Below are 115,343 nucleotides of genomic sequence, written 5' to 3' on the forward strand. Positions count from 1 at the left end.
CCGTCTTCCATTCACTTTATTTCAGGGCCCAGCCGTTCTGCCGACATTGAAAATGACCTCAGCATCGGCGTTCACGGACCGGCGGCTTTATATATTTTTATTCTTAATAGCTAGGAAGGCTTTCGTTTTTTATGTTCTTTTAAAAGATATTAATAGAATGGCTGAATGATCAAACATTGTACACAGGAGAGGTGAATATCTGTGCAAAGAGTATCCTTTATACTGAAAATTCGCGAAGAGGACCAACAGGAATATATTAAGCGGCATAAAGCAGTATATCCGGAACTGCTTCAGGCATTTAAAGAAGTGGGTATTAAAACTTACAGCATCTTTATGGACGGCGGCCATTTGTTTGCTTACATGGAAGTGGAGGATTTTGACAGAGCGATGGCCAGTCTGGCCAAACATGATGCCAATCAGCGGTGGCAGGCATTTATGTCAGATCTGCTGATCAAGCACCACGAAGGAAATACGATGAAGGTGATCCCGGAAGTTTTTCATTTTGAGTCCTGACGGTTTGTGTTGAAACCATAACGAAATGTTGATAAAGGAGGGATTTGTTTGCTGTTATATGAACCTATTAAACCTGCAAAAAAAGCGAGGGTCGGATTATATTCCATCGGGCTTGAGGCATATTGGAGCCAGTTTGAAGGGTTAAGGGAGCGGCTGATTGAATACGGGAAGTTTATCGAAAAAAGAATGGGGAAATTCGGGGAAATATACAACTTCGGCCTGGTTGACTCAGAAAGCAAAGCGAGAGAAGCGGGCGAGTGGTTTAACCGGCAAAACGTGGACCTCATCTTTTGCCATTCAGCAACGTATTCTACGAGTGCTTCTGTTCTGCCGGTACATCAGATCTGCAAGAAACCGGTCATCGTGCTGAATCTCCAGCCCACGGAACGGCTCAATTACGCCAAAACAACAACCGGAGAATGGCTGGCTCACTGCGGGGCGTGCCCCGTACCTGAACTGTCCAATGCTTTTAATCGGGCAGGCATTCCATTTCGTGTGATTAACGGTTTGCTCGGTCTTGATTACACGCCTTCCATTTCGCTGACCAACGAAAATACACATGATCGGCCGGAAGCGATTCGCGCCTGGAAGGAGATTGAAGAATGGATTCAAAGTGCTGGTGTTGCCCGTACACTGCAGCACGCCAGATTCGGGTTTTTAGGCAATACGTATAACGGGATGTTGGATATGTACAGCGATTTTACGATGATTCAGGCACAAACCGGACTTCATGTAGAAGTACTGGAAATGTGTGACCTTGACAGATTGATCAAAGAAGTGACCCCGCAGCAGGTAAAAAGGAAAATGGAAGAAACCATGTCCATATTTGAGATCAGCGGTGATTCTCCTTCTGATCCGATTGCCAGGAAACCAACCGATGAACAGATGGAATGGTCATGCACTGTTGCGGCTGCACAGGAGCGACTCGTCCGGGAGTATGATCTGGATTCACTTACTTACTATTACCACGGGTCTCCCGGAAATGATTATGAAAAACTGCAAGCAGGATTTATTCTGGGACATTCACTGCTGACCGCCCGCGGGGTTCCATGCTCGGGGGAAGGAGATCTTAAAACTGCAGTTGCGATGAAAATATGTGACATTTTAGGCAAGGGAGGCAGCTACTCGGAAATCGTAGTTGTCGATTATGTGGATCAAACGATTCTTCTCGGTCATGACGGCCCTTTCCATATCGCCATTTCTCAGGGAAAACCGATTCTTCGCGGGATGGGATTGTATCATGGGAAGCAGGGAACCGGTATTTCAGTCGAAGCCAAAGTCAAAACCGGCCCGGTTACCACCCTGAATGTGACTCAAACCGGTCAGGGCAAACTTAAATTAATCATAAGCCAGGGAGAATCAACGGACGGGGAAATCATGCGGATCGGAAACACCCAGACACCGGTAAAGTTCCCTGTGCATCCGGACGATTATATGAGCAGATGGTTCGCTGAATCCCCAACTCACCATTGTGCCATGTCCATTGGACACAATGCCTCCCTGTTTGAAAAAGTGGCAGGGGTTCTTAATATTGAATCGGTTACACTCTGCAATTGACAGAGAGGGATGACAAAACCAGGATTAAAGAATCGGGTACGTAGCTTGTGTACCCGATTCATAAACAAAAACAAAAGAAAAAGCAACATAAACAAAACAAAAAAATATAAACAAAAACAAACAAATAAATGATATAATACATTCAAAGATAATCATGCTGCTATTATGTGCAAACGATTACGACTATTTGCGAAATTTCTATGGGATTCCCGCTACAAAAAACAGATAGGAGTTTATTTTATGTCTGAGTATGTTCTTGAATTGAGAGGGATCACAAAAGTGTTCCCGGGTGTTAAAGCTCTAGACAATGTTCACTTTCAGTTAAAGCCGGGAGAAATCCATGCTTTAATGGGTGAAAATGGCGCGGGGAAATCCACATTCATTAAAATCATTACCGGAGTTCACCCGCCGGATCAAGGTGAAATCTATTTAAACGGAAAGAGAGTGAATATTAAAAATCCAGGGGATGCCCAAAAACTGGGTATTGCGGCCATTTATCAGCATGTAACCTGCTATCCGGATTTAAGTGTTACAGAAAATATCTTTATGGGTCACGAAAAAATTGAAAAGGGCACAAGAAGAATTCTCTGGAAGCAGATGCACGCCGAGGCAAGAAAGTTGCTGAAGGAATTGGGGGCTGATTTTGACCCGAAAACGGAGATGGGTTCACTGAGTGTTGCCCAGCAACAAATTGTTGAAATTGCGAAAGCGCTTTCTACAAAGGCAAAGATTATTATTATGGACGAACCGACTGCGGCATTGACAGCCAGAGAAAGTGAAGAACTGTATAAAATCACGGAACGGTTGAGAGAAAAAGGTGCTTCTGTCATTTTTATTTCTCACAGATTTGAGGATATGTACCGGCTGGCCGGCAAAGTTACCGTGTTCAGGGACGGCAAATATATCGGAACATGGGGAGTAAATGAGATATCAAATGAGGATCTCATTGTTGCGATGGTTGGCCGCAAAGTTACCCAACTGTTCCCCAAAAAACAAGCAAGAATCGGTGAAGAGATTTTGCGGGTGGAGGGGCTTGGTAAAACAGGATTCTTCGCCGATGTTTCTTTTACTCTGCGCAAAGGTGAAATTCTCGGATTAACGGGTCTTGTTGGCGCCGGCCGAAGTGAAGTGTGCCAGGCTGTTTTTGGAATCACTCCATACGATCAAGGTAAAGTGTATGTGGAAGGAAAAGAAGCAAAAATAAAAAAACCAATGGATGCGATGAAGCTTGGAATCGGGTATCTGCCTGAAGACAGGCAAAAACAGGGGCTGGTACTTCAATGGGGAATTGAACGAAATATTACTTTGCCGGTATTAAAAAGGCTTTCCAGCAAAGGCTGGTTAAATCGCAAAAAAGAGAAAGAAATCGCCAAAGTGCTGGCTGAAAAAGTAAACGTAAAGGCGAACAGCATTTTTGACATCGTGGGTTCGTTATCCGGCGGAAACCAGCAGAAGGTTGTTGTGGCAAAACTACTGACTGCTAATTTAAAAATCATGATCCTTGATGAACCTACCAAAGGTGTTGATGTCGGTGCAAAATCTGCGATTTACGAAATGATTGGCGATCTGGCTGTCCAGGGCTATGGTGTGATTCTGATTTCTTCGGAAATGCCGGAAGTGATTGGTATGAGCGACAGAATTGTTGTCATGCGTGAGGGAAGAGTAACTAAGATTCTTGAGAAGGATGGTGTAACGCAGGAAGCCATTCTTGAGGCGGCTTTGTTACAGGAAGAGCGGGACCGCAGTCTAAAGGTTAAGGGATGAGGCACTTATGGCAGAAAAAGCGTTAAAAAAAACATCTATCAGCGTCAACATTGCTAAGTTTAGGGAATGGGGGCTGCTGGGATTTATTATTTTACTTTCTGTTTTCGTGCAACTTCGCAACACTAAGTTTCTGACATCGGAAAATATTAATGATATGCTTATGAATACGTCAATTCTAAGTATTCTCTCCATCGGTATGATGCTGGTGATCGTTACAAGAGGGATTGATCTTTCCATTGGCGCGACACTGGCTCTATCGGGGATGATAACCGCACTCACAGTCAGCGGAAATCCTCATTTGCATCCGATTCTTGCTCTCCTGCTTGGAACATTGATTGGCCTGATCTGTGGAGCGGTGAACGGCCTCCTTGTTTCCAGGGGAAGGATTCTTCCCATTATCGCTACACTGGGTATGATGAATGTATTTAGAGGGCTCACGTTTACGGTCAGCGAAGGAAAATGGGTAAGCGCAGGGCAAATGCCTGCCCATTTCAAAGCGATTGCGACAGGTTCCGTCCTGGGCATCAATACGTTGATTTTGATTGCGATCATTGTTTATATCATTTTCTACTACTTTATTAATCACACCAGAACCGGAAGGCAGATTTATGCCGTTGGAAGCAACCCGGAATCAGCAAAAATCAGCGGTATCCATAATGATAAGATCTTGTGTCTGGTATACACCATTATGGGAGGATTGGCCGGGCTTGCGGGTGTACTGTGGGTTTCAAAGTTTGCTTCGGCTCAAGGCGATACTGCGACAGGTTATGAACTGTCGGTGATCGCTGCCTGTGTCCTTGGGGGAGTCAGCATTGCAGGAGGCAGCGGAAAGATTTTGGGAATTATCCTGGGTTCCATTCTGCTGGGGATTTTAAATAATGCTCTTCCTCTTTTAAATGTGTCGCCGTTCTGGCAAATGGCCATTCAGGGAACGATTATCCTGATTGCTGTACTCGTCAACGCACTGGTGAAAAGGGGCGTTTACCGGAATCATCTCATGAGGAGGAAAATATAGCCATGCAACCCAGACTCATATTGGACAAAAAGGAATTTAAATGGAAAGATTTTTTCTTCCAATGGGAATGGATGCTTGTACTTATCTTTATACTTGTCAATGTGATCAATGCAAATCTGTCTCCATATTATTTGGACTATTATAATTTGCGTGATGCAACGATGGCTTTCCTCGATAAAGCGTTTATTGTTTTGCCAATGGTTTTCGTTATGATCCTTGCCGATATCGATATTTCAGTCGCATCAACGGTGGCTCTTTCTTCGGTTGTTATGGCTGACTTATATCAAATGGGAGTGCCGATGGGGCTGGCTATGGTCATTTGCCTTGCAACAGGAGCGATTTGCGGGTGGGTAAACGGGCTGTTAATCGTCAAATTCAAGGAGCTGTCGGCCGTTATTGTTACCCTGATTACAATGATCTTATATCGAGGCATTGCCTATATCATCCTTAAAGACCAGGCTGCCGGGGATTTTCCGGAGTGGTTCAATTTTCTGGGATGGGGATATATCGGAGGCATTCCGTTTATCCTGGTTGTATTTACCGTCTTTGCTGTCATTTTCGGCCTGCTGCTTCATAAAACAACTTTCGGCAGAGCTGTTTACGCCATAGGAAGCAACCCTGTGGCAAGCAGATTTTCGGGAGTACAGGTTGATAAAATTAAGATCATTGTGTTTACAATGACAGGGCTTATGGCCGCTGTGGCTGCTTTATTTCTCACTTCAAAAATGGGCAGTACAAGACCAAACATAGCAATGATGTATGAATTGGAAGTCATTGCTATGGCGGCGCTGGGAGGTGTGAGCACGGCCGGCGGAAAGGGAAGAATGATCGGCGCGGTCTTAGCCATTTTCCTGATCGGTTTGTTGCGCTATGGTCTCGGCCTCATTAACGTCCCTGCACAAACACAGTTGATCATTATTGGACTGCTGCTGATCGTTGCAGTCATGATTCCGAATCTGAACATTAGAGGGTTGTTCCGCAAAACCCATTCGTAAGAACGGGAGTGAAAAACAAGGCAGTTACAGACTGTCAGCAGAAAGAAATCATGGAAACACAGGGAGGAAGAGAAATTGAAAAAGTTATTGGCGATAAGCATGGCGATGGTTCTGGCCCTGTCAATGTTAGTTGCATGCAGTACAAGCCCGGGGGGGAATGCATCCGGCGGCGGAAAAAAGAAATATGCAATTGTCTTTAAGAATGCCGGTAATCCTTATGGTGAAAAGCAGATGGAAGGATTTAAGAACGCAATCGAAGAGCTTGGCGGAGAAGCGATCCTGAAAGCGCCGGATCAACCGACAGCCGAAGCCCAGATTCAGATTATTGAAGAGCTTATTGCACAAAGGGTGGATGTGATCGCCGTAGTGGCCAATGATCCGGATGCGCTTCAGCCCTCTCTAAAAAAGGCGATGAACAGAGGGATCAAAGTTCTTTCTCTCGACTCTGCCGTGAATACAAAGAGCCGTATCGTTCATATCAATCAGGCAGACCCTGAGAGGATCGGTCGTGTTCAAATCCAGGCGATGCATGAAATGATTGGCGGAAAAGGCGAAATTGCTGTTCTTAGCGCCACTTCACAGGCAACCAACCAGAATCTTTGGATTGAGTGGATGAAGAAAGAGCTTGAAGATCCGAAATATAAGGATATGAAACTTGTAAAAGTTGCTTACGGCGATGACCTCAGGGACAAGAGTGTTGCTGAGACAGAAGCTTTGCTGAAATCCTATCCAAACCTCAAAGGGATCATTGCTCCTACTACAGTCGGTATTGCAGCAGCAGGTAAAGTTCTTACAGATAAAGGGCTCAAGGGGAAAGTACAGTTAACCGGTCTCGGACTGCCCAGCGAAATGGCTGAATACATTGAAAGCGGTGTTTGCCAGTGGATGTATCTGTGGAACCCCCTTGATGTCGGGTATCTGGCAGGATATGCGGCACACGCTCTGGCAGAAGGGAAAATCACCGGAAAGCCCGGAGAAAAGTTCAAGGCCGGAAGGCTTGGTGAAAAAGAAATTGTTGCAGACAGAGACGGAAGCCAAATTATGCTCGGTGACCCTTTCAAATTTGATTCCGGCAATATCGCCGAATGGAAGAAAGTATACTAAATGTTAGTGGCTCCAGATCAACTAACTGCATTTAAGAATCAGATCAAAGCCCAAAAAGAGCGACAAGTGGATGAAGTGTCGCTAATCTGTTTTTGGTGCGATATCCTGTAGTTCACGCAACCATTATAATCATGATTCAATGCACAAGGCCGAACCTGTCCGGACAGATTCGGCCTTGTGCATTGAATGAAGTGGTTCCAATCTGCTCTGATCCAACCGGTTTCCTTCATAATGAAGGGGCAATTCAACAGGATGCCGGCATTTAACCTTCTCTCCGGGGGCAAGCTGTCTGGCTTTAAATTCTCTGACATTCCAGCCCCAGCCCGGGCCATCGTTATCAAATGTAATCGTTACCAGGTGATAGGGTGGATTGTGGGCGCCTTCAAATGTTTGAACTTGTGTCGTAATCCTGAAGAGAAAGGAGCCAGGGTCTTTTTTGGTGATTTTTAATACATCCTGACAGAAGAATTGTTTAGACTCCCCAAAATGCTTTTCAATTGCCTTTTCAATTTCAGGAAATAAAAGAGCTAATATGGTGTCCTCCAAAAGTTCCTCCTGAGGAGTGGAATCGGCCTTTATTTCCGACGGGGCTGACATGATGGATAAACTGACCAATCCTATGATGAGTATGATTTTCTTCAATTGGATCATCTGCTTTCCTGTTTTCAGTAGTTTTTCACAAATACCGGTTAGCTATGAGCAATTGAAAAAGGACCGGGGTATCGGTCCCATTTAGAAAAAAGTTATTTCCCTCTCTGGGATTATGATTTCATATTCACTAGATAACAGGATAATACTGCACGTATCGCGGATTAAAATAATAGGGTGGTCTGGGGCCTATTTTGGGAATTAGGAAGGGATAAGGATTGGAGTCATATAATATCTTTTCTTTTTCAACTGAATGATTGACTAACAATAACTTCACTTCAGGACTGAATGTATAGTATTTCATCATCAGGCTCCTTCATCTTTTCTTTTTCCTCTTTGGTATATTCGGTCTCCCGCAGTAATGAGCCTGTACCAAATCTGATCCGGCAACAAAAAGAGATGCACTTGATTTGCCCATGTGACATAAAGTAATCCGAATTGATTTTTTCCAGGGGGATGCTTATGTCAGAAGATATGCAAAAGTGTCAAAGGAAACCGGCTGATCAAGATTATCCCATGTATCCAAATTACGGGAAAATAACACGTTACGAGGACATACCGATCACTGTGCCGGAACAACGACAGCTTCGCCAGCCCGGTTTGGAAAAATGGATGGTTCCAAGGCCAATTATAGAAAATCCGAATTATAAAGGAAGCGGGAAATTAGCCGGAAAGGTCGCGCTTATCACAGGCGGTGACAGTGGCATTGGCGCAGCAGTAGCCATTGCTTTTGCTAAGGAAGGTGCAGATGTTGCCATTTCTTATTTAGATGAACACGAAGATGCAAACCGGACAAAGATGAGAATTGAAGAACTGGGACAACGTTGTATATTATTGCCCGGTGACTTGAGGGAAAAACAGCAATGTATTGATATCGTGGAAGAAACCATCCACACATTCGGGCAACTGCATGTTCTGTGTAATAATGTCGGGATTCAGTTTCAGCAATTAAGCTTGCTTGATATTACCGATGAGCAGTTTGATGATACCTTTAAAGTAAACATTTACTCTCATTTCTACACAACCCGGGCAGCGCTGCCGTACTTAACGGCGGGCAGTTCCATCATTAATACTTCTTCCATTGTAACGTATGCCGGACACAAACAATTGATTGATTACACAGCGACAAAAGGGGCTATCATAGGTTTTACCCGCGCATTGGCCAAAAATGTCGTGGATAAAGGGATCCGGGTAAACGCGGTTGCACCCGGAAAGGTATGGACCCCTCTCATACCGGCAAGCTTCTCTGCCGACGAGGTTACGCTGGTGGCTAATCCAATGGGGCGCCAAGGCCAACCATTTGAACTTGCCCCTGCCTATGTTTATCTCGCTTCTGATGATTCCCGTTTTGTGACCGGACAAACACTTCATGTTAATGGAGGGGAATGGATGTCATCTTAAAGAGTGGAAAGATAGCGGTGAATTTTACATATACAAAGCCATTCACCGCTATTGGTTTTCTGCTTTTGCCATGATTGCCTTTGCAAAAGATAATAAAAATGATGTCCACTCTCACCCCGGTACTGAAGGTTTTTGCAGTATATTTGCTGGTACAATTCCAGTATTTCTTGTATCCGGTTCACAATATATAATAGCGTTACAGAAAGACAAGTATTGAATGTTTTGCCGGAGGGGCAGATTCAATGGTATGTTTATAGAATGAATGAAAGGAGCAGAGCAGTTGCGGTTTCATCTGATATGACTGTTTCTGTGTAAGTGTGTGTATCTAAGGGGGAAGGCAGAATTCTGTCTCGCTCCCGATCGGCGCCCTGCGAGGAAGCAGAAAGGCCGCTCCAAAAACTGCACAAGGGGCGTAGGCATTTGGCAAAGAAGCAAATTCAAGGAAGAATTGCCTCGCTTTTTCCCTTGGTCCGTTTTTATCCAGGGGTTGTGCCGGTCGGTCATAGGGTTTTCTATGGAGTGATAAACTGATGAGGCTGCTGATTACCGGCTCCCGATCTTATACCGCATTAGAGATGGCGCGGCATTTCAACCGGGCAGGATGTGATGTGTATGTGGCCGATTGTGTGAAATATCCTGTCTGCAAGGGGTCCAACACAGTGACACAATCATTTATTCTGCCATCACCCCGAGAAAATTACCGCGGGTTTATCGACGGGTTGATTCAGATTATTCAACAGTACCGCATTGATCTTTTAATGCCCAGCAGTGAGGAAATTTTCTTTATAGCGGGCAGTCTGGACAAGCTCAGGAAGTATTGCCGTGTCTTCTGCGACCCGTTTGAGAAGCTGAACCGGCTTCACAATAAATGGGAGTTTTCCCGGCTCACTGGCAGTTGCCGGGTGAAAACTCCTGCCACAATCCTTTTGCAATCACCGGAGGATTTGAAGCCGTTTGAAGGTTCAGCAGAGAAATATGTGTTTAAACCGGTATACGGCCGTTTTGCCGCCCGCAATTTATTTGGGCCTGACCCTTCCCAAATCCGGCAGATTCAGCCCGGTCCGCATGATCCCTGGCTCGCCCAGGAATACATACAGGGAGGGGAATACTGCAGCTATCATCTCGCAATGGATGGCGAAATAAAAGCCCATGCCTGTTATCGGCCGGCATATCGAATGGGCAGGGCATCCGGTTACTATTTTCATCCGGTCGAACATGAGGAAATTGCCCAATTTGCGGCAGAAATCGCACAGAAACTCCAATTTACCGGTCATCTGGCATTTGACTTTATTGAAACGCCAGCCGGGTCCCTGTATGTGCTGGAGTGTAATCCCCGAACAACAAGCGGGCTTCATTTTCTGTCACAAGAGGAGCTTGTTTCCCCGTTTTTACCGGGGGAACAAGCGGTGCCCCGCCGTCATGCCATGGAGAAACCGAAAATGATCGGTTATGCGATGATGCTCAACCCTTTCTATCATGGTGTAACAGGAATCCGCCGATGGGCGAGGGATTTTGGTAACGCAGATGATGTGCTGTTTGACCGGCGTGATCAACGGGTGCTGATCTATCACTTTCTGAGCCTGCTGGAAACCTTGTATGTCAGCTTTTCAAAACGAATCAGCGTGAAGGATGCGGCGACATCGAATATTGAGTGGGATGGAGAGAAGATATAAAAATGCAGATTGAAAGAATCGGAAAAGATCATCCCGATTTGCAAACATTGCAGCATGACAGCCGGTGGGAGATGGAAACGGCATATACTCTGCCGCTCATCAAGGCAGGGGCCGGGGTGTACGTCCGCAATGTGCAGACCGATGTTCAATTGCTGCGGGCAGGCGGTCATCTCCTGCCGATCACCATTAATGTTTCTGAGTATGATAATTCATATGTTTGTTCACCATACTCAGCCTGTATCCGCTATACGCTTGAGGAATTGTATTTGCTGCGGAGCCGTCTTCTGCAAAAAGGACTGAGTATGGTCATTGGCGCAATTGCCCCATTGTTAAAAAAGGCTATGATTGATCAAAATGTTCACTTGAACAATTGGCTTCTATCCACCAATTTATATGAACCAATTGAAAGGGAGGTACTTCAGGAGATAACAAACCGTTTGACTGAAGAATTTTCGGATTACGCCCTTATTTTTCGTTCACTAAACAATGTGACAAACGCGGAGATGATCAATGATTTGCTCTGTTTGGATTATTTGATGGTCCCAAGCAGGCAGGTATATTTTTTTGATGGCAGAGCACCCGATTATTTGCGAAAAAAAAATAATGTGTGGGATCGAAAGTTGTTGGAAAAAGCCCCGTTTGCGATCGTCGAACATGATGAGATTCAAGCCAATGATTATCCGAGGATCAAAGAGCTTTACGATCTTCTCTATATTGAGAAATACTCATCTATCAATCCACAGTTTACGACGGCATATTTCGAAAACGCCCACAAACAAAAGCTGATCCAGATGAAAGGGCTTCGTGATGGGAACGGAGTTCTGCAAGGGATTGTCGGCTGTTTTATCAGGGGAGACGTCATAACTGTTCCTCTAGTCGGTTACAATACAGCGCTTCCGCAGCAGACGGGCCTGTATCGGATGCTGATTTCGATGGTTTTGCAGGAAGCGGCAGAGAGAAGCCAGCTGCTTCATTTAAGCTCAGGAGCCGCCCACTTTAAACGGCTCCGCGGCGGAAAGCCCGCGATTGAATACAGCGCGGTCTATGTCAGGCATTTGCCGGCTGCCAGAAAGATTGTCTGGACATTCTTTAGTTCACTATTACATAAGGTTGGAGTTCCAATTATGAGGAAGTATCAGCTATGAGAGATCATTATATACATATGAAGGAAAAAGTGATGAGAAACCATTGGCTTGTGGCCTGCCATGAAAGCGAACTGGGGCGCAAGCCTGTTGGAGTTATTGTGCTTGATGAGCCGATTGTTCTGTTTCAGACAGAGCGGGGAGTCCATGCGTTAACAGATCGCTGTCCGCACCGGAATGTTCCATTGTCCGAAGGCTGGATGAAAGGGGACATGCTTGTCTGTCCTTACCATGGCTGGGAATTTGACGGGAAAGGTGTATGCCGGCGCGTGCCGGGTCTTTGTGAATATTCGCCCGGAACACATACAAGCGCGACGGCTGTGCCAGTCAGAAAGCAAGACGGATTTATTTGGGTCAAGCTGCCGGATGAAACCTGCACGACGAAGGAAGCCAAAGAGGAAGATCATTTTTCCAATACCGAAGAAAACCGTCCTTTTGATTTGTCATTCCTCAGTGATCCTTCCCTCTATTCATTTATCTGGCGCACCTCTGTAAAAGGGAATCTTCTCAACACGGTGGAAAATTTCCTGGATGCGACACATACGCATTATATCCATGCCGGACTGATCCGCACAGACAAAAACCGGCAGCAAGTAAACGCCAAACTTACCGCTTACCGTGACTGCGTCGAGATTGAATACAGCGGGGAATCAAAGCAGGCCGGCCTGATTTCCCAACTGCTCGAGCGCGACCGCCAGACCAGTTACGGGAGGTTTTTTATGCCGGGCATCGCCCAGATTGAATACCGGTCAGCAAAGGGTTTATCCATGATGATCACGGCGGTTGCCCGCCTTACTTCTGAAGAGGTTCAAGATATCTATGCCATTATTACCGTCAAACGCGGAATCATTCCAAACTTTATCAAAAAGCTGGTCATTACTCCTTTTTTCAAAATCGCATTAAAACAGGATATTCGCATTGTTGAACTTCAGCAGAAGTGGATTCAACGATACGGAGAAGAATCATTTCACTCCACCCAGGCCGACCTGATCCGCCCCTACATCGAGCAACTGACAAAAGGGCGGTACTACGATAAGCCTTATGAAAAAAAAGTCCAGCTTCTGCTGTGAGAGGACCGGACGGATGAAGTGCAAAAAGGGATTGAGGGTAAAGGGACGAACGTTTGATTAAGAAGGTGAGAGAATATGAACAGGAAAGCCTTAGCAATAAAAGCGGCTCAGGTTTATGAGCGAAATCCAAAAGTTGAAGCAGTTATGCTCGCAGGTTCGGTTTCACGTAATTGGAATGATGCATTTTCTGATATTGAACTTTTTGTACTGTGGAGAGAGGAGCCGGCGGATCGCGACCGAAAATCCCCCATCGATGAGCTGAACGGGCATATCATTGACTATCACCCGTATGAAGATGAAGAGTGGTCCGAAACCTATCTTGCAGAAGGGGTAAAATTAGAGATTAGCAATTTCCTTACGCAAACGATTGCCAACATCATTCATGATGTCACCCGCCATTATGATACAAATCCGGACAAACAATGTATTGCAGCGGCCGTTCATCATGGAATCCCCCTGGTTGGTACTCGGATCATTGACCGATTGAAGGAGAAAGTTTCGGAATACCCGGAAGGGCTTAGTGAAGCAATGGTATTAGAGAACCTTGATTTAGGAAACCGCTGGAATAACCGTGAGGCATTACTCCACCGAAAAGATTGGCTCATGTTATATGATACGATGATTTCTGTTCAAAGAAAGCTGATGGGAGTACTTTTTGGACTCAATCGTCTATATGTTCATCATCCGGCATTTAAATGGCAGAAATTATCCTTGCAAGCCATGACGATTACCCCTCCAAACATAACGGAACGATTTGAATCTGTCTTACTGGGCCCCCCCGGTGAAGGGTTGCGGGAATTAGAAGCAATGATTCAAGACATCTTTGTCCTGTCACAACAAAAATTTCCGCATCTTGATTTATCCGCATATATTGAAAAATCAAGATTTGTCCGTCCTAAACAGTGAAATGATGTCTGTTGAACGGTATTAATAGTAAAGGGAGGGTTGGTGATGCTCAGGCAAAAAATCCCTCGTTAATCCCGTGCTCCACCTTCTCTCTATTCATTTATGTATTTCATTCTGCTGAATAGAGGGGAGAAGATCAGATGTGGCCGAAAACAGTTGATTGGAAAAGCCTTGCATTTGGTATTGAAATTGAGTTTATTGGCCCTTTTTGTGCTAAACTAACAGAATAATGCAACGAGACAATATTCTGTCTTGTTTACATGGAGTGAAGCCCATGAGAAATATTGTACTTCGAGACGTGATTGATAGTGATCTCCCGGTGTTCTTCGAATACCAACGGGACCGTGAAGCCAATTACATGGCAGCCTTCACGAGCAAGGACCCGAACGATTGGGGACTTTTCGCTGCACACTGGGACAAAATCCTTGCAGATAAGAACATTATCAAACAAACGATCATTGTCCAAGATAACGTCGTTGGTCACGTTTTGTGCTTCGAGCAGTTCGGCAAACCAGAGGTCAGCTACTGGATCGGGCGAAGGTACTGGGGCCAGGGGATCGCCACCAAGGCTCTACAGAAGTTCCTGAACCACGTAACGATTCGTCCACTGTATGCCCGTGCAGCGAAGGACAACATTGGGTCACTCAAGGTTCTGGAGAGATGTGGTTTCACGATTTCGGGCGAAGATAGCGGGTTTTCCAACGCACGTGGCGAGGATGTGGAGGAGTTTGTTCTCATCCTCCTTGTATAAGCTGATTTCAGTGTTGCCCCTGAAACTGCGAAAGTTGCTTAATGTGTTTAATTGATGAAAGAATGCCATCAGTTCGAAACGGGGAAGTAGATTTCGCAAATAAGAGCCTTCGGCATAAAACCGAAGGCTTGTTTTATTCATACAGTTTACTGATAAAACCATGCAAGATAGGCTGGAGCTTTTTAGATTAGCTCTCTGGAGGATCGGAAACATGAAGTTTGGCGGATTTAATTTGGGATGTTAGTCTCAACATGTTCTCATCCCTCCTTTCGTGTAATCTTATCAAAATACTGACTAATTTATCAACGATGGTATTGAGTTTTTCCGATTTTAGAATAGTATAACAGCAAATGAGTTTAATGATAAGCTTTTCCACTTGAGAAGTAAAGTTATGCTGCTCTGCCGTTTCAAGTCCTTTTTCATAATGATGTTGAGCCTTTTTGTATTTGATTTGTTTAAAGAAGCAGTCCCCTAGTGTGATAACTGCCTCACAATACCCAAGTGCATCATTGTTCTTTTTTCCCAAGCGAATCGCTTCCCGCAATATTCCTCAGACAATTCTATTTTACCGAGAATTAAATATAATTCCCCCATTTGCTTGTATGCTTTGATTAACAAATATTCACCCTTAATTTTATCTTTCAATTTGAGGGATTCTTTAAAACACTTTTCAGCTAAATTCCATCTGCTTGAATACATGTAACTTGTTCCCAAAACAGTCCGAAGGTCACATAGCCTTTCATCGTTTCCTTCGATTCGAGCCAATTGTATTCCTTCAACTGCATATTTTGAAGCCTCTTCATATCTACCCGTTTTAATCAATAATTCAGCTTGTAAATCAGCCATATTGAATTCTACACGATCATGACATTTTATTGAAGTTAGGAGGGATAAAAATTGTCAAAGCTCCCAATCAAAGGTTTGGATCGTTTTGCTAGCCGGTTGTCTGCTTTGCAACCTGAAGAATTGAGGGAAGATGAAGGAGTTGTGAAATGCGTAAGAGTTCATTCAAACCGGCAAGTGAAGGTTGTCCGGATTACAACACCAGAAGGCGGGGAAATACGTATTCCCATGTTATCCCTGGTCCAAGCAGAAACCGAGAAGGGAGTCATGATCTTTTCCGGCAGGGTAGTTGGCAAATGTGCCTTAATGAAGAGGGGGAAAAACTTTGGTGAGAAAAAATAATTTGACCCAAGGTGACGCTGACAACATTAAGAAAGGACAAGCGGTGGGATACGTCGTGTATACCATGGCGAAACTCGGCTATTCCCGGCTTCAGATCGAAGAAGTCACCCGGGAGCTGAAAAACTGTTTCAATATGAAATGCCGAAACTACGTCTTTGATTCCAATCTAACAGCAGGTAGAACCGACCGGAAAAATCTGTTGCCAACCATTGCCGAGCAGAACAACAAAAGGGACGGGTAGAGAAGTTTCTATGGAGATCGGAACCGGGGAATTTAGATATAGAAATTCTCAAAAAAAAGAATCCCAAAAAGGGACTCAGAAAAAATAACACGTTACGTTCATTATATCATTCCCTTAGAAAAAGGAGACGATTATGGGATACACTCAAGGGATTCGCAACTGGCTCGGCCATCAACCGCATCTCCTTGTTGGAGCCCATGTACTTGTCATCAATGGAAAAGATCAGTTGCTTCTGCAACAAGGTGCCGGAGGTTTATGGGAATTACCGGGTGGCCTCTTGATCCGGGGAGAAACATTGGAAGACACCGCCCGCCGTCAAGTGTTTGAACAAACGGGTTTAGTTATTGGTGAACTTGATCTTTTACGTGTTTTCTCTGGAGAAAAATACCGGATCGCAGACGAAGATCAAAAATACATTGTCGCTACCGTCTTCGTGACCCGTGAGATTCTGCGGAAAGTCCAAGGGTATGGAACGGTATTTAAAAAAGTACACTACTTTGATTTCATGGAACTTCCCAAAAACATTGATTTAAGGTTCCAAGATTTTATTCATGAGTACATGAAACAAATGATTCCAAGTTTTTGTTCGTAATAGTTTCCGGGAACTTCAACGATAGCCTCACTCCAAAAGCAATAGACAAAATGAATGATCTGTTAGTAGAATAGGGGATATTTGTTGAAATTTCCGGATAAGGGAGCCATGTGATGATGTCGGAAAACCGTTTTACTGCACCCGTAACCATTCACCTCTTTTTTATTCAAGATGATAGTATCCTTTTGCTGCGTCGCTACAATACCGGGTACGAGGACGGAAATTACTCTGTAGTTGCCGGTCATTTGGATGGCGGAGAAACTGTCAAACAAGCGGCAGTTCGGGAGGCAAAAGAGGAAGCCGGGGTTCAGTTGAAAGAAGAAGACGTGGAAATGGTTGGGGTCATGCACAGAAAAGCAGGTGATGAGCGTGTAGACTTCTTCGCAGTCGTTAGAAACTGGGAAGGAGAGATTCAAAATTTGGAACCGCATAAATGTGATGATCTACGGTTTTTCCCGTTTAACGAACTTCCGGCAAATATGATCCCCTATATACTTCGTGCTGTTAACAACTACAAAGAAGGCAGATGGTTTGACAGCTACGGCTGGTAAGGGGAACAAAAAAGAAACTCTTGGCAATAAATTTTGTTGGGAGTTCCTTTTTTTGATTCGGTTTGGTGGAATGTTTGGAATGGATAAAACAACATATACGCAGATGTTGGGTGAATATCCAAAGCCGCATTTATGAGCCGGAACCTTATTGCGCCAACCGAACTCCCGTTTTCACGAAAATCATCGAACTTATGTGAATTCTATTGATGCTTTACAGCAATCCGTCGAACATGTAGCAAGAGAAAGGAAAAAAGTCGCTTTAAAACCATGTTGGTTATAACAAAAAACCCTTGTGCTCGCATTTTATGAGAACAAGGGTTTTGGTTTATTTATGTATGTGTCAACGCTGAACTATAATAACTTCTCACCTGATTTAATATTTCTTTTGCTTGTTGATCTGCTTCCTGTAAGCCTTCATAATCCAAATAATCAACGCCGAACATGTGTAATTCATCGCTCGGATATTCAGTGGCTTTAATGTTTGCTTGAAAGGGTTGCTTATATCGTTCCCATAACCAAATCACGTTTTCATAAAGGGTTGAAATATGGCTAGAAAAAGAAACCCCGCAGTAGGATATACCTACTTTTTCTTGGCGAAACCGGACAGTCTCTTTTTCAGGATCTTTTTCCTGCCGTTCTAAATGATCTGTATAATATTCAACTGCTTTTGGTGGAAAACCAAGGATTTCACCAAGAACTCGTTCGTATCTGATCGATCCAGGAGCATTTTGTTGTATTTTCCACAAAAACTGTTTTTTTTGGTCATCTGTTTGGAAGAATACTTTAAACCCTGTCTCTGCATCTACTGAGGGATACATATGAAGTTTAGCTAGTGTTTCACTTGTCAGAAAATTTAAGTTTTCATAACAAGCAGGTTTAAACCCTTTTAAGAAACTCTGCCAAGAGTTCATTCCCAATCAGCAACACTCCCAACACAGAAGGATATTTATATTATAACGAAAAAGACCGCAAATAAGCGGTCTCTTCAAAATATTTTATTTGTTTTCTTTCACATTTGAATAATCTTCTCCGCCACAAGTGTCGCAATAGACCAAACCGTTTGAGGTCTCCTTGACGGGGCCAGGGCAACCCGGTTTGAACTGGCAAGTACGAACGAATATCCATCCATTCCTATTCATTCAATACCCTCCAAGTATGTTTAATCAATATAATTATAACACTATTCCGAATTTTATTACACTAGATTCCGGGTATTATATTTGAAAAACAGTAAGATATTTGGAACAGAAATATAAAGATCATTGACTAATGACTGAATGAATATAAAAAAACCAACCAAACAGCCGCTTATAGTTAATGAGAAAGTGATTTGTTAAAAGTCGCCTTTTTCTATTTTATTTTTTGAAAGCCTATAGGATAAAAACCGTTAAGTTAACAAGACTTCCTTCGGTCGATATATGTTTGCTTAATTTAGGTGCTTCGTATCCGGGGTCTTCTTTTTTTGATAATTGACATCATCACAATGTACAAAATGATCATTGACAAAATAGTTTAGAAACGAGACGGTAATACTATCCAGATGAGAAATGAACTTTTTTGCAGTGGACTGGTAAATTAACATGCTGGAGGGGTTTGTGTTGGAAAATGGAAGAAACTCAAACCGGTTGATCAATGAAAAATCCCCTTATCTTCTGCAACACGCCTATGACCCGACAGATTGGTTTCCGTGGGGAGAGGAAGCCTTTGAAAAAGCGAAACAGGAAGATAAGCCCGTTTTTTTGTCGATTGGTTATTCAAGTTGCCACTGGTGTCATGTGATGCACCGGGAATCATTCGCGGACAGCGAGGTAGCCGGTATTTTAAACAAAGATTTTATCTCCATCAAAGTGGACCGCGAGGAACGACCGGATGTGGACCATATTTATATGACGGTTTGCCAGGCGATGACGGGGCAGGGCGGGTGGCCGCTGACCATTATTATGACTCCGGATAAAAAGCCATTCTTTGCCGGTACATATATTCCGAAAGAGGATCGCTACGGGCGGACGGGTTTGGTGAAATTGTTGGGCAGAATCACGGAGTTGTGGAAAACGGAGCGGAGTAAGGCGGATGATGTGAGCAACCGGGTGATTAAAGCGGTTCGGGGTTATCTGAATCCGGTGGGCGAGGGGGAACTGCAGGCCGGTGTGTTAGACCACGCGTTTGAGCAGTTTGCAAGGCAGTTTGACGATGTATACGGCGGGTTTGGGGATGCGCCGAAGTTTCCGCGGCCGCATGATCTGTTTTTCCTGCTGCGCTACTGGAAGCAAACGGGGGAAGAGGAAGCGCTGCATATGGTGACGCACACGCTGGATGCGATGCGGAACGGGGGGATCTATGACCATCTGGGGTACGGGTTTGCCCGTTACTCGGTGGACCGGGAGTGGCTGGTTCCTCATTTTGAGAAGATGCTCTATGATAACGCGCTGCTGGCGATGGCTTATCTGGAGGCATATCAGGCGACGAAAAACGAGGTTTATGCAGAAGTTGCACGGGAGATCTTTACTTATGTGCTGAGGGATATGACTTCCCGCGAAGGCGGCTTCTTTTCGGCAGAGGATGCGGATTCGGAAGGGGTTGAGGGAAAGTTTTACGTCTGGACGCCGGAGCAGATTAAGGAGGTTTTGGGCGAGGAAGAGGGAGAGCTGTTTTGTGCCTGTTACAATGTGACCCCTGAAGGGAACTTTGAAGATCACACCAGCATCTTAAACCAGATTCATGTTTCACTTGAAGAGATTGTGAAAGAACGAAAGATGACAATGGATGATCTCCAGAAAAGGCTGGAGGAATCGAGAAAAAAATTGTTGTCCGCCAGGGAGAAACGGGTTCATCCCGGAAAGGACGATAAGGTGCTCACTTCATGGAACGGATTGATGATTGCGGCGTTTGCCCACGGATTCAGGGTGCTGGGTGAAACGGGATACGGGGAAGCGGCGGCAGAAGCGGTTCAGTTTATCAATGAGAAATTGCGGCGTGAGGATGGGCGTCTGCTGGCGCGTTACCGGGATGGAGAGTCGGCTTATCTCGCCTACTTGGATGATTATGCTTTTCTTGCCTGGGGGTTAATGGAACTGTATGAGGCAACGTTCCGAAAGGAGTACCTGGAACAGGCGATTGATATGTCCAAAGAGATGCTTGAATTGTTTGGTGACCCGGAAGGAAGCGGGTTTTACTTCTATGGCAAGGATGGAGAGGAGTTGTTTGCCCGCCCGAAAGAGATTTACGATGGCGCTACTCCTTCGGGAAACTCGGTAGCGGCGTATAATCTGATTCGGCTGGCAAAGCTGACCACGGATGATCTGTTTATAAAAGAAGCGGACAAACAGTTAAAAGCTTTCGCCCAATCGGTGGCTTCTTCACCCATTTCACATTCGTTTTTCCTGATGGCGGTGCAATTTGCCCTGGGGCCGACCAAAGAGATTGTGATTGCCGGAGAGCCGAACGATGTCCAGACCAAAGAGATGATTCGCCTGGTGCAGCGGGCCTATCTGCCGGATGCCGTGATTGCCATGTATCCGCAGGGGGATGATGTCAACACGATGAAATACTGGATTCCCGATGTGGATGGAAAAACGGGTGCCAGAGAGCCGAAAGCAACCGTATATCTGTGTGAAAACTACGCGTGCCGGGCTCCGATCACTGATGTGGAGGAGCTTAAAAAACAGCTGGGATCATAAATACTCACTCCGAAAACGGAATCAAAAATTTCCTGTCAGAAGCGGAAAAAAATCCGCTTCTTTTTTTGTACAAAGGTGTAGACAATAATCATTTTTAGATTATAATTATTATAAATATGTTTCCTCTAATAAACATAGTTGGCATGAAACAAAAATAAAAATCATTATCAATAATCATTGTGCGGCTCCTGCGGGGGTCGCTTGAACCGTTTTTAGAGGATTAAAAATGATCATTATTATCAATTGAAAAATGGCGGTGAGAGGAATATGAATACATCCATAAGCTTATGGAAGGAAACGGGCGCTGAAAGGAAACAGAAAACGCCGGCAGATCCGAAGGGGAAACGGTTGAATCTCATTCCATTTTTACAGCGCCACGGTGAAATGGCTGCTGCTCTGCTTTGCGGGGTGCTGGTTTTTACGGCCTGGGTGATGGAGGAGCGCTTTCCTGCGGTTGCAGTTCCTCTTTTCCTGATCGCATATGTAAGCGGTGGATATGTGAAGGCCAAAGAAGGGATCACCACTTTGCTGAAAGAGAAAGAATTGGATGTCAATCTGCTCATGTTTCTGGCAGCAATCGGAGCGGCGGGGATCGGATATTGGATGGAAGGCGGAATGTTAATCTTTATCTTTTCACTGAGCGGTGCCCTGGAATCTTATACGCTGGCGAAAAGCGAACGGGATCTGTCCTCTTTGATGGAGATGAAGCCGGAAACAGCGCGTCTTTACAGTGAAACAGGTGAGGAAAGGCTGGTGGCGATCAGTGAACTGCAAGCGGGGAATCTGGTGATTGTCAAACCTGGGGAGCGGATTCCGGCCGACGGGTTCGTGACAGAAGGGATTTCTTCTGTTGATCAGGCAACGATCACAGGTGAACCGCTTCCGGCAGATAAGTCTCCGGGTGATGAGGTATATGCAGGGACGATGAACGGGTCGGGGTCATTGATTGTCGAGGTGACGCGGGCAGGGGAAAACAGTTTATTTTCCAAAATCATTCAAATGATTGAAGCGGCCCGAACCAAGGTTCCCAAAACACAACAACGGATTGAGCGGCTGGAAAAAAGCTATGCCAAATGGATTCTCGGACTCACCCTGCTGATCATGGTTCTGCCTCATTTTTTCCTTGGCTGGAGCTGGCAGGAGTCTCTGTACCGGGCCATGGTCTTTCTGGTGGTTGCCTCCCCCTGTGCCCTGGTCGCCTCAACCATGCCTGTTATTTTATCAGCGATCTCCAACGGGGCACGGAAAGGAATTCTTTTTAAAAGCGGAGTCCAACTGGAAGCATTGGCCGGGATTCAAGTGGTTGCTTTTGATAAAACAGGTACACTCACTGAAGGACGACCGCAGGTAACCGACTGGATAACTTTTGGTGGTTTCAGTGAAAAAAAGTTGCTCCAGGCAGCCGGATCAATTGAAACGTTTTCCGAACACCCCATTGCAAGGGCGATTGTTCAACAGGCAAAGCAGTTAAATCTTTCCCTTTATCACCCCTCGCAACTGCAAGCGATCACGGGCTGGGGAGTTGAGGCAACCTACGGCGGGGAACGATGGAAAATAGGCAAACCCGGCCTGTTCAAAGGACTGGATAACCATCTAATTCAGTCTGAAATTAAAAAAAGGGAGCAAGAGGGTAAAACGGTTGTATTGGTGGAAAAAGCAGGAGCGATCGTCGGATTGATCGCCTTGCGGGATACGATTCGCCCTGAAGCAAGGCGGACCGTTCTGCAACTAAGAAAGATGGGGATTCAAGTGGCAATGCTGACCGGAGATCAGTGCATGACCGCAGAAGCGATTGCCAGAGAGGCGGGGATTGAACTGGTTTACAGTCAGCTTCTTCCGGAAGATAAAGTCAAGGTAATCGAACAATTGGGACAGACGAAAGGCAAAGTGGCCATGATTGGCGACGGAGTCAATGATGCCCCCGCTTTAGCGACAGCCGAGATCGGCATTGCCATGGGGGGAGCGGGCAGTGATGTAGCGTTGGAAACAGCTGATGTGGTTTTGATGAATGATGATCTGGACAAAATCCCTCATTCCATCCAATTGGGCAAACGGATGGGCGCAGTTGTGAAGCAGAATATCTGTTTTGCCCTTTCTGTGATCCTGCTGCTCATCATCGCCAACTTTTCGCAAATGGTTTCTTTGCCGTTCGGGGTGGTTGGACACGAAGGAAGTACCATTTTAGTTATATTAAATGGCTTGCGTTTATTGAGATAATCACAGAAAATCTTCATCCGCTTGCCGCAAATAAGATTTCTCCGCCCGGTTATTCATTGACACTTTCACAGAAAAAAACCTGAGAACATGTGAGATGATTCTCAGGTTTTTTTTATAGGGAGCCCCCGATTTATAAAGCAGCCTTCCCGGTTTTGGGATTGAATTGATGCGGCTTGAAGGAGACTAAGCGTCCGGTGGTATGGAAAATACGGTGCGGCTTCGTTTCATGGCCTTTTTCGGCCAGCCAGGCATATCCGATTTTTTTGGCTTCTTCATCCGTTTGTGCTGAAATCGGCTCATCGAACAATACGGTCCCGTTTTCATCATAAACCGTCATATGATACACAGCGGATCACCTCAATGATCAAAAAGAATTGCAATAATTTTATTATACCCGGTTTGAAAAGGCTTTGGTATTTTGATAATGGATGGACCCCCGCCTGTTTTAGAAGTGAATGTACCCCTAAAGAAAAAGTCAGGAAAGCCTGAAAAGGACTAAAATCCGTTTATTTAATTATTTTATGTGTATTTGATAATCTTTTTTATAAATCATTGATGTAAGTTTATTATTTCGTATTGCTAATATTTCTAAACGGGTCTATAATCTCTCTGGATTTATTTTTGTATGAATAGGTGGCGGCTCAGATGGTGAATACATGGTCAATTCGGCGGTTTCGCATACTGGTGCTTATTGTGAGCGTAACAGGTATGTCACAGGGACTTTTAATTCCTCTGTTAACCACTCTCCTTGAGGAACAGGGGGTCAGTTCAAGCAGTAACGGATTAAGTGCAGCAGCCCTGTATGCGGGGATTTTGGTGATGTCCCCGATCTGCGCACCAGTGGTGAAGCGTATTGGATATAAGAGGTCAATCATAATCGGTTTGTTGATTACAACAGCGGCTGTCATCTTGTTTCCGATGTTTACGGGGATATGGATCTGGAGTTTATTGAGGTTTTGGGTCGGGGTTGGGGATAGTTTGTTGCATTATGCAACCCAGTTATGGATTACCGCAACAGCACCTTTAGACGAGCGGGGGAAACGCATTTCACAGTACGGTTTTTGCTATGGGCTCGGTTTTGGGATCGGTCCTCTTGGCATGAATTTATTAGAACTTGGTTTTATCGTTCCTTTTATGGTTCTGGCCGTGGTTCTCGGCATTACTCTTTATTTTACGCGCCTGCTCGATTCCGGGAGACCGGATTTGGACGGGACGGAAGAAAAGCGCAAGGAGTCAGTAAAGCTTTGGAAAATTTACCGGATCGCACTGATCGCCCTGTGTCCTCCCATTCTGTACGGGCTTTTGGAAACGGCTCTGGCGGGAAATTTTCCCGTCTACGGTTTGCGGGAGGGAATTTCTAAGGCATGGATCTCGGTACTGATTTCGGCGTTTGTGTGGGGAAGTCTCGCTTTCCAGGTTCCTCTGGGGATTCTGGGGGATAAGATCGGGCGAAAAAATATACTTATCATTGCCTGCTTTTTGGGCTCGGTGGGAATGGCGGTTATGCCGCTGCTGGTCTCGAACGTCCTTTTGCTTTTCATCGCTTTTCTGCTGGTCGGGGGTGTGGTCGGATCGCTCTTCTCTCTCGGACTGGCGTATCTCACTGATCTCTTGCCTGCCCGCTATCTGCCTGCCGCAAATGCTGTGGCGTCTGTACACTTTAGTGTCGGAAGTATTCTGGGGCCCTATGTAGGCGGGGTGTTGATCCAGTGGATCGGTGGAAACGCGTTGTTCTATTTTCTTTCCATCGCACTTGCTTCCTTTGTTTTGCTGGCGATCTTTTATCGGGTCTCGGCAGAAACAGCAACTGAGATACAAAAAACATCCATAACCAACTGATTCCCGGGGAATTATTAGATAACAGCAACGACAAAAAGCTGCTGACCTGTCTGAAAAACAGTGATCAGCAGCTTTTCTTCATTCCATTTCCCGTTTTTATTTAAACACGAGAGGTAATTCTTTCTTTACCGGGTGAAACTTGTTCAGCATCACCAATTCTACTTCTACCGGATGATCCAAATTCTTAAGTAAAGGTTTATTCTCTGGCATCTCTTTGCCTGTTTTAATTAACGTGTTAAAATCGGTCTTGGTCCCCGCCATAAAACCATTTTGTTCTTGTCTTTCTTTAAAGCTTCCCATGCCGTGTATTGAATACACTTGGCCACGATCATGAACCGCCCACACTCCGAAGTCATACATTGTGTCCTTAGACAACTTATAGTCAATCTCCACATGTCCAACCGGTTTTTCAACCCATCGGAAAGTATACTCATTCCCTGCCACTTTCAGCACAACCGGCTTCTTCGCCAGTTGTTTCGGATCAATGGTCACTTTTTGTTTGACATACTGAGGCAAGGTATACCCAAATGTGGACAAGGTCAAATGATTTACCTCTTGAAATGGAGAAAATTCATTTTTTACATGCCCATCCTTTTGATACCCGCCGCCAATTTCCTGATAACGCGCTTTGCCCCCGATTTTCTGAGCCCCTGATACAGGCATTCTGGGTGCCATATTTACAATCAGGTTTCCCTGGCGATCCTTCAGTTGATAGTACCATCGTATGTTAAACAGTATTTGTTGCTGGTACGTAATATCCGAGGGAAAGAAACTGTCCGGATTTTCCTTCGGGCCCTGCTGCAGCTTCTGTTGCATATCCTGTGAAAGCACAGAGGTGTAATGGATTTCTGTTTTGCTGGGATAAGTGTTGATCGAGTCCAGTTTCATTTGCACGTCCCCGTTTGGACTGCGTACAATCCCCTGCTTTGGTTTATGTGTTCGCATCATGGCCTTCGCTTTGGTAAAGTCCACTTCAAAGCTGAGCTGCCAATGTCCTGCTGTTTGATCAATGGTCACGGGAATAGACCGTTCAGACGCTTTGCTTCCCAGCTTGTTAAACTCAAAATGAACAGTTACCTTATTTGGAACCGGCTCCGGCAATTTGGAAAAGGCGACAACGCCGCGGATATCTTTTCGATCCTTGGATTCCACATGAAAGACCGGCACATGTGTGCGTGCGATCACAGCCCCTTTCTCGTCGGTCACATAAATCTTGTTCTCTTTATGGATGCTGAAATCATAATCAAGTGAGGCCTGATCTTTTGCACGCTTGATGCCGTATGTGATTGTCATTCGATTTGGATCAGCCATCACCTCGTATACGGTAAGTTGAATTCCTTTGTCCGTAACCGTTTTATTGACCTGCTGTAAAAACCCGTTTTTTGAAGCTTCTTTAAACCCTCGGTCCGCCTCTTTACTGGAAAAGAAGGATAACAGATTTGTCTGCACAAAGTTGGCAAATGCCGGCGATACGGAGTAGGTAACCGTCAAACCCAGGATGAGTGCAGCCGCCAGCCCGGAGATCATCCACCAGGAGCGTTTCCGCCGATTGCTCCTGGTCGCCGCCAGTTCTTGCCGCAGCCGTGTCAATGTCGTTTGTTCAAACGCTTCACCCAGCGGTGGAATTTCCATCTGTGTAAATGCGATGCGAACCCATTCATTCTCCTCTTCAAAGTTGCTCAAAATCTGTTGACAGTTGGGGCAGGTGATGAGATGGGAGCGGAGCATACTTTTTTCTTCCTGTTCCGTTTCCTGGTCCATCAGCGCAAGCCAACGCTCTTCACTAGGACAATTTTTCATTCAGTTCATCCTCCTTCCACCATGTGCGCAATTTTATCCTTGACTGATATAACAAATTCCGTACCTTTGAATGGGTCAGCCCCAGTGCTTCGGCGATTTGCGCATAACTAAAGTTCTCGATCACCCGCAGATACAAAATAGACCGGTGCCTGGCGGGCAATTTTTTTAAAGTTTGTACATAATGATTGAACTGTTCCTTTTTCAATATGGCTTCTTCAGGCGTATCACCGTTGGAAACACATTCTTCCCATGCCGCCGTTTTCATCTTGTTTCTTTTTCGCAATTCATCAATACAGGTATTTGTCGCGATTTTAACAAGCCAGGCCGAAAAAGAGCGGCTTGGCTGGTATGTATGGAGACGATGAAAAGCCTTGATAAACGTCTCTTGTGTTATGTCTTCCGCATCCTGGCGGTTTCCGATCATATGGTAGAGGTGGTAGTAAACCCTGTATTTATAATGCTTCAAGAGCTCTGCATAAGCATCCACATCTCCGTTTTTTGCCTGCTCAATAAGTCTTTGTTCGTCCATGACAGGTTGCATTTTTCGCTTCCCCTCCTTTTTATCTTTATATAACGATGAAAAAGAGCAAAAGTCTTAACGATAAAAAAGAAAGTGAAGGACTTTGCTCTCATTTTTATATTTTTTGCTGTTTTTGTGACTTTGGGCACTTACTCTAATAAACTGTACATCTATTGACCAAATGGTCAATGAGGCTTATAATATATGGCAAAGGTATTGACCATGCAGTCAATGGGGTTTGCAGAATTCTGTATACCCTCGCACTGACACACACTTTCACAAAATTCTCCAAGCAGCAATTTGTGAATGGGGTTATCTCAAACTTCATGCTGTTTTAAAGGGGAAGTGAAATGTTATGAAATACGTTTTGCATTTTGGTGAGATTGATCGCCATACTTTTCCGGCTGTTGGCGGAAAAGGAGCAAACCTGGGGGAGATGTATAAGGCAGGCTTTCCTGTTCCTCCGGGATTTTGTATCACTACATCAGCTTACCGCCATTTTATCAAAGCAAGCAGTGAAATGGAAAAATGGTTAAATTTGCTGAATCAGTTAAAACCGGATCAACTTGATGAAATTAGTTCATTGGGACAGAAAATTCGTGAACATTTACTTACACTTGAGCCGGCTGAACAAATAAAAACATCAATCTTTGATGCTTGGACGGAATCAGGGAAAGATCATGCTTATGCTGTCCGCTCCAGTGCGACAGCTGAAGATTTGCCAACAGCTTCATTTGCAGGCCAGCAGGAAACCTGCCTGAATGTGAAAGGACCTGATCAACTGATTGAAGCTGTTAAAAAATGCTGGGCATCCTTGTTTACAGACCGGGCGATTGTTTATCGTGCCAATCACGGGTTTGATCATCGCTCCGTTTTTTTGGCAGTTGTGGTGCAACAGATGGTGTTTCCGGATGTGTCCGGAATTATGTTTACAGCGGACCCGGTCACAGGACACCGGCGCACGGTTTCCATTGATGCCGGGTTTGGACTGGGTGAGGCCCTCGTTTCCGGGATTGTGACTGCTGATCTATATAAGGTGCGGGATAATCAGATTATCCGGAAGCAAATCGCGAAGAAGGAAAAAGGGATTTTCTCTATTCCTCAGGGTGGAACGGAAATCAGGGAGATTTCGCCTGAACTTCAAACGAAACAAGCTCTGCCTGATCAGAAAATCATGGAGCTGGCAGAGCTTGGCCGCAGAATAGAGAAGCATTATAGTTCGGAACAAGATATTGAATGGTGTCTGGAAGGTGACCGCATTTATATCGTACAAAGCCGTCCCATCACTTCCCTCTACCCGGTTCCGGATGCAAACGGTCGCCGGATTCGGGTATATTATTCTTTCGGCCACAAACAAATGATGACAGACTATATGAAACCGCTTGGAATATCAGTCTGGAAAGCCCTGGTTCCCTTTGACAAACAGATGATCGTTGAGGCGGGCGGCAGAGTGTTCGTGGATTATTCCGCCTTTATGTACAGCAAATTCATCCGGCGAAAGCTTCGTGAGAGTACAATGGCGGATGATGATCTGCTGGCTTTGAAAAAGGCGGTATCAAGCGAAGAATTTCAAAAAAGAGCACCCAAACGAGGCTATAGGAGAGAGATATTCCGCGCATTGAAACCTCTTGTGGGGTTATTTGGCAAATTGATTCCCCGATTGCTCAAAATCATGTACTTTGAAGATCCACACCTGGCCATAGAGCGGGCATATTCCTCATTTGAACAGGAGTTAGACCGCTGCCGGCAAACGGTTTTTCAGAGCTCCGGAGGGAAACGGGTCAGGCTGATACAGGAAATTGCAGAGCGTCAACTGTTATTCGCAACATTGGATTCATTGGCATATACTCTTGCAGGCGGCATTACACTGCCGATCATTGAACGAAAGGTAAAAAAATGGCTGGATGAAGAATTGAGTGCATCCATTCACAAATCCCCACCCGGTAATGTGACAAGTGAAATGGGCCTGATGATCGGAGATTTGGCAGATACAGCAAGAAAATATCCTGATGTGGCGGAATATTTGCAGCATGCGGAAGACAGCACATTTTATGAAGGGTTAAAACAGGTGAACGGCGGGGATGTATTCAAGGCTGAACTGGACCGGTTCATGGAAAAGTATGGCATGCGGGCCCCGGGTGAAATTGATATAACAAGAGTTCGCTGGAAAGAAGCGCCAACCATGCTTGTCCCATCCCTTCTCAGCCACCTGAGAAGCAATGCGCCAAATGAGCACCGGGAAAAATTTAAACAAGGGGAGCAGGAAGCGAATAAGGCGATCCAGGCCTTGTTGGAGAAAGTCAAAACAATACGCGGCGGGGCCAGCAAAGCCAAAAAATGCTCCCGGCTTCTCACTCTGTACCGAAATACGGTGGGAATACGAGAGTTGCCTAAATATATCATCATCCGTTATTTTGATATTTTCCGGGAAGCAATTTTAGAAGAGGCAAACCTTCTTTTTCAACAGAGAGTGATCGAAAATAAAGAAGACGTCTTCTATCTGACGCTGGATGAGCTGGCCGCATTGCTTGACAACCGCTTCAAGGAGGATGTCAAGGAATTGGTTCGCTCCCGGAAGATGTTGGAATCACATTACCGGAAGCTCACCCCTCCTCGTGTGATGACAAGCGATGGAGAAATATTTACAGCAGAAAGAAACAACGGCGAAGCCCCTGCGGGTGCTTTGGTCGGTATCCCTGTATCTGCGGGTGTTACAGAAGGGTATGTCAAAGTTGTTCGCAGATTGGAAGAAGGATCATTGAACAAAGGTGATATATTGGTTGCGCCCTATACCGATCCTGGCTGGACTCCTTTATTCTATTCAGCGAAAGCGCTGGTAACGGAAATAGGGGGAATGATGACCCATGGCTCTGTTGTGGCAAGAGAGTATGGAATTCCTGCTGTTGTCGGTGTGGAGAATGCAACGAAACGATTAAAAGATGGCCAGTATGTCCGTGTTGACGGCACAAAAGGTTTTGTTGAGATATTGGACGGGACAAATTAATTAAACAGTAAAAACTGCGGCAAATGTTTGATTGTCATTTGCCGCAGTTTTTCATTTACCTTCTCTTTTCCCATCCTTCACCGGACCAGGACAGCGGGAGAGTCTCCCCGTTTTCCGTTTTAACTGTCGGGTCTTTAATATACCAGCCTCTGCCGTTGACGGTTGCATCCGTATGGTAACGGAAGCGGAGGTATCTCATTTCGGAGGGGAGGGTGAATGTTTGCCGGGACCATTTGTTGCTATTTCCGGTTAATCTCGGACTGATGGCTGACCAGTTTACCCCATCGGCCGATCCTTCGACCACTCCATAGTCCACCTCAGCTTCAACACGATACCATGTATCAAATGTGAGTGTCAGGTTTTCCGTTTGCATGGGCAGTAGTGCGGTTAAACTCCGGTCCAAATGATCTCCGTATCCTGAGAACCAGGCTGGCCCGTGTCCGGGAATCGCCACGGGGATTGCATCTGCGGTCAATCTCGCCACTTGTCTGCGCACCGGATTGGTGGAAACCGTATTGCGAGTCGGATGAACCCGGTTGGTCAATGTGATGGTAATGCTGGCCTGATCACGGTTGATCACGATGGATGTTCCTGTATATCCGGTATGGCCCATCGCGTTCGGGCTTGCAAGGGCGTCCATATACCAGCCTTGATTCAGCTCCCACCCCAGTCCGTGATCATCTCCGGGGAAGGCCTGGTTTTGGTTTCGTTCCATCAGTTCCACCGTTTCCGGTTTTAAAATGCGGGTGGCTCCGTATTTTCCTTTCATAAGCATCATATGAGCAAAGATCCCCAAATCATGGGCGGTCGAAAAAACTCCGGCATGTCCGGCCACTCCATCCAATGAGGCGGCGTTTTCATCATGTACTTGTCCCCACACCATTCCCCGGTTTGTCCAGGGCTGGTACTCTGTCGCGGCTATGCGCTTTTTTAAGTATGCGGGGGGATTGTACATGGTATCTTTCATTCCTAACGGGTCCGTAATATTTTCTTTTACAAAGGCGTCAAGCCGTTTTCCGGATAGCCTTTCCACAAGAACACCGAGGGTAATCATATTTAAGTCGCTATATTCGTAAGTGGTGCCCGGATGATATTTCAGGGGGTAAGTCAATACCGTTTGCAGGCGGTCTTCGCGATTGCTGCCCATCGTATACAGGGGAATCCAGGAGGTAAAGCCGGAAGTATGGGTCATCAACTGGCGAATCGTTACCTTCTCTTTGCCGTTTTGGGCAAATTCAGGTATGTATTTGGCAACAGGATCATCCAGCTGAAATTTTCCCTGTTCATATAGTTTCATCGCTGCTGTAGAGGTAAAGATTTTGCTGATCGAAGCCAGGTCAAAGATTGTATCTTTCTTCATGGGAACGGGTTTGTCCATCGGGGTAAATTCGTCATCCTGATACCGGGCGGAATAACCATATGCCTGGTGTTTCACAATGGCTCCACGGCGAGCGATAAACACGACGGCACCTGGCATCATCTTATTTTGAATCGATTCCTCTATAAAAGGGTCAATCGCTTTCAACGGGCCTCGATCCATCCCCGCAGAACGGGGGGTACCCGGATGGAGAATCGGACTTGACGGAAGCGGGCGGTCCCATGAAGATGGAGGAGTTTTTAGTTCATGACCGGAGTGCAAGCCCTTCATGGTTGCTTTTTCCTCCTTCTTCTCGATGGTGTGGCCGGGTGCAGCCTTTGTTCCATCTGCCCAGACTTGAACAGGGGTGAGAAGACTCGGAATCAATACCAGGGTGAGCGGCAGACGCCAACGATTCACTTTTCGCATTTCCAATCCTCCAATTCTTTATTTATAAGACTATTTTACCAAATAGACGGAATCATTTTTATATTTATGTAGTTTGTTTTTCACCGTATAATTGCAATATTTATGCATGTTTTAAAAAAATCAAGCCGGGGGTGATGCTGCAGGCTTGATTTTTGTTATCAGTCAAAGATCAGGAACGGGCCAATTGGTAGCTCCAAAAGTCATGGGCCAAATATGTATCAGGGAAAATTTCTCTTGTTTCTGCCAGTATTTCTTCGCATTCTTCAGGCAAAAAACGGGAGCTGATGTGATTGAGGATCAGCGTTTTTACCTGTGATTCTCTCGCCACCCGGGCTGCCTGGGCGGAGGTGGAATGAAAAAAGGCTTGTGCCATGTCTTCCTGACCTGCGCGGTAGGTAGACTCATGAACGAGCAAATCAGCCTGTTTTGCCAGTTCAAAGCAAGTGGTTGTCAGTCGGGTGTCTCCCAGAATGGCCAGTTTTCTCCCTTTTTTGGCCGGGGCCAGGAAATCACGTCCATGAATCACTCTGCCATCGGGAAGTTTCACCGTTTCTCCTTGTTTTAAGCGCCGGTAAACAGGTCCCGGAGGAATATCCATCTCTTTTAAGCGATTCACATTCAGCCTGCCTGGTTGCTCTTTTTCCTCAATCCGGTATCCAAACGAAGGGACCCCGTGATCCAGTAACCCGGCTGTGAAACGAAAGTGTTCGTCATCAAACTGATAACCGTGCTCTACTTCAATGATTTCCAGAGGATAGCGCAGATAGGTTTGGCTCGTTTTTAAAGCAGTATCCACAAAGGCGCGCAGTCCTGAGGGACCGTATAAAGTAAGCGGGCTTTCCGCTCCCTGAAAAGAACGGCTGCCCAGTACACCCGGCAGGCCGAAAATATGGTCGCCGTGTAAATGGGTGATGAAAATCCGGCTCACTTTGCTTAATTTGACGGGGGAAGATAAAATTTGGTGCTGAGTCGCTTCGCCGCAATCGAACAGCCAGGTCTGCCCTTCATATTCAGGGAGGGTCAGTGCAAATGAAGAAACATTTCTCATGCGGGAAGGTATACCGGCTCCGGTGCCCAGGAAATAAAGATTCATCTTTAATTGGCGCAGGAGACCCCGATCTTCTACAGGTCGGGGAGGAACGCGCCTTTTCTCCCTCCTTCTTTTTATTTGGAATGTTCCTTTCTCTGAACTCACTCTCTTTTATGAAAAATAAAGGAAGAGAATGATTTTTTCTCTGTAGTTTGATAGGCTATACCTATTATAACTGTATCTGCAGACAGAAGATCAGGGAAGGGGGAATTCCCGTGAAAATAAGAACACAAAAAGCCATGAATCTTCCCTTTACTTCCATTGTGCGTGAGTTGCCTGCCACTGTCCCTTTTATTCCGGTGGAGGCTCTGGAACGGCAGAGCGGAAAAAAGATTCACACTCGCATTGGTGCCAATGAAAGTTCATTTGGCGTATCTCCGCTTGCAAAAAAGGCGATGGAAGAAGCTCTGCAAACGATTCATTGGTATGGTGATTCAGAATGCTATGATTTGAGAAAAGAATTATCCCGGGTTCATGGAGTCCGGATGGATGAGATTTCGGCAGGAAGCGGCATTGACGAATGTCTGGGGCTCGTTGTACGTGCTTTTCTGGAGCCGGGAGAAGTGGTTGTCACTTCGCTGGGGGCTTATCCTACTTTTAACTATCATGTGTCCGGTTTTGGGGCGAAACTGGTGACCGTTCCCTATCGCGATTATATGAATGATCTGGATGCCCTGGCTGACAAGGCAAGGGAAGCGGATGCCAAAATGGTTTATCTGGCCAATCCCGATAACCCCACCGGCACCTTTCACTCCGCCGGGGCTTTGCATGGATTTCTGGAAAAGCTTCCTGAAGATTGCCTGCTGTTGTTGGATGAGGCTTACATCGAATTTGCGCCAGCCCATGAGGTGTTGCCGCTCAATCCCCAAAACCCAAGGGTCATCCGCACCAGAACATTTTCTAAAGTTTACGGTATGGCCGGAGCAAGAGTTGGGTACGTACTTGCAGCGAAAGAAACGGTTCAAGCGATTGACAAGATCCGCAACCACTTTGGAGTGAACCGCGTGGCACAAGCAGGGGCCGTTGCTTCGCTTAAAGACCCGGACTTTGTGCGGCAAGTGGTCCGGGACGTCGAAGAAGGGAAAAAAGAGTATCAGGAATTGGCGCAGAAACTCGGATTTTCATCTTTGCCTTCCTATACCAATTTTGTCGCCATTGATGTGGGATCTGAAGAGAAAGCAGTCGCGATTCGTGAAGCATTGTTTGAAAAAGGTGTCTTTATTCGTACCCCGCAGGTGTTCCCGCTCAGCCGCTGTTTAAGAGTGACTGTGGGGACACCGGAGGAAAGACAGATTTTTGCGCAAGCTCTGGAAGAAGTAGTTAAAGAGATGTCCATAACTGGTGACACAACCCGGAGATGACAGGGAAATGGGGAAGACCGAGCAAGATCAAAGCATCTGCCTTCACCAAAAGGAAAAGCTGATAACTGATAGATTGTAAGGTACAGATAAACCGGTTCCTTCGCATAAAAGGAGCCGGTTTATTTGCGCACATAATGTGACAAAATTACACTGACCCGGAGGTATGGTGACTTCATGTCCACCAGTCCGGAATGATCGGGATGCCTGGTAAACGGAAAAATGCTATCCTTTTTTTATACTAAATAGATTTCTGTAAATCTATCAACTCAAGAATTTTGCTGAGCTGAAATATCGCCGGTACTTTGTTAATCAAGTTGAACCTGTGTAATTCCCGATGATCGTTTAAGGAGCTGGGTGATGAATATCATGCTGACCGCACTTTGTGTTCTTGTTGTCATCCTTGTGGTGATTCCCATATCTTTTGTGTTGTTCAGGTCGAAACGGCTTCCGAAGCCGGGGGATCAAGAATCTGTCAAATTGTTAAAGCCTGCTGATTGGAAAGAGGATGAAGTGACGGTGGGCTGGGTGGGCCATTCAACTGTTTTCATCAACTTGTACGGAACCAAAATCATGACGGATCCCGTATTGGGAAAACGGGTAGGAGTCCATTTGTTCGGAGAGAATTGGCAAATCGGCCCCAAACGGCATATCCCTCCGGCGCTCTCGTTGGACGATGTGGGCAGGGTTGATCTGATTTTGCTGTCACATGCCCATTTCGACCATTTTGATATCCCTTCCTTAAAGAGATTAGCACATCCCGACACACAGGTGGTAACTCCCACAGGGACCTCTCATTTACTGAAACGGCTCCCTTTTGGAAAAGTGACGGAGTTAAGCGGGGAAAAAAGCATTCAGCTTGAAGCGGGGATCACCATCACCGCTGTACCTGTGAAGCACTGGGGCAATCGTTTTCCATGGAATACAAATTATGGATATACCGGCTATTTGATTGAAAAAAAGGATTCCCGCCTGTTTTATCCCGGTGATACCGCTTATACACCGGAGTTTAGTAAGTTGAGAGAAGCCGGGGAAATTGATCTGGCCTTTATGCCGATTGGAGCGTACCAGCCGTACCGCTGGGCGCATTGTACACCAGAAGAGGCCTGGCAGATGTTTGTCGACACAGGCGCGAAATGGCTGGTTCCCATCCACTGGAATACATTTGTTCTTTCCTATGAGCCCGTGGATGAACCGATAAAGCGATTGATCGAAGCGGCGGGAACCGAGGCAGACCGCATCGTGCTAAAAAGGCGGGGAGAAACTTTTCAGTTTGTCAAAGCCTATCATTGACTACTCCCCACGCATAAAATGCGGAGATTCTTGGGTAATCCCATCTATTGAAGAGAAGTTTACCAAGCTAACCCTGTGAGCCCCGCGGTTAAAAGAGAATTTCGTTGCCACGTCTTAGACCAGACTTACTGCTTGGTTTTCGCTTTTCATCCTGGCCAATCAGGTACGCATAGCATTTTACATGCAAGACGATTGGCTTGCACAACCCGATAGGCTATCCACTTTTCAAAGAGCAACTTAGGTAAATATTAACAAAAGAACATGTGTTTGTAAACTGTATTTTTCAAAAAAAATGTCGGACTTGCAAGAGGGATCAACCCTCCCTCGTCCGATGCTCGCTTTTCATCCACATAGCTAAAGCAAGTGGTTTTCTCGCTCGCAAAGATATAAAACGGGTCAGCCCATTTCAGCACAGGAATGAAATGGGCTATGTTTGTACGGGGAGCAAATGCTGCCTTTTGGCAATCGCCGCCTTGATTGCCATGTAACTGACCTCACGGGGAAGAGACTCTTTAAGCGGTTTTAGCTTTTGGGCACCGATCTCCTCAATTTTTTCCATGATCAAGGCTTCGTGTTCGGCGGGAATAAAAGAGTCCCAATCAAGAGAAAGGCCGTCCAACCCGCACCGTAATAGATGATCCTCAACCGTATTTTTGGTAATTTCCCGGACACGGGCAATTTCTTCAATTGTTTTTCCCTGCTGGTACATGCGATAGGAAACCAGATGGCTTGCTTCTTTTTTGCCGGTGTCCGGCCTGGAGTCTGGCAATGTTGTTGGCGGAGTGATCCCGTGTTGATCCACATATTCCCGGATGACGGTTAAAAACTCCTCTCCATACTTGTCAACCTTTCGTTCACCCACACCGGAAATGGTCAGCAGATGCTCCCGGCTCTGTGGTAACCGCCGGCACATCTCCTTGAGTGTAGAATCATGAAATATGATATAAGGAGGAATTTGTTCCTGTTGAGACAGTTTCAGGCGAATGGCCTTCAACTGTTCAAACAAATCATTTTGCGCATCGCTCTGTGCCGGCAGATCTTTATGTATCTTTCTCAGCCTGCTTACCCTTCGCTCCCCTTTTAACACCTCGACAGCTCTTGCTGTCAATTTAGCTACTGGAAGGGACTGGTCAGTCAATTTGATGGCCAGATAACCTTCGGCAAGCAGCATCTGGCAGAGTTGATAAATCTCTTTTTCCGTATGTTCATTCATGATTCCATAAGTGGGGATGCGATCCAGCCCCCATTCCAAAAGCCGTTTGCTCCTGGAGCCTTTCAATACTTTGGATACGGTGGACAGTCCAAATTTTTCTTTCATTCGTTTGATGCAGGAAAAGATTTTTTGGGCCTCAATCGTGATATCTATTTCCTCTTCCTCTGTTAATCTGCGGCAGTTGCTGCATTTACCGCAAGGGTTTGTTTCATGGTCGCCAAAATACCCGATAATTGAGTTTTGCAGGCATTGTTCGGTGTGGCAGTAATTTTGCATCGCCTGCAGCTTGCTGAGTTCGTGCCGCTTTCGTTCGGGTCCCAGTCCGGAATTTTCAATGAGGAACTTCTGTGTATATACATCCTGGGGGCTGAACAGCAGAATACATTCACTTTCTTCGCCGTCCCGCCCTGCCCGTCCCGCTTCCTGATAGTAAGATTCCAGATTTTTTGGCAGGTTGTAATGAATGACAAACCGCACATTAGATTTATCAATGCCCATCCCAAAGGCATTGGTGGCAATAATGGTTTGAATCTGATCATAGGAAAACTTTTCTTGAGCCCGGCTTCTTTCTTCATCGCTCATACCCGCATGGTAAGCAGCCGTTGCAAAGCCCCGGGCTGTGAGGAATTGGTGCAACTGATCCACTTCCTTGCGGGTGGAACAGTAGACAATCCCCGTTTGCCCCTGATGAACGGCAAGATAGTTTTGTATAAATTCCCGTTTGTTTTCTTCATGGCGAACAGCGAAACTTAAATTTTCCCGTTGCAATTTTGTGGCGTAGATATTTTTGCCGGAGATGCCCAGCAGAGTGGCAATATCTTCACGCACTTCCGGAGTGGCTGTTGCGGTGAGGGCCGCAATGATCGGTTTGCGCGGCAGTTGCCGGATCATCTGCGCCATCGAACGGTAACTGGGGCGGAAATCATGGCCCCATTGTGATATACAGTGGGCTTCGTCAATCGTTACCAGATAAACGGGAAGGGTTTCAAAAATGGCATGAAAGCGGTCTGACTCCAGCCGTTCCGGTGCGATATACAGAAGTTTGTACTTGCCTTCCAGTGTTTTGCGAATTCGCTGGTCGATTTCTCTTAAGGTGAGTGAACTGTTTATATATGTAGCCGGGACCCCCAGTTGATGCAGCCCGTCCACCTGGTCTTTCATCAGTGAGATCAAAGGAGAAACCACAACGCTAACACCGGGAAACATCAATGCCGGAATCTGGTAGCAGATGGATTTCCCTCCCCCTGTCGGCATGATCCCCAGCGTGTTATATCCGGTCAGGATACTTTCGATCACTTGTCTTTGTCCGCTGCGAAATGAAGGAAACCCGTAATATCTTTGCAGCAATTCTTCTGCTTGTTTCAAAGACAACACAGATCACCGCCTTTCGACAATTTCGCAGTTTCTTTTTCTATATCTTACACGAACATTTTTTCTCTGTGGACACTAAAATAATTTTTATCTCAAAAAGCCGAGAAGACTCCCACCTTAACAAAGTAGGTGGGGGGATGAATTGGCTTCGGACGAGGGAGGGCATAAGCCCTCTCAGGAGTCCGACACTTGTTTCAGATTGATGCACTCGTCCTCCCCATGATACTTGCACCAACAGCCTCTTTCATGGCTTCTAACCCGGTGTACCCATTTTTCCTATTTTCACAACGGTTATTGTAAAAATGACAAATCAATTTCTTTGATCTACAATAGATGGGCAAGCTTCTTTTCAGAGGAGTGAACAACAATGTTATTTATAGATAACCGGAATATCACTGATCCGCGCATCAATCTGGCGATTGAAGAATATGCGTTGAAGCATTTGGATATTGAAAATACCTATCTTCTCTTCTATATAAATGAACCTTCAATTATTATCGGGAAACACCAGAACACAGTAGAAGAGATTCATGTGGATTATGTGCGGGAGAACCATATTCATGTGGTCCGGCGGCTGTCCGGGGGAGGAGCGGTCTACCATGACCTGGGGAATTTGAATTTCAGCTTTATCACCAAAGATGACGGAAAAAGCTTTGCCAATTTCCACAAGTTTACCGAACCGGTGATTGAAGCGCTTCATCAGCTGGGAGTCCATGCAGAGCTGAGCGGGCGGAACGATATCCAGGTCGATGGCAAAAAAATCTCCGGAAATGCTCAATTCTCAACTCGGGGACGGATGTTCAGCCATGGAACGTTGATGTTTGACGTAGACCTGGAGCGGGTGGTGAAAGCCCTCAATGTGAAGCAGGAAAAAATCCAGTCCAAAGGGATCAAGTCGGTTCGCAGCCGTGTCGCCAATATCAGTGACTATTTGCAACATCCGTTGACGATTCAGGAGTTTAGAAAAATCTTGTTAGAGTCCATCTTTGCAGGGCACAGTCCCATTCCTGAATATGTTCTCACTGATACGGATTGGGAGAAGATCCGTCAGATCTCAAAAGAACGCTACCAGAACTGGGACTGGAATTACGGTGAATCTCCAGAGTTTAACGTCCAGCATACCAAACGCTTCCCCATCGGCTCCATCGATGTCCGGCTTGACGTCGGGGAAAAAGGAATCATTCAAAACTGTAAAATTTACGGAGACTTCTTTGGGATCGGTGATGTGTCCGACATTGAAAAGCGCCTGATTGGCAAACGTTATGACCGGCAGGAGATTGAACAGTCCCTGGCCGGAATGGATATCAAACATTATTTCGGAAACATAACAAAAGAAGAGTTTATTGATTTGGTATACTGAGTTGGAAAAGAGCCTCTGTCGGACTGAGGCTCTTTATTGTGCCGCAAAGCCCCTCATTGTCATTTGCCAGAGCGGGCTTTAACAGAACTTGTCTCAAAAAGGTTTGAAAAATGAACGTACCACTGTAACTGAACAAAATGTCATCGTCTATAAAGTACCTTAGAAAAAACCACTCAAACTCTGAGTGGCTTAGATTTTCATACTAATTTTTATCCCGAATCATTTTACAGACTTCAGATTTCCCTTCCTCCTGCAGGGTGAGTTGATCCCTGTCTGCTTTCATCGTCACAATCACGCTCTTTCCGGAAAACTCAAGCTTAAACTTGTCCCCTTCAATATGTTGTAGGTACCCGGTAAGGAGTCGCCAAGAAACATTGCGTTTTTGGGCATGAAGGAAATGGTATGTGTATAATTGCACACTTCATCTTCAATCCAGTCCCCTTGCAGGGCAGTGTACGGATCACTTTGCTGGCTGTCATTCCCGCCTGTGGTGTCAGAGGAGAGGTTACTGCAAGCTGTCATCAACAAAATCAATAACAAGAAAATAAAAACTTTTTTCACAGGTCTCATCCTTTACCTTGAAAAGATCAAAAAAGAGTCATATATATTCCGATTCATTTCATTAGATTTTTTAGATAAGGTCATTTGTTCGCCGGCATCAAGAGAGACGGGTCTACACCGGGTCCCTCAATGACGATCACTGTCATGCCTGTTTCTGAACCGGATTCATGATTTTCACCTGCTTCCCAGAATACGGCTTGACCTGACATAATCGGGACTTTTTCTGTCGTCTTGCTCCGAACCCAACCGCTTCCTGCAACAACCAAAAATAATTGTTTTACAACCGCAGGATGAAACCCCAAAACGCTATGCGCAGCAAAATGGATACAACCTGCTTGCAATTTTCCATCTGTTCGCATAATCGGAGAAATCTTTACCCCTGTACTGCTGAACTGAGTGATTTTACGGCTGACCGATGAGTCAAAACGAAAAATTTGCATATGTAAGCACTCCTCAGCTTGATGTCTGTTTTTTATTCGGTTTAATCACTTGCCGCCTTTTTCCCGCAATTGTTTCAGTGCATGTTTGATGATCCTTTGCACAACAGCGGCGGGTTGAATATGATGTTGATTGGCCAGTGCTTCGATCTGCTCAACCTCTGCATTGGTCAACCAGAAATTGTAGGACATAAAGGCATCATCGCTCATGTGTTTACGGTTTTGCCCGGATTTTGTAAACATCGACCAACACTCCCTGTGTCCGTGATTCTGTAAATATCTGTTCAAGATGTATCATATTAGATTCGGACAAAAAAATAAAGAATCTTCTATTTATTTTTGGGGAAAATCACATAGGAAAAAGATATCACCACATCAATGACGAATATGAGAGACCATACCATGCTGATTTTGCTTACCAGAGCAGACTGGAAAAGAGGTTGGCTCCCCCATTGGGAGGGGGCCTTTTCCAAAAGATCAGCCACAGGGACAGACAGGCCGAATGTAAGCACGAAGATGATGTGGGCAGCCGTAAAGACGAGAAGGTGTATAAGCAGGGCTTTCAGTTCTTTTTTTGTGTGGGCCCATCCGTATAATTTATTTTTTTCTTTCTCCTTGCATAAATGGGCGGGAACGGGTTCGCCGCGCCATTCAGCTATTTTACGTTGTACAAAGCGGTCTAAACGCTGTGCGTCTTTTTTGCCATAAGTAAAGGCGTAGATGATAAAGGCGACAATGATCACCTGATAGGTGGAGAATTTTCCCGTCTCCATATAGTCCAGCAGCCCCAATACAATAATCCAACATTCATTTAACAAAGTAACTCCTAACAGGACTTTGCTGAGTTTATGCAAACCTAATCCGTAGCGCAAGACCAAAAAGGAGATAGTTGTCAGCCAAAATACAATTTCCGCCCCGATCAATAGGGTCCAGCGGTTCTCAACGATAAAGTGAAGCACGATTCATTCGCCCCCTGAGACATATTGTGAATCTTGTTCCGTTCAATTTATGAAGGGTTCTTCCTTTAACGAACTTATTATAAAACCTTACGTAATGTGAGATTCAAGCCTTTTTATCTTGTTCGATACGGTCTTTGGAACTATTTTATATCAGGGGGTAAGAAAACGAACCGTTCATCTATATGGAAATGTGATGAAAAGTCAAAATTCAATGCACAAATCCCCCGGCCGCTACTGCTGAAGGGGGAATTTTCTCTCTACCCGCCGCAGTTTGGTTGCGCCGGGTTTTCGGCTGTAGGAAGTAAACCGGACAGATGGACTCAAACAACCGAGATGGTCACATAGTTTTTCCAGAGATGCGAGTATGTTTTGCCTGATTGGCCCCCGGTTGTTCACTGCGGCGGTCCGAAGCGATATCTCTACTTGCTCCGGGCTGTGTTGAATGGCCAGGTACTCTTCGATTTCTTCATCGGCTGTGATGATGGCGCGACGGATAAAATCGGGAAAGACCGGAACCAGTTGATCCGAAGAAAGCGAACGAAAATAAAAGAGGTCATCACAGCGCCCTTCAATCTGTTCAATCGCCAGAAAGACGGAGCCACAGGGACAGGGAGTTTTGCGCTCTGTTAAGATATCATTCAGCCTGTAGCGAAGGATGGGCTGTGTCCAACGCGAAAAATCGGTAATGATGGGTGAAAATTTGCCGGTGTCCGGGTCGAGCATCTCTTTTTGAATCACAACAATGTCTTCATTGATATGAAGTGTTCCATAAGGACAGGTGACGGCAAGAAAGCCTTCTGTACACTGGTAGACCTGGTGTACCGTTTGCTGAAAAGCGCGGCTGATCACTGCCTCATCCAGCGGGTCCAGCACTTCCGCTACAGAGATCACTTTTTGCGGGTGAATGTTCAGCTGTTGCAGCTGTTGCTGTTCAGCCAAAAATCGCAACATCGACGGCGGACCGACTAAAATGGTCGGTTGAAAAGAATTTAGCTGTTCGATGTGTTCTTTAACCGGGCGCAGTAAATCAAAAAAGCGGAATTGAATCCGTCCCCGTTCAACACTGGTGTACAAGTTGCTGTTGGCACGGAGGAAAAAGGCGATGTGATGACGGTCGAGCAAGGAGCCGGGCAGCAGTTTTGCCAGCATGGTTCCTGCCCACCGGTAACGTTCCTTCTCGCTGACCAGAAATAATCCCCGGTTTCCTGATGTACCCGAGGAGAGGCCAATCGTGATCCCCCTGATTGTAGGGGTAAAATCTCTGCTTTCCTCGGCCCGCATGGCTAATTGAAAAGCTTCCGCTTTTTTGATCCCTGCCGTATTCAACCGGTCGAAATGTTCCATCATCACCGTCTTATCAATGGTTGGAAAGTGTCTCCACTCATCCGGGGAGAGGCTGCCGAAATGTTCGCGATAAAAGGGGGAATGTTTCAGTACTTCCCGGATATGTTTTTGAACCCGGAGATCCTGCCATGCTTCAAGCTGTTCGCGTGAATGAAAGGAACGGCGGAATCGGGTGAGCAGATACTGGGTTAACATGGTTGGTATTTGCACTGGTTATCTCACCTCGCTCCCGGGGCGGAAAGAGTTTTCCATGTTTCCAGACAATGGGAAGGAACGATGGTAATATCAGGATGTTGCAAAGAGAGGGCATGTACTTTGGCTAAACTTTCTACCAGAGCTTTTTTGTCTGCGGTCAGGAGATCTGTGAGCGGATGGGGAAGCACATTTTTCTGGTAGGCTTCGCTTACCCAACAGCTGTCTGCGGCCAAAAAAATAGTTCCCTGCTGTTCTGTCCGCAGAAACAGGCCGATTTGTCCGGCGGCATGGCCGGGAAGGGCGACAGAGATTAAACTCCCGTCACCGAAAAGATCCCGCCCCGTTTCAAATGGGGAAAAACGATCTTTGATGGAAAGAACGGGAGTATCTTCCACAAACAGAACCCGATCAGCAAAATCACCAGGCAGAAGGCTGGGGATCAATCCCCTTTTCAGTGCGGACCAGCCTTCTTTTCCCCGGACGGCTTCCCAGGCAGAGCGGGAGCATATCATCTCAGACCGTGGAAAATCCATCAACCCGGCGACATGGTCAGTATGTAAATGTGACAGAATGATAGTACGAATTTCTTCCGGGGCATAACCGGCTTCTTTCACTTGACTTCGCGCAGATTCATGTTCGCTGAACGTAACAGGGGTGATCAGCCGGAACAATCGGTAAGGAAAACGTTTCGTTTCACTGAAAAAGCGGGAAGAGTAGCCGGTGTCGAATAAAATCGGGCCGTGAACAGGATGCTCAATCAGGGAAAAAAGGGCGGGAAAGATACGTTTTTTCAATTTCTTGTAAGGAAGCACCATTTTTTCCGGATGTGTGCAATACCCTCCGGACATTAAGGTCCATTTTACGTGTTGCATGATTGTTTCCTCCACCAGTCAATAAATCGTTCCAGTCCTTCATCAATAGAAATTTGCGGCTGATACCCCAATTCTGTTTGCGCTTTGGAAATGTCCAATGTTTGGCTTTTTCCCAGTACACCAACAGTATATCTGGTTAAAACGGGCTCTTTTCCCCGTCTGATAGTGTTGGAAAAAAGCTCCATCATCCCGGCGAGGGAGTAAGCCGTTGTAAAAGAGAAGTTTCTGCTGTGAAGCGGTTGCCCGAGCTGTTGAAACAATTTTTCCAACAAGTCGATCAGCAGCATGGGTTCCCCATTGGTGATGTTATACTTTTGGCCGAGAGCGGATGAGGGCGCATCGACACATAAGAGAAGAGCATCAACCACATTTTCCACATAGGTGACATCAATCAGAGTTTTCCCGCCATTGATCAGAGGAATCCATCCCCGCTTATTGGCCTTTAGCAACCGGGGCAGAATGGCATTGTCACCCGGACCAAATAAAGCACGCGGGCGAATCGTGATGACAGGCAAGCCTTCCCGGTGGGCTTGATCCACTTCCTGTTCTGCCAGCCACTTGGTCCGGGCGTAGGCATTCACCATTTTCCGGGGGAGAGGATCTGTCTCGGCAATGTTAATCCGATCTTTGAATTGAAAATAGATGCTTGGTGTTGAAACATGGACCAAACGTTTGACTCCAACCTTTTGGCAACCCTCAATCACATGTCTGGTTCCCAGAACATTGCTTTCATAAAAGAGGCGGTAGGGCCCCCATGGAGAGGAAAGGGCGCCACAGTGAAATACGATTTCCTGCCCTTCACAAAGGGGGATGATTTGCTCCGGCCGGGATAAATCGCCGGGTATAAAGAGAACTCCTGCCTTTTTCAGCTTTTCTCCGATGGCCAGGTTTCGCCCGGTACCCGTTACCAGCCAGCCCATCTTGCGAAGCCTGAGTGCCAGGGCCTGTCCCAGAAATCCGGTTGCTCCGGTGACAAGTGCTTTCATCAGTATTCTCCATTCCATTCAATATCGTAGGTAGATGCTTCAAGCATCGAGATCTGATGCCGGCGGCTCTGTTTCCAAAAATAGATCAACAGAAGAAATTGGCAGATAAAGGGGAGAGGGTCTCTCCAGCGAAAAACAACATCTTGAGCAGCCAGCAAAGACTTAATCCAATTTCTCCATTGAGAGAATGATCGAACTGAAAACAGACCGTAGCTCCACATTGCCAGCGACAGCATCCGCTGCACTCCAGCCTGCGGAAGGATGAGAGAAGCTGTTTCCGGCCTGGCAAAAGCTTGATCCAGTCGATCCGATTCCCCAAAACAGTGAATCCCGCTGGTGGCTCGCGGATTACATTCAATCGGATAAAGTTTGCCTTCGGCTGTCTCAATCCAGTCAAAGGAAAATTGGCCGGTATATTTTTTGCTGGCCATCCATTCTTCCACATGCTTCAACAGCTGAGGATGTTCAATGGGCGTAAACAGGATGCTGGAGCCTTTTCCGGCAGTAAATGTGGTTCGGTAGGCACAGTGGGCGATCAATTTTCCCTCAAATGCCAGACTGTATGTACATATCTGCCTGCCGTCAATCCACTCCTGAACAATCCAGGGCTTTTCAGGAGAGACGGAAAGAGCTGGACACGGCTGAGCTGGATGACGGAGCAGGTAAACTTCAGCAGCAAAGCGCGAATAGACAGGTTTCAGGATGATAGGAAATTTGCCGTTGATGTTGCGCAGAATTTCAGTCAGTTTGCTGTGGGAAGCAGCCATCCACGTCATGGGCGTTTGAAGCCCCAGTTCTCCGGCTTCCTGGATAAAGGTCCACTTGTTGTGCAAGGGGGTCAACCGTTCGATAGGTTCCACCCAGACACGGCAGTGATCCGGGAAACGACCGGAACCTCTGGCAAGCGTAAACACTTCTTCACAAGTTGGAATGAGCACATTTACTTTTTCCTGATTTACAATTTCTGCCAAAGATGACAAGAACCCGTCAGGATCCTGCCTGGGCGGAGGAACGTGCACGTTGCGGGCGACGGCACGGGAAAAGCGGCAGAGATGGTGACGCAGGCTCTCTGCTACGATAACACGGTGTCCGGCATGATAAAGCAGACGGGCCAGCTCCAATGTACATGGGGCGCGCCCGCCGGTTAAAAGGAATGTTTTGGCATCAGTAGACAAGTATGATCCCTCCGAGAGAGAGTCCGGCGGATGTGCCGATCAACATTACTTTGTCTCCCCGTTTTACCCTGCCTTGCTTGACTGCCTCATAAATGCCCATCGGAATGGAAGCGGCGATGGTGTTTCCGTGGTTTTGGGCGAAGATAAACATTTGCTCAGCGGATATTTTCAGCCTTTTTTGCATAATCCGCATTGCCATCATACTTGCCTGGTGCGGGATGACAAGGTTGATCTCCTTCATGGTAAGATCTTTTGGGAGCAATTGCTTCATGAAGCGGGGCAGATATCTGGCCGACATCCGGAATAATGCCTCTCCGTCCATTTCAAAAAGGAAATGGTCCGGGTCGATGTTTTCTGCATATGTTCGCGGGTGATATTTGGTTCCGCCCCCGCGGATTTGTGATAAATGAGCCCCCTGGCTGTACGTTTCCATATGTGAAGAGAGAATCCCGGAAGCCCCATCTTCTGCCGGGCCGATAATCACCGCAGCAGCCCCGTCTCCAAACAATGCACAACTTTCTTTATGATTCCAGTTCAATCCAATCGAAGCAATCTCCGAAGAAACCAGCAAAACATACCGGTAACGTCCCGCGTCAACGAGATAGGAAAGATGATCAAAAGCTGTTACAAAACTAAGGCAAGTGGAATTGATGTCAAAAGCCGGAATTCCCTGGTGCCCGGGATCTAATTCTTTATAAATCAATGATGCTGTGCAAGGAATGGCTTGCTCTGAGGTGCCGCTCGCACATACAATGCAGTCCATATCCGATAAATGAAGCCCGGCCATCTCCAGAGCTTCTCTGGCTGCATATGCACCCATCTGTGAATTGGTTTCCCCGTTTACAAAATGGCGCCTGATCACTCCGGATTTCTTTTCCACCCATCCGATTGGCACCCCGATTCGCTCGTCCATTTCTTCAGCAGTGATTACGGTTTGCGGCAAATATTTGCCAACACCTGCAATGCGAACTTTTCTTCTTTGCATAAGCACCCTCAAAAATGAAAAATTGTAAAATATTAAGTATTGCTGTTATGATCATCATAGTTTAATAGGGATCGGTTTATATTTTCTATTTAACTATTATTTAATAGTAACAAGAAATGGGGATGTTCTCCATTGTTTTTTATTGTGTTTTTCCGGCCGGATCTTTTGCAATCACAAGGGTCCGATCATAAATGCGACAGATTTCAAACTTGGGAGGCTCCGTTTGCTGCAATCCGGAAAAGTAATTGTTATTCGAAGTAAGTCTGCCTTGAGATCCAGTCCGCCTCGATAACCTGTCAAAGTTCCGTTTTTTCCAATGACTGGATGGCATGGGATGACCACTGGAATCGGGTTGGCCCCGTTTGCAGCTCCTACGAAACGGAGTGCCCCGTAGGTCCATTGGAAATGTAAACTCTTTTCTCCTTTCTTCAAAATAGTCTGTAAGTTTGCTGGCTATATATAGACAGAATTTCCTCTTCATGATAGATTCGTATTTCCCAACAGCCTTGACAAACGTGTGAATTTTCTTTTACTATTAAAACAAACAAGCGCTTGTTTTAGAAGAGAAGGGAATATGGAGATGCCAAAAGTAGGTAGAAGAGAAGAAATATTAAATATCGCCTGTAAGCTTTTTAGCCAGAAGGGGTACCATGGGACGACAATTCGCGACATCTCGGATGCCTGTGGAATCCTGTCCGGAAGTTTGTATGCGCATATCAATACGAAAGAAGATTTATTGTTTGAGATCACTGACAGGGGAGCACAAGCTTTTCTGGAATCGCTGCGGCCCATTGTGGAAAGTGAGGCCACGGCGGAAGAAAAGCTGAAACGCGCTTTAAAGGCACATATTCAGGTGATTGAACAAAATCTGGAGGCTGCAACAGTCTTTTTTCACGAATGGAAAGCGCTTACAAACGGGCGGCGGGACACGATTCAGGAAAAGCGGGATCAATATGAAGCGCTCTGGGGACGCATTTTGTCTGAGGGAGCAGCCGCAGGGGAATTTGCTGATTTGGATGAAAAATTTGCCCGTTTGCTCATTTTGTCTGTAGGAAACTGGCTGTATCAATGGTATCGTCCCGGAGGGGACTTGTCCGCAGAAGAGATTTCCGAGCGTTTTGCAGACATGATGCTGAAAGGTTTCAGAGTGAAAAAAGGGGAGGGCAAACCATGACGGATGATGTGCGTGAGCTCCGGTTTATGGAGCGGATTCAGCGCGGGGAGAAAATCGAAGCAACCGATTGGATGCCCGATGAATACCGCCGGCTGTTAATCAAGCTGATCCATATGCATGGTGTGAGTGAGATTATGGGGGCCTATCCGGAAAAAGAGTGGGTTCCCAAAGCGCCCAGCCTGCGGCGTAAATTGGCGATTATGGCCAAGGTGCAGGACGAAATGGGGCATGGCCAGCTTCTGTTACGGGTGGCAGAAGATTTGGCGGCTCCGCTTGGGAAAACCCGTGAACAGCTGATTGAAGATATTTACCTGAGCCGTGTCAAATTTCACAACGTATTTCACATGGAAGCAAAAACATGGGCCGATGCGGGAGTGATCGGGTGGCTGGTTGATGGTGCCGCCATCATTAACCAGGCCGCCCTCCTGGAAACCTCTTATGCTCCTTATGCGCGCGTGTTAAAACGGATCTGTGCCGAAGAGAGTTTCCATATGCAACACGGGGAAAATATCATCCTGGCTCTGGCGATGGGCACTGCTGAACAAAAGCAGATGTTGCAGGACTCGCTTAATTACTGGTGGGAATCTTTGCTGTTCTTCTTTGGCCCGCAAGAGGTCACTCCTGCCGCCGAGCGGATGATTTATTACAAGATCCGCACCAAAACGAATGAGGAATTGCGACAGAAATTTTTAGATAAATATGTTCCCCGCATTCTGTCCCTCGGTCTGACCATTCCTGATCCCAACCTGCGCTATGACGAAGAGCAAAAGCGCTGGTTGTACACATCTCCTGACTGGGAAAAATTTGGACGGATCGTGCGGAATAATGAAGGGCCCAAATCGCGTGAACGGATGGAATTGCGCCAGTCTGCACATGAGGGACAGCGTTGGGTAAGGGAAGCGATGATTCACTCACGGGTGGACACAACAGCGGTGTGAGGTGAAGGGGATGGGAGAGAAACAAGCGGACTTCAATATCTATGAGGTATTTATTCAGCGAACCCACACGGATCATCATGTTCATGCAGGCAGTCTGGTTGCCCCTTCACCCGATGTAGCCATTCAGACAGCAAGAGAGAACTTTTTGCGGCGGGAGAAAGCAGTAAATCTCTGGGTCGTTCCCCGTGAACAAATCACTGCCACCCCCTACGAAGCAGAATTTTTCGCCCGGGAGATTGACCGCAAATACCGTGAGGTTGCCGGTTATACCGAAAATGGACGTTTGTGGAGGATGTTTAAGGAGAAAGCCATTTCCCTGGACGAGATTGTCGCTTATGTCGAAGGACGCAAAGAGAAACAACGTCCCAAAAAACAAGCATAGGGGGAGAGTGGCTATATGCGAATCGAAAATGCCGCACAAGCTAAAGAAAATGAAAAGATAATGGCGATGATACGGGATTTGCTGTTTCAGGCGGCGGATGATGAGCTTACCATCGGCCACCGCGACTCAGAGTGGCTGGGCTTGTGTCCCGATATTGAAGGGGATGTGGCATTTAGTTCGATTGCCCAGGATGAAGTGGGACATGCTGTATTTTTCTTTGAACTGTTACATGATCTGGGGGAAAAAGACCCTGACTATCTTGCCTTTATGCGTCAAGGCAGAGAGAGGCACAACGCTGTTTTACTGGAAAGAGGAAATGGTGACTGGGCTTATTCCGTCGTCCGCCACTATTTTTACGATGTGTTTGATGATCTGCGCCTGCAAGCGATGCTGGATTCCCGCTACTTGCCATTGGCTCAGGGAGCAGCCAAGATCCGCCGCGAAGAGCAGTATCATTTGCTGCATATGCATATGTGGTTTACCCGTCTGGGCAAAGCGGGTGGGGAAGCCGGAAAACGCCTGGAAAAAGCGGTTGCCGATATCTGGCCGGATCTGGGGGGGTTATTTTGCTTTGGTCCGTATGAGCAGGAATTGGTGGAGCAAGGGGTTCTCGCTGCCGGTTCCGGGGAGATCCGGCAAAGATGGATGAATCGTATGCGGACTTCTTTTGCCGAAGCAGGGCTGTCCTGGCCCGGTGAGATTCCCAAACCACATCTCGACGGTCGTTACGGGCAGCATAGTGAAGACCTGGAAGAATTACTTTCCGAAATGGCAGAAGTTTACCGTCTTGATCCGGAGGCACACTGGTAAACAGGGGACTGGAGTTTATCTTTAAAAGGAAGGATGTTTTCCCTGGCAAGGGGGGAGAGAAAATTGGGCAGTCTGTCTGCAGAGCAGGTGTGGGAACTTTTACAGGAAGTGAAGGACCCTGAAATTCCTTCTGTCAGTGTGGTTGAAATGGGAATGGTCTACCGGGTGCGTATCGGTCAAAAATGGGTTGAAGTAGAGCTGATGCCCACTTTTGTAGGGTGTCCGGCACTGGATATCATCCGTGAAAAGGTTAGTGAGCAAATGTTGCAACAGGAGGGGATTGAACAGGTTGAGGTGCGCTTTATCTTTGATCCTCCCTGGACAAGCAAACGCATTACCCCGGAAGGATCACGAAAGTTAAGAGAATTTGGTATCGCTTCACCCGTCGGCCGGGACGATGATCCGCTTCAACTCCCAGCTTGCCCTTATTGCGGCTCAGCGGAAGGGGAAGTGGAAAATTTGTTTGGTCCTACTGCTTGCCGAGCCATCTATTACTGCAAGAGTTGTCGCCAGCCGTTTGAAGGGATGAAAAAGGTATAAAGGATTGAGAGTGAAGGGGAGGTGGATACGTTTGTTTCAACCGGTAATTGAAGCCATGGAGCGGGAGGAACTGAGCCGCCTGCAAGACAAGCGGTTGTGCCAAACGGTGGAGCGGGTTTACCATTGTGTCCCTTTTTATCAGAAAAAGTTTAAAGAGTCCGGAGTTGACCCATCTTCATTTAAAGGTTTAGAAGAATTGGGCAAATTGCCCTTTACCAAAAAATCGGATTTGCGTGACCACTATCCGTTTGGATTGTTTGCTGCCGAGATGGAGGAAGTGATCCGGCTGCATGCCTCTTCCGGCACCAAAGGGAAACCGACAGTAGTAGGATACACGCAAAGAGATTTGGACCATTGGTCGGAAGTGTGTGCCCGGGCGATTATTGCCGCCGGCGGGAAACTGGGAGATCTGTTTCACAATGCTTATGGATACGGCTTGTTTACAGGCGGGCTGGGTATGCATTACGGTGCTGAGCGGTTAGGATTGACCACCATTCCCGTGTCGGGCGGCAATCGGGCACGGCAGGCGATGTTGATAGAAGATTTTCGCCCGCGCGGGATTGCCGGTACTCCTTCCTTTATATTGAGCCTTGGAGAAGCCATGATGGAGGCGGGCAAAAAACCCGGCAGCACTTCCCTGGAATACGGTATTTTTGGGGCGGAACCCTGGAGCGAAGAGATGAGGCAGGCACTGGAAGAAATGTGGGGAATCCATGCCGTTGATATTTATGGACTATCTGAAGTCATTGGACCGGGAGTGGCGATTGAGTGCTGGCAAGCCAAAGAAGGTTTGCATATCGCAGAGGATCACTTTCTGGTTGAAGTGATCAACCCGGACACGGGGGAGGCCGTACCCGATGGTGAACTGGGTGAACTGGTTTTTACAACACTGACTAAAGAAGCGATGCCGGTGATTCGTTACCGGACGGGTGATTTAGCCTCAATCCATCGTGAGCCCTGCCGTTGCGGACGAACCCATACACGCATGTCCCGGATCAAAGGGCGGGTTGACGATATGTTGATCATCCGCGGCGTCAATGTCTTTCCATCGGAAATCGAACCGATCATCCTGTCACAACCGGAGTTGGCTCCCCATTACCAACTGATGGTAGAGCGGGAAGGAGGGCTGGACCGTCTTACCATTGAAGTGGAGGTTACAGAGACCTATTACCGCAGTGTTGGTAAAGAGCTTCAGAATGGACAACAGGCAAAATTGCTCCAAAATTATTTATTGCAGAAGTTGAGGGATACCCTGGGCTTATCCGCACAAGTTGTCATGCACGCCCCGGGCCGGATTCCACGCAGCGAGGGAAAAGCGGTACGTTTGATTGACCGCCGCAACACTGACACACACTTTCACAGAAAAAACAAACCGGAAAGAGGGATGTAAACATGGTGAAATTAGTTGCCCTGTATAAACAGCCGGAAGAATTGAAAGCTTTTGATGAACATTATTTTAATACGCACCTCCCGCTGACAAACAAAATGCCGGGACTGATCAGAGCAAATATAACCAAATTTTCCGGTACGCCGATGGGGGAACAGTCCCCTTACTATTTACAGGCAGATCTCTATTTTGAAAGTATGGAAGCTTTGCAAAACTCCATGCAAAGTCCGGAAGGAAAAGCTGCAGCCAAAGATTTAATGGGGTTTGCCGGAAAACTTGTCACCATGATGGTGGGTGAAGAAGTAAACGGTGAGAGCCAGTGAGTCATATGTCTGTTCATCGCCCTGCTGTCATCGGAGCGGGAACGATGGGAATGGGAATTGCCGAATTTCTGGCGGCGGCCGGTCATCAAGTCCAAGTATATGAAATATCCGCGCAGATTTTTGAACGCGCGTTGGACAGTCTGAGAAAGCGTCTCCGAAAACAAGTGGAGAAGGGACGTTTCACAACCGGGTTTGCGGACGCCTTGATCAGTCGAATCCATCCTGTATACGAATTGCAAAAGTTACACAAAGCAGATGTCATTATTGAAGCGGCGGTTGAGCGGCTGGAAGTAAAGAAAGAGATCTTTTCACAATTAGATGCCGTTACCTCTCCCAAAGCTGTCCTGGCATCGAATACATCGTCTCTTTCCATCACATCGATTGCTTCCGCTCTACAGCACCCTGAACGGGTTCTGGGATTGCATTTTTTTAACCCGGCTCAGAGAATGCCACTGGTTGAAGTTGTTTTAGGAGCAGAGACCGATCCCGGATTGGCTCAGGCGATGATGGACTGGATGATGCATCTCGGCAAAATACCGGTAAAAGTGGCGGATTCCCCCGGCTTTTTAGTCAACCGGGTGGCGCGGCCTTTTCATCTTGAAGCGTACTGGATGGTCAGTGAAGGAGTCGCTTCCAAAGAACAAGTGGATCGGATTATGCGTTCCGCCGGCTTTAAAATGGGCCCGTTTGAATTACAAGACCTGATCGGTATCGATATCAATTACGCCGCTTCCGTTTCCGTCTATGAAGGTTTTTTTCACGAACCTCGCTTTCGCCCCCATCCCCGGCAACAAACGATGGTGGAGAGAGGCGCATTGGGCAGGAAGGTGGGAAAGGGGCATTACAACTATGGAAAATAGTGTTGTGCTGATCGGGAGTGGTCCACTTTTCGGGAAGGTAAAAGATACCCTCAATGATTACGGTGTCAATGTGATTCCGTTTGCAGCGTTTACTCTCGGGGATGTTCGCGCAGTGATTGACGTGGAATCAGGCATGACTGAAACGAAAAAGGAACATCTGGTGCAGGTGGAGAGGTTGGTCGCATCAACGGTGCCCGTTTTTACATCAACTTTGCACCGTACCGCCACTGAGATCGCCTCCTGGATGAAGCATCCGGAGCGTGTTGTCGGCTTTTCGCCCCTGCTTTTGAAAGAGATGCACATTGTGGAAGTAAGCTGTCCCTTGCAAGCAGATCAAGACCCGACATGGAAGCAAAATCTTCTCTTCTGGACAGAACTTGGAAAAACAGCAGAAGTAGTCGGGGATGAACCGGGACTTGTCTTTCCCCGCACACTGGCTCTATTGGTCAATGAAGCAACCTTTGCTTTATCTGAACGAATCGCAAGCGCAGAAGATATTGATCTGGCGATGAAAAAAGGAACCAACTTTCCATTTGGTCCTCTGGAATGGGCAGATGCCATCGGGATTGATCAAGTGTTAGCCATTCTCACAGGCTTATACAGGGAGATGGGGGAAGAACGTTACCGTCCGGCACCCCTGTTGAAAAAGATGATGTATGCAGGCTATCTGGGACAAGCATCAGGCAGAGGTTTTTATCAGTATGAGTGAAGAAAGGGCTGCCCTTTGCGGAATGGGGGCGAGACAGAATTCTGCCTTCCCCCTTTGAGACACACAGTTTCACACAAAAAGGTGGTGAATGGATACTTGCAACGAGAAGTAGTGATTGTTGATGCAGTTCGTACTCCGATTGGAAGATTTCAGGGATCGCTCAGCTCTGTTCGTCCCGATGATTTGGCTGCAAGTGTCATACGCGCTTTGCTGGAACGGCAAGCTGAGTTTGATCCGGTTCATGTGGAAGATGTTATTTTCGGTTGTGCCAATCAGGCCGGTGAAGATAATCGCAATATCGCTCGCATGGCTCTCCTCCTGGCGGGTTTGCCCGACAAAGTCGGCGGATGTACCGTCAATCGCCTGTGCGGTTCCGGCCTGGAAGCGGTCAATCAGGCCACAGCCGCGATTGCCGTGGGTTGTGGCGAGGTAATGATTGCCGGAGGGGTGGAGAGCATGAGCCGGGCTCCCCTGGTGATGCTGAAACCGGAAGATATGTTTGCCCGGGGAAATCAAACTCTGGTCGATTCTACGTTAGGCTGGCGGTTCGTCAACCCTCGTCTGGCGAAAATGTATGATCCGATCAGTATGGGGGAGACCGCAGAAAATGTAGCTGAAAAGTTTGGAATCTCCCGGGAAGAGCAGGATCAATTTGCGATCACCAGCCTACAGAGATCCAAAGCTGCGTGGGAGCAAGGGAAGTTTGCCGACGAAGTGATCCCGGTTCCGGTAACAAAAAGAGATGGAGACACCTTTCTCTTTGCACAGGATGAACACCCCCGCCCTCAGACCACATTGGAAAAGCTCTCCCAATTGCTTCCTGCTTTCCGGGAAGGAGGAAGCGTGACGGCTGGCAACTCTTCGGGCATCAATGACGGAGCCTCTGCCGTGTTGCTGATGGAAAAAGAGTTTGCTTGCAAACAGGGGGCCACTCCTCTTGCCAGAATCGCCGGTTTTGCAGTGGCAGGTGTTCATCCCCACTATATGGGTATGGGCCCTGTTGAAGCAACACGCAAAGTATTGCAGCGGACCGGGCTGACAGTGAAGGACCTTGATCTGGTCGAGTTAAATGAAGCTTTTGCCGCACAAGCGTTAGCCTGTATGCGTGAACTCGGCTTCGATGCCGGCAAGGTAAATGTCAACGGCGGAGCCATCGCTCTGGGCCACCCTCTCGGTGCCAGCGGGGCGAGAATTATGACCACGTTAGTTCACGAACTAAAGCGCCGTGGCGGACGATACGGGCTGGCTACCATGTGTATCGGGGTGGGGCAGGGCATTGCCACCCTGATTGAACGAGTGGACGGGTGAGAAAACCCGGCTGCAGGCAAATGAAATATTATCTTCATTCGCAAAAAAATCCAACGGGTATGAGGAGAGGATTTGCATGCTGAAAGAAAAAAATGAATTATTAAAAGAAGAGTACCATCTTTTGATCAACGGAGAACATCTGCCGGGCGGGTCTGGACAATTCTTTGATATATTTAACCCGGCCACGGGCGAAAAACTGGCTCAAGTCGCCAAAGCGACACGTGATGATGTAGACAAAGCGGTGGCTTCAGCCCGGGAAGCGCTGGAAAATGGGAAATGGGCCCGCTGGCCGGCCTCACGACGGGGACAAATCCTGAACAAAGTGGCAGCCATCATGCGTCAGCGTTTTAACGCTCTGGTTGAATTAGAAGTGCTCAACAGCGGAAAATCCCTCTCTGCCGCGAAAGGACAAGTGATGCAGGCGATTGAAGACTTTGAACTCTACGCGGGAGCCGTTTCCACGATCTCGGGCCATACGAAACCTGTTCCCAACGGTTTTTTCCATTACTCCACCAAAGAACCGGTCGGTGTCTGCGCGCAGATTGTGCCCTGGAATTATCCGTTGATGATGGCGGCGTGGAAGGTAGCCCCGGCACTGGCAGCAGGTTGTACCCTGATCTTGAAACCTGCCAGCCTCACCCCGCTTACCGCTCTGGTGCTGGCCGATATCTGCCATGAAGCAGGTGTGCCTGCCGGTGTCATCAACGTAATTACAGGGAGCGGGTCAGATGTGGGCGCTTATCTGGTTGAACATCCCGGTGTGGATAAAGTGGCATTTACCGGGGAGACAGCAACGGGTAAAGATATCATGGCCAAAGCATCCGAAACATTAAAAAGGGTAACCCTGGAACTGGGTGGCAAGTCACCAAATATCGTCTTTGCGGATGCCGACCTTGAAGGAGCGGTCAATGGTTCTGTGTTTGGCATCTACTACAATACCGGCCAATCGTGTGAAGCCCGCTCCCGCCTCTTTGTCCATGAAGATATTTATGACAAGTTTATTGAAAAATTTGTGGAGAAAACAAAAAAGCTGAAACTGGGTGATCCGCTCAGTGAAGAAACCCATGTGGGGGCGATTATCTCCCAGGCACAGCTGGACACGATTGATTCCTACGTGCAGCTGGCCAAAGAGGAAGGAGCGCGTGTTCTCTACGGCGGAAAACGGCCGGAAGGGTCAGAGTTTGAAAAAGGCTTCTGGTATGAGCCCACGGTGATCATTGATGTCACCAACGACATGCGGGTGGCACAGGAGGAAATATTCGGCCCGGTGGTTGTAGTGATGAAGTTTAAAGACGAAAAAGAGGTGATCCGGCTGGCCAATGATACTATCTACGGACTGGCAGCCGCTCTCTGGACCAGAGATTTCAGCCGCGCCCATCGTGTCGCAGCCCAACTCAAAGCGGGCATCATCATGATCAACAATCCGTTTTCCGCATTCCCGGGCCTGCCTTTTGGCGGATACAAACAATCCGGCTTTGGACGGGAGCTGGCGCTTGAGTCCCTCGACCTCTATATGGAGACAAAAAGTGTCCTCTCCTATGTGGGACCCAAGTCACTCAATCCGTTCGGTGTCTAGGAGGCATCGATGAAACCAGGGCTTGTTCCGGGTTATGAAGAAAAGATGGTGATCACTGTCACGGACGAGATGGCCGCCTCTTTTGGGGGGGAGATGGTTCACCCTGCTTTATCTACAGTCACTATGGTTTACTACATGGAATGGGTGGGGCGTAAAGTGATCCTGCCTTTTCTTGAAGCAGGGGAAGAGGGAGTTGGTGCTTCCATCAACGTGAGGCACCGTGCCCCTGCACCGTTGGGCAAACAGGTAACCTTTGTCGCCAGGGTGACACAATCCACCCCCAACAAAGTCGTATGTACAGTACTTGCCGAGCACAACCGCGCCATTGTCGGTGAAGGTGAATTTACACAAATCATTTTGCCAAAAGAGCGGATTCGGGAAAACATTGAACGGATGAAATAGCTTTAAGGTGCTTGATCCTTCACTCAAGGGTCGGCGCCATTTTTTATTATTGAAAAATCTCCTATACTTTGACTAACGGACAAATGAAAGCTTTCATCTTGGAAGCATAGTGAAGAACCGGTCGGGTGTCCGGAAGGGTAATCTTACAGGCTTCTGCCATCGTGTTCCTGGAAATATCTGCTTCTGCATATTGCAGAGGCCAGGGGTGATGGGACAGATCTCCTTGATAGAGCCGGCGTTTGTGAACGGTGTACAGGGTATAGCGGTCTGTTAACCAGTGGTCGAGCGACCCTTCCCGTGCCTGAAATACGGATGAGTATGGGCGGTAACTTACTCTAAACTCCGCAGAAAATGCCTGTGTATGTGTGCGGCGGCTGGAATAGCGGATCTCGCTGCCTTTTCTTTGCAAATGGATCCGAGCGTTATAGAATGGCAGATGTAAAAATATCCGGGATACAGCCGCTGCTAATCTGTGTGCCGCATCAATGCTGAAAAAATAGACACCGGGATGGCCGCCAACCACGACATAGGTTCGCAAATTAATCTGGGGAAACCGGCTGGCCAGGGGGATTGGCGGGAGTCCTTTCAAGCGGATTTGCCGGATATCAAACGGAACCAGGCTGATCCATGCAGTTCTATCATAGGTATCAATCCGGAGCTGATCCGGAACAAGATCACAAATCTGTCCGACCGGGACAGGCCAGTGCACAAACAACAAGTCCGTCCATGTCTGAGTCATCACCCAGCGATGAGCAGGGACATTCGCGGAAGGTTGCCTGATTTGATGAAGCATGTTCTATCACCCCGCAACACTAAAATACTTAAAACAGGGGAGGTTTTTATAAAATGTGAGCGAGAAAACCCTTTGCTTCAGCATTAGGATGAAAGCGAGCGTCAAACGAACGGGGGTTCATCCCTTGCTAGTCTGACAATCTTTAAGTAAAATATTCTTTTTAACGGACATCCTCGGGCTGAGGAATTGTGTAAAAGGGTTCCACTGGTACTGCTTACCGTTCAGCGATCGTACCTCACTGGGTGGTCGCAAGCAGAATTCCACAGCGACCATCGGGAGTGCCTGTGCTTCAGCCGTGTGAAGAGGTCAAATTGTTTGAATCAGTATGAAGGAAAAGAACTGACGTCAAAGAGCTGGAATTATTTATCCGGTTTGCCAGTTTCAGGAGGATTGCTGCCTCGAGAAAAGGGTCCATGACAGCGCTTCCTGCTTTGGAACAAGTAAAGAAACATCTTAGTTGGAGAATGAATGTGCAAGTTTCGGCCTGTTTGTGAAAATGGGTATAAAAAGCTGAGAAACAGTTCTTCTCAGCTTTCTTACCGGTTTTTTACCTAAGGCAGTGGTTTTTGTATCCTGTTGAACGGATCAGAGCGCCCTTCTTTCATTTCCTCCGGATTATCGGTAATATGAGGGTTTAAACCGTAAGATTCCTGTATTCCGGCGGTAATATGTGAAGTTGGGTCATGTTCAGCCGGATTGTCGGCCAACCGTCCGTCATTCCATTCACTTTTTGCGTTTAAATCTTTTTTTGTCACTGGAAGCACCTCCGGAAACCTTTTTGCTTATATTTCCCCATAACACCGATGTTATTTGGTGAAAGACGATACTAAATAAGCTGTAGGCATCCGGGGAATAAAAAAAGTCTTGACACATCCTTCATTCCATGATAAATTATATCTTGTCGTTGCGATGTGCTAAATAAAAAGGCAAATAATAATATCAACATGCCGAAGTGGCGGAATTGGCAGACGCGCACGACTCAAAATCGTGTTCCTTTGTGGAGTGTGGGTTCGAGTCCCACCTTCGGCACCAAAAAACGGCAAGACAGCGAATGCTTCTCAAAAAAGAAGGATTCGCTGTCTTTTTTTTGACCAAAATCCAAACGAATATATTTTTTCCGCATAGTATGTCTACGAGAGATATCAAAACATGAAATGGATCTCTCACATAAAACTTTTCATCTCCTTTAGGAAGGGGGAGGAGGGTGGATTGGATGAGCCGTTTCCGTAACTATGGTTTTTGGCTTTCCACAGCTGCGTTTGCAATGATGTTGCTCAAAGCGTTTGGCATGGACATCGGGAATGCGGAATACAATGAGTGGGTCAACTCGATTCTTGGTCTTCTCGTCATGCTCGGTATTATTAACAATCCTACCACCAAAAACAAAGGTTATTTGGACGATTAAACAGGGAACAGGTCCAAACAGACTGGGATGAAGCACTCATCCCTGTTTGTTTGCTAAAAGGCCGCCTGCCCGTGATATAACAGTAAATTTTCTCAATAAAATAGATACGCTATGTTGACATTCCCTGTGTTGCATGTTACATTATATCTTGTCGCTTAATCAGACTTAAAATGAAAAGATCGGGATGTGGCTCAGCTTGGTAGAGCACCTGGTTTGGGACCAGGGGGTCGCAGGTTCGAATCCTGTCATCCCGACCATTTTAGTGCAAAAACAGTATAAAAATAAGAATAACGGGATGTGGCTCAGCTTGGTAGAGCACCTGGTTTGGGACCAGGGGGTCGCAGGTTCAAATCCTGTCATCCCGACCACATAGATAAGACTGCCGACTGGTAAAATGGCCGGCAGTCTTTTTCTGTTCGGGGGATACGGGTCTCTAAAGAATACTATCAATCCTGTTCAGATTCCAACCAGACTTCCCATCACGTCTCAGGTTCGTTTGCACTCACGTAAATAGGAACAATGCTTATTTACTTTCTCCACTTAAAATCTCCACAAATCCCTGATTTCCATCAACGCGGATCATTTGTCCGTTTTTGATTTTCTGGGTGGCATCATCCACTCCCACCACGGCCGGGATTCCATACTCTCGAGCTACAACAGAACCGTGTGTCATCAATCCGCCAACCTCTGTAACCAATGCCTTGGCTGATTGAAACAAAGGAGTCCAACCGGGGTCGGTATGGGGAGCAACGAGAATTTCCCCTTCATTGAGATGGGCTTCTTCCGGTTTTAAAACGATCCGGGCTTTTCCTTCTACAATGCCTGCGGAAACCGGGCTTCCGACAAGAGCCCCTTCGGGAAATTTCTCTTTCCCGGCGGAGCCTGTTACAATCTCTCCTTCGCTCGTCATCAGTCTGGGTGGTTTCAATGCTTGGTGCCATTCATATTTTTCTTTCCGGCATGCAACAAATGAAGAGACATCTTGTTTAAACTCCCCTTTTAGAAGTTGAATCAACTCGTCAAGAGTGAAGAAAAAGACATCTTCTGCTTGCAGTAGAACCCCTTTGTTTACCAATTTGTCCGCTTCGGCCATAATGGCTTTTTTACATTCATCCAGTATCAATGTAAACAGATATTTGTGGTGTTCCCTCAGCCCGCCAAAATATCGGTATACCTCAATAAGGCGTTTGACCCGTTTAGACTTAAAACCATGATGTCCAACATGATCCATCATTCTCCGCGCAGCTTTCCGGGCTTCCTGTTCTCCATGTATAAATTTTTGCCGGTGTTCTCCCGGCTTCACACTGCGCATGTGTCCCAGGATGGCAGGAACCAGCTGGGTTGGTGTTTCACGCCAGCGAGGTCTTGTCAGGTCAATTTCTCCCGGACATCTCATTCCATATTTTGAGATAAAATCTTCAAAGGCTTGTTTAAATCTCTCTCCTCCGCTTACGTTTGCCAGCCCTTTATAGAAGGTCCGGTCACTCGCATGTTTCAGATATTCTTCCACTTCTGGCAATTCCCGAACCAGATCGGCCAAATCACCAATTTGCAGGCCCATTTCACTGGTGATATTACCAGGGAGGGATTTATTTAACTGGTGCAGTTCTTTATCATCACCCAGTAATCTTTTTAACAAGATGAATGAGATTGGGAAACAGACCGGGTAAGGAAAGAGATTCCGTGAAACATCCTTTCCTAAAATGCTTAATTCGTGTTGAATCGCTTCCAGACGCCTGGCTCCGTTTACCCTCTGCAAAGCTTCTCGAATTTCTGTCCACTTTTTCTGCATATAGCTTTCAACTTTGCTTTTCGCTAATTTCGGGTCACGTTTCCAAAGATTTCTCCATACCTCTTTGATGATTGGGGTCATAAATCGACGGGCTGACTTAACTAACCCCGGTTTAGGGGGAACTTGCCGAAACTCGGGCCGCTGAATGACTTCACTGATGGCGCGGCCGGTTGCTTCATCTATTAACTGGTGAACAACTCTGGGAAATATTTTTCTTCCCAGCTTGGTACGAAGCACTTCTGTAGGATCAATAAACAGACGTCCCCCTGCTTCTAAAAAAATATGTTTCGGAAAGACTGTTTGTAAGACGGAAATTCCCAGTGGTTTTATGGGATCTGTCATCATTTGTACATGACCGAATGAGAGCATGACACGAAGCGGTTCCCGGGGGATGGCGGGCAGAGGATACAGCGATGTGATCGGACGGCTTTGTACAACGAAGATCTTACCGTTCTCAATACAAAACTCTATATCTTGCGGAGAGCCAAAATGTTTCTCGATTCTTTTTCCCAGATCAGCCAAACCAAAAATCTGGCTGTCCGTTAAAGCTTGTTTGGTCTGTTGACTCGGAGGCAAATCTTTTTTCTGCGTACCTCCTTCAGTCAGTGAGAAAACCGCGACTTTCTTTTCCGATATGTTTTTATGAATGATTTGTCCGGCTTTCACTCTATATAAATCGGCTGACACCATTCCGGATACAATAGCTTCCCCCAGCCCGAAACTGGCATCGATGGAAACCACGTTGCGATTTCCATTTACAGGATCAGCGGTAAAAAGGATGCCTGAGATTTCCGGATTCACCATCCTTTGCACCACAACCGACAGGTAAACCTGACGATGGTCAAAGCCATTTTTGGAGCGATAGGAAATGGCACGATCTGTAAACAAAGACGCCCAGCATTTTTGAATATGTTGAAGCAGTTCTTCCTGCCCCTTTATGTTCAAATAGGTATCCTGCTGTCCGGCGAACGAAGCGGTAGGCAGATCTTCAGCCGTAGCACTGGAACGGACGGCATAAGCATAAGTTTTTCCGACCGATTCCCACGCATAAATCATTTCACTTTTCAACCGGGAGGGGATCTCTAATTGTTGTAAATGGGTCCGGATACGTTCTCCAACCTTTCGCAATTGATCTAAATCATTTGGATTCATTGCATTCAGTTCATCGAACAGAGAATCCATTTTAGGGCTTGTGGCAATAAAATCCTTATACGCGTATGTTGTCACACAGAATCCGCCGGGTACCGGAAAGCCGGCCTTACTCAGTTCACCCAGGTTTGCTCCTTTACCTCCGACAAAAGGAAGACTGGAACGGTCCACTTGATTAAAAAACAAAACATGTGAATGCATTTGCACATTTCTCCTCTCTATTCAACATTGAGAAGACTTGCTGTTATTATCTGCATGAAAGAAAGAACATTTATTTATCTGATATATAGTAAGTGCTTACTTTACAATGGATCGAGTTCATTCTAGCATATTTCTTTATGAATATAAAGTAAGTGGTACCTTTATTTTTTTCTCAATAAACACCCTGACCGGATATAGTCAGGGTGTTTTGGCACGGGAGAAGGGATGGATAAGATGATTGTGGATCAGGTGGGAAACCCCATCTGCATCATTGGAGGGAACAATTACCTTTGCCTGCTGCAAAACAGAGGGGTGAGCATTGGCCACTGCGGCTGATAGCCCCGCCCGGCTGAGCATGGACAAATCATTGCAATGATCGCCAATCGCTGCTGCTTTTTCAGGGACAAGGTGAAGCTTTTGCAGCAAGCGGGCTAACGCATTTCCCTTGGACGCCCCTGCAGGCAGAATTTCAAAGTAGTTGTCCGAGGAAGCGATAAAATCAACGGGGAGGTGGATGGTCCGGGACCATTCCTGCAACAGGTTTATTTCTTCCGGACCGCCTACAGCCACGATTTTGATACAAGGGGTGTCCGGGATTTGCTCAAAAGAAGGAATAACTTCCGGTTGAAAATCGTTTTGGTCTGCCCAGGCTTGTGTCTGCGGGCTGACTTTCCTGGCATAAACACGGTCAACCCCATAAGCAAACAGATCGACTGCAGATGGCATTTTTTGCTCCAGATCTTGCAAAACAGCCATCATCAAGTCTCTGGACATCGTATGGATCGGGAGCAGAGACTGGGTCGCCGGTTCGTATAAAATAGCCCCGTTACACAGAATGACAGGGAACAGAAGCTCCAGTTGGTCAATCATCCGTTTTGATTCCAAATAGTTGCGGCCGGTGGCTAAAGTGAAACATCCCCCCAGACGCCGGAAAAGAGAGATGCTTCGCAAATTTTCTTTTGAGATTTCATTCTTGCTGTTCAACAGTGTTCCGTCAATATCTGAAACCAGAAAAGGATATTGCAGAGAACTCATGGGGTGATCAGCTCCTTTATTAATAAAGCTAACTTATTTGCTTGAAAAAGTCATTGAGAAAAGGTTAAGTTTTAGAGGAGAGTGTACCAACAAAGCTCCTGGATGAGAAGGGATTTGGCGGAAACAAATAAAGGGGCCGCAAAAAGGTTCGTTAAACAAAAAGGGGTTGGGGAAATATGGATTATAACCGGTTAGATTGTGCAGAAATTGAATCACTGGTCTGCAGGACCTGATGCAAGAGAGAACGGAAAGGATAAAGCAAGATGGAGCGCTTAAGACAAATCTTAACACGTATTGACGGAAAAGGGTACAAAGCCTATAAGGATATCCAGGGAGAGTATCGCTTTCCGCAGTTTCAGCTGTTTATTGATTATGTACAGGGAGATCCCTTTGCCTTGCCGTCCCGTTTACGTGTACGAATGCCGCAAAACAGAGCGGGCTACCAGCCGGAATGGTACAGGCTCGCCCATCACAGAACCGCTCTGGAAGACTGGTTGACCCGAAAATGGGTGCAGAAGATTGATCAGCTCAGCCGCCGTGCCCGGGGAAGTGGTAAAAGCGGGCTTATCTCTGTAGACCGGCCCGGGCAGGAGATCCTGAAACGTACTTCAGTGGTTGTAAACGGCAACTTTGCGGAAGTTCGCCTAACAGTTGGATTGCCCGCCCAGGGGAGGAGAATTCTTGGACGCCAGGCACAGCAGATGCTGCTCAAGGATCTTCCGGAGTTGGTGGAACAATCTTTGCTCCTTACCGATTCAGACTGTGTTTCCGTGGAAAAAAGAATGAAGCTGGCAGATAACCAGCTGGCCATTCGCCAAGTAATGCGCGAACGCGGGTGGATTGCTTTTGTTGCGGATGGTTCTATTCTCCCGCGCGAGAGCGGCATTAGTGACCGCCCTCTGCAAACCAATGAAGTGGTGCGGTTTCAATCGCCGCCAACCTTACGGGAAACCGTTGCTGTTCCGCATGGCCCCGCGGTCACCGGGATGGCGATTCCGGATGGAATTACCCTGATTATCGGGGGCGGGTATCATGGAAAAAGCACTCTTTTGCACGCGATTGAAAGGGGTGTCTATGATCATATCGAACGGGACGGCCGCGAATATGTTCTCACTGATCCGGAGGCGGTGAAGATCCGGGCGGAAGATGGCCGGCGTGTCGAAAAAGTAAATATCTCTCCTTTTATCAATAACTTGCCGTTTGGGCGGGATACGAAAAGCTTTTCGACCGAAGATGCCAGCGGCAGTACTTCACAGGCTGCCAATATCATGGAGAATTTGGAGCTTGGCTGCTCTTGCCTTCTGATTGATGAAGATACAAGCGCAACCAACTTTATGATCCGCGACGCGCGCATGCAGGCGCTGGTCAGCAAAGGAAAAGAACCAATTACTCCTTTTATCGATAAGGTGAGGCAGTTATATGAGGAGAAAAATGTTTCCAGCATTCTTGTACTGGGAGGTTCAGGGGATTACTTTGATGTGGCAGATCGTGTCATTATGATGGATCATTACCTTCCTTACGATGTAACAGAGAAAGCGAAGCAGGTCGCCCGGGTTCACTCCCAGCGCAGGGAACCGGAAGGCGGAGATTATTTTGGTGAGATTACCCCCCGCCGTCCGTTGGCGAAAGGATTTGATGCCCAAAAAGGGAAAAAAGAGAAAGTGGATGCAAAAGGTTTACATACTATTTTGTTTGGAAGGGTCCAACTGGACTGCTCCGCGCTGGAACAGTTGACAGACCCGAGCCAGACCCGGGCAATCGCCCAGATGCTGCGCGAGTTGGGCAAAAGAGCCAATGGAGAGCGGACGTTGACACAACTGGTGGAGGACTTGTATTTGCAGATCGGAGAACATGGATTAGATATTATCTCCCCCTTTTATGGTCAGCATCCCGGAGACCTGGCCATGCCGAGAAAGTTTGAGTTGGCCGGAGCTTTAAACCGGCTGCGCTCGCTGGTTGTTAAATAGGGAGGGGAAAAGGGTGAAAGAGGTAATCATTTATACTGACGGGGCTTGTTCACACAACCCCGGCCCCGGAGGGTGGGCGGCTGTCCTGTTGTATGGCGGCCATCGCAAGGAAATATTCGGCGGCGAGAAAAGAACAACCAATAACCAGATGGAAATGACGGCAGTAATCGAGGCACTCAAAGCCTTAAAAGAGCCGTGCCATGTAAAGATTCACTCTGACAGTGCCTATATTGTCAATTGTTTTCAACAGAAATGGTACCAAAAATGGCAGAAGAACGGCTGGATGACATCAACGAAAAAACCGGTGGAAAATAAAGAGCTGTGGCAAGATCTGCTGGCGTTGACCAAAAAACACAAAGTTGAGTTTATAAAAGTGAAAGGGCACAGCGATGTAGAGCTTAACAATCGTTGTGATGAACTGGCCAGAGCGGCTGTCCCGAAATAATGGCGGAGTTGTACGTTTTGCAGACGGATAGATGTTATTCTATAACATATGTATATACTGATATGATATAATGATTTTACTGTCTTTCACAGAAAAATGGAGGTGATAGAAATGAGAGCAGAAGAATTAAAACAAAAATTGATCGCCAAAGCGAAGGAGATCGGCATTGATAAAATCGGCTTTACCACTGCCGACCCGTTTATTGAACTGCGGGAGCGCCTGATTGAGCAACAGGAAAAAGGATATCATTCCGGTTTTGAAGAGCCGGATATTGAAAAGAGGGTCAATCCCGAACGATCTCTGCCGGAAGCAAAAACGATCATCGCCATTGCCCTCGCCTATCCCTCCAAGCTGAAAAACCCTCCCCGTTCGGAGACAGGAGCTTACCGCGGCATCTTTTGCCGGGCTTCCTGGGGAGAAGATTATCACCATGTGTTAAGAGACAAACTGGCGCAGCTGGAAGCCTATCTGCATGAACTGGTTCCGGGTGTGAGAACCCAATCGATGGTGGATACGGGGGCGCTTTCTGACCGTGCTGTGGCTGAGCGTGCCGGGATTGGTTGGAGCGGCAAGAATACAGCTATCATCACCGAAGAATTTGGCTCCTGGGTTTATCTGGGGGAGATGATCACCGATGTTTATATTCCCTCAGACGAACCTGCCACCGATGGATGCGGGGGTTGCAATCGGTGTGTCGACGCTTGCCCGACCGGGGCACTGGTACAACCCGGCCAATTAAACGCCAAATCCTGTATCGCTTATCTCACCCAGACGAAAGGCTTTCTCCCGGATGAATACCGAACGAAAATCGGGAACAGGCTATACGGCTGTGACACTTGTCAAACGGTCTGTCCCAAAAACCGTAAGATTCACTTCGACCATCATCAGGAATTTCAACCGGACCCCGAAAAAGTGAAACCCCTTCTTAAACCGCTGCTTTCGATGTCAAACCGTGAGTTTAAGGAGAAGTTTGGCCGTATGTCCGGTTCCTGGCGGGGCAAGAAACCGATCCAACGCAATGCCATCATTGCCCTGGCACATTTCAACGATAAAACAGCTGTTCCTGATCTCATTGATCTCCTGCACCATGACCCCCGCCCTGTCATTCGCGGCACCGCTGCCTGGGCACTTGGCAAAATAGGGGGAGAGGAAGCCAAAAAGGCATTGGTTCAGGCAGAACAAAAAGAAACAGATAAAGAGGTTCAAACAGAAATTAAAAAGGCAATGGGGCCAGAAAAAAAATTAGTTCATCAATAGTGCAACAAAGGCGGTGGAATAACCGTCTTTTTTATATGGAGGTTATTGCGCCCTTTTTGTTAAAAGAAGAATGAAGTGAATCCAACCATTTTGTCCGCCTGAGACAGCCTTACGAACCAACCTGAAACGCAATTATCTCTTGCTGGAGATAAACCAAAGCTGAAGGAATGAGTTTCATGTTGAAATCGATTTATTTTAAGTCAAGGCCGGTTTACCCTCGCCAAAAAAATAAAAACGTTGTAAAATTAAATGAATTGCAGGTAGGGAGGGTTTCTTTCATGGCCCCGGCAACACAAACTGTCGTTTGGAGTCAGATGGACAGCCCCATTGGTCCGTTGACCCTGGCAATGACTCATCAAGGCTTGTGTCAACTCACATTCAATAAGAAGAGCGATCCGGTGCTAGGTCTCCAGCTATGGTCAAACCAGTGGTTCCGCAATCCAAAATTGGAGAGGAATGATTACCAGTTACTTCCGTACGTGCAGCAACTGGATGAGTATTTTCACCAGTCTAGACGGGAGTTTGATCTGCCTTTGGATTTATATGGAACACGCTTTCAAAAATTGGTCTGGAAGCAATTGCTGGAAATTCCTTATGGTGAAGTCCGTTCCTACAAAGAAGTCGCACGCGCGATTGGGGCTCCCAAAGCAGTGAGAGCTGTTGGAGGGGCTAATAACAAAAACCCGGTTTCCATCATTGTTCCTTGCCATCGCGTGATCGGGTCAAATGGTTCACTGGTTGGCTACGGAGGCGGACTTCATATTAAAGAGTATTTATTGACCTTAGAAGGCTGGTACCATCCGAAAGAATAGGGAACAGTATGGTGGACATGAAATGATAGAAATCAAGCTGATGTTCTATGGGAAGTAAGTGCGGATGTACAGGGATATGAATCAAGAAGGAACCGGTTTAGCCAACACTCCCCTCACCTTTAGGCACCTGACGGGGAGTGTTCATTTTAAAACAAATGCTTCAAAAAGTATTCCTTTTTTAAAATAAATTGAATAGATTTCACAAAATGTACTTATTTATAAAAATGCTAGATATGTTAAAATCATCAAGTAAAAGTCAATTTGAACGAAAAAAGGAGATCAAGAATGAACAAGCGTTTTTTTTCGATTGTCGCATTATTGGCAGTTTTTACTCTGATCTTTGCCGGGTGCAACAGCAAACCGGCAGCAAGCCCCTCTGATCAACCGGCAAAGGAAGAAGAGCTTTCTTTAGTCGATGTAATGACTAAGTCTGAAGAAGCTCTTTCCAAAGCAAAAGGGTTCAGCTATAAAGTAGAAGGCACCCAAAAAATTGGTACACCGGAAGCTTCCTTAACCACAGACATTGATATGAAAATGGACATGACCAATAATCCTCAGGCTATGTACGCAAAAGGAAAAGTAAAAGCCATGGGCCAGGAAGTCCCGTTGGAAATGTACATGGTTGATAATACGATCTATCAACAGGTGAACGGAACGTGGATGGAAATGAAAGGTGCCGGTTTGAACCAGACAGGTGTGAATACTGAGGAACCGAGCGCCGCAGTAAAAAAAGTAAAAGAACTCGTCCAAAAACTTGGAGGTACTCCCAAAGGGTTTACCATGAAAAAAGAAAACGGCAGTTATGTGGTTGCCATGGATGGTACTGCCGTTAAAGACAGCAAAGAAATGTTGGATGCCTTAGTGGAACAAATCAAAGGAACCCTTCAAGGTATGGACCAAGCTCAACAACTGAATGCTAAATTTGACCTCAATAAAATCAAAGTCGAAAGTTATAAAGAAACGATGTATATTGATGAGAAAACATTTGAGTTGAAAAGCGTGGACCACGAATCCAAGATTACAATGCCCGTTGAAGGTCAAAGCCTCATGATTGACCAAAAAATGAAAATGTCTGTCGAAGGCGCTTACGATGGTAAAATCGAAGTGCCCGATGAAGTGAAAGACAAAGTGTTAATCAGAAATTATAATTAGAAATTACGAATCGTAAATACAGAATCCAATACGGCTTTCGGCTGACGGCACCCTGGAAAGGCTGCCATCAGCCTTTTTGTATGCCGGCATGGTGCTACTTCCTCCAACCCAAACATAACCTTTGATAAGGAAAGGGGACGGTCTGATGAAAGACAAAGGTTATCGGGAAGTGGTACAAACCTGGCTCCGCCTGCAAAATCAATGCTGGATGGGTGGGGGTGATCAGGCTTTCTTTGACTATATAACTCCTGACTGTGAATCGGAACTGGAAGAGGAACTCTCACGCTGGCGGCACATCAAAAGTTTGCAGGAAGAACGAGGAATGATACCGGTTAAACGTGAAACCCGCCTTTTGTCGGTGAAAGAAAACAGGACTGGAAATCTCGCTGACGTCGCCGCGTTAATCTCCGTGCGAAATGTTTATTCCATTCAGGACAGATGTCTGGAAGAAGAAAAGGAGGAATGGGCTTACTTTCGCTTACAGACTGTTCGTGGCGGCTGGAAAATCTTTTCTTTGTCAATGGGTGAAAAGCCGCGGACAGGTGGACAAAACCAGATGATCACAGTTTCGCCCCGCCTCGATTCCCCCATGCAGACACGCTCCATTTCACAGCAGGGGTACAGGCGCGATCTCGCCGTCCGGTACGCCGATATTCACTGGAACAGCCCCAACCCGCAGTACCGCTATTTCTCCGAAGACAATTGTACAAACTTTATTTCCCAGTGTGTCCATGCCGGCGGAATCCCGATGGAGGTTTCCAATAATCCCGGGAAAGGCTGGTGGTATCAACGGAGAGGGGGAAGAGGAGATCGTTGGAGTTATAGTTGGACTGTTGCGCACAGCTTTTATTTGTACTTGAAGAGGCAGAGATCTGACGGACTGAGAGCCATCCAAATGGAAAGCCCCGAACAACTGGATCTGGGGGATGTAATTTGCTATGACTGGGAAGGAGACGGAAGGTGGAATCATAATGTGATCGTTACCCGTTTCGATCCCAATGGTGCCCCTTTAGTCAATGCCCATACAATCAACAGCCGCCATCGCTACTGGGAGTACAAGGATTCGTCGGCCTGGACCCCCCGGACGAAATATGCCTTTTTTCATATTTTGTAGACGAAAGTTGAGCAAAAGGGCCTCTTTTAGGTACAATAAGAGAGAAGTTGCTCAGGTAGAAGGGATGAAGCCGTGTCGATTCATATAGTGCTTGTGGAACCCGAAATCCCGCAAAATACCGGCAATATCGCCCGTACTTGCGCAGTGACGGGGGCCAGCTTACATTTGGTTCGTCCGCTTGGTTTTGAAATTGATGATGCCAGGCTGAAGCGGGCCGGTTTAGACTACTGGCATGAATTAAATATTTATTATCATGATTCCTTTGCCCAGTTAAAAGAGAAATTTCCGGACGGGCGATTTTTTTGTGCCACGACCAAAGCGGACAAATCGTACACAGATTTTCGCTACCGGGGAGGCGACTTTTTTGTTTTTGGAAAAGAGACGAAAGGCCTGGCTCGGGAGATCCTGGATCAGCACCGGGAAAGCCTGATCCGCATTCCCATGCGGCCGGTGACCCGTTCACTCAACCTTTCAAACTCAGTCGCAATTGTCGCCTATGAAGCGCTGCGGCAAATGGATTTTCCAAGCCTTGTTTAAATGACAACGCAGTGAGGAGGGAATCATAAAATGGTATCCATCCCGCAAGTGGATTATGCAATTATTGGAGGTTCCAGCACGTTTTCCATCCGTTTCCCGGAAGATTTAGGCAGGGAAGATACCGAGGTGCTGGAAAAAGGGTTGGTGTTTGAAACACCTTACGGAGAAAGCCCTAGCTTTAAACGGATTCGTGTCGGGGATAAAGAAGTTCTCACCTGCCGCATGCACGGCTGGCGCCCGGGAGTGGTTACCAGGGGCCAGGCGTCCAAACAAATTTTCTGGGTATTTCAACAGGCAGGGGTAAAGAAAATTTTTGTCGAGGGCGGAGTTGGTGCGATCAACCATCTGCTGGAGTTGCGGGACATTGTGATCCCCGATGATTATATCGACCATTCCATGCGTCAAGATGTCGGATTTGACAGTCCTTATCTGTTAGTGATGCGTGATCCGATTTGTCCGAACCAGCGGGATGCCCTGTACCATGCTGCGAAGGAAAGAGTTTCCCCGGAAGGCAGATATGTGTTTAAGAGGGGCATCTATGTCAATACAGACGGGCGCCACTTTGAAAGCCGGGCCGAGGTACAAATGTTTCGCGGCTGGCATGCAGATGTAGTCGGACAGAGCATTACCCCGGAAGTCTACCTCGCACGCGAAATCGGAGCCTGCTATGCGGGGATTTATATGGTAGTCAACTATGCGGAGGGAATCATCCGCGATTGGGAGCACAAAGATCTTAAAGATATTTTCTACAATGAATCGAAAACCATTGGACATATTTTGCTGGACAGCTTGTATCAGATTGACGCCAGCCAGGAAACATGTCCTTGCCTGTCGCTGAGAAAAGAAACTCTTTTGCAAAATTATTTCACTGAGTAAAACAATAGAGTTTTTAATGATTAGCCGTATATCCCGGGGATGAAAGTTTAACCATGTGAAATCTGGGAAGCGACCTTTTGGCGACCAACCGAGCGGAAAAAAACAGAACAAGGGAAAAAGCGAGGCAATTCTTCCTTGAATTTGCTTCCCGGCCTAATGCCTGCGCCCCTTGTGCAGTTTTTGGAACGGCCATCTCTGTTTCCTTGCAGGGGCGCCAATCGGGAGCGAGACAGAATTCTGCCTTCCCCCTTAGTTACACACACTTTCACAGAAAAGAGGGGAACGAGGTTGATTAAAGCCTGTTTATTTGATTTAGATGGAACGTTGCTGCCATTGGATACAGATCAGTTTGTGGAAACCTATTTGAAAGCCTTAGCCCCTTATGTAGCTCACATTATACCGCCGGACAAGCTGGTTCCGGCAATCTGGAAAGCGACTATGGCCATGATTGAGAGCAATGACGGGAACTTGACCAATGAACAAGTATTTGAACAGGAATTTTTAAGGCTTACCGGACTAAAGAGAGAAGAGATCTGGCCGGCTTTTGACCGGTTTTACGAAATAGAGTTCCCAAAGTTGCGGGACTACGCAGGACATAATCCGGCGGCTCGTCAAGCAGTGCAGGCCGCTCTTGATCAAGGGTATAAAGTAGCGGTCGCCACCAATCCTGTCTTCCCGAAAACCGCTATTTTAGAGCGGATGCGCTGGGCCGGCGTTGATGACCTTCCTTTTGAATGGGTGACTGTTTATGAAGAAACCCATTATTGCAAACCGCGGCCGGAATATTACCTTGAAGTGGCGGAATATCTGAGTGTAAAGCCGCAAGAATGTGTTATGGTAGGGAATGATATGCAGGAAGATATGGTGGCTTCCACCGTGGGGATGAATACCTTTTATCTCACAGAGTATCGGATTGACCGGGGTAAACCTGTATATCCTGTCGATCAAGAAGGAAGCCTGTCCGACCTGATAGATTTGATCTGCAAAGGTAGAGGATTTTTTGAGAAAAAATCAATAGTCAAGTAGAAACATAAATAAAAAAACCTTGGGTTTTTACTCAAGGTTTTTCTACTTTTTTTCTTTATTTTCTGATAAAATAGAAGTAACACACTTCTATTCGCTGCATATATATGATATAAATATCGCCTTAACCTTTCTTACTTCAGTCACGTAATGCCAGTAAAAATCATGGACAAGGCAGGTATGAAATGCGGTAGCAACGATGACCAAACATTTCGTACAAATTTGGACTGGGGGAGGGGAGTCTTCCATGGACATCTTAAAACGGATCGCTGAATACCGCGATCGGGAAAAAAAGTTGGTATGGGAAGGAACCTTCGCAGACTACTTAGACATTGTGAAAGAGAATCCGCAGGTCGTTCAAACGGCTCATTCAAGAGTATATAATATGATCGCCAAAGCCGGCGTCGAAACAGATTCTCAAGGAAATAAAAAGTATCTCTTCTTCAGCAGAGAACTTTTTGGGTTAGATCGCTCTATAGAACGTTTGGTTGAAGAATACTTTCATTCGGCAGCACGCCGCCTCGATGTAAGGAAACGCGTCCTCCTTCTCATGGGACCGGTTAGCGGAGGCAAATCCACCATTGTTGCCCTGTTGAAAAAAGGGTTGGAGCACTATACCCGTACGGATGAGGGGGCTCTTTACGCCATTAAGGGTTGTCCAATGCAAGAGGAACCGCTCAATTTGATTCCGCGCGAACTGCGACCTGAACTTGAAAGGGAATTTGGACTGCGCATTGAAGGCAACCTGTGCCCGTCTTGCCGTTTCCAACTTAAAGAGGAGTATAACGGACGGATTGAAGATGTGCCGGTCGTACGGGTTCTTTTCTCTGAGGACGATCGTGTCGGAATTGGAACCTTTAGTCCATCTGATCCCAAGTCACAGGATATTGCTGACTTGACAGGCAGCATTGATTTCTCCACCATTACGGAATATGGCTCAGAGTCAGACCCACGGGCATACCGTTTTGATGGCGAATTGAATAAAGCGAATCGCGGCTTGATGGAATTTCAGGAAATGCTCAAGTGCGATGAGAAATTTTTATGGAATTTGCTCTCACTCACGCAGGAGGGGAACTTTAAAGCTGGAAGATTTGCTCTGATTTCCGCGGATGAGCTGATCGTGGCCCATACCAACGAAGCAGAATATAAATCGTTTATTGCCAACAAGAAAAATGAAGCATTGCAATCCCGCATCATTGTGATGCCGATTCCGTACAACCTCAAAGTGTCGGAAGAAGAGCGGATTTATCGCAAACTGATTCACCAGAGCGACCTGGCAGATGTTCATATCGCTCCCCACTCTTTGCGCGCAGCTGCGATCTTCACCATTTTAACCCGCCTCAAAGAATCAAAAAAGCAGGGAGTCGACTTGCTCAAGAAAATGCGTTTGTATGACGGGGAATCTGTTGAAGGAATAAAGGATATCGATATTCAGGAATTGCAAAATGAATTCCTTGACGAAGGAATGTCCGGCATCGATCCCCGCTATGTTATTAACCGGATCTCCAGTGCCCTGATTCGGACCGATGCCAATTTCATCAATGCCCTCGACATTTTACGGTCCCTCAAAGACGGTTTAGACCAGCACCCGTCCATCACTCCTGAACAGCGCGAAAAATATCTCCACTTTATCTCAGTTGCCCGCAAAGAATATGATGAGCTGGCGAAAAAAGAAGTGCAAAAGGCTTTTGTCTACTCATATGAAGAGTCGGCGAAAACATTGATGGACAACTATCTGGATAACGTCGAAGCATACTGCAACTGGCAAAAGATCCGCGATCCCATCACCGGTGAAGAACTGGAGCCGGATGAAAAACTGATGCGTTCCATCGAAGAACAGATTGGAATTTCCGAAAACGCGAAAAAAGCATTCCGTGAAGAGATTCTGATTCGCATCTCCGCATATGCCCGTAAAGGAAAACGGTTTGACTACAACAGCCATGAGCGACTGCGGGAGGCGATTCAGAAAAAGTTGTTTGCGGATCTCAAAGATGTGGTAAAAATCACTACCTCTACCAAAACACCGGATGAGAACCAGTTAAAGAAAATCAATGAGGTTATCGCCCGCCTGGTAGAGGATTACGGTTATACCCCGGCAAGCGCAAACGAATTGTTGCGCTACGTGGGAAGTTTGCTCAATCGTTAATGTCGGTTGGTCTTAATTGGAAACGGGAGGTGAAACACCGATGAAGCACCCCCTATTTATCGTTTCCCAAGAGGATTGGTCCCTGCATCGCAAAGGGTACCAGGACCAGATGCGACACCAGGAAAAAGTAAAAGAAGCCATTCGCAAGAATTTGCCCGATTTGATCAGTGAAGAAAGCATTATCATGTCGGATGGGAAACATGTCATAAAAATTCCAATTCGCTCCATGGAAGAGTACCGTTTCCGATTTAATTACAACAAGGGTAAACATGTCGGTCAAGGAAGCGGAGACAGCCAGGTCGGAGACTTACTCGCCCGTGAAGCCCCCGGACAGAAACAGGGGCCTGGGAAAGGGCAAGGTGCCGGTGATCAGGCAGGCTCTGATTATTACGAAGCTGAAGTCTCCGTTGCCGAACTGGAGGGAATCCTTTTCTCAGAAATGGAATTGCCCCGCTTAGAACGGAAAGAACAAGAAGAAATAACAGTCGAGGATATTCGTTTTAACGATGTCCGCAAAAAAGGACTCATGGGGAATATCGATAAAAAACGAACCCTACTTGAAGCGATCAAGCGAAATGCAATCAAAGGCAATCGAGGAAAAGCCCGTATTTCCATAGATGATCTCCGTTTTAAAACATGGGAAGATGTGGTTATTCCACACTCCAATGCAGTTGTGATCGCGATGATGGACACAAGTGGGAGTATGGGAATATTCGAAAAATATATTGCGCGCAGCTTCTTCTTCTGGATGGTTCGCTTCCTTCGCACCCGTTATCAACACGTTGAAATGGTCTTTATCGCCCACCACACCGAAGCGAAGGAAGTGAGTGAAGAGGCCTTTTTCACCAAAGGAGAAAGCGGTGGAACCATCTGCTCCTCCGCCTACCGCAAAGCTCTAGAAATTATCGATTCCCGCTATCCGCCACATCGTTACAACATCTATCCATTCCACTTCTCCGATGGTGACAACCTCACTTCAGATAATGAACGTTGTGTCACCCTGGTAAAAGAATTGATGAAACGCTCCAATATGTTCGGTTACGGCGAAGTGAACCAGTATAACCGGCATAGCACATTAATGACGGCCTATCGCCATATTCAGGACCCTGAGTTTCTCTATTATGTGATCCGGGAGAAAAGTCAAGTATACGATGCGTTAAAACATTTCTTTGGAAACAAACAGGTCAGTTAAACCTTCAGAATTTGAGGGTTTTAACTAACTAACAAACTGTGGATGATCAGTCGCTTTCTCAAGTATTTTCTTGGGGAAGCGACTTTCTTTTTACATATCATCTTTGTAGATCGAGATGATATTAACTTCTCTGACCAGGTCAAAAATCTCGCTTATAAGATGGGGTGAATATAGCATAGATATTATCAAAATGAAAAGCTGCCACCGCAAAGAAGTCGTCTAACTCAAATGAATGCGGTATTAAACAAGATTAAAAATTCTAAGGATACCATTTGGTCTTTGATAAATAAAATGATAAACCGACTGATATCGTAAAGGATTTATTGAAATGATATTTCTATAATGTCTTGAAATACGTTGACTAAGGTAAATAAAACAGGTATATTTAAATTAAGATCAGAATAAGATAGTAATGGGCTGGGTTGCCGCCCCGAGGGCGGACTAATGGGTCGCTTGACCGCATAGCCCCTCGTTTTTATATAAGCCATTCACTACAGTTTACATATCCGTATTTCATAGGATTTCCGTCGTGGGAGGACGGGAATTTTTTCTTTATTATGGTTGAATACGTCTTATCCTTTCCTTCTAGGGCTCTCCAGAGAGAACCTGCGACTAAATCAGCTAATTGTAAACCTATAGTAAACTTTGATTTGGCAAAATTTAAAGAAGGTGAGAAGATAGTCTTATCAAAGTTCGGGAAAAGGGACTCATTTTCAAGTGCTTTTTTATAGGATTTATACATCTTTTCATCGTGTGGATCGTCAATCGAATTAATGAAAACAGTTACGGGGTCTTTTATTCTATATCTATGCATATGTGAGTTAATAATAGAAACTAGATGCTGAAAAGATAAATAATAGGTATCATCTTTAGATTGGATTAGCCCTTTTTGTTTACACTCATATTTATTCTGCCCTACTTCAAAGAGAGTTAAGTCAGATCTGCTTATACAAGAAAAAGCCTCATTCCTATACTGGTTTATTATCAAGCTTGGGGAGCCCAAATCTTTCTTAAATACTCCATTTTTAAGGCTGTACTTAACTTCCTGAAATTGACTTTTAAAATATTTCTGTTTTATTTTCTCAACATCTTTTTCAATTTTTTCCAACGATCTAGCTTTAATTAGGACGGCTCCTAAGACAAAATATAATGTATTTCCACCATTCAGAGAGGGATCTTGATCGTTCTTCATTTTTGTGGTTCCAGCTTCATCAATATATAATAGATTACATATGGTAACCTCTTAAAACGGAATTTCATCAATATAATTCTTTTTTCTTTTAGGTTCTACAAGCTTAGACAATAAAAAGTGTGTTTCAGTGCCGCAATATGGACAGTAAGCAGCGTTAGGTGGAACTGTCTTACCACAAAAATTAGTGTTTGTACAATGGTTGACCAACGAATAGCCACAGTAGATACAATGTCTTGCTTCGTGATCATCTTCAAGGGCATTAGGCTCTTGGCAGTAAGCACACTGTTTTAATCGCCCTAAATCATCTGTTTCATATTTGTTATTAGGCATAAGTTCACACTCCAAATAAAAGGCTTTATGTTATTTTACACGAGAAAAAGAAATACGCAACATATTATCTTTGCAAAATTCTGTAGAAATCATCATACTTACTAAGGCAAGAGCAATTAGTTTCTTTACTATTCTTTATCCTGCTCAGCCACATCTAAAAAGGAAGAAAGGTGGATTATGTCATATCGGCATTGGTTATTTAAACCAAAGGAATATGAAATTGCTAAGGAGTACTCAAAACGAAAAAAAAATTAACCCCGTTTCTCCTACATATTTGGCCCAAGTGGTACTTGAGCGTTCAGAGAAAACAGGGTCTGCTCTTAATATATTATCGTTCGTTTTTATGTGTATCAACAAAATACACATTTTCGATTCATTCTTTTTTAAATACAAAAGCGGTCCATCCATCTAGGCTTTTGTTTGTGTACCAGGCATTTGCTTGCATAGTATTTCCATTTAAAACTTCTTTTGCTATGATAAAAGAAATTCATGACTTTTCAAATTTAAGGATGGTTCATTTTATGTCAGAAGGGGTTATATTAGAATTTAAGTATTTAACTGAGAGCAAAGCCCATAATTATCGGTCGATTATAACATATTTTTACCAACAGCATGAACGTTTGCTCCCTTTTATCTATCCGGAAGAAATTTATCTGTTTTTAAAAGAAATAAAGGACTACTCTCATTACACTGAGGAAGAGTTATATCGTGATTTAGATCAGTTAGTAGCCTGGGGAAATCTCGAACGGATTCAGGAAACTGGCCGGTTTCAATCGATTGAAGAATTCAAGAAAAAGAAGTTTATTTATCAATTGAAGCCAAAAGCAGTAGAGATTGAACGGATGTTGAGAACCGTTTTGCAAATAGATGATGGTATGAGCGGTTCACTGGACCCTACCCTCTTTGAACGTTTGTACAAGCGAATCGTAGAGTTAACCAACAGGGTGGGAGGAGTCTATGAGATCCGAAACAGAAAAGCGGAAGAGGTAAGGATGCTTTGGAATGACATTCATGGAGACTTCAGAAAATTAAGAGATGATGCCAGTGACTATTTTAACCGTTTAAAAAGCCAACAAATCGAAGAAAAGATGAAGGTAATTGATTATTTGCAATTTAAGGAAGCCGTTACCGAATATTTACGCAATTTTATGACCCGTTTACAGAAAACAGCCATGCAATTGGAACGAGTCATTGAGGATGTTGATCTGTTTTTTCTCGACATTGTGGCTGAAAAATTGGTGGAGTATGAAAAATATATTCCAAGGTTTGATGAATCTCCCCCCACAAAAGAACAGTTTCTCACTGAAATAACGAAACAATGGGATGCCTTTCGGGGATGGTTTTTAGGAAACGAAAAAGGAGAAAGCTATATCGAACTGCTCCAAAAACGAACCAACGAAACAATTGGGCGAATGGTTCGCTTTGTACAACGGTTGGGAGAGATTCAACATCCACATAAAAGCAGAAGACACGATTATCTTCATTTAGCGAAATGGTTTGCCGATGTGGATACCATTGAGGAAGCCCATCGGTTATCGGCTTGTGTTTTCGGGGTGCCTGATGTGCGGCATTTCTCCATTCAAGAACCAAAAGAAACGGAGTCGATTGATCGCGAGGTTTGGGATCTCTCTCCCGCCTTTTATGAAATAAAGCCAATAACAAGGGACTTCAGAGAGCGAGTGAAGACGACAGCAGTCGTGGATCAAACGGAGAAAAAACAGAGGGCCATTGCGGAATTTATCAAGAAAAAAGAAGAAGAAAAACGTTTATTGGAAAACCTTGTCTCCAATCGGGAAATCAGGTTAAGGGAACTATCTGCTATACAACCGGTTGTGCGTAAAAAGCTGTTAAGCTGGATCGGAAAAGCGATGGCACATCCTGAAAAGCGGGCCCAGACGGAGAACGGCGAAAAGTATCAAATTGTCCTGGCGAGCTCTGAACGGATTCAAATAAAATGTACAGACGGAGTGCTGACTTTGCCTGATTGGATCATTTCGTTTAAGTAAAGGATGACATGATGACAACGAATAAAAAATGGATGGATGAGATTGCTGAGCAAGCGATTCAGGTATTATTGTCCCGTTTCTGGATTATAAAAGAAGATGATCCTGAATTATATGCAATCATTCGGGACCGGGAGTCTGTCATCAAAGACTTTATGCGTGAAAAGTGTGGTTTTCGCCTGATCGTACACCGGTATTTTATAAAACTTGAAAAAATACCGGCTCAAGCGGAAGGATGGATGGGGATCCGCGAGTTTCAAGAGCCGCTCGATTACGTATTACTTTGTTCTGTACTTGCGTTTTTGGAAAATAAGTCAGTGGATGACCAGTTTCTGCTCTCTCAACTTTGTGAAGAACTCAAACTATTAACTCCTGAGAGTGTAAAGCTGAATTGGGAAAACTACGTCCACCGCAAATCTTTAATTCGTGTTTTGAAGTGGATGCAGGAGATGAAGATGATTCGCATCATTGACAGTAATGACCTGTTATTTACCCACGATGAGAAAGAAGCGGAAGCGCTTTATGAGCAAACCGTTTTGTCGCGCTATTTTATGAGGACGTATCCTAAAGACTTGTATCGATTTTCAAGCAGAGACGAGATATTGAAAGCCGATTTATCAGATGATGACTCAATCAGGCGCCGTCATCAGGTATATCGCCGGATGCTCCTGTCCCCTGTTGTTTATGAATCAGAGATGAGTGAAGAAGAATGGTTATATATAAAAAATTACCGCTATCGCATTGCAGAAGATTTACAGAAGACGGCGGGACTTTCTCTGGAGGTATATAAAAAAACGGCTTTAGCAGTAGTTATTGATCAAAGATCAAAGTTACACCAGTTTCCCGATGGAAAAATGATCACCGCACTTTTTCTGCAGTTTGCAGATGAGGTTCGACATCGACTGGCAACAGAAGAAGTAGACCGCACTGACAGAGGCTGGATTCTTCTTACAGCAGTACAGTTTGAGCAATGGTTACAGAGTTGTAAAGAACGTTTTGATTATGGATGGAGCAAGGAATATAAAAAACAATCTTTAGGCAAAACAGCGAAAGAATTACTTCACTTTCTAATCGATTGGAAAATGGCCAAGGTAGATGACGAACGAGCCATCATTTACCTGCTGCCCGCCATTGGGAGAATGGTGGGAAATTATCCGGCTGATTATAAGGAAAAACATCGGCGTAATCAGGAGAGATCAAGATGAGGAGCTGGAAATTAAACCGAGCGGGTTTGTTTAATTATTGGTTTTATGATGAAGAAGAGTTTCATTTTTCAGACGGAAAGCTGTTGCTCAGGGGAGCCAACGGTTCGGGAAAGTCTGTGACGATGCAAAGCTTTTTTCCTCTGTTGCTGGATGGGAGAAAAAGCCCGGAACGTCTGGATCCGTTTGGATCAAAATCGCGAAGGATTGAGGATTATCTCTTGTGTAATAATCAAGAGGAACGGACTGGTTATCTGTATTTGGAATATGTTCGTGACGGGTTAGATCAATATATGACAACCGGAATCGGCCTGCGGGCTAAAAAGCATGGTTCTGTAGATTTCTGGGGATTTGTCATCAAAAATAATCAGCGGATTGGTCATCACCTGCAATTATATAAACAGGAGAAGGGTCCCGACGGGGAATTACAAAAAGTTCCTCTGAACAGAAAACAGTTAGAAGAAACACTGCGGGACGGCGGGATCGTTGTTAGATCACAAAAGGAATATATGGAACTGGTGAATCGATATGTATTTGGCTTTCCTTCCCTTGAATCATATGAAGAGCTGATTAAGTTATTGATTCAAATTCGCAGCCCGAAATTATCAAAGGATTTTAAACCAACTGTTATCTATGAAATATTGGTCGAAGCACTGCCACCCTTGACGGACGAAGAATTAAGACCTCTCACCGAATCGATTGAAGCGATTGATCAAATCCAGAGCCAGCTGGACCAATTGGTGAAAGAAAGAAGCTCTTTAGATCGGCTGTTAAAACATTACACACGCTATAATCAAGTCGTTTTGAAAGAGAAAGCCGAACATACTGTGAAGGCACTGCAAAACTTTAAACAGCTCCAGAAGAAATATGCATCTCTGCAACAACAGCTTCAACAAGACCAGACGCAAAAACACCGGTTGGAGCAAGAACGCTTACAATTGCACCGAGAACGCGAAGTCCTTGGCGAAGAACTTGAAGAACTGAAAGATCATGATGTCTACAAAGCTGAGCGGGATCTGAATGCTTGTAAAACGGAACTGAAAAAGAATCAATCGGCCTATCAAAAAAAAGAGAATGATTACCAGGCGAAGAAACAACAGCAGCATCGTTATACCAGACGGATTAACGAATTGGAAGCCAAACTACATCAAGCCAAAAAAGAAATGGATATGCACTTGGATGAGATGAAGAATATTGCCGAAGAATCGTTGTTTTTGCATCATGATGGGGAAGAGTCCTATTATTTAAGACAAATGGAACAGGAATTTTCCTTTACCGATTGGAAAAAAAAAGCAAAAGCCTATCGAAAAAAATTGGTATACATCTGTCAAGATTTTGAAGAACTAAAAAGAGCGGAAGATAACTATGAAGCGATTCAGATTGAACTCGGCAAGCGAAAAAAAGAGTGGGACGACCTCATAGAAAAGGAACATCAATGGAAAAGGGAAGTGGAGGCGGAAAAGCAATCTTTTATTGATGCAATTTATCATTGGAATCATAATAATCAGGAGATCTGGCTGGATGAGGAACAATTGCAGACCATCTCACAAATCGTCTTGAATTATCCGGAAGATGCCAGAAAAGACGAGTGGGAAGAAATTGTGCGGAGAAAAGTGAACGCGGTTCGCGGGGAGATCCAACAGGAGTTTTATCGCCTCAAGCATGAACTTGATCAGCAACGGGAAATTGTCTTGGAATTGGAGAATGAATTAAGCAGTTGGGAACAAAAAGAAGATCCTGAACCCAACCGGCATACTGCGACAGACAGCGCAAGAAAGATGTTAAAATCAAAAGGTATTCCGTTTCTGCCTTTCTACCGGGCGGTTGATTTCCATCCGCAAGTGACGGAAGAGGAAAGAAAAATATTGGAGGCAGCCCTGAGCCAGACGGGAATTTTGGATTCGCTAATTCTCCCGTCAAATTATGAAAGTGCTTCGATCTGGCATGATCAAATTCTTGTGCCGGCCGAACCTGTCAAACTCAATCTGAGTCAATATCTAAAGCCAACCCCGCCAGGAGACCGGTCCATAACCGCAGAGGACATTGAAAAAGTTCTGCAAAGTATCGGCCTTCAAGAAACAGAAGCCAATGGGACTATCATCACCATCGAAGGACATTTTCGTAACGGATTGGTACAAGGGCATGCGATTGTGCAAGGCGAGGCCATTTACATTGGTCGGGAGTCGAGACAGCGGTACCGGGAGCAAATGATTCAAAAGATCACAGCCCAATTGCAAGCAGAGAAAGAAAAAGTACAGGCTTTGTCAGATGAAAAAGAGCAATTGCAGCAAAGGATCAATCAAGTCGATACTGAATATCAATCCTTCCCAGGTGAAGAGAATCTTAATGAGGCATATCATACATGGTTTCAAATATCGCAATCTGTCATCGCGAAAGAAAATGAACTGAACCTTTACAATCGCAAACAAAAAGAAACTTTACTCTGCCTGGAACAACAAAAAAGCCGGATTACGCAAAAAATACATGAAGAAGGCTGGGATTGGGGTCATCAACATCACCTTTATCAACAAGCGCTATCAAATATGGAAGGTTATCTGGAATGTCTTGAGGAATTGCAATCGTCTCATTACAAATTCCTGTCCTGTGTACGGGATCGAAATAATAATCAAGAGTGGTTAAACGAGATTGAAAAAAATTTGCTTGAGTTAAAAGGGGAATTGAATGAACTTGAGGATTTGATCAGTAAAGCGGAACTGCGCATTCAAAAAATACAAGAACGCTTACAGGAATTGGGGTTTGAAGAGATTCAGGAAAAAGTCCGTTTCTATACACGCCGGTTGGAGCAAGAAATCCCTCAGGCACTGCAAAACATCGAAGATCAAAGAAGAGAGACCGAAGTATCTCTGTCCAAAACTGAAGATGAACTGGATAAGTTGAAACAGAGTCTGGCTTGGTGCCGTTTCTATTATCAGTCATGGATGGAAGTGTTCAAAGAAGAAAAGAATTTACAGGGCCTCTGGAATACAAGAGAACAGTTGGAGGCTGAGATGGATGAGGAAGCAGTCATCTCAGAAGCTAAGCAGATCATCAAGGAATTTTCTGAAGAACGGAATAGAGAAGATTTGGAGCGACTGCTCAATAATCTGCGCTTTGAGGAGCAATCCAATCTGTTTGAGTACGATATTCGTTTGAGCCCTACACTGGTATATTCCAAATCGGCGGAAGATATTTTGCAGCAACTTCGAGATGAAACGATGTATGAAAAAGCAATGCTACAGTGGAAAGAATTGCAAAAAATCGCTAGACGCAATGTCTTTTCGATGAGCTATGAAGGAATGAGAACAGATTTAGCGACTGGACGAGGAAAAATCAGTGAAAAAGCTGAGCAGCAAGAACAACTGCTTGAAAATAAGGATAAAGAGCTTTACCAAGAAGTAATTCTAAACAGCATTGGGCGAATTATCCGGTCCAGAATTACCCGCGCAGAAAATTGGATTAAAGAGATGAACCGGATCATGGACGAGAGGAATCCCTCCAGTAGTTTGAAATTCTCTCTTCAATGGAAACCGAAAACAGCGGGAACCGAAGCAGAATTGGATACTAAAGAACTTGTTCATTTACTGAGTGGTGATTCCCGCATACTAAAAGACGAAGATCTCACAAGAATCCGGAATCATTTTCAAGTGAAAATTAATCAAGCAAGAGAACAATTAAGGGAGCAGGGCGGAGGGGATAGTTTTCACCAATTAATTAAGAAGATGCTGGATTATCGTGATTGGTACCAATTTGTCCTTTATGCAAAAAAAGAGCATGAAAATCGCAAAGAGATGACGAATCACGTATTTGAAAAATACAGCGGCGGCGAGAAAGCAATGGCGATGTACATTCCTCTATTTGCTGCGGCCTATTCCCGATACTCCAGTGCAAACAAGGATGCCCCGAAGATCATTGCTTTAGATGAGGCGTTTGCCGGAGTGGATGAAAATAACATCGCTGACCTGTTTGATGTGGTGGAAAAATTGGGCTTTAACTACGTGATGAACTCTCAGGCTTTATGGGGTGATTATGATAAAGTGAAGAGTTTATCGATCTGTGAAATTGTTCGCCCGAAAAATGCCCCGTTTGTGACAGTGATGCGCTACCATTGGAATGGGCACAATCTGGAACTGTCTCACCCTGGTGAATAGGAAAAAGCAGAAGATCATTTGCTTCCTACTCAATGAGTAACAAAAAGGAGAGTTTATGAAAGCCAAAGATAAAAAATTAGAAGAGGCTGTCCGTTTTTTTCAAGCAGAAGAAGGCTTTCATCGCCTTCTTTTGCGTATGATCGAGAAGTATCGAAGTTTGGGAAGAATCGGCGGATCTGTGAGAATAACAAACTTATCCAAACAGGAGGCAGCTGTTCTTTCTTCTTTTTTTCGAAAAGAAATGGAGCCGGGCCAGGAAGCTCGCGTTTTAATCAAAGAATTTGAACGGTTTTTGCAGGAATCACGATTTTCGCACATTCATTGTTTAGAGTTGCTGGAAGGGTTCGCTGGAGAGAAATTAATGAGCAAACGTGAGCAAAAAGAAAGGAATCACAACAAAAAACAGCTTTTCTTTCAGCAAATTCAAGAAAAGTTTTCCTCCTCATTTGTATCCACTTGGATTCGTTCAATTCTTAGCCTATCTGCAGAAACCCGGCTTATTCACCATCTATACGAACAACAGCAAGATCGTTTAGCTGCAGATATGATGGTCGTAGCAAATGCTTTAGTGGAACTGGAAAAGAAAAAAGGTTCAAATGGAATTGTGCTGGTTGAGAGAATGGAGCGTTTCCCCTTTTTTGCAGAAAGAATAACAGGCAATCCGCATGGTTTTGATCTGCACACCACCAGAGGGAAAATGTTATTTAATGCTTTACGAGTCATCGGAACAGGGAGTTATCAGGGTGAAGTATTTCGTTTAAAACTGACACAGGCAGAGGAAAATAATCAGTTGCTTCATTCTTTTGGATTGTTGCGGGATGACATTCTAAATTTTGTCACCACTACAGGCTTGCTCGCCTTGGATCACGAAAGCCGGCCGCTCGCTGTATGGAAAGCGGCGATTCAAGAGCGCTGTGTACTCAATATTCCGCTGAAAGAGATGGTTAAAGTAAGACGGGTAAAACCGGCTAATTCTAAATTAAGAAAGGTATTTGTACTGGAAAATTCGGGACTATTCTCTGCTTTATTTGAAGCGTTGATCAAAGAGGGGATCCATCCGCCGCTAATTTGTACGCATGGACAAATCAATACATGCAGTCTGATTCTTCTGGATCAATTGGCTAGTAATGGAACATGTATTTATTATTCGGGTGACTTTGATCCCGAAGGTTTACTAATCGCGGACCGGCTCGATCAACGCTATCCGGGAAGAGTGATTTTGTGGAGATTTAGCGCTGAAGATTACCAGGCATGCCGATTGGAACAGGTGCTGGAAGAATATCGGATCAAAAAGCTTAAAAATATAAAAAGTCCCAAATTAGTAGAAGTTGCAAGTGCTATGAGCCGTTTGCGACAAGCGGGATATCAAGAGAGTCTGTTTCAATTTCTTTTAGAGGATATAAGGAGAGAAATCGTTGACTGATTGTTATTGTTCTTTCCTTCTGACTTTTGAAGTGAATGGGCTATATCATGGCTAGTTATATCAGTATAACCGGCATAGCAGACGGCCTATCGCCATATTCAGGACCCTGAGTTTCTCTATTATGTGATCCGGGAGAAAAGTCAGGTATACGATGCGTTAAAACATTTCTTTGGAAACAAACAGGTCAGTTAAACCTTCGGATTCGGGGGTATAACTGAATAATAAAGTCATCTGGCTTTTTGGACTTTACGGACCTCCGATCGATCGCTTTCTCAAGTCTTGTTCTTGAGGAGGCGATTTTTTCTTTTTCCTCATTCCCGGTGAATTTCCTTCTCTAAGTGTTCGATCTGTTAATTTGAGGTTGGCAGCTACACTTTCTTTCTGCTCTATCCAGGTAGCGTGCAATATCGATTTCACGGTCCAAAATTGTCTCTCAATAGAGTGAAACATCCCCTTCAAATAGGTTCATAACTCGAGCACAATAGGAAATAGGAAAATTTGTACAATGAGTTTCCTCCATCAGCCAGTACCCTGGTTCTGATGAAAGAATTCCTATATGTTTCAAAGCTTTTACTACCTTCTCAATACGTAGTTCGAGGCTATCAAGAGTAAGCCCTCCAGTTTTTTAAAAATCATAATGAATAAATCATTTCTTTGGAGGAGATATTTGAATATGAGATGATCAAAGAAATAGCTTGCATGCTCTGATGGCATCCATTTGTTGAAAACAAAAAATATAAGACATTATTTTAAGGAGGAACTGTCAGTGCCTGATGTGCTGTTTCACGTTGACTTGAACAAACCCATGGATGAGCAAGAAATTCCCGGACACAATCGCTGGCATCCCGATATCCCGGCCGTCATTTCAGTCAATCCGGGGACGGAATTCCGGGTGGAGTGTAAAGACTGGACGGATGGGCAAATAAAAAACAATAACGATCCCTCTGACGTTCGCAATGTTAATTTAAATCGTGTACACGTGTTGAGTGGACCGATTTGGATAAACGGCACGGAACCGGGCGATTTGCTTGTTGTGGACATCCTCGATATAGGTCCCTTCCCCAATTCGGAATGGGGTTTTAATGGGATTTTTGCAAGAGAAAATGGCGGAGGTTTTCTGACAGAACACTATCCGGAAGCAGCAAAATCAATTTGGGACTTCCATGGTATTTATGCAACCTCTCGCCATATTCCTGGTGTTAAGTTCGCTGGCATTCCACATACCGGGCTAATTGGCACTGCTCCTTCCCAAACTCTGCTTGACAAGTGGAATAAACGAGAAAAGGAGCTTGTATCAAAAGATCCTGACCGTGTCCCTGGATTAGCTAATTTGCCTACTCCGGATAGTGCAGTGCTTGGCTCTTTAAAGGGAGCTGAATTTGATCGGGTTGCCCGGGAAGCGGCACGAACCATTCCGCCGCGCGAGCACGGTGGAAACTGCGACATAAAAAATCTCTCCAAGGGATCGCGGATTTACTTCCCTGTGTTTGTTGAGGGTGCCAAGCTTTCTTTAGGAGACCTTCATTTTTCGCAGGGGGATGGAGAGATTACCTTCTGCGGTGCTATTGAGATGGCCGGATGGGTTGATCTTCATGTTGATGTAATCAAGGGCGGCATGGCAAAGTACAACATCATCGATAACCCCGTGTTTAAACCAGGTCCGGTTGAACCCCAGTACTCGGACTATCTTGTTTTTGAGGGTATTTCTGTTGATGAGACAACTGGCGAACAGCATTACCTTGACGCTCACATCGCTTACCGCCGTGCCTGCCTGAATGCTATTGAATATCTTAAGATAATGGGTTTTACCGGCGAACAGGCCTACATGCTGTTAGGTACTGCCCCTGTTGAAGGACGAATCAGTAGTATTGTTGATGTTCCTAATGCTTGCTGTACAATTTGGATTCCAACTGCAATCTTTGACAGAGATATTCTCCCCAGATAACCTGTTAGAGATTCCAAAAGAAAAATAGTACAAAAAAAGCGGGATACAATCTTATCTTCTGTCTCATTGATCTACAATCAACAGACCGGAAAGGGTTGATGATGTGCCAGAGTATGAATTTCGATGTGAAGAATGCGGACCATTTGTACAGTGGATAAGTATGAAAAGCATTACGGAAACAATAATCTGTCCAACCTGTGAGAATGAAGCAAATCGAATATACTCGCCGCCCGGTGTTATTTTGACGTCTTGCACATTGCGCAGGCGGGTGAAACAAAGTGTTATACCGAAGGTTGTACAGCGGGAGAAGGCGAACGGTCAGCATTACGGCCATCGGCATAGGACAAACCGCCCTTGGATGGTGGGACATTAACCGCCATCTGGATCACCTTCTGCGGGTTCACTTCCAATCCTCAAAGTGGGGTCATTCGAAACGTTACTGGATACAGGGTATTGCGGATTATGAATCACTTTCAGGACTCCGACACTGAGTGAGGCACTGGCTAAGATCATTCATGTTCCGATCAACCCCGAGGTGAGAGGTTCCACCCAGGAAGCTGATTGACTATCGGTGCCTGAACGGATGGCGCAAGTAACCCAGATGACTCGCACATCGCCTGCTCGACTTCTTCTTCAATCCCCAATAAGATCTGATAACCGGTGTAGCCGAAGACCTGCCAACCACGATTTCCGTCTGCATACACATAAGCCATATCCTTTCATATTGATCCCGCTTCTCCACATCAGATTCCAAGGATATCGACTGGCTTCGGTTAACATCTTTTTCATAAAAGCGGAGGCTTCCTTGCCAAGGGGCTGTTCGCCCAGCTCAGGGTGCTTCGTCTCCGGCGTTTCAATTAACCAAAACCGCACCATTATTCATAAAATGGATAACAAATCTGCTTTTCATCCAACATTGCATTACTTAGACCGAATTCTTGTCCGATGGACAGTACGAAAATTTAAACGACTCAAAGGACAACGCCAACGAGCAAGACAATGGCTTCGTCATATTTCCGAAAAAGAGCCATACTTGTTTACTATTGGCGATTTCTGAAGGTAACGGCTGAACGATAGAAGCCGGATGAGCCGAAGGGCTTATGTCCGGATCTGTGAGAGCATAGGAGTGAGATTCCCCTGTACTACTCTAAGAGGACGGGGGTTAGCCGCCCCCTCCTACTCGATTATCGATTTTAATGTGACGACTGTTCCTTCCTTGTCACAAACATTCCGGTTTTCAAGATTTTATTTATTCCGAGCGTTTTTCCTTACCTAAAAGGGGATCTGAACAAAGCGGGCTTTCATCTCCTCAATCCATTTTGGAGATGAAAGCCCGTAATTTCCCAAAAATAAATCCTAACTGCTCTACAAAATGTACGAGGCTGGGAAAATGCTTTATAATGGCTTGCTGGATAACGTTTGTACTTTGCCGATCGAATGAACTTTGTAGCCCTTTTCCGTTTTTATAATGATGTAGGGGGTTTTAAAGGTTTTATACTTGTCGTCTTTATCTTTAAAATAGATGTTGAATCCTTCGAAAGTAACGATTTTATACTTGTTGTCCCCTTGACTTTCAATCTGGGTCACTTTGGTTACGATATGCTTTTCCCGCGTTCCCTTCGCATGCAGATCCAGCAGATACTCCTTTTGTCCAGAATAATGTGGGCCATCAGGATCCAGCATATCAGACACGATGCTGAAATCGCCTTGGTTGAGCGCCTTTACGGATCGCTTGTGGTACTCGGTCATAAAATCTTCGACTTCTTCTTTTATCTTATCCTGATCCTTTAGAACATCCCCATCTTTTTGATTTTTCTTGTCCTTCTCTTTATCGTTAGAAACCATACTTCCGGTATCTGGAGAATTCGGTTGCTGCTGGTTCTGCCCCCCTCCAAGGGTCGATGAAGGGATGACATCTGTAGATGGTGCCGAGTCAGCGCTGGCTCCGTTGTAAATCATGAATGTAACGATCCCGAGAAAGGCTAGAGACAGGAATAAGGCAGCCATTCTCCATTTTACTTTCCCCTTTGATGGTCGTGGGTTTTGTGCTGTGTCCAGGTTAAGATGGTATCTGTTGCTGACAGCAGGAGCAGAATGAGATGGCGGCGAAGCTGTATTACGCTCATGCGGCAGCTGGAAAGTAAGATTCATTGGAGGCGTCTGTTGCTCGACCGTGCTCGCAGCAACTGGTTGAAAGGCTTCCAGAACTGCTTCCTTCATCTCCCAAGCCGTTTGATAACGATCTTCCGACTGCTTCGCCAATGCTTTTAAGATGATGTTAGAGAATGCATCGGGGAGCGCGGGATTGACCGTTTGCGGATGCGGGGCGGGTTCCATCACATGCTTCAGCGCCAGGGCCACATTTTCATCCGCCTGAAAGGGTAGGGTTCCGGTGGCCATCTCAAATAATACGATCCCCAGCGAATAAAGGTCAGATTGAAAAGAAATTTCTTTCCCCAATGCTTGCTCCGGGGAAAAATATTGTACACTCCCCATCAGGGTGCCTGTTTGAGTTAGTTGCGAGGTGGCGGTGGTCAAACGGGACAATCCAAAATCCGTAATTTTGATGCGGCCATCTGAAGAAACCATGATATTTTGCGGCTTAATATCCCGGTGGATAATGTCGTTATCATGGGCATGAGCCAAGCCGTCTAAGATTTGTGCGGCAATGGAAGCCGTTTCTTCCACTGTAAATGGCGCCCGTTTCAAAATCATCTCTTTTAATGTTTGCCCCTGGATAAACTCCATGACCATATAATCGATGCCATTTTCGATTCCTACGTCAAATACCTGGACAACATGAGGATGGGAAAGCTTCGCTATTGATTTTGCTTCTCGCATAAAGCGCTTCACATATCCTTCGTCCGTCTGCATCGAGTCATTCATCACTTTAACGGCCACGGGACGTTGTAACAGTTGGTCAACCGCTTTATATACTCTTCCCATTCCGCCGCTTCCTAACTGCTCTTCAATCCGGTATCTTTGTCCCAATTGTCTTCCGAGCACGTAAATCACCTATCTTTTTATATGTATCCTAATACATAATTGCTTAAAAAATAAAAAGATCGCACTTCCCTATTTTAAAATAACTGGGCTGTAGATTCTACCAAAATAAGTATCCGCTTGGCGAAAGATATTTGTATATTTTATCAGACACTTAGCAAACGGGTTCGCGCAGGTTGAAAAATCAGAAGATGAATAGAGAATATGAAATGGATGTATAAGACCCTAATTGAATTTTACATGGATGCTTGTTGAAAGAAAATCGCAGGGCCTGTATGGCAAGCACACCGTCTTCGGTCCGAAGGGTCGAAATCCCGACACCCGCTAGGAATTGAAACTCGAAATAACAGAATTGATCACGTTAAATGGAGCGAGTTTTGATAGTACCTATGAGGAATTGAACTCTCCGCCGATCCAATACAGACAAGGAAGACCAGGTTTAGATAGAAATCTATAAAAGAGATGCAAAAATGAGCAACCCTGAAATGGGTCACTCATTTATGTTGCAAACGAACTGTATTTTTTCTGGTTATATGCAGAGTTGATACATATTAACAAAACCACTGATTTACTTGCTTGTTATTCATTCACGTTCCCTCTCATTTCTCCGGTGCCTTTCACTCATAATCAAGGGGTCACAGGTTCGAGTCCTGTCTCTAGCAATAGACAAACTCTTGGGAAACCGGAAGGTTTAGTGATGTGTGAAGAAAATAGGCCAATTAATTTGGTGATTGAGCTGGGCGATCGCAAATATCTTAAAGAGCAAAAAGAGCATCATTGCCGGCAAGATGCTTGTATGCGCCAGGTTGGCTGGAAAGTATGCCCTTTACTTACCAGGACGCGAAAAAACACAAAGCAAAAACTGTTGAGAAAATCTTAGATTACACATATAAGCTGGACAACAACGAAAGAAGAGGGTCGCTCCTCATTCGACACAGAAGCCACATTAAGCTCCCAGTACTAATTCAGTAATCTTACCCTCGCACTCGAGTTCGTTTCATGTATTTTGCAGGTATCATTTGCCGGAGCACCTGCTAGACAATCCAGATCTGGGGCTGGAGGAGCAAACATCATCAGCATTTATCCCACATATCAAAATCAATTCCATCAGAAGATTTTTGAAATAACTAGCCCTAGATAATGTTAAGATTGACCTTGATTGTCTATTTTAGTTTATCAGTTACACCTGTCTGGTAATAATCATAATGTTGGACTAACCTTCAGATTTCCGTCTCGAGACGGGCAGCCTTACCTTAAGCTAATGGCTACTGCTACCTTCACTATTCGGGACTTTCGCTCTATAGACTACGCCTATGCCGGGCGGACAAACAAAAACACAGGGAACAAACCCTGTGTTATCTCTTTCCTCACTTGCTTACAAAAAAGCCATCATCTTTTTGATCACTTCGACCACTTCCACATTGTCCAGAGAAAATCGATTCCCAGTTCGTGAAAGACAATGATTTGCTTCATCGTTGCCATCGTTTGTTGCTATCTCCCGGCCCTGTAAATACGGGCATGCCTGGGTCATTAGCGGCAGAAACCTTAGTCTCGACAGGTAGACATATTATGATTAGAAATCCTATTAACACTAACACTACTAAATTTTTAAAACCTCTTTTCAGATAGAACATGTTATACCTCCTCTTAAATAGCTTGTCACTTCTTTTATGTGCATGATGTCATTTCTCATTAAGCATAATAATTTACATACTCATCGCGTTTGCTTCATTCCTTGCGTTTAGTTCGAGTCGAATCTTTGGTTCGTTTCGTTCAAATTTCTTGTAAAATAGCATGGGGATGATACCAATCAAGAAGATTATGATTGGAAGCCAAATAAAACTAAATTGTATGCCAAATAATGCTGAGTCCGTTTGGATTTTGCCTGCTTCATATCCAAATGCCCCCATTACCCATGCGGGTAATAAACCGCCAATCCCGCTGCCGGCTTTTAAACAAAATGCACTGCCAACCGCGGTTAGGAAGCCGCTGGCACGGACGCCGTTTTTCCATTCACCATAGTCGACAGCGTCCGACAACATGGCAAACGGCATCGAACATGCAAAGCCGGAACCAAGTGCACCGATAATCCACCCAGTAATGATGAGTGTCAATTGTCCATTAGCTAGCAAAATTACTAATTGTCCCAATGCAGCTAAAATGAAACCGAGAATCATGACGGAATTTTTGCTAAACTTTTTCACTATGAATGGAATTAAAACCATTGAAATAAGTTGAATCGAAGTTAATCCGTTAATTAAAGGGACTAAATTTTTACTGTTAAGATTGTATTGCAAATAATATACAACTGTTGATGAACGAATGTTTAATCCAATCCAGTAACAAAGATTCGCTAAAGCGATTAAGAACCAAGGCCAATTTCGCTTCATTGCAACAAAGCTTTTACGAAGCGGAATCGATTGTCGTTTTGTCGTTGAAACTTCATGTAGGTCTAAAAACGCAATGATGAACATGATTACAGCTACAATTGCGAACAATAACACCGTTAAAGAGAAGCCTTTTTGATCATTTCCTCCTCCCAATAAACTAACCAATGGCAATGTAAAGGTCGTGGCAATAAAGAAGCCGACATTTCCACCTACCATTCGGAACGAATTTAGGACGACCCGCTCTTCTGAACGGTTTGTCATATTTGAAAGAATAGATGTAATGGGTGTGCTTATTCCTGTATATAAGATCCCTGCAAGAATATACGTAACGGCAGCATAAATGATTTTTCCCGTCGTACCGAAGTTTGGCGTTGTAAACGTCAGCACCATAAAAACACCAAAAGGAACGCACAACCAAAGGAAATAGGGTCTACTTTGGCCGTACTTCGACTTTGTATGGTCGATTAAAATCCCCCCATATCGGTGCATCAATCGCATCAATAAAACGAGTAACAAACAGTAACGTCCCGGCAACTCCGATGGACAGTCCGAAAACGTCGGTATAGAAATACAACAAATAGCTGGAAATGATACAATAAAGTAAATTACCTGCCGTATCTGTCAAAGAATAGCTTATTTTGCGGTGGAAAGGAATAGATGGATTCATTTCGTTCATTTTTATTTACCTCTCTCTCTTTAAGTTAGCCCTCATAGATCCAAACTCTCATTTCGCCTTTGATCCGATTACACCAAGCGTAATAGGGTATGGCTTTAATGGGTTGGGGCGTTTTTTGCGATTCAGTCGTTGTATATAAGTCTTTAGTCGGTTGTAATTTATAACCATTTGTACGTAAAGTAACCACGCCATTTAATACGTCCTTTTCCCAAGTTGTTTCGATGATTGAGTCTTTTGGAATACGCAATGCAGCCAGATTCGGACCGTTATCCACTTCCTCGATACAATAAACGATTGGACCACGCTGTAAAGCAATTTGACTTTGATTTTTTGCGACGAGCGGATTACTCCTTACTTTTTCTACAGGCATCGCTAATTCGAGTAAAATTCGATCACCTGCTTGCCATGTCCGGTCTACGATTATATAACCGTTGACCAATCGTTCAGATTCATACGGTTTTTGATTTATGAAAAGCTTCCAATTTTTGCACCAGCCAGGAATCCTTAAGCCTAATTTGAACGACGTAGGGTTCGGGACGTCAATGATCATATCAATCGTTCCTTGCCATGGATATTGATGTTGTTGTTTAATTTGAATGGGTTTGTCCTTTAGTTTTGTTTTCATTTCACTCGCAATATATAGATGGGTAAAAATGCTCTCCCCGGAATACGTGTAGATATGATCTTCAATAGAAGCGATCATCCTGGCTAAGTTAGGCGGGCAGCAAGCACAGAAAAACCATTTTTGCCGCTCATCTTTTATATGCTCCTGGTCTTTGCGGTCAGATTGGTGACGATTGATTTCCAACGGATTAACATAGAAGAAGCGTTTCCCAGTAAGATCCATTCCACTTATTGTCCCGTTATAAATGGTCCGTTCAAGCACATCTGCATAGCTACGATTCGCCTCAAGACGAAGCATCCGATTCGCCCAAAAAGCCAATCCGACCGATGCGCACGTTTCGCAATACATCGAGTCGTTTGGCAAATCATACGCTGAGGTGAACGCTTCACCATTAGCAGCTGATCCAATTCCTCCGGTTATATACATTTTTTTTGTTGTAACATCTTCCCATAATCGCTCACACGTTTCCTTTAACGTATGATCCTTCGTTTTGGCAGCTAAATCAGCCATGGCGATATATAAGTACATCGCTCGAACCGCATGCCCTACTGCTTCTGTTTGTTCACGGACTGGTTTATGTGCTTGCTGGTACTCATAACCTAATCCGAAGTTCATGTTTTCATCCGAATTCCAAGTCATCGCTGTGTCAATATGTTTGCGGCGAATCCGTTCTTCCTCGAAATAAATAGGCTCAACACCGCGCTGTTCAATGAAGTATTGTGCTAATTTTAAATAACGCTGATTTTGTGTTACATCGAATAACTTGATCAACGCTAACTCAATTTCTTCATGTCCTGGATACCCTTTTAACTTTTCCGGTTCTCGTCCAAATGTTTGGTCAATTAAGTTAACGAGTTTCTCCACTATATTTAGAAATAATGTCTTTCCGGTGGCTTCAAAATAGGCGACAGCCGCTTCAATAAAATGACCTGCACAATATAACTCATGATTATCTCTTAAGTTGGTCCAACGGTTTTGCGGTTCCTTCAGCATATAATAGGTATTCAAATATCCATCATCGGCCTGGGCTCTAGCTAATAACGCAATGAGTTCATCTGCTTTTTGTTCAAGCTCAGGATTAGGATTATTTCTCAAACAATACGAAACGGTTTCCAACCATTTCGCAACATCACTGTCTTGGAAAACGGTTCCGTAGTATTCACCAGTTGATTCACCCGCTGCAATCCTAAAATTCTCAATCGCATGGCTAGGTTCAGCGTCTGGTAATTCATCATTTAATGCTTTCCATTGGTATGGAATTACTTCTTCTTCAACAATCTTTTTGTACTTGATCCAAAAATGATCCATGATCTTTACGTTTTTTACTTGTTGATAAACATCCATTACAAGCTTTTCCTCCCTGAGTATGTCTCTGTTTTTTAACACTACATAAGGAAACGTTTCCATATGATCGTATAAAGATTTTGACGCTTAGAAACCTATATTTTGTTTATTATTTCACTAATCTTCTATTATTATATTCTGAAAAGGGTAGACTATTTTACCCAATACTTCTGTTTTTTCACACATGTAAAAAGGAGATGTGATTTCATTGGGGGAAATTACGTTGTCTTTTTTAGCACCACCATTTCCATATTTTATTGAGGGGAATATAACGCGTTATAATAAGGGGCAATCACATCCTAATCGATATAATCTCGGGTACTTTGATGTCATTATGATTAAAGAAGGAGTACTTTATCTTGGCGAGGAAAATGAGGAATGGGAACTGGTTCCGGGTGATGTATTTATTTTGGAACCTCATAAGCATCACTATCCGCTCGAAGATTGCAAAGATAGAACATCTTTCTATTGGCTTCATTTCCAAACGAAACATTATTGGTGTGCACAAGCAGCACCTTCCGACATTCGCTCAGACACATCTGTGCCAACGCTGCATTTTTATTCCGATTTTTATACGATTCATTTACCGAAGTGGCAACATTTGCCCAACACCGAGGAATTATTTGTTAAAATGGATTACTTGCTTCACTCGACAACGAAACAACGCTCCATTTCTTTTTGGGAAACACAGCAAAGTTTTCTACAAATTTTACAAATGCTTGAGTTTCGGCGAAATTATCATGACAGCGGTGTACAACTAGCTGAACAAGTTGAAATTTATTTGAAAAAACATTATCGTAACCCCATTACCAATCAAGAGTTATCAAGGCATTTTCATGTTCATGAAAATTATTTAGCACGCTGTATGAAAAAAGCATTTCAATGTACACCATTGAAGTATTTATCGATGTACCGACTTCATCAAGCACGGTCATTGCTCCTTAAAACAGATTCTCCAGTCAGTCAAATTGCCGATGAAACAGGCTTTTCGAACCTTAAATATTTTTCTACTTGTTTTAAAAAAGAATTCGGACTGTCACCTTCGCAATATCGCAAGAAGTATCGTCATATGGAATAATAATTGTACTGACTATATAGAAGGGAAGGCCGAAGATTTAAAAAGCTTGATGTTTGATATAAAAATCTCAAAAGCAATAAAAAAAGGTGAATAAGGGAGTATGACTCTCATAATCGGGGCTGCGTATATCAAGGAGCAGACATACATCAATCATGGCCAATTCCATCACCATATCCCGCGGGTACCAGCATGCACACTCTTCCGCTATCCGCTCCAGAACTGCGGCTGCCAGTGTCCGCTTGGTCATATACAAAAACGAACTTTTCACTCGGCCGCGGCAGCTGTTTTCTCCCCAAAAATCCGAACAAAAAAATGTGGCCAGACATTTGCCAGTGTCTCAGTTCCGAATATTCGATTTTCCGGGCCTGTGATTCCGGACGCCAGCCTTCTGCCACCGGCGGCCCTTCAGACGGTAGTGGACATGGAGCCGGTCACATACGCTTTTCAGGGTGGCCACTTGTTTTTCGCTCAAGGCCCGGACCTTGGGAGCCGTAGTCCCCAGCTCCTTCACCCCTTTCATGGGATTCCCCTGGAAAAAGAGTGGGGACCTGGCCATGAACCCATCGGCAAAAGCCGGACAACCCGGCCATGTAATTGTTCACGCTCTTTCTGGCTAGCGGTTCCACCTTGCCCGTGCGCCGGTTGGGAACCCCAACATCAAGCAAGTGTTGTTGCCAGGAGGCTACATCCCGGGGGAGCAGGGTGGAAATTTTGTCATGGCCGTAGCGATCACGGTAGAATTCTACAAAGCGTCCGAGTTGGAGCCGGACCTTGGTCACCGAGCTTTCCGACCGGACACCGACTATGACTTGGCTCTTAATGGTTTACTATTGGAATCCCTTTTCATTGAAAAATGGGATAAGGACCAGTTAGAAAAGTTTCGTCAATCGGCTGCGAAACAAATAGAAAAGCGTTTGGCCAAAGTGCGGCCGGCATATAGGTAGTTCTGTGGCCACAGACCATTAAAAGAACCGTTTATCCAGTTGCCTTTTGGGACAATATTGAAAGCGTAATATATTGTTTTTTATACTGCAAATATTCACAATAGGGTAGAAGGCACAACTACTGGAGGAACCCATATGAGAAAAATCGATACCATTAAACAGCAAATTGATAGATTGGATATCATTCCAGATCAAGCACGGGAGGAATACGCGGAGCATATTGCCTTACCTTGGACGACCAGTGTGAACAATTTGATTTATAATTTCGTAACCGCTAGACAAGCCTTTAGTATCATACAGGGTGAGGTGATACCTGATAAGGATTTAAGAGAGCACTTTCGAGTGAGGGATTTTCACCGGGCAAGCCATGAGGTTTTAGCGATTGTTCAACACCAAGAACCCATGTCTGATACGCATATCGCCAGGGTTCATCGAACCCTGATGTGGAATTTAGATATTGCTGAAGCGGGGGAAATTGATCCGAGAATCCATGACCTCATCGACCGGGTGAATCAGGAGGATTCGTATCACCCTGTAGATCAAGCAGCAATCTTGTATGGGGAACTATGGAAGAGTGTTACTATTGCCGAGTCTGCTATGATGGCCAATTTATTAGTGGTATTATCCCCTCAAGGTTGACTGTGTGAAAAAAGCCCATCTGGTAAAATGGACACACAGACAACCGGAGGGGATTTTTTATGGCTATTAAGGGTCAAAAATTTCGTAATTATACACTTGAATTCAAATTGAAGGCAGTTCGACTTTATCTGGAGGAAGAACTTAGTTACCAATCTGTCGCAACGGAATGATCTGTCATTGGTCATGAAAACATTGGAGAAAGCATGTGATAACAGAGAAGTGGTGAAAAACCCTGATTCATTCAGATCAAGGTTTCCAGTACACTTCCCGGCAGTATAGCAAGAAACTCGAGCAACTAGGAATGGTTGGGAGCCATTCGCGTAAAGGGAACTGCCTAGATAAGTGCTTGTATCGAATCGTTCTTTTCCCATCTTAAGTCGGAGATGTTGTCCCTTCAATGTCCGGAAACCCTTGATGAGTTGCATCGAGCTATTGATCAGTACATTACGTTCTATAACCATGAACGCTCCCAAAAGCGACTTGGCGATCGGTCCCCGGTCGAATACCGGGAAGCGATCGACGCATAAATACTTGGGCTTTATTTACATAGTCTACTTTACAGGGTTAATACCATAATAGCTTTTTTACTTCCTGATTCATAGTGGGCACACTCGGTTTCCCAGGAGCAGTTAATAGTTCTCGGAATTTCAAAATGTTTATTTGAGTGAAGTAACATCCTCTAATTAAAAAAGTGTTGATTTTTAGTTAATTGAAACGTAAGATATAATTAATAAACATAATAACGTTTCTATAAAAGATAACTATGTAATGATGTTTTTGCTTTCTTTTTAGTTAATATGAAAGCGTTTCCTGATTGCAGAAACTGGAGGAGGAAGGTTAATGACATCTACATTTGAACGGTTACGATCTGTGAATGGCCATTTTCCACTGCATCATGTTCAGGATGATTCTTTTTCCGCTTATGGGAAAACGTTTACAGACTGGGATGTGTCAGAGTTAGTTGCGGAAATGGAAAAAACAATGATTCCTAAACAAGGAAATCAATATGTGGCGTCGGTTCTGCATTTGGAAAATCTGCCTTTTAAAGATCGCGTTCAAGCAGAGATTTTTGGCGAGATGGAAGTGCAGGTCGGCTATTGCAATGGCCGCAACTCTTTCTTAAACGGATTAGAGTATCATAAGAGCAGTGAAGTGAATGTTGCCGTGACAGATCTGGTTTTGCTCCTGGGTCATGTGAAGAACATTCAGAATAATAATTATTCCGTGGAACGAGTTGAGGGATTTTATGTTCCAAAGGGTACCGTGTTGGAATTGTATGCGACTACATTACATTTTGCACCTTGTAAAGTAAAGGAAGAAGGTTTTAAGTGTGTGGTGGTGTTGCCCAAATGGACAAACACTCCCCTGTCAGATGTCCAAAAAAGCCAGCGATTGTCTGAAACATTGCTTTTTATGAAAAATAAATGGTTGTTAGCTCATCCGGATAATGGTAATTTAATCGGCCGTGGTGCTTTTCCGGGAATTGTCGGAGAAAATATACAAGTCTATCTTCCTTAATTTTAAGCAATTTTGTTTCTCAAACATCTTTGATTATCTGTTTGCTATTGATGCGATTTCATGAGGATAAAAAATCTGAGGTGGTAACATGGAGCATACGAATTTGTTGTTTACGCTATTGTCTTGTATCTTTTTCATGGGATTGATTGCCTGGATTTCTTATTTGAAAACAAAAGGACATGCCAGCGATACAAAAGGCTATTTTTTGGCAGGCCGGGGACTGACAGGAATTTTTATTGCCGGAGCTCTTCTTTTGACCAACCTATCTGCTGAACAGTTGATCGGGTTAAATGGACAAGCTTATCGGAGCAATTTAACCAATATGGCATGGGAAGTCACAGCTGCATTTTCGGTTATCATTATGGCTTTATATTTATTACCCAAATATTTGGGCGGCGCGTTTACGACTCTGCCGGAATTTTTAAGTTCACGTTACGGTGAAGGGGTTCGCCGCTATACAGTTGTCTTGTTTATGCTTGGCTACATTCTCGTGACGATCCCGTCCACGCTTTACTCAGGAGCGTTAAGCATCCTGAAGTTGTTTGATGTTCCGGAACTTTTTGGAATTTCTTATGAACATTCCGTTTGGCTTTTGGTCTGGATTATAGGGATCAGCGGAGGAGTTTTGGCGATTTTTGGAGGGGCGAAAGCGGTTGCCACTTCAGATACCCTGTACGGAATCGGATTGTTGATTGTTGGCTTACTTGTTCCGGTTCTCGGTTTCATCGCCCTCGGAAAAGGAGATATTGTGTCCGGGATGAAATATATTGTCGAACATAACCCGGAGAAGCTAAATGCGATTGGCTCTGCCAAAGATTCTGTCCCGTTTGGAACTATTTTTACGGGTATGATTTTTGCAAACCTCTTTTACTGGGGTACCAACCAATATGTGATCCAACGGGCGCTTGGTGCGAAAAACCTTGCAGAAGGGCAAAAAGGCGTTCTTTTTACCGGTTTCTTTAAGTTGCTCATCCCGTTATTTATGATGATTCCGGGAATTATTTCTTTCCACCTGTACGGCCCGGGAATGGATCCGGTTGATTTGGCATATCCCGCACTTGTGGCAAAACTGTTACCCAAATACTTGCTTGGATTTTTCCTGGCTGTTTTGCTTGGAGCCGTATTCAGTTCGTTTAACGCATTAATCAACAGTGCGTCAACCATGTTTACCATTGACATCTATAAGCAACAAATCAATCCCAATGCGGACGACAAACGACTGGTTAAAGTAAGCAAGATTTTTGGAACAGCCATTGCGTTTGTATCGTTTTTCGTATCACCGCTCTTAATGAATGCCCCTGAAGGTTTATGGGATCTGATTCGCCGATTCACAGGATTTTTCAACATTCCAATCATCACTATAGTTCTCGTAGGGATTTTCTCCAGGTACATTCCTGAAATTGCCGCAAAAGTGGTCATTGTTTTCCATGTGATCGCTTACTATATGCTAGTCTGGGGATTGGAACAAATCTTCGGATACAAATTGGATATTCACTTTATCCACATCTATGCGATCCTGTTCGTTGTCGAAGTGGCCATCATGATGGTAATTGGAAAAATCAGACCGCGTAAAGAACCATATGTCTATAAAGTGAATAGTGGCGTAGAGATGATTCCCTGGAAATACAGCATAGCGACTGCTGTTGTGTTATTCTCCCTTGTTGTCATGATGTACGTGTTCTTTTCACCGATAGGTCTCGCTTATGGAAAGGGATATGTATCTTCTCTCTTCTGGCCCGTGATGATCGCTATTGTTACAATTACAGCCATTGCGTTGTATTTCTCCGTAACCAGATGGAATAAAAAATATGCAGATTCTCTGCGAAAGCAGCACAGCAAAATAGTGAGAGACGAAAAGATGGTTATATAGATATCTGTTTCTATTCTTTTGCTTATGAAAACACAGCGGATTATAGGGGGAACAAGTATCAAAAGTTCTTTGCAACATACTTTTAAAGCAGAAAGGATGGAAATAATGAGCAAAGTATTTGAACTAAAAGAGGTTGCCGATGGTTTTGAAATATATTTGAATGGTATGACCATCCTTAAACATCAGGTTGACCACCCTATGATTTTTGTGGGGTATGGCCAAGAAAAGATCGAGATGTATCGGGGTAATTTCGATATCAGAGATTATGTGATCGAAAGAACGGCATTAAGATATGCGATAGTTGAAGAGAAAGAGGATTCCTATTTGATTCAGTTGAGAAAATTCGAGAAATGTGAACCTTCTCTAATATTGGTTGTAAAAGAGGAAGAGCAGAGACTCAAAGTGGAGTTTATCAAAGCCGAACCGACGATAAACCGTTTTTGGCTGAGAGTGGAAGCGGATCGGGATGAAAAAGTATACGGTTGCGGCGAACAATTATCCTACTTCAACATGCGCGGTAAAAATTTTCCTCTGTGGACTTCTGAGCCGGGTGTTGGGAGAAACAAAAAAACATATGTGACCTGGCAGGCGGATGTCAAAGATCGGGCTGGCGGGGATTATTACACTACCAATTACCCACAACCGACCTATGTATCAAGCAAGAAGTATTATTGCCATGTAGAAACGACCGCTTATGCCGATTTTGATTTTCGTAAGCAGGACTTTCATGAATTGCAGATCTGGGACGTGCCGAAATTTGTCCTATTTGAAGCTGCAGATACCTTTGTTGAATTAGTGGAAAAAATCACGGACTTGTTTGGCAGACAACCAGAACTGCCTGAATGGACCTACAACGGAATCTGGCTGGGGATTCAAGGAGGTACGCAAATGGTAGAAGAAAAGCTCCAGCGTGCCCTTGATAAAGGAGTCAGGGTAGGAGGAGTATGGTGCCAGGACTGGCAGGGAAAGCGAATTACTTCCTTTGGTAAACGACTGATGTGGAATTGGAGATGGAATCCTGAAGAGTATCCCAATCTGGATCAAAAAATAAAGGAATGGAAAAAACAAGGAATTCGCTTTCTCGGGTATATCAATCCTTACTTGGCTGTGGAAGGAGATTTATTTAAAACGGCAAATGAAAAAGGATATTTAGCCTTAAACGAACAAGGAGAAACCTATCTGGTCGATTTTGGCGAGTTTTATTGCGGTGTGGTTGATTTTACCAACCCGGAAGCATGTGACTGGTATAAACAGGTGATTAAGGAAAATCTGATAGATTTTGGCCTGGATGGATGGATGGCCGATTTTGGGGAATATTTGCCCACGGATGTCGTTCTTAAAAGCGGTGAGTCCGCAAAATTGATGCACAATGCCTGGCCGGTCATATGGGCGAAGATCAACTATGAAGCGGTTAAAGAAGCGGGAAAACTAGGTGAAGTCGTCTATTTCATGCGTGCAGGTTATACCGGAACACAAAAATATTGCACTCTCCTATGGGCAGGAGATCAGAGTGTAGATTGGAGTTTGGATGACGGACTGGCATCGGTCATCCCCGCTGCTTTATCAACAGGCATAATCGGTTGTGGATTGCACCACAGCGACATTGGCGGGTACACGAGCTTACACGGAAACAAGCGGAGTAAGGAACTGTTCCAGCGCTGGGCGGAGATGGCGGCGTTTACACCGGTCATGCGCACTCACGAGGGAAACAGACCCTATGATTGTTTTCAATTTGACGGAGATGATGAAACACTGGAGCACTTGGCCCGGATGACAGAGATCTATGTCACACTTGCTTCATACACCAGGCAATTAGTAAAGGAGAATGCAGAGCGCGGTATCCCGGTCCAACGTCCGTTGTTCTTGCATTATGAGCAAGATCAAGCTTCCTATGATATTCAATATGAGTATTTGTATGGTCCTGACTTATTGGTGGCGCCCGTATACGAACAAGGAAAAACGAGATGGGAAGTATATTTGCCTCAAGATGAATGGGTCCATCTCTGGACGGGGCAGGTTTACAACGGGGGTACCGTGGAAGTAGATGCGCCGATCGGAAAGCCGGCCATTTTCTATCGCAAATCATCTTCCTACAGGGAACTGTTTGAAAGAATAGCGAAAATTTGAGGGAAATATTCATTTCCCCCTTTTTGAAACAAATAAAAGTAATTATCTATTAATAAAGATAATTACCTTTAGTATAATATGATTTAAATGAAACAGCTTTTAAAAAAGGGCGTGGATATAGATGGTCACAACTTCTGTACTCTATTTACCTATCGGACGAAAAACATTCGATCTGCAAGTCGGGCAAAACATCTTTGAACAAAGCGCAGTCTGGCTGAAAGAAACTTGCGCCACTGTTTGTCATCCCGATGGAATCTTAACAAGTGTTGAAGAGTTGGAGACATTTTTGGAGAGTGTAGAAACCAAAGAGATTGATACGATTGTTTATCAAAGTGTAACGTTTGCTGATGGCGAATTTATCGCTAAAGTGATCGAAAGCATGGATCAACCCGTTATTGTGTGGTCGGTACGGGAGCCGAGTGTAGGAGGAAGATTGAGACTCAACTCCCTGACAGGAGGGAACAGCACGTCTCATGTGCTACGAGATCGAAAGCATCCTTTTTCATTTGTGTTTGGCAATCCGGATGAGGATAAGCTGCAAACGCTCTTGAAACAGCAAATTCAAGTGAACCGCTTGATCTGGAGTTTAAAGAGGTTGACGATCGGTGTTGTTGGTGAACACCCGGCAGGATTTTTCTTTTCTGATGTGAATGAAGAACAACTCCAGTCTGCACTGGGTGTCAAAATCCTTCCGATCGATCTCTATCAAGCGTTTGAGGCAGCGAAAAAACTGCCTGAAGAAGAATGGAAACCAGTCATCCACCAAGCAGAACAGCAAGTGGTCGGATTGAATCGCTCCGATGAAACGGTTAAACGTTTTGCTCAGTTTACCACTTACTTGCAAAAATATATTGGTGAACATCAAATAGGTGGAGTAGCCATTCGTTGCTGGCCGGATTTTTTCATTGAATTGGGTGCGGCTGCTTGTTCCACACTTTCCCATTTGACAGAGGGGGGTGTGGTTTCCTCCTGTGAGTCCGATATCCACGGTTCCATCTCCATGTACATTTTGCGCGAACTTTCCGGTGGAAAAGCACCTTATCTCGGAGATCTGGTTCATATCGATGAAGCAAAGAACAGTGTCGTCTTCTGGCATTGCGGAGCCGGTGCGTATTCTCTGGCGCATCCGGAGACCGGAGCCACAGCAGGTGTACATCCAAACCGCAAGATGGGCTTAACGATGGATTTCGGGTTAAAAGCGGGAAAAGTGACCATCTTCCGACTCAGCTACTCACAACAAGGTTATCGTCTGCTTGTGATGAAAGGCGAAGCGCTTGATTCACCGCAGGCGTTCGACGGTACCTCAGTGGAAGTAAAGCTGACCAATCATGCGGAAGAGACGTTGTACCGCTTGATGAAAGAAGGTTTTGAACCACACTACGCTCTGGTATACGATGATATTGCCGATCTCCTCGTGAAGTTTGGAAAACAGGTGGGAATTGAAACAGTGGTGTTATAGGCAGGAGTGAGAAATTGAAATGAAAAAAATATTAATCGGTCAAGCCGGGGGGCCAACCGCTGTTTTCAATTCGAGCTTAGTAGGGTTTATCGAAAAATTGCCAGCCGACATCGAATTGTATGTTGTCTGGAATGGATACAAGGGATTGGCGGAAGGGAATATCTCGCGATTTCCACTGGTGATGAAGAAGGAGATCACTTCTTATCATTTGGTTCCGGGGGCCATGCTCGGTGCGGGACGCTATCCGTTTACAGAAGAAAAAATGGAACAAGCGATTGAGCATTTACGCTCATTGCAGATTCACAGCCTGGTTTTTGCCGGTGGAAACGGTACAATGGCTGCGCTGCAAAAGTTAAGCGAAGTGGCCTCTGCGATGAGCTATGACCTTCAGGTGATCGGCATTCCAAAAACGGTGGATAACGACTTATCCGAAACCGATCATGCGCCCGGTTTCGGAAGTGCTGCAAGATATGTAGCATTGGCTGCTCAAGCGATTAGCAAAGACTTAGAAGCCATGAAAAACTTTGAACAGGTCAGGATTATCGAGACAATGGGGCGTAATGCAGGGTGGCTCGCGGCGGCCAGCGGATACTTGAAAAAGTCGCCGTCAGAAGGACCCCATGCCATTTACCTCCCGGAAGTGCCGATCTTAAAAAAAGAGTTTTTGCAGACTATTCGTGACTGTGTCAAGGAATTCGGCTTTGCAACTGTTGTCGCGAGTGAAGGAGTACGCTTGATTGGCGAACGGCAGACAGAACAAGCGCGACTGCAAGGACGGGTGGTATTAGGTGGCATATCAAATCGATTGGCGGAATTGGTCCGGGATGAACTAGGACTTGCGGTCAGAGGAGAAAATCTCGGTATGATTCAGCGCGCAGCTTTTTTTGCTGTTTCGGACCAGGATGTAAAAGAAGCAATTGCAGTAGGCCAAGAAGCTGCGAATTTAGTGATGTCAGACCAAAGTCATCTGATGGTTTCTCTTCAACGAGCTTCCCAAACCGAGTATACTTTTATCTTGGAACATCGTTCTCTGGGGCGGGTAATGAGGGCAGGTGAACGCCTTCTGCCTAAAGAAATGATTGCTAATCGTGAAAAATATTATGAATGGCTGTCTCCGTTAGTGGGAACGGGTCTTGTTGAGTTTCCGGAAGAGTTGGAAAGGAGAATCCAAGATGAAGAAAACCCATGTGGAGTTCAATAAAAGTGAAGCGTTATATCATCAGGTAAAAGATATATTGCTGGATCGCATCCGCTCTCGTGCTTGGCCGCCCAATACGCTTATTCCAACAGAACAAGAGTTGATCGAAGAGTTTAAAGTAAGCCGCACGACGATTCGGCAAGCGATTTCCCTTTTGGTACAGGATGGTCTGCTGGAAAAAAAGCAGGGTCGCGGCACGATTGTCAAATCACCTCAACTGGTAGGGAGTCTCGGCCGATTAAAAGGATTTGCCGAAGAAGTATTAGAGAAAGGGCTTGTTCCCCATTCCAAATTAATTCGTTCCGAGTTAAGCGACAAGTTTTATCATGAGAAACAGATGCTCGGTCTTCCGGAAGATGCTAAAGTGTTAGTGGTGGAAAGAATTCGTTTTGCTGATCAAACACCGGTAGCACTTGAACGAACCTGCTGGCCTGAAGCGATTGGGAATATTTTAGTTAAACATGACTTTAATAAAGCTCAATATTATGAAATTCTTGAGAAAGAAAACTATTTTTTGAAACGGGCGAAAGAGAAGATTTCCGCGATTAATGCCACGATCTATGAAGCAGATCTGCTCGGTATTCGTCCGGGTGAGGCGCTGTTAGAGATGACCCGGCTCAGTTTTGGGCTTGATGATAAACCGATGGAATATACACAGACAAAATATCGCAGCGATCAATATCATTACGATATTGAATTAAAACGGTAGGAGGATCAGGAAAAATGCGTTTTATTTCAGGGAGAGAGATGATTGCACACGCTTATGAGAACGGCTATGCGATTGGGGCATTCAGTGCGCATAATGCTGAGACGATTCAAGCGATTTTGTGGGCAGCTGATGAGGAGCAAGCGCCGATTATGATTCAAGTGGGACAACGTGTTATCCACCATATCGGTTTAGAAGCTATGAAACGGATGATTGAAGAGTTTGCCAGAGAGGTGACAGTGCCTGTTTGTATTCACCTTGATCATAGCCGGCAGATTGAGCAAACATTCAAAGCGATTCAATTGCAATTCCAGTCGGTCATGTTTGACGGGTCTGCTCTCCCGTTTGCAGAGAATGCGGCGATCACGCGTAAAGTAGTGGACGTTGCTCGCGCATTAGGAATCGGTACTGAAGGGGAAATCGGGAAAATCGGCGGAACGGAAGATGATATCACTGTTGCGGAAGAAGATGCCATGCTCACAACAGCGGAGGAAGCGGTTCGCTTTGTGGAAGCGACTGATGTGGATTATCTGGCAGTCTCTTTTGGAACCGCACACGGTATTTACAAAAAGACGCCAAAGCTTGCTTTTGAACGTTTAGAGGAGATTCGTGAGGTTGTCCGTCGTCCCATTGTGATGCACGGGGGCTCTGATGTTCCGGATGACCAGGTTCGTCGAGCGATCTCCTTGGGCGTTGCCAAAATCAATGTAGATACTGAATTGCGCCAAGCGTTTACCAGGGGAATGTTAAACGTGTTAGAGTCCAATCCGGAAGAATATCATCTCGCCGTCTCTCTTGGAGAAGGGAGAAACGTGATGAAGCAAAAAGTCCAAGAAAAAATTCGCCTGTTTGGGAGTAGCGGAAAAGCGAAGTCGTTTTTCGGATAAAAAAGGTCATAACGTTATTATAAAAATGAGGTGATCTTTCGTATGGGAAACGTAAAAACATATGGTTTATGGATCAACGGTGTCTGGAGAGAAACGGAGAATACGGCGAATATTTACGACAAATATACACAAGAAGTATATGCCCAGATCGCAGTTGCAGAGAAACAGCATGTAGATGAAGCCGTTGCCGGAGCCAAAGAGGCGCTAAAAATGCCGCTCTCGCCATATGAACGATATACCATTCTGTCTAAGGCAGCACTTGCGTTAAAAGAGCGGAAAGATGAGTTTTCTTATGTACTAGTCAAAGAAGTTGGAAAGCCGATTCGTGAGGCACGTACAGAAGTGGAACGTGCTGCGCAAACATTAGAAATATCCGCTGAGGAAGCAAAACGAATTCATGGTGAAGGTGTCCCTGTAGAAGCGGCACCCGGTTCTGAAAATAGACTGGCGTTTACCCTGCGTGTTCCGGTTGGTGTAATTGCAGCCATCACACCATTTAATGTTCCATTAAACCTCGTCTGTCATAAGGTTGGCCCAGCGCTGGCTGCAGGAAACAGCGTCGTGTTAAAGCCTGCGGAAGTCACGTCCGTTTGTGCGTTGATGTTGGCAGAAATCTTTACTGAGGCCGGCCTGCCAGCAGGTCGGCTGCAAATCATTACCGGGAATGGTTCTAAAATCGGAGACTGGCTTTTAGAAAATGAAGATGTGCGGATGTTTACTTTTACCGGAAGCGAACGTGTGGGAAAACTGATCCGCCAAAAAGCCGGTATTCGCAAAGTTGCACTGGAACTGGGAAATAACTCGGCAACCATTGTTCACAAGGATGCGGACATCAAACAAGCGGCAACTCTTGTCTGCCAGAAAGGATTTAACAATGCGGGACAAGTGTGCATTTCGGTTCAGCGCGTCTATGTTCATGAGTCAATCAGTGAAGAATTTATTGAAAAATTAAAAGAGAAAACAGAAGTTCTGCGCATGGGCAACCCGCTCCTGGAAACCACGGATATTGGGCCCATGATCAGTCTGCGCGAAGCAGAACGTGTGGAAAGCTGGGTGAACGAGGCAGTGGAACAGGGGGCAGAAATCGTTGTCGGCGGAAAACGGAATGGTGCTTGCTATGCTCCAACTGTGCTAAAAAACGTAAACAACGACATGAAAGTATGCCATCAGGAAGTGTTTGGCCCTGTTGTCGGGATTGAAACATACTCCAGCTTCGATGAAGTGATCGCAAAAGTGAACGATTCTGACTATGGGTTGCAAGCCGGTCTTTTTACGAAAGACTTGAACCTCGCGATGAAAGCGGCCAAAGAGATTGAGGTCGGGGGCTTGATTATTAACGATGCTTCCGCTTACCGCGTCGACCAGATGCCATACGGTGGGATCAAAAACAGCGGAACGGGAAAAGAAGGTCCGGCTTATGCCATTGAAGAGATGACTGAGGAGAGAATTATCGTAATGAATCTATCATAAATCAACGAGCTAGGCAGGATCAGCCTGGCTCCCCATATACTTATTTAGGAATGAGGATAGAGAATGGCTTTCCTGGGAGTGCTTTTGCCGATCTTTTTCATATTTGGAATCGGGTATATTGGACAAAAGTGGATCCGTTTTGAAACCAAGACGTTATCCAAGATGGCGTTAAACCTAATGTCACCGTTTCTTGTATTTAGGACGTTTTATCATAACGAACTGACAATCGATTACCTGTATATCTTTCTCTATACTTTTTTGCTCTGCTTTTCTTTAATTGCGGTGGTTTATCTGATCGGGTGGTTAAAAAGATACAGCGCACAAGAGACATGTGGAATCGTGCTGGCATCCGCTTTTATGAATAACGGCAACTATGGAACTCCGTTAGTGTTGTTTGTTTATGGAACGGCTGGTCTCCATTATGCTATTGTGCTCATGGTGATCCAGCAGTTGGTCATGTGCACGGTCGGCGTCTACTACGCTGCCAAAGGAAGTGTTCATGTGAGCGGTTTTCAAGAGGTTTTGCGGCAAGTGGTTCGGATGCCGATTGTATATGGGGCCATGTGTGGAATCATCTTTCAACTGTTTTCGATCCCGCTCAGTAAACCGATGTTGCAAAGCATTAACTTAGTGGCAGATGCAACGATACCAACTATTATGATCATTTTAGGAATGCAACTGGCAAAAATCACAGTAAAAAGACTTTCATGGGAGAAATTATCTCTTTCGTTAATGATTCGATTGTGTTTATCACCTATCATTGCTTTTGTGTTGACTCTTATCTTTCCGATTCCGGATTTATTGAAAAAAATCATGATTTTGATGGCGGCCATGCCGACAGCTGCCAATACGACGATGTACGCCATACAGTATGAGACAGAACCAGAATTCGTTTCTGGTGCCACTTTGTTAAGTACTAATTTCAGCCTGGTTACTTTACCTGTGATATTGCTACTTTTATCTTAAATGATAAACGTTGAACGAAGGGGTGTTCGGGCTGTAATCTGGATAAATACATTTATTTAAAATTATCATGATTACTGTGAAAAGCATGATATCGAACCTGTGGATGTTACTAAATTTTAAAAACTAATTTAGTCATACGTTTGTATATATTCCTTGCTTGGGAAAAAATTGCCCCTTTGTTACCAACAAACGGTGGCCGCGGTCGACAATGGAAAAGGCATCGTATCGTTCTCAACGGCATTTTATGGAAGTTCAATACAGGAGCACCTTGGAGGGATATTCCCGAGCGCTATGGTTCCTGGAAAACTTGTTATTATCGTTTTACACGCTGGCAACAGGATGGTACTTGGGAGCGTTTATTGACCCATGTACAAACTCACTCAGATGCAGTCTCTGAAGTTGAATGGATTGTTTCTGTTGACAGCACGATTGTGCGAGCTCATCAGCACGCCGCAGGCGCGCCTAAGTTGGCTGATGAAAAAAGGGGAATCTCCATTTCCAAAATGAGGCTCTCGGACAAAGTCGAGGAGGACTAACTACGAAAATCCATCTTGCCTGTGATGGAAAAGGACGTCTTTTGTCTGTTGTTATTACTCCAGGTCATCGTCATGATTGTACTCAGTTGGAACCTCTGTTGAATGCGATTCGTGTACCTCGACGGGGGAAAGGAAGACCCCGTAAACGCCCCGACCGATTGATTGCTGATCGTGGATACAGTTATCCCACTTGTCGTCGTCTGCTCGTTCAACGCGGCATCCCTCATACCATTCCAGAAAAAAGGGATCAATACGAACGCCTTTCTAAAAAGCCTGGTCGTCCGCTTACCTTTGATAAAGAGTTATATGCACACCGAAACGTAATTGAACGTTGCATCAACCGCCTTAAACAATGGCGTGGCATTGCCACGCGTTATGAGAAACGGGCGGTCTATTTTCGTGCAGCTCTTTTAATCGTTTCTTTAATGGATTGGTTAAAACATTGATTTACCAGACACCCTAGTTTTAAAACAAGTAGCGGATTAAAGATAAACAAATAAAATGATATATTTCATCTGGAAAATTGAAAACAACAAGCTCCGTGAACTATAAATAGATCATTAGCTATGAAGTGTTGAAGCCATTGGAGAGCATGTCTTTGAATATATACTTTGTTGACAAATGATCCGATTTTATGTTTAAATTAAATATATATTATTTTCCGAATAATCATTTATAATAGATATATTAAGTTTAATAAGATGACAATAATAAATTTTAATTTTTGAATAAGCAAAATTAAATAATTATAACCAAAAATAAGAATTGTGTTTTTTTCTGTTTACAGGGACTAAAAGAAAAGTTCGTTTTTTGGGAACGTAAATGAAATCTATTGTCATCTGATCGAGCTAATTTTTCATGAGGTGTTGTGTCACAACATCAAAAGGTACCTCTTCCTGTCTGCCACAACCACAATTTTAAAGCCTTTCCAATTTCATTTAGCCTACATGAATACCCTTTTGTGATGCACTTTTTTGATATAACCACTAGTAAAATTTTGCAAGGGAAAGGATTGAGGTAATTGATTGAATATTTTTCGATTCCAAAGGAATTAAAAGGTGAAAAATTAAATGAGTTGTTGAAACGACTTGATTATTTGACAGAGTCTATTTGTCATTTTGAATATAGCCCCAAAGATCATTCCATTATGATTGAATTTACCGAAGAGAAAGAAAGAGGACCAATAGATTTGCATCATTCCTTTAAAATATTGGTGAATGAAATACAAAAAGCCCGCTTTGTTAAAACTCGTATTTTACGAGAATGTAACCATAGACCAGCTAACATGATTAATTATAAACAAGAGCAGCGGGATTATTACAATGAAACAGAAATTCAGTTGTTTGAAATGTTGGATAAACACTTTATAAGCATTGCTAAAAAATATGGTGCCATCCTACGGGATTATCAAATTACATACTCTTATGAAAACATGATTAAGAATAACTATCATATGAATTTCCCACAAAATATCTATTCTATTTTTGAAATCGAACATAATTATAGTTTTATAGAAAAGATCAGAGCTCTTGAAGACGGAATGATTCCTGACTCCTTTTTTCGTGCCAGTTGCTTCTATTTGCAACCCTGTATTTGTTATCATTGTTATGAAGAATTAGCAGATAAAAGGATTGAGAAACAAGTTTTTACAGCTAAAGGAAAATGCTTTCGTCATGAGGTTTCACGGAGAATTAATTTCCTAAGAAAACATGAATTTTTAATGAGGGAAATCGTGTTTGTGGGAGATCAAGATTTTGTGATTGGATTAAGAGATGCACTTTTGGAAGATGTTTGGGTGCTTTATACAAAAACTTTGGGTTTGCCGGGCAAAGTAGAAACTGCTATGGATCCATTCTTTTATTACGAAGATATGCGCAAACAAAGCTTCCAATTGGCTTGGGATTCTAAATATGAGCTCGTAGGTATAGCGTCTGATGGTAAATCATCTGCTCTTGCCTCGTTTAATTATTGCAATCAAGTATTATGTAAATCATATCAGATAACAAATGATTTACATGAACCTTTGCATTCGGGGTGTGTTGCTTTAGGTTTAGACCGGTGGGTGGAAACATTTCTCTCATATTATGGAGAAAATACTGAGAAATGGCCAGTTAAGTGAACTATTTTAGGATTTAATAAAATAATCCCACTAAACTGGAGTGATATGATGAACGATCATAAAGAAATCGTTTTATTGGTGGAATCAGGTAATCATGGGTGCGAAATTGAGGCAATCAGGAGACAAGGATATGAAGTTGTTTATTTGACCACGGGCTTACTCCCTTTTGATTTTAAATATAAATGTTTATGTGAACGGTTTATATCTGACAAAAAAATCTATCAAACAGATGTATTAGATGCGTATATCAAGCAATTGGTACAAGAGTATCATGTTAAGGCGATGTATACAACAAGTGACTTTTTGTCTTATGCCGTGGCTTTTATGGCTGAAAAATACGGTTTTTGGGGTTTGAAACCAGAATGGACAAAAAGTTATATTAAAAAACATGAGTTTCGAAAAAAACAAAGGGAACTGGGTTATAATACGCCGTCTTTTTACATATGCCATTCTTTAGATGAGGGTATCGCTGTATTGAAAAATGAAGGAAAGCCTATGGTTTTTAAACCAGTGAACGGAAATGAGTCGATGGGAGTAAAATTGGTCCAAACTCAATTGGAACTGTCGGAGTGTATTAAGAATATTAAAAATATATCGCGATTTACTGGTCAAATGATAGAGGGAGATATTTATTTGCTAGAGGAATACCTTGAAGGCGATGTATATAGCTGTGAGTTTCTAAATGGTAAAGACGGTCTGTCTATTTTGGGAATAACCAATCGTCAGTTGAGTCCGCCACCATTTTTTATTGAACTTGGCTATGTTTTTCCCTTTCAAAATGAATGTGAGCAACGAATTGTCAATGAAACGCGGAGATTTGTTAAAGATTTCAAATATGGAATTGGTGCTGGTCATATAGAGTTTATTGTAAAAGAGAATAATATATATATATTGGAAATAAATCCTCGTATAATGGGGTGGCCAAACTATTGGATGATTAACCAAAGCTTGGGCTGTGACATATTTGGCTTAATTAATGAACTTGCAATTACAGGTGAAACTTCGTATTTTCCTCCGAAAACAAAACGAGTCTCCTGTTGTATAGAGGTTACACCACCTATCCAAGGGTATATCAGGGATATAAGGGTGA

Annotated in this window: 98 protein-coding genes, 3 tRNA genes and 3 pseudogenes (1 of these 104 running past the window's edge); 74 read left to right on the top strand and 30 right to left on the bottom strand. The window is 45.0% G+C overall.

The window, feature by feature from the left end; translation table 11 throughout:
* The 7 genes from I8U27_RS03295 to rhaS form a co-directional block, all read left to right on the top strand.
* A partial coding sequence (locus tag I8U27_RS03295; protein WP_198065838.1) for an LUD domain-containing protein occupies nt 1-114 on the top strand: 114 nt, incomplete at its 5' end.
* A gap of 87 nt (nt 115-201) precedes the next feature.
* Entirely contained in the window at nt 202-513 is a 312-nt protein-coding gene (locus I8U27_RS03300; RefSeq protein ID WP_181750599.1) for an L-rhamnose mutarotase, read from the top strand.
* 48 nt (nt 514-561) lie between these two features.
* Complete coding sequence (locus I8U27_RS20475) at nt 562-2,070, top strand: L-fucose/L-arabinose isomerase family protein (RefSeq protein ID WP_181750600.1); 1,509 nt, start codon at nt 562-564, stop codon at nt 2,068-2,070.
* 240 nt (nt 2,071-2,310) lie between these two features.
* On the top strand, nt 2,311-3,834 hold the full coding sequence (locus tag I8U27_RS03310) for a sugar ABC transporter ATP-binding protein (RefSeq protein ID WP_181750601.1): 1,524 nt from the start codon (nt 2,311-2,313) through the stop codon (nt 3,832-3,834).
* 7 nt (nt 3,835-3,841) lie between these two features.
* Complete coding sequence (locus I8U27_RS03315; RefSeq protein WP_181750602.1) at nt 3,842-4,849, top strand: ABC transporter permease; 1,008 nt, start codon at nt 3,842-3,844, stop codon at nt 4,847-4,849.
* A 2-nt stretch (nt 4,850-4,851) separates the two neighbouring features.
* Nucleotides 4,852-5,844 (top strand): ABC transporter permease, encoded by a 993-nt coding sequence (locus tag I8U27_RS03320; RefSeq protein WP_181750603.1) that lies wholly within the window; start codon nt 4,852-4,854, stop codon nt 5,842-5,844.
* 75 nt (nt 5,845-5,919) lie between these two features.
* The gene (rhaS, locus tag I8U27_RS03325) at nt 5,920-6,948 is read left to right on the top strand and encodes a rhamnose ABC transporter substrate-binding protein (protein WP_232345224.1); all 1,029 of its coding nucleotides are present in this window, start codon (nt 5,920-5,922) and stop codon (nt 6,946-6,948) included.
* A gap of 129 nt (nt 6,949-7,077) precedes the next feature.
* On the opposite strand, the gene I8U27_RS03330 is transcribed toward rhaS, so the two are convergent.
* The gene (locus tag I8U27_RS03330; RefSeq protein ID WP_181750604.1) at nt 7,078-7,590 is read right to left on the bottom strand and encodes a DUF3888 domain-containing protein; all 513 of its coding nucleotides are present in this window, start codon (nt 7,588-7,590) and stop codon (nt 7,078-7,080) included.
* 468 nt (nt 7,591-8,058) lie between these two features.
* Here I8U27_RS03330 and I8U27_RS03335 point away from each other — a divergent pair, with 468 nt between their 5' ends.
* The 6 genes from I8U27_RS03335 to I8U27_RS03360 all read left to right on the top strand — a co-directional run bounded on the left by I8U27_RS03335 (nt 8,059) and on the right by I8U27_RS03360 (nt 14,539).
* Nucleotides 8,059-8,997, top strand: coding sequence for an SDR family oxidoreductase (locus I8U27_RS03335; RefSeq protein ID WP_181750605.1), 939 nt, complete (start codon nt 8,059-8,061; stop codon nt 8,995-8,997).
* A gap of 530 nt (nt 8,998-9,527) precedes the next feature.
* Complete coding sequence (locus I8U27_RS03340) at nt 9,528-10,670, top strand: ATP-grasp domain-containing protein (protein WP_181750606.1); 1,143 nt, start codon at nt 9,528-9,530, stop codon at nt 10,668-10,670.
* A gap of 2 nt (nt 10,671-10,672) precedes the next feature.
* Nucleotides 10,673-11,815 carry a GNAT family N-acetyltransferase gene (locus I8U27_RS03345; protein ID WP_181750607.1) on the top strand — a complete coding sequence of 381 codons (1,143 nt, stop codon included), beginning with the start codon at nt 10,673-10,675 and terminating at the stop codon, nt 11,813-11,815.
* Nucleotides 11,812-12,882 (top strand): aromatic ring-hydroxylating oxygenase subunit alpha, encoded by a 1,071-nt coding sequence (locus I8U27_RS03350; RefSeq protein WP_181750608.1) that lies wholly within the window; start codon nt 11,812-11,814, stop codon nt 12,880-12,882. The genes I8U27_RS03345 and I8U27_RS03350 overlap by 4 nt, the downstream gene beginning before the upstream one ends.
* Before the next feature lie 75 nt (nt 12,883-12,957).
* A complete protein-coding gene (locus I8U27_RS03355) occupies nt 12,958-13,788 on the top strand; it encodes a DUF4037 domain-containing protein (protein WP_181750609.1) in 831 nt (276 codons plus the stop codon).
* Nucleotides 13,789-14,062: 274 nt separating this feature from the next.
* On the top strand, nt 14,063-14,539 hold the full coding sequence (locus I8U27_RS03360; protein WP_181750610.1) for a GNAT family N-acetyltransferase: 477 nt from the start codon (nt 14,063-14,065) through the stop codon (nt 14,537-14,539).
* A 471-nt stretch (nt 14,540-15,010) separates the two neighbouring features.
* Here the strand turns inward: I8U27_RS03360 and I8U27_RS03365 are convergent, their stop codons facing one another.
* The gene (locus tag I8U27_RS03365; RefSeq protein WP_181750611.1) at nt 15,011-15,385 is read right to left on the bottom strand and encodes a tetratricopeptide repeat protein; all 375 of its coding nucleotides are present in this window, start codon (nt 15,383-15,385) and stop codon (nt 15,011-15,013) included.
* A 51-nt stretch (nt 15,386-15,436) separates the two neighbouring features.
* Here I8U27_RS03365 and I8U27_RS03370 point away from each other — a divergent pair, with 51 nt between their 5' ends.
* The 4 genes from I8U27_RS03370 to I8U27_RS03385 all read left to right on the top strand — a co-directional run bounded on the left by I8U27_RS03370 (nt 15,437) and on the right by I8U27_RS03385 (nt 17,108).
* Nucleotides 15,437-15,724 (top strand): hypothetical protein, encoded by a 288-nt coding sequence (locus I8U27_RS03370; RefSeq protein WP_181750612.1) that lies wholly within the window; start codon nt 15,437-15,439, stop codon nt 15,722-15,724.
* Entirely contained in the window at nt 15,711-15,965 is a 255-nt protein-coding gene (locus I8U27_RS03375) for a hypothetical protein (RefSeq protein WP_181750613.1), read from the top strand. The genes I8U27_RS03370 and I8U27_RS03375 overlap by 14 nt, the downstream gene beginning before the upstream one ends.
* 133 nt (nt 15,966-16,098) lie before the next feature.
* Nucleotides 16,099-16,557: an NUDIX domain-containing protein gene (locus tag I8U27_RS03380; protein ID WP_181750614.1), complete on the top strand. Its 459-nt coding sequence runs from the start codon at nt 16,099-16,101 to the stop codon at nt 16,555-16,557.
* Between the two features lie 116 nt (nt 16,558-16,673).
* On the top strand, nt 16,674-17,108 hold the full coding sequence (locus I8U27_RS03385) for an NUDIX hydrolase (protein WP_181750615.1): 435 nt from the start codon (nt 16,674-16,676) through the stop codon (nt 17,106-17,108).
* 329 nt (nt 17,109-17,437) lie between these two features.
* Here the strand turns inward: I8U27_RS03385 and I8U27_RS03390 are convergent, their stop codons facing one another.
* Nucleotides 17,438-18,025: a hypothetical protein gene (locus I8U27_RS03390; RefSeq protein ID WP_181750616.1), complete on the bottom strand. Its 588-nt coding sequence runs from the start codon at nt 18,023-18,025 to the stop codon at nt 17,438-17,440.
* A 681-nt stretch (nt 18,026-18,706) separates the two neighbouring features.
* On the opposite strand from I8U27_RS03390, the gene I8U27_RS03395 reads away from it, so the two are divergent.
* Nucleotides 18,707-20,785 carry a thioredoxin domain-containing protein gene (locus I8U27_RS03395; protein ID WP_232345225.1) on the top strand — a complete coding sequence of 693 codons (2,079 nt, stop codon included), beginning with the start codon at nt 18,707-18,709 and terminating at the stop codon, nt 20,783-20,785.
* 267 nt (nt 20,786-21,052) lie between these two features.
* Nucleotides 21,053-23,002 carry a heavy metal translocating P-type ATPase gene (locus I8U27_RS03400; RefSeq protein ID WP_181750618.1) on the top strand — a complete coding sequence of 650 codons (1,950 nt, stop codon included), beginning with the start codon at nt 21,053-21,055 and terminating at the stop codon, nt 23,000-23,002.
* Nucleotides 23,003-23,132: 130 nt separating this feature from the next.
* On the opposite strand, the gene I8U27_RS03405 is transcribed toward I8U27_RS03400, so the two are convergent.
* The gene (locus I8U27_RS03405; RefSeq protein WP_232345240.1) at nt 23,133-23,339 is read right to left on the bottom strand and encodes a YhzD family protein; all 207 of its coding nucleotides are present in this window, start codon (nt 23,337-23,339) and stop codon (nt 23,133-23,135) included.
* A gap of 308 nt (nt 23,340-23,647) precedes the next feature.
* On the opposite strand from I8U27_RS03405, the gene I8U27_RS03410 reads away from it, so the two are divergent.
* Complete coding sequence (locus I8U27_RS03410) at nt 23,648-24,841, top strand: MFS transporter (protein WP_181750620.1); 1,194 nt, start codon at nt 23,648-23,650, stop codon at nt 24,839-24,841.
* A gap of 96 nt (nt 24,842-24,937) precedes the next feature.
* Here I8U27_RS03410 and I8U27_RS03415 read toward each other — a convergent pair whose 3' ends face one another.
* Entirely contained in the window at nt 24,938-26,641 is a 1,704-nt protein-coding gene (locus I8U27_RS03415; RefSeq protein ID WP_181750621.1) for a DUF4179 domain-containing protein, read from the bottom strand.
* On the bottom strand, nt 26,625-27,182 hold the full coding sequence (locus tag I8U27_RS03420) for an RNA polymerase sigma factor (protein ID WP_181750622.1): 558 nt from the start codon (nt 27,180-27,182) through the stop codon (nt 26,625-26,627). The genes I8U27_RS03415 and I8U27_RS03420 overlap by 17 nt, the downstream gene beginning before the upstream one ends.
* Nucleotides 27,183-27,516: 334 nt before the next feature.
* Between I8U27_RS03420 and I8U27_RS03425 the strand changes: the two genes are divergently transcribed.
* Nucleotides 27,517-30,165, top strand: coding sequence for a phosphoenolpyruvate synthase (locus tag I8U27_RS03425; protein WP_181750623.1), 2,649 nt, complete (start codon nt 27,517-27,519; stop codon nt 30,163-30,165).
* A 55-nt stretch (nt 30,166-30,220) separates the two neighbouring features.
* Here the strand turns inward: I8U27_RS03425 and I8U27_RS03430 are convergent, their stop codons facing one another.
* Both I8U27_RS03430 and rnz read right to left on the bottom strand, forming a co-directional pair.
* Entirely contained in the window at nt 30,221-31,951 is a 1,731-nt protein-coding gene (locus I8U27_RS03430; RefSeq protein WP_181750624.1) for a serine hydrolase domain-containing protein, read from the bottom strand.
* Nucleotides 31,952-32,120: 169 nt separating this feature from the next.
* Nucleotides 32,121-33,044, bottom strand: coding sequence for a ribonuclease Z (gene rnz, locus I8U27_RS03435; RefSeq protein ID WP_181750804.1), 924 nt, complete (start codon nt 33,042-33,044; stop codon nt 32,121-32,123).
* A 212-nt stretch (nt 33,045-33,256) separates the two neighbouring features.
* On the opposite strand from rnz, the gene I8U27_RS03440 reads away from it, so the two are divergent.
* Nucleotides 33,257-34,402 carry an aminotransferase class I/II-fold pyridoxal phosphate-dependent enzyme gene (locus I8U27_RS03440; protein WP_309506092.1) on the top strand — a complete coding sequence of 382 codons (1,146 nt, stop codon included), beginning with the start codon at nt 33,257-33,259 and terminating at the stop codon, nt 34,400-34,402.
* A gap of 357 nt (nt 34,403-34,759) precedes the next feature.
* Nucleotides 34,760-35,692, top strand: a complete 933-nt coding sequence (locus tag I8U27_RS03445; RefSeq protein ID WP_181750625.1) for an MBL fold metallo-hydrolase — start codon at nt 34,760-34,762, stop codon at nt 35,690-35,692.
* Between the two features lie 427 nt (nt 35,693-36,119).
* On the opposite strand, the gene recQ is transcribed toward I8U27_RS03445, so the two are convergent.
* Nucleotides 36,120-38,279 (bottom strand): DNA helicase RecQ, encoded by a 2,160-nt coding sequence (gene recQ, locus I8U27_RS03450; protein ID WP_198065839.1) that lies wholly within the window; start codon nt 38,277-38,279, stop codon nt 36,120-36,122.
* Nucleotides 38,280-38,643: 364 nt separating this feature from the next.
* Between recQ and I8U27_RS03455 the strand changes: the two genes are divergently transcribed.
* Entirely contained in the window at nt 38,644-39,636 is a 993-nt protein-coding gene (locus tag I8U27_RS03455) for a lipoate--protein ligase (RefSeq protein ID WP_181750626.1), read from the top strand.
* 291 nt (nt 39,637-39,927) lie between these two features.
* Here I8U27_RS03455 and I8U27_RS03460 read toward each other — a convergent pair whose 3' ends face one another.
* From I8U27_RS03460 to I8U27_RS03505, 10 genes and pseudogenes are all read right to left on the bottom strand, one after another.
* Nucleotides 39,928-40,197, bottom strand: coding sequence for a hypothetical protein (locus tag I8U27_RS03460; RefSeq protein ID WP_181750627.1), 270 nt, complete (start codon nt 40,195-40,197; stop codon nt 39,928-39,930).
* Nucleotides 40,198-40,277: 80 nt separating this feature from the next.
* Nucleotides 40,278-40,637 carry a cupin domain-containing protein gene (locus I8U27_RS03465; RefSeq protein WP_181750628.1) on the bottom strand — a complete coding sequence of 120 codons (360 nt, stop codon included), beginning with the start codon at nt 40,635-40,637 and terminating at the stop codon, nt 40,278-40,280.
* A 45-nt stretch (nt 40,638-40,682) separates the two neighbouring features.
* On the bottom strand, nt 40,683-40,877 hold the full coding sequence (locus I8U27_RS03470) for a hypothetical protein (RefSeq protein WP_181750629.1): 195 nt from the start codon (nt 40,875-40,877) through the stop codon (nt 40,683-40,685).
* Between the two features lie 86 nt (nt 40,878-40,963).
* On the bottom strand, nt 40,964-41,593 hold the full coding sequence (locus tag I8U27_RS03475) for a hypothetical protein (RefSeq protein ID WP_181750630.1): 630 nt from the start codon (nt 41,591-41,593) through the stop codon (nt 40,964-40,966).
* Nucleotides 41,594-41,824: 231 nt separating this feature from the next.
* A complete protein-coding gene (locus tag I8U27_RS03480) occupies nt 41,825-43,147 on the bottom strand; it encodes a F390 synthetase-related protein (RefSeq protein WP_198065840.1) in 1,323 nt (440 codons plus the stop codon).
* 8 nt (nt 43,148-43,155) lie between these two features.
* On the bottom strand, nt 43,156-44,004 hold the full coding sequence (locus I8U27_RS03485; RefSeq protein WP_198065841.1) for an MBL fold metallo-hydrolase: 849 nt from the start codon (nt 44,002-44,004) through the stop codon (nt 43,156-43,158).
* On the bottom strand, nt 43,992-44,990 hold the full coding sequence (locus tag I8U27_RS03490; protein WP_181750631.1) for an NAD-dependent epimerase/dehydratase family protein: 999 nt from the start codon (nt 44,988-44,990) through the stop codon (nt 43,992-43,994). Before I8U27_RS03490 ends, I8U27_RS03485 begins: the two co-directional genes overlap by 13 nt.
* The gene (locus tag I8U27_RS03495; protein WP_181750632.1) at nt 44,990-46,165 is read right to left on the bottom strand and encodes an ATP-grasp domain-containing protein; all 1,176 of its coding nucleotides are present in this window, start codon (nt 46,163-46,165) and stop codon (nt 44,990-44,992) included. Before I8U27_RS03495 ends, I8U27_RS03490 begins: the two co-directional genes overlap by 1 nt.
* The gene (locus tag I8U27_RS03500) at nt 46,155-47,150 is read right to left on the bottom strand and encodes a beta-ketoacyl-ACP synthase III (RefSeq protein ID WP_181750633.1); all 996 of its coding nucleotides are present in this window, start codon (nt 47,148-47,150) and stop codon (nt 46,155-46,157) included. The genes I8U27_RS03495 and I8U27_RS03500 overlap by 11 nt, the downstream gene beginning before the upstream one ends.
* A gap of 171 nt (nt 47,151-47,321) precedes the next feature.
* Nucleotides 47,322-47,537 (bottom strand): annotated as a pseudogene (locus tag I8U27_RS03505) (methylated-DNA--[protein]-cysteine S-methyltransferase); the annotation flags it as partial.
* A gap of 187 nt (nt 47,538-47,724) precedes the next feature.
* Between I8U27_RS03505 and I8U27_RS03510 the strand changes: the two are divergent.
* From I8U27_RS03510 to I8U27_RS03565, 12 genes are all read left to right on the top strand, one after another.
* Nucleotides 47,725-48,324, top strand: coding sequence for a TetR/AcrR family transcriptional regulator (locus tag I8U27_RS03510; protein ID WP_232345227.1), 600 nt, complete (start codon nt 47,725-47,727; stop codon nt 48,322-48,324).
* Nucleotides 48,321-49,262: a 1,2-phenylacetyl-CoA epoxidase subunit PaaA gene (gene paaA / locus I8U27_RS03515; RefSeq protein ID WP_232345228.1), complete on the top strand. Its 942-nt coding sequence runs from the start codon at nt 48,321-48,323 to the stop codon at nt 49,260-49,262. Before I8U27_RS03510 ends, paaA begins: the two co-directional genes overlap by 4 nt.
* 10 nt (nt 49,263-49,272) lie before the next feature.
* A complete protein-coding gene (locus tag I8U27_RS03520) occupies nt 49,273-49,644 on the top strand; it encodes a phenylacetic acid degradation protein (protein WP_181750636.1) in 372 nt (123 codons plus the stop codon).
* Between the two features lie 15 nt (nt 49,645-49,659).
* On the top strand, nt 49,660-50,454 hold the full coding sequence (gene paaC / locus I8U27_RS03525; protein WP_181750637.1) for a 1,2-phenylacetyl-CoA epoxidase subunit PaaC: 795 nt from the start codon (nt 49,660-49,662) through the stop codon (nt 50,452-50,454).
* Nucleotides 50,455-50,517: 63 nt separating this feature from the next.
* The gene (paaD, locus tag I8U27_RS03530) at nt 50,518-50,994 is read left to right on the top strand and encodes a 1,2-phenylacetyl-CoA epoxidase subunit PaaD (RefSeq protein ID WP_445164671.1); all 477 of its coding nucleotides are present in this window, start codon (nt 50,518-50,520) and stop codon (nt 50,992-50,994) included.
* A 55-nt stretch (nt 50,995-51,049) separates the two neighbouring features.
* Entirely contained in the window at nt 51,050-52,384 is a 1,335-nt protein-coding gene (locus I8U27_RS03535) for a phenylacetate--CoA ligase family protein (RefSeq protein WP_181750809.1), read from the top strand.
* 2 nt (nt 52,385-52,386) lie between these two features.
* Complete coding sequence (locus I8U27_RS03540; protein ID WP_181750639.1) at nt 52,387-52,704, top strand: EthD family reductase; 318 nt, start codon at nt 52,387-52,389, stop codon at nt 52,702-52,704.
* 5 nt (nt 52,705-52,709) lie between these two features.
* A complete protein-coding gene (locus tag I8U27_RS03545; protein ID WP_181750810.1) occupies nt 52,710-53,564 on the top strand; it encodes a 3-hydroxyacyl-CoA dehydrogenase NAD-binding domain-containing protein in 855 nt (284 codons plus the stop codon).
* Nucleotides 53,554-54,273: a 3-hydroxyacyl-CoA dehydrogenase family protein gene (locus I8U27_RS03550; RefSeq protein ID WP_181750640.1), complete on the top strand. Its 720-nt coding sequence runs from the start codon at nt 53,554-53,556 to the stop codon at nt 54,271-54,273. Before I8U27_RS03545 ends, I8U27_RS03550 begins: the two co-directional genes overlap by 11 nt.
* 96 nt (nt 54,274-54,369) lie before the next feature.
* Entirely contained in the window at nt 54,370-55,581 is a 1,212-nt protein-coding gene (locus I8U27_RS03555) for a thiolase family protein (protein ID WP_181750641.1), read from the top strand.
* Nucleotides 55,582-55,657: 76 nt separating this feature from the next.
* On the top strand, nt 55,658-57,157 hold the full coding sequence (locus tag I8U27_RS03560; RefSeq protein WP_181750642.1) for an aldehyde dehydrogenase family protein: 1,500 nt from the start codon (nt 55,658-55,660) through the stop codon (nt 57,155-57,157).
* Between the two features lie 9 nt (nt 57,158-57,166).
* Nucleotides 57,167-57,559 carry a thioesterase family protein gene (locus tag I8U27_RS03565; protein WP_181750643.1) on the top strand — a complete coding sequence of 131 codons (393 nt, stop codon included), beginning with the start codon at nt 57,167-57,169 and terminating at the stop codon, nt 57,557-57,559.
* Between the two features lie 61 nt (nt 57,560-57,620).
* On the opposite strand, the gene I8U27_RS03570 is transcribed toward I8U27_RS03565, so the two are convergent.
* Together I8U27_RS03570 and I8U27_RS03575 are read right to left on the bottom strand one after the other, a co-directional pair.
* Complete coding sequence (locus I8U27_RS03570; RefSeq protein WP_181750644.1) at nt 57,621-58,352, bottom strand: YqjF family protein; 732 nt, start codon at nt 58,350-58,352, stop codon at nt 57,621-57,623.
* Between the two features lie 551 nt (nt 58,353-58,903).
* Nucleotides 58,904-59,107: a hypothetical protein gene (locus I8U27_RS03575; RefSeq protein ID WP_181750645.1), complete on the bottom strand. Its 204-nt coding sequence runs from the start codon at nt 59,105-59,107 to the stop codon at nt 58,904-58,906.
* Nucleotides 59,108-59,298: 191 nt separating this feature from the next.
* Here I8U27_RS03575 and I8U27_RS03580 point away from each other — a divergent pair.
* The 4 genes from I8U27_RS03580 to I8U27_RS03595 all read left to right on the top strand — a co-directional run bounded on the left by I8U27_RS03580 (nt 59,299) and on the right by I8U27_RS03595 (nt 60,125).
* Nucleotides 59,299-59,384 (top strand) — tRNA-Leu (locus I8U27_RS03580).
* Between the two features lie 181 nt (nt 59,385-59,565).
* Nucleotides 59,566-59,757, top strand: a complete 192-nt coding sequence (locus I8U27_RS03585) for a phage holin (RefSeq protein ID WP_181750646.1) — start codon at nt 59,566-59,568, stop codon at nt 59,755-59,757.
* A 180-nt stretch (nt 59,758-59,937) separates the two neighbouring features.
* Nucleotides 59,938-60,014, top strand: a tRNA-Pro gene (locus I8U27_RS03590).
* A gap of 34 nt (nt 60,015-60,048) precedes the next feature.
* Nucleotides 60,049-60,125 (top strand) — tRNA-Pro (locus tag I8U27_RS03595).
* A 155-nt stretch (nt 60,126-60,280) separates the two neighbouring features.
* Here the strand turns inward: I8U27_RS03595 and I8U27_RS03600 are convergent.
* Nucleotides 60,281-62,899: a phosphoenolpyruvate synthase gene (locus I8U27_RS03600; protein WP_181750647.1), complete on the bottom strand. Its 2,619-nt coding sequence runs from the start codon at nt 62,897-62,899 to the stop codon at nt 60,281-60,283.
* A 198-nt stretch (nt 62,900-63,097) separates the two neighbouring features.
* A complete protein-coding gene (locus I8U27_RS03605; protein ID WP_181750648.1) occupies nt 63,098-63,934 on the bottom strand; it encodes a Cof-type HAD-IIB family hydrolase in 837 nt (278 codons plus the stop codon).
* Between the two features lie 263 nt (nt 63,935-64,197).
* Between I8U27_RS03605 and I8U27_RS03610 the strand changes: the two genes are divergently transcribed.
* From I8U27_RS03610 to yhbH, 11 genes are all read left to right on the top strand, one after another.
* Complete coding sequence (locus I8U27_RS03610; protein ID WP_181750649.1) at nt 64,198-65,901, top strand: ABC-ATPase domain-containing protein; 1,704 nt, start codon at nt 64,198-64,200, stop codon at nt 65,899-65,901.
* A gap of 13 nt (nt 65,902-65,914) precedes the next feature.
* Nucleotides 65,915-66,346 carry a ribonuclease HI gene (rnhA, locus tag I8U27_RS03615; RefSeq protein WP_181750650.1) on the top strand — a complete coding sequence of 144 codons (432 nt, stop codon included), beginning with the start codon at nt 65,915-65,917 and terminating at the stop codon, nt 66,344-66,346.
* 111 nt (nt 66,347-66,457) lie between these two features.
* The gene (gene queG, locus I8U27_RS03620) at nt 66,458-67,603 is read left to right on the top strand and encodes a tRNA epoxyqueuosine(34) reductase QueG (protein ID WP_181750651.1); all 1,146 of its coding nucleotides are present in this window, start codon (nt 66,458-66,460) and stop codon (nt 67,601-67,603) included.
* A gap of 278 nt (nt 67,604-67,881) precedes the next feature.
* On the top strand, nt 67,882-68,415 hold the full coding sequence (locus I8U27_RS03625) for a methylated-DNA--[protein]-cysteine S-methyltransferase (protein ID WP_181750652.1): 534 nt from the start codon (nt 67,882-67,884) through the stop codon (nt 68,413-68,415).
* Nucleotides 68,416-68,700: 285 nt separating this feature from the next.
* Nucleotides 68,701-69,567 carry a DUF6612 family protein gene (locus I8U27_RS03630; protein ID WP_181750653.1) on the top strand — a complete coding sequence of 289 codons (867 nt, stop codon included), beginning with the start codon at nt 68,701-68,703 and terminating at the stop codon, nt 69,565-69,567.
* Between the two features lie 145 nt (nt 69,568-69,712).
* The gene (locus tag I8U27_RS03635; RefSeq protein ID WP_232345229.1) at nt 69,713-70,681 is read left to right on the top strand and encodes an amidase domain-containing protein; all 969 of its coding nucleotides are present in this window, start codon (nt 69,713-69,715) and stop codon (nt 70,679-70,681) included.
* 72 nt (nt 70,682-70,753) lie between these two features.
* Nucleotides 70,754-71,218 carry a tRNA (uridine(34)/cytosine(34)/5-carboxymethylaminomethyluridine(34)-2'-O)-methyltransferase TrmL gene (trmL, locus tag I8U27_RS03640; RefSeq protein ID WP_181750654.1) on the top strand — a complete coding sequence of 155 codons (465 nt, stop codon included), beginning with the start codon at nt 70,754-70,756 and terminating at the stop codon, nt 71,216-71,218.
* Nucleotides 71,219-71,248: 30 nt separating this feature from the next.
* Nucleotides 71,249-72,094 carry an MTAP family purine nucleoside phosphorylase gene (locus tag I8U27_RS03645; RefSeq protein WP_181750655.1) on the top strand — a complete coding sequence of 282 codons (846 nt, stop codon included), beginning with the start codon at nt 71,249-71,251 and terminating at the stop codon, nt 72,092-72,094.
* A 288-nt stretch (nt 72,095-72,382) separates the two neighbouring features.
* Nucleotides 72,383-73,120 (top strand): HAD family hydrolase, encoded by a 738-nt coding sequence (locus I8U27_RS03650; protein WP_232345230.1) that lies wholly within the window; start codon nt 72,383-72,385, stop codon nt 73,118-73,120.
* 244 nt (nt 73,121-73,364) lie between these two features.
* Nucleotides 73,365-75,263 carry a PrkA family serine protein kinase gene (locus I8U27_RS03655; RefSeq protein ID WP_181750656.1) on the top strand — a complete coding sequence of 633 codons (1,899 nt, stop codon included), beginning with the start codon at nt 73,365-73,367 and terminating at the stop codon, nt 75,261-75,263.
* Nucleotides 75,264-75,303: 40 nt separating this feature from the next.
* The gene (gene yhbH / locus I8U27_RS03660) at nt 75,304-76,455 is read left to right on the top strand and encodes a sporulation protein YhbH (protein WP_181750657.1); all 1,152 of its coding nucleotides are present in this window, start codon (nt 75,304-75,306) and stop codon (nt 76,453-76,455) included.
* Between the two features lie 475 nt (nt 76,456-76,930).
* On the opposite strand, the gene I8U27_RS03665 is transcribed toward yhbH, so the two are convergent.
* Nucleotides 76,931-77,689 carry a DUF3800 domain-containing protein gene (locus I8U27_RS03665; protein ID WP_309506095.1) on the bottom strand — a complete coding sequence of 253 codons (759 nt, stop codon included), beginning with the start codon at nt 77,687-77,689 and terminating at the stop codon, nt 76,931-76,933.
* A 9-nt stretch (nt 77,690-77,698) separates the two neighbouring features.
* A complete protein-coding gene (locus I8U27_RS03670; RefSeq protein WP_181750659.1) occupies nt 77,699-77,977 on the bottom strand; it encodes a zinc-ribbon domain-containing protein in 279 nt (92 codons plus the stop codon).
* Between the two features lie 521 nt (nt 77,978-78,498).
* On the opposite strand from I8U27_RS03670, the gene I8U27_RS03675 reads away from it, so the two are divergent.
* From I8U27_RS03675 to I8U27_RS21260, 6 genes are all read left to right on the top strand, one after another.
* Nucleotides 78,499-79,983 carry a TIGR02677 family protein gene (locus I8U27_RS03675; RefSeq protein ID WP_181750660.1) on the top strand — a complete coding sequence of 495 codons (1,485 nt, stop codon included), beginning with the start codon at nt 78,499-78,501 and terminating at the stop codon, nt 79,981-79,983.
* Between the two features lie 11 nt (nt 79,984-79,994).
* Nucleotides 79,995-81,185: a TIGR02678 family protein gene (locus I8U27_RS03680; protein WP_181750661.1), complete on the top strand. Its 1,191-nt coding sequence runs from the start codon at nt 79,995-79,997 to the stop codon at nt 81,183-81,185.
* A complete protein-coding gene (locus I8U27_RS03685) occupies nt 81,182-85,330 on the top strand; it encodes a TIGR02680 family protein (RefSeq protein WP_181750662.1) in 4,149 nt (1,382 codons plus the stop codon). Before I8U27_RS03680 ends, I8U27_RS03685 begins: the two co-directional genes overlap by 4 nt.
* A gap of 55 nt (nt 85,331-85,385) precedes the next feature.
* Complete coding sequence (locus tag I8U27_RS03690; protein WP_181750663.1) at nt 85,386-86,753, top strand: TIGR02679 family protein; 1,368 nt, start codon at nt 85,386-85,388, stop codon at nt 86,751-86,753.
* Nucleotides 86,754-87,519: 766 nt separating this feature from the next.
* Nucleotides 87,520-88,698: a formamidase gene (fmdA, locus tag I8U27_RS03695; protein WP_181750664.1), complete on the top strand. Its 1,179-nt coding sequence runs from the start codon at nt 87,520-87,522 to the stop codon at nt 88,696-88,698.
* Nucleotides 88,699-88,801: 103 nt separating this feature from the next.
* On the top strand, nt 88,802-89,071 hold the full coding sequence (locus tag I8U27_RS21260; protein ID WP_181750665.1) for an FmdB family zinc ribbon protein: 270 nt from the start codon (nt 88,802-88,804) through the stop codon (nt 89,069-89,071).
* Between the two features lie 260 nt (nt 89,072-89,331).
* Here the strand turns inward: I8U27_RS21260 and I8U27_RS03705 are convergent, their stop codons facing one another.
* Entirely contained in the window at nt 89,332-89,574 is a 243-nt protein-coding gene (locus I8U27_RS03705; RefSeq protein WP_181750666.1) for a thermonuclease family protein, read from the bottom strand.
* 519 nt (nt 89,575-90,093) lie between these two features.
* A complete protein-coding gene (locus tag I8U27_RS03710) occupies nt 90,094-91,704 on the bottom strand; it encodes a protein kinase domain-containing protein (protein ID WP_181750667.1) in 1,611 nt (536 codons plus the stop codon).
* 694 nt (nt 91,705-92,398) lie between these two features.
* Between I8U27_RS03710 and I8U27_RS03715 the strand changes: the two genes are divergently transcribed.
* The gene (locus I8U27_RS03715; RefSeq protein ID WP_181750668.1) at nt 92,399-92,581 is read left to right on the top strand and encodes a hypothetical protein; all 183 of its coding nucleotides are present in this window, start codon (nt 92,399-92,401) and stop codon (nt 92,579-92,581) included.
* A gap of 826 nt (nt 92,582-93,407) precedes the next feature.
* On the opposite strand, the pseudogene I8U27_RS03720 reads toward I8U27_RS03715, so the two are convergent.
* Both I8U27_RS03720 and I8U27_RS03725 read right to left on the bottom strand, forming a co-directional pair.
* Nucleotides 93,408-94,767 (bottom strand): annotated as a pseudogene (locus tag I8U27_RS03720) (glycoside-pentoside-hexuronide (GPH):cation symporter).
* Nucleotides 94,768-94,792: 25 nt separating this feature from the next.
* Complete coding sequence (locus I8U27_RS03725; protein WP_181750669.1) at nt 94,793-96,736, bottom strand: glycoside hydrolase family 127 protein; 1,944 nt, start codon at nt 96,734-96,736, stop codon at nt 94,793-94,795.
* A 208-nt stretch (nt 96,737-96,944) separates the two neighbouring features.
* Here I8U27_RS03725 and I8U27_RS03730 point away from each other — a divergent pair, with 208 nt between their 5' ends.
* A complete protein-coding gene (locus I8U27_RS03730) occupies nt 96,945-97,814 on the top strand; it encodes a helix-turn-helix transcriptional regulator (RefSeq protein ID WP_181750670.1) in 870 nt (289 codons plus the stop codon).
* Nucleotides 97,815-97,881: 67 nt separating this feature from the next.
* On the opposite strand, the gene I8U27_RS03735 is transcribed toward I8U27_RS03730, so the two are convergent.
* Entirely contained in the window at nt 97,882-98,082 is a 201-nt protein-coding gene (locus tag I8U27_RS03735; protein ID WP_181750671.1) for a hypothetical protein, read from the bottom strand.
* A gap of 448 nt (nt 98,083-98,530) precedes the next feature.
* On the opposite strand from I8U27_RS03735, the gene I8U27_RS03740 reads away from it, so the two are divergent.
* The 15 genes and pseudogenes from I8U27_RS03740 to I8U27_RS03810 form a co-directional block, all read left to right on the top strand.
* Complete coding sequence (locus tag I8U27_RS03740; RefSeq protein WP_181750672.1) at nt 98,531-98,758, top strand: hypothetical protein; 228 nt, start codon at nt 98,531-98,533, stop codon at nt 98,756-98,758.
* A 135-nt stretch (nt 98,759-98,893) separates the two neighbouring features.
* Complete coding sequence (locus tag I8U27_RS03745) at nt 98,894-99,397, top strand: Fic family protein (RefSeq protein WP_181750673.1); 504 nt, start codon at nt 98,894-98,896, stop codon at nt 99,395-99,397.
* Between the two features lie 153 nt (nt 99,398-99,550).
* A pseudogene (locus I8U27_RS20485) lies at nt 99,551-99,924 on the top strand (transposase); the annotation flags it as partial.
* A gap of 313 nt (nt 99,925-100,237) precedes the next feature.
* Entirely contained in the window at nt 100,238-100,915 is a 678-nt protein-coding gene (locus tag I8U27_RS03755) for a DUF4867 family protein (protein ID WP_181750675.1), read from the top strand.
* A gap of 88 nt (nt 100,916-101,003) precedes the next feature.
* On the top strand, nt 101,004-102,785 hold the full coding sequence (locus I8U27_RS03760; protein WP_181750676.1) for a solute:sodium symporter family transporter: 1,782 nt from the start codon (nt 101,004-101,006) through the stop codon (nt 102,783-102,785).
* Nucleotides 102,786-102,890: 105 nt separating this feature from the next.
* Entirely contained in the window at nt 102,891-104,912 is a 2,022-nt protein-coding gene (locus tag I8U27_RS03765; RefSeq protein WP_232345232.1) for an alpha-glucosidase, read from the top strand.
* A gap of 121 nt (nt 104,913-105,033) precedes the next feature.
* Nucleotides 105,034-106,371 (top strand): sulfoquinovose isomerase, encoded by a 1,338-nt coding sequence (sftI, locus tag I8U27_RS03770; RefSeq protein ID WP_181750678.1) that lies wholly within the window; start codon nt 105,034-105,036, stop codon nt 106,369-106,371.
* A gap of 19 nt (nt 106,372-106,390) precedes the next feature.
* Complete coding sequence (locus I8U27_RS03775) at nt 106,391-107,572, top strand: diphosphate--fructose-6-phosphate 1-phosphotransferase (protein ID WP_181750679.1); 1,182 nt, start codon at nt 106,391-106,393, stop codon at nt 107,570-107,572.
* The gene (locus I8U27_RS03780) at nt 107,544-108,278 is read left to right on the top strand and encodes a GntR family transcriptional regulator (protein WP_181750680.1); all 735 of its coding nucleotides are present in this window, start codon (nt 107,544-107,546) and stop codon (nt 108,276-108,278) included. The genes I8U27_RS03775 and I8U27_RS03780 overlap by 29 nt, the downstream gene beginning before the upstream one ends.
* Nucleotides 108,279-108,292: 14 nt before the next feature.
* Nucleotides 108,293-109,162, top strand: a complete 870-nt coding sequence (locus tag I8U27_RS03785; protein ID WP_181750681.1) for a class II fructose-bisphosphate aldolase — start codon at nt 108,293-108,295, stop codon at nt 109,160-109,162.
* Nucleotides 109,163-109,204: 42 nt separating this feature from the next.
* Complete coding sequence (locus I8U27_RS03790; protein ID WP_181750682.1) at nt 109,205-110,632, top strand: aldehyde dehydrogenase family protein; 1,428 nt, start codon at nt 109,205-109,207, stop codon at nt 110,630-110,632.
* A 63-nt stretch (nt 110,633-110,695) separates the two neighbouring features.
* Nucleotides 110,696-111,598, top strand: coding sequence for an AEC family transporter (locus I8U27_RS03795; protein WP_181750683.1), 903 nt, complete (start codon nt 110,696-110,698; stop codon nt 111,596-111,598).
* 134 nt (nt 111,599-111,732) lie between these two features.
* A protein-coding gene (locus I8U27_RS03800) for an IS5 family transposase (protein ID WP_374057902.1) occupies nt 111,733-112,580 on the top strand; the annotation gives its coding sequence in 2 pieces (ribosomal slippage) (nt 111,733-112,074 and nt 112,077-112,580; 846 coding nt in all).
* Between the two features lie 575 nt (nt 112,581-113,155).
* Nucleotides 113,156-114,253, top strand: coding sequence for a class-II aminoacyl-tRNA synthetase family protein (locus I8U27_RS03805; protein ID WP_181750684.1), 1,098 nt, complete (start codon nt 113,156-113,158; stop codon nt 114,251-114,253).
* Nucleotides 114,254-114,301: 48 nt separating this feature from the next.
* On the top strand, nt 114,302-115,343 hold the 5' portion of the coding sequence (locus I8U27_RS03810; RefSeq protein WP_181750685.1) for an ATP-grasp domain-containing protein. 206 nt of this gene lie beyond the right edge of the window; 1,042 of the gene's 1,248 nt are visible here — the first part of the coding sequence; its start codon is at nt 114,302-114,304; the stop codon falls past the right edge of the window.

The organism is Paenactinomyces guangxiensis, from assembly GCF_016055185.1.
Lineage (GTDB): Bacteria > Bacillota > Bacilli > Thermoactinomycetales > Thermoactinomycetaceae > Paenactinomyces > Paenactinomyces guangxiensis.

Coding starts and splice junctions, on each gene's coding strand:
- I8U27_RS03470 (WP_181750629.1), bottom strand. CDS start 40,877: ATGTTTACAAAATCCGGGCAAAACCGTAAACACATGAGCGATGATGCC.
- I8U27_RS03785 (WP_181750681.1), top strand. CDS start 108,293: ATGCGTTTTATTTCAGGGAGAGAGATGATTGCACACGCTTATGAGAAC.
- I8U27_RS03380 (WP_181750614.1), top strand. CDS start 16,099: ATGGGATACACTCAAGGGATTCGCAACTGGCTCGGCCATCAACCGCAT.
- I8U27_RS03570 (WP_181750644.1), bottom strand. CDS start 58,352: ATGCTTCATCAAATCAGGCAACCTTCCGCGAATGTCCCTGCTCATCGC.
- I8U27_RS03780 (WP_181750680.1), top strand. CDS start 107,544: ATGAAGAAAACCCATGTGGAGTTCAATAAAAGTGAAGCGTTATATCAT.
- I8U27_RS03490 (WP_181750631.1), bottom strand. CDS start 44,990: ATGAAAGCACTTGTCACCGGAGCAACCGGATTTCTGGGACAGGCCCTG.
- I8U27_RS03510 (WP_232345227.1), top strand. CDS start 47,725: ATGGAGATGCCAAAAGTAGGTAGAAGAGAAGAAATATTAAATATCGCC.
- I8U27_RS03745 (WP_181750673.1), top strand. CDS start 98,894: ATGAGAAAAATCGATACCATTAAACAGCAAATTGATAGATTGGATATC.
- I8U27_RS03690 (WP_181750663.1), top strand. CDS start 85,386: ATGAAAGCCAAAGATAAAAAATTAGAAGAGGCTGTCCGTTTTTTTCAA.
- I8U27_RS03675 (WP_181750660.1), top strand. CDS start 78,499: ATGTCAGAAGGGGTTATATTAGAATTTAAGTATTTAACTGAGAGCAAA.
- I8U27_RS03655 (WP_181750656.1), top strand. CDS start 73,365: ATGGACATCTTAAAACGGATCGCTGAATACCGCGATCGGGAAAAAAAG.
- I8U27_RS03455 (WP_181750626.1), top strand. CDS start 38,644: ATGTTATTTATAGATAACCGGAATATCACTGATCCGCGCATCAATCTG.
- I8U27_RS03350 (WP_181750608.1), top strand. CDS start 11,812: ATGAGAGATCATTATATACATATGAAGGAAAAAGTGATGAGAAACCAT.
- I8U27_RS03725 (WP_181750669.1), bottom strand. CDS start 96,736: ATGGATGTTTATCAACAAGTAAAAAACGTAAAGATCATGGATCATTTT.
- I8U27_RS03760 (WP_181750676.1), top strand. CDS start 101,004: ATGGAGCATACGAATTTGTTGTTTACGCTATTGTCTTGTATCTTTTTC.
- I8U27_RS03740 (WP_181750672.1), top strand. CDS start 98,531: ATGGCCGTAGCGATCACGGTAGAATTCTACAAAGCGTCCGAGTTGGAG.
- I8U27_RS03425 (WP_181750623.1), top strand. CDS start 27,517: ATGAAATACGTTTTGCATTTTGGTGAGATTGATCGCCATACTTTTCCG.
- I8U27_RS03430 (WP_181750624.1), bottom strand. CDS start 31,951: ATGCGAAAAGTGAATCGTTGGCGTCTGCCGCTCACCCTGGTATTGATT.
- I8U27_RS03775 (WP_181750679.1), top strand. CDS start 106,391: ATGAAAAAAATATTAATCGGTCAAGCCGGGGGGCCAACCGCTGTTTTC.
- I8U27_RS03445 (WP_181750625.1), top strand. CDS start 34,760: ATGAATATCATGCTGACCGCACTTTGTGTTCTTGTTGTCATCCTTGTG.
- I8U27_RS03485 (WP_198065841.1), bottom strand. CDS start 44,004: ATGCAACACGTAAAATGGACCTTAATGTCCGGAGGGTATTGCACACAT.
- I8U27_RS03365 (WP_181750611.1), bottom strand. CDS start 15,385: ATGGCTGATTTACAAGCTGAATTATTGATTAAAACGGGTAGATATGAA.
- I8U27_RS03795 (WP_181750683.1), top strand. CDS start 110,696: ATGGCTTTCCTGGGAGTGCTTTTGCCGATCTTTTTCATATTTGGAATC.
- I8U27_RS03535 (WP_181750809.1), top strand. CDS start 51,050: ATGGAGCGGGAGGAACTGAGCCGCCTGCAAGACAAGCGGTTGTGCCAA.
- I8U27_RS03545 (WP_181750810.1), top strand. CDS start 52,710: ATGTCTGTTCATCGCCCTGCTGTCATCGGAGCGGGAACGATGGGAATG.
- I8U27_RS03465 (WP_181750628.1), bottom strand. CDS start 40,637: ATGCAAATTTTTCGTTTTGACTCATCGGTCAGCCGTAAAATCACTCAG.
- I8U27_RS03705 (WP_181750666.1), bottom strand. CDS start 89,574: ATGGTGCGGTTTTGGTTAATTGAAACGCCGGAGACGAAGCACCCTGAG.
- I8U27_RS03500 (WP_181750633.1), bottom strand. CDS start 47,150: ATGCAAAGAAGAAAAGTTCGCATTGCAGGTGTTGGCAAATATTTGCCG.
- I8U27_RS03410 (WP_181750620.1), top strand. CDS start 23,648: ATGGTGAATACATGGTCAATTCGGCGGTTTCGCATACTGGTGCTTATT.
- I8U27_RS03405 (WP_232345240.1), bottom strand. CDS start 23,339: ATGACGGTTTATGATGAAAACGGGACCGTATTGTTCGATGAGCCGATT.
- I8U27_RS03520 (WP_181750636.1), top strand. CDS start 49,273: ATGGGAGAGAAACAAGCGGACTTCAATATCTATGAGGTATTTATTCAG.
- I8U27_RS03630 (WP_181750653.1), top strand. CDS start 68,701: ATGAACAAGCGTTTTTTTTCGATTGTCGCATTATTGGCAGTTTTTACT.
- I8U27_RS03645 (WP_181750655.1), top strand. CDS start 71,249: ATGGTATCCATCCCGCAAGTGGATTATGCAATTATTGGAGGTTCCAGC.
- I8U27_RS03310 (WP_181750601.1), top strand. CDS start 2,311: ATGTCTGAGTATGTTCTTGAATTGAGAGGGATCACAAAAGTGTTCCCG.
- I8U27_RS03670 (WP_181750659.1), bottom strand. CDS start 77,977: ATGCCTAATAACAAATATGAAACAGATGATTTAGGGCGATTAAAACAG.
- I8U27_RS03680 (WP_181750661.1), top strand. CDS start 79,995: ATGACAACGAATAAAAAATGGATGGATGAGATTGCTGAGCAAGCGATT.
- I8U27_RS03320 (WP_181750603.1), top strand. CDS start 4,852: ATGCAACCCAGACTCATATTGGACAAAAAGGAATTTAAATGGAAAGAT.
- sftI (WP_181750678.1), top strand. CDS start 105,034: ATGGTCACAACTTCTGTACTCTATTTACCTATCGGACGAAAAACATTC.
- queG (WP_181750651.1), top strand. CDS start 66,458: ATGAGAGCAGAAGAATTAAAACAAAAATTGATCGCCAAAGCGAAGGAG.
- I8U27_RS03315 (WP_181750602.1), top strand. CDS start 3,842: ATGGCAGAAAAAGCGTTAAAAAAAACATCTATCAGCGTCAACATTGCT.
- I8U27_RS03565 (WP_181750643.1), top strand. CDS start 57,167: ATGAAACCAGGGCTTGTTCCGGGTTATGAAGAAAAGATGGTGATCACT.
- I8U27_RS03420 (WP_181750622.1), bottom strand. CDS start 27,182: ATGCAACCTGTCATGGACGAACAAAGACTTATTGAGCAGGCAAAAAAC.
- I8U27_RS03635 (WP_232345229.1), top strand. CDS start 69,713: ATGAAAGACAAAGGTTATCGGGAAGTGGTACAAACCTGGCTCCGCCTG.
- I8U27_RS03345 (WP_181750607.1), top strand. CDS start 10,673: ATGCAGATTGAAAGAATCGGAAAAGATCATCCCGATTTGCAAACATTG.
- rnz (WP_181750804.1), bottom strand. CDS start 33,044: ATGAATCTTTATTTCCTGGGCACCGGAGCCGGTATACCTTCCCGCATG.
- I8U27_RS03385 (WP_181750615.1), top strand. CDS start 16,674: ATGTCGGAAAACCGTTTTACTGCACCCGTAACCATTCACCTCTTTTTT.
- I8U27_RS03340 (WP_181750606.1), top strand. CDS start 9,528: ATGAGGCTGCTGATTACCGGCTCCCGATCTTATACCGCATTAGAGATG.
- I8U27_RS03685 (WP_181750662.1), top strand. CDS start 81,182: ATGAGGAGCTGGAAATTAAACCGAGCGGGTTTGTTTAATTATTGGTTT.
- I8U27_RS03360 (WP_181750610.1), top strand. CDS start 14,063: ATGAGAAATATTGTACTTCGAGACGTGATTGATAGTGATCTCCCGGTG.
- I8U27_RS03755 (WP_181750675.1), top strand. CDS start 100,238: ATGACATCTACATTTGAACGGTTACGATCTGTGAATGGCCATTTTCCA.
- paaC (WP_181750637.1), top strand. CDS start 49,660: ATGCGAATCGAAAATGCCGCACAAGCTAAAGAAAATGAAAAGATAATG.
- I8U27_RS03560 (WP_181750642.1), top strand. CDS start 55,658: ATGCTGAAAGAAAAAAATGAATTATTAAAAGAAGAGTACCATCTTTTG.
- I8U27_RS03400 (WP_181750618.1), top strand. CDS start 21,053: ATGAATACATCCATAAGCTTATGGAAGGAAACGGGCGCTGAAAGGAAA.
- I8U27_RS03715 (WP_181750668.1), top strand. CDS start 92,399: ATGTGTGAAGAAAATAGGCCAATTAATTTGGTGATTGAGCTGGGCGAT.
- I8U27_RS03415 (WP_181750621.1), bottom strand. CDS start 26,641: ATGAAAAATTGTCCTAGTGAAGAGCGTTGGCTTGCGCTGATGGACCAG.
- I8U27_RS03550 (WP_181750640.1), top strand. CDS start 53,554: ATGGAAAATAGTGTTGTGCTGATCGGGAGTGGTCCACTTTTCGGGAAG.
- I8U27_RS03610 (WP_181750649.1), top strand. CDS start 64,198: ATGGAGCGCTTAAGACAAATCTTAACACGTATTGACGGAAAAGGGTAC.
- I8U27_RS03335 (WP_181750605.1), top strand. CDS start 8,059: ATGTCAGAAGATATGCAAAAGTGTCAAAGGAAACCGGCTGATCAAGAT.
- yhbH (WP_181750657.1), top strand. CDS start 75,304: ATGAAGCACCCCCTATTTATCGTTTCCCAAGAGGATTGGTCCCTGCAT.
- I8U27_RS03540 (WP_181750639.1), top strand. CDS start 52,387: ATGGTGAAATTAGTTGCCCTGTATAAACAGCCGGAAGAATTGAAAGCT.
- I8U27_RS03625 (WP_181750652.1), top strand. CDS start 67,882: ATGGCCCCGGCAACACAAACTGTCGTTTGGAGTCAGATGGACAGCCCC.
- I8U27_RS03765 (WP_232345232.1), top strand. CDS start 102,891: ATGAGCAAAGTATTTGAACTAAAAGAGGTTGCCGATGGTTTTGAAATA.
- I8U27_RS03585 (WP_181750646.1), top strand. CDS start 59,566: ATGAGCCGTTTCCGTAACTATGGTTTTTGGCTTTCCACAGCTGCGTTT.
- I8U27_RS03355 (WP_181750609.1), top strand. CDS start 12,958: ATGAACAGGAAAGCCTTAGCAATAAAAGCGGCTCAGGTTTATGAGCGA.
- paaA (WP_232345228.1), top strand. CDS start 48,321: ATGACGGATGATGTGCGTGAGCTCCGGTTTATGGAGCGGATTCAGCGC.
- I8U27_RS03600 (WP_181750647.1), bottom strand. CDS start 62,899: ATGCATTCACATGTTTTGTTTTTTAATCAAGTGGACCGTTCCAGTCTT.
- I8U27_RS03790 (WP_181750682.1), top strand. CDS start 109,205: ATGGGAAACGTAAAAACATATGGTTTATGGATCAACGGTGTCTGGAGA.
- I8U27_RS03605 (WP_181750648.1), bottom strand. CDS start 63,934: ATGAGTTCTCTGCAATATCCTTTTCTGGTTTCAGATATTGACGGAACA.